This is a genomic window from Desulfobaculum senezii, from assembly GCF_054657395.1.
The window spans coordinates 931,248-1,041,748 of the sequence record NZ_BAAHYU010000002.1; the positions used below are offsets into that span (position 1 = coordinate 931,248).

At 60.8% G+C, this 110,501-nt stretch carries 107 protein-coding genes, 7 tRNA genes, 1 other RNA gene and 1 pseudogene (2 of these 116 cut by a window edge); 73 read left to right on the top strand and 43 right to left on the bottom strand.

Annotated features, from left to right (window positions below; all coding sequences use genetic code 11):
• The 7 genes from guaA to ACYQ2T_RS04960 form a co-directional block, all read left to right on the top strand.
• Nucleotides 1-416 carry the final stretch of a glutamine-hydrolyzing GMP synthase gene (gene guaA / locus ACYQ2T_RS04930; RefSeq protein WP_404844331.1) on the top strand. It extends 1,138 nt beyond the left edge of the window, so 416 of the gene's 1,554 nt are visible here — the last part of the coding sequence; the start codon falls outside the window, past its left edge; it ends in the stop codon at nucleotides 414-416.
• A gap of 75 nt (nucleotides 417-491) precedes the next feature.
• Nucleotides 492-815, top strand: coding sequence for a Sec-independent protein translocase protein TatB (gene tatB, locus ACYQ2T_RS04935; protein ID WP_404844332.1), 324 nt, complete (start codon nucleotides 492-494; stop codon nucleotides 813-815).
• A 240-nt stretch (nucleotides 816-1,055) separates the two neighbouring features.
• On the top strand, nucleotides 1,056-1,793 hold the full coding sequence (gene tatC / locus ACYQ2T_RS04940) for a twin-arginine translocase subunit TatC (RefSeq protein ID WP_459900086.1): 738 nt from the start codon (nucleotides 1,056-1,058) through the stop codon (nucleotides 1,791-1,793).
• A gap of 220 nt (nucleotides 1,794-2,013) precedes the next feature.
• Nucleotides 2,014-2,601: an imidazoleglycerol-phosphate dehydratase HisB gene (hisB, locus tag ACYQ2T_RS04945; protein WP_459898926.1), complete on the top strand. Its 588-nt coding sequence runs from the start codon at nucleotides 2,014-2,016 to the stop codon at nucleotides 2,599-2,601.
• Entirely contained in the window at nucleotides 2,601-3,251 is a 651-nt protein-coding gene (locus ACYQ2T_RS04950) for a hypothetical protein (RefSeq protein ID WP_459898928.1), read from the top strand. The genes hisB and ACYQ2T_RS04950 overlap by 1 nt, the downstream gene beginning before the upstream one ends.
• Nucleotides 3,248-3,982 (top strand): 1-(5-phosphoribosyl)-5-[(5-phosphoribosylamino)methylideneamino]imidazole-4-carboxamide isomerase, encoded by a 735-nt coding sequence (hisA, locus tag ACYQ2T_RS04955; protein ID WP_404844336.1) that lies wholly within the window; start codon nucleotides 3,248-3,250, stop codon nucleotides 3,980-3,982. The genes ACYQ2T_RS04950 and hisA overlap by 4 nt, the downstream gene beginning before the upstream one ends.
• Nucleotides 3,983-4,002: 20 nt before the next feature.
• Nucleotides 4,003-4,215 (top strand): heavy-metal-associated domain-containing protein, encoded by a 213-nt coding sequence (locus ACYQ2T_RS04960; RefSeq protein ID WP_459898930.1) that lies wholly within the window; start codon nucleotides 4,003-4,005, stop codon nucleotides 4,213-4,215.
• A gap of 92 nt (nucleotides 4,216-4,307) precedes the next feature.
• On the opposite strand, the gene ACYQ2T_RS04965 is transcribed toward ACYQ2T_RS04960, so the two are convergent.
• The 4 genes from ACYQ2T_RS04965 to upp form a co-directional block, all read right to left on the bottom strand.
• Nucleotides 4,308-6,146 carry a bifunctional homocysteine S-methyltransferase/methylenetetrahydrofolate reductase gene (locus tag ACYQ2T_RS04965; RefSeq protein ID WP_459898932.1) on the bottom strand — a complete coding sequence of 613 codons (1,839 nt, stop codon included), beginning with the start codon at nucleotides 6,144-6,146 and terminating at the stop codon, nucleotides 4,308-4,310.
• 504 nt (nucleotides 6,147-6,650) lie between these two features.
• The gene (locus ACYQ2T_RS04970; RefSeq protein ID WP_459898934.1) at nucleotides 6,651-7,664 is read right to left on the bottom strand and encodes a GDP-mannose 4,6-dehydratase; all 1,014 of its coding nucleotides are present in this window, start codon (nucleotides 7,662-7,664) and stop codon (nucleotides 6,651-6,653) included.
• 13 nt (nucleotides 7,665-7,677) lie between these two features.
• Nucleotides 7,678-8,910 (bottom strand): uracil-xanthine permease family protein, encoded by a 1,233-nt coding sequence (locus ACYQ2T_RS04975; RefSeq protein WP_459898936.1) that lies wholly within the window; start codon nucleotides 8,908-8,910, stop codon nucleotides 7,678-7,680.
• Nucleotides 8,911-8,970: 60 nt separating this feature from the next.
• The gene (gene upp, locus ACYQ2T_RS04980) at nucleotides 8,971-9,597 is read right to left on the bottom strand and encodes a uracil phosphoribosyltransferase (RefSeq protein WP_404844341.1); all 627 of its coding nucleotides are present in this window, start codon (nucleotides 9,595-9,597) and stop codon (nucleotides 8,971-8,973) included.
• Nucleotides 9,598-9,647: 50 nt separating this feature from the next.
• Between upp and ACYQ2T_RS04985 the strand changes: the two genes are divergently transcribed.
• The 16 genes from ACYQ2T_RS04985 (at nucleotide 9,648) to ACYQ2T_RS05060 (ending at nucleotide 24,231) form a co-directional block, all read left to right on the top strand.
• Entirely contained in the window at nucleotides 9,648-9,800 is a 153-nt protein-coding gene (locus ACYQ2T_RS04985) for a hypothetical protein (protein ID WP_459898938.1), read from the top strand.
• A gap of 311 nt (nucleotides 9,801-10,111) precedes the next feature.
• The gene (cutA, locus tag ACYQ2T_RS04990; RefSeq protein ID WP_459898940.1) at nucleotides 10,112-10,444 is read left to right on the top strand and encodes a divalent-cation tolerance protein CutA; all 333 of its coding nucleotides are present in this window, start codon (nucleotides 10,112-10,114) and stop codon (nucleotides 10,442-10,444) included.
• 10 nt (nucleotides 10,445-10,454) lie between these two features.
• Nucleotides 10,455-11,393 (top strand): carbohydrate kinase family protein, encoded by a 939-nt coding sequence (locus ACYQ2T_RS04995; protein WP_459898942.1) that lies wholly within the window; start codon nucleotides 10,455-10,457, stop codon nucleotides 11,391-11,393.
• Nucleotides 11,394-11,532: 139 nt separating this feature from the next.
• Nucleotides 11,533-12,618: a phosphotransferase family protein gene (locus ACYQ2T_RS05000; RefSeq protein ID WP_459898944.1), complete on the top strand. Its 1,086-nt coding sequence runs from the start codon at nucleotides 11,533-11,535 to the stop codon at nucleotides 12,616-12,618.
• Between the two features lie 2 nt (nucleotides 12,619-12,620).
• Entirely contained in the window at nucleotides 12,621-13,217 is a 597-nt protein-coding gene (locus ACYQ2T_RS05005; RefSeq protein ID WP_459898946.1) for an adenylyl-sulfate kinase, read from the top strand.
• 251 nt (nucleotides 13,218-13,468) lie between these two features.
• Nucleotides 13,469-14,836, top strand: a complete 1,368-nt coding sequence (miaB, locus tag ACYQ2T_RS05010) for a tRNA (N6-isopentenyl adenosine(37)-C2)-methylthiotransferase MiaB (RefSeq protein ID WP_459898948.1) — start codon at nucleotides 13,469-13,471, stop codon at nucleotides 14,834-14,836.
• On the top strand, nucleotides 14,830-15,324 hold the full coding sequence (locus ACYQ2T_RS05015) for a bifunctional nuclease family protein (RefSeq protein ID WP_404844348.1): 495 nt from the start codon (nucleotides 14,830-14,832) through the stop codon (nucleotides 15,322-15,324). Before miaB ends, ACYQ2T_RS05015 begins: the two co-directional genes overlap by 7 nt.
• Nucleotides 15,325-15,472: 148 nt before the next feature.
• Entirely contained in the window at nucleotides 15,473-16,132 is a 660-nt protein-coding gene (locus ACYQ2T_RS05020; RefSeq protein ID WP_459898951.1) for a histidinol phosphate phosphatase domain-containing protein, read from the top strand.
• Nucleotides 16,129-16,902 (top strand): SIR2 family NAD-dependent protein deacylase, encoded by a 774-nt coding sequence (locus ACYQ2T_RS05025; protein ID WP_459898953.1) that lies wholly within the window; start codon nucleotides 16,129-16,131, stop codon nucleotides 16,900-16,902. Before ACYQ2T_RS05020 ends, ACYQ2T_RS05025 begins: the two co-directional genes overlap by 4 nt.
• 137 nt (nucleotides 16,903-17,039) lie before the next feature.
• The gene (locus ACYQ2T_RS05030; RefSeq protein ID WP_404844351.1) at nucleotides 17,040-17,777 is read left to right on the top strand and encodes a MotA/TolQ/ExbB proton channel family protein; all 738 of its coding nucleotides are present in this window, start codon (nucleotides 17,040-17,042) and stop codon (nucleotides 17,775-17,777) included.
• A complete protein-coding gene (gene tolR, locus ACYQ2T_RS05035) occupies nucleotides 17,764-18,198 on the top strand; it encodes a protein TolR (RefSeq protein WP_459898956.1) in 435 nt (144 codons plus the stop codon). Before ACYQ2T_RS05030 ends, tolR begins: the two co-directional genes overlap by 14 nt.
• A gap of 15 nt (nucleotides 18,199-18,213) precedes the next feature.
• The gene (locus ACYQ2T_RS05040) at nucleotides 18,214-19,068 is read left to right on the top strand and encodes an energy transducer TonB (RefSeq protein WP_459898958.1); all 855 of its coding nucleotides are present in this window, start codon (nucleotides 18,214-18,216) and stop codon (nucleotides 19,066-19,068) included.
• Nucleotide 19,069: 1 nt separating this feature from the next.
• Entirely contained in the window at nucleotides 19,070-20,392 is a 1,323-nt protein-coding gene (locus tag ACYQ2T_RS05045; protein WP_459898960.1) for a translocation protein TolB, read from the top strand.
• Between the two features lie 188 nt (nucleotides 20,393-20,580).
• Complete coding sequence (gene pal, locus ACYQ2T_RS05050; protein ID WP_404844355.1) at nucleotides 20,581-21,117, top strand: peptidoglycan-associated lipoprotein Pal; 537 nt, start codon at nucleotides 20,581-20,583, stop codon at nucleotides 21,115-21,117.
• A gap of 1,048 nt (nucleotides 21,118-22,165) precedes the next feature.
• A complete protein-coding gene (locus tag ACYQ2T_RS05055) occupies nucleotides 22,166-23,401 on the top strand; it encodes an ISL3 family transposase (protein ID WP_459897527.1) in 1,236 nt (411 codons plus the stop codon).
• A 602-nt stretch (nucleotides 23,402-24,003) separates the two neighbouring features.
• A complete protein-coding gene (locus ACYQ2T_RS05060) occupies nucleotides 24,004-24,231 on the top strand; it encodes a rubredoxin (protein WP_459898962.1) in 228 nt (75 codons plus the stop codon).
• Nucleotides 24,232-24,338: 107 nt separating this feature from the next.
• Here ACYQ2T_RS05060 and ACYQ2T_RS05065 read toward each other — a convergent pair whose 3' ends face one another.
• From ACYQ2T_RS05065 to ACYQ2T_RS05100, 8 genes are all read right to left on the bottom strand, one after another.
• On the bottom strand, nucleotides 24,339-26,003 hold the full coding sequence (locus tag ACYQ2T_RS05065; protein ID WP_459898964.1) for a bacteriohemerythrin: 1,665 nt from the start codon (nucleotides 26,001-26,003) through the stop codon (nucleotides 24,339-24,341).
• Nucleotides 26,004-26,115: 112 nt separating this feature from the next.
• The gene (locus tag ACYQ2T_RS05070) at nucleotides 26,116-26,616 is read right to left on the bottom strand and encodes a phosphatidylglycerophosphatase A family protein (protein WP_459898966.1); all 501 of its coding nucleotides are present in this window, start codon (nucleotides 26,614-26,616) and stop codon (nucleotides 26,116-26,118) included.
• 255 nt (nucleotides 26,617-26,871) lie between these two features.
• Nucleotides 26,872-27,507: a Maf family protein gene (locus ACYQ2T_RS05075; RefSeq protein ID WP_404844359.1), complete on the bottom strand. Its 636-nt coding sequence runs from the start codon at nucleotides 27,505-27,507 to the stop codon at nucleotides 26,872-26,874.
• Between the two features lie 89 nt (nucleotides 27,508-27,596).
• Nucleotides 27,597-28,973 carry a dihydrolipoyl dehydrogenase family protein gene (locus tag ACYQ2T_RS05080; protein ID WP_459898968.1) on the bottom strand — a complete coding sequence of 459 codons (1,377 nt, stop codon included), beginning with the start codon at nucleotides 28,971-28,973 and terminating at the stop codon, nucleotides 27,597-27,599.
• Nucleotides 28,963-30,408 carry an aminomethyl-transferring glycine dehydrogenase subunit GcvPB gene (gene gcvPB, locus ACYQ2T_RS05085; protein WP_459898970.1) on the bottom strand — a complete coding sequence of 482 codons (1,446 nt, stop codon included), beginning with the start codon at nucleotides 30,406-30,408 and terminating at the stop codon, nucleotides 28,963-28,965. The genes ACYQ2T_RS05080 and gcvPB overlap by 11 nt, the downstream gene beginning before the upstream one ends.
• Complete coding sequence (gcvPA, locus tag ACYQ2T_RS05090; protein ID WP_459898972.1) at nucleotides 30,405-31,739, bottom strand: aminomethyl-transferring glycine dehydrogenase subunit GcvPA; 1,335 nt, start codon at nucleotides 31,737-31,739, stop codon at nucleotides 30,405-30,407. Before gcvPA ends, gcvPB begins: the two co-directional genes overlap by 4 nt.
• Before the next feature lie 26 nt (nucleotides 31,740-31,765).
• On the bottom strand, nucleotides 31,766-32,146 hold the full coding sequence (gene gcvH / locus ACYQ2T_RS05095; protein ID WP_459898974.1) for a glycine cleavage system protein GcvH: 381 nt from the start codon (nucleotides 32,144-32,146) through the stop codon (nucleotides 31,766-31,768).
• A gap of 286 nt (nucleotides 32,147-32,432) precedes the next feature.
• Nucleotides 32,433-32,867: a response regulator gene (locus tag ACYQ2T_RS05100; RefSeq protein ID WP_404844364.1), complete on the bottom strand. Its 435-nt coding sequence runs from the start codon at nucleotides 32,865-32,867 to the stop codon at nucleotides 32,433-32,435.
• Between the two features lie 169 nt (nucleotides 32,868-33,036).
• Here ACYQ2T_RS05100 and ACYQ2T_RS05105 point away from each other — a divergent pair, with 169 nt between their 5' ends.
• Together ACYQ2T_RS05105 and ACYQ2T_RS05110 are read left to right on the top strand one after the other, a co-directional pair.
• A complete protein-coding gene (locus tag ACYQ2T_RS05105; RefSeq protein WP_459898976.1) occupies nucleotides 33,037-33,381 on the top strand; it encodes a hypothetical protein in 345 nt (114 codons plus the stop codon).
• Nucleotides 33,368-34,171: an HD domain-containing protein gene (locus ACYQ2T_RS05110; RefSeq protein ID WP_459898978.1), complete on the top strand. Its 804-nt coding sequence runs from the start codon at nucleotides 33,368-33,370 to the stop codon at nucleotides 34,169-34,171. Before ACYQ2T_RS05105 ends, ACYQ2T_RS05110 begins: the two co-directional genes overlap by 14 nt.
• Nucleotides 34,172-34,258: 87 nt before the next feature.
• Here ACYQ2T_RS05110 and ACYQ2T_RS05115 read toward each other — a convergent pair whose 3' ends face one another.
• On the bottom strand, nucleotides 34,259-34,942 hold the full coding sequence (locus ACYQ2T_RS05115) for a flagellar brake protein (protein ID WP_459898980.1): 684 nt from the start codon (nucleotides 34,940-34,942) through the stop codon (nucleotides 34,259-34,261).
• A gap of 195 nt (nucleotides 34,943-35,137) precedes the next feature.
• Between ACYQ2T_RS05115 and ACYQ2T_RS05120 the strand changes: the two genes are divergently transcribed.
• The 7 genes from ACYQ2T_RS05120 to ACYQ2T_RS05150 all read left to right on the top strand — a co-directional run bounded on the left by ACYQ2T_RS05120 (nucleotide 35,138) and on the right by ACYQ2T_RS05150 (nucleotide 42,592).
• A complete protein-coding gene (locus tag ACYQ2T_RS05120; protein WP_459898982.1) occupies nucleotides 35,138-35,884 on the top strand; it encodes a hypothetical protein in 747 nt (248 codons plus the stop codon).
• 41 nt (nucleotides 35,885-35,925) lie between these two features.
• Nucleotides 35,926-37,614: a dephospho-CoA kinase gene (locus ACYQ2T_RS05125; RefSeq protein ID WP_459898984.1), complete on the top strand. Its 1,689-nt coding sequence runs from the start codon at nucleotides 35,926-35,928 to the stop codon at nucleotides 37,612-37,614.
• 126 nt (nucleotides 37,615-37,740) lie between these two features.
• A complete protein-coding gene (locus tag ACYQ2T_RS05130; RefSeq protein WP_404844370.1) occupies nucleotides 37,741-38,481 on the top strand; it encodes a rhomboid family intramembrane serine protease in 741 nt (246 codons plus the stop codon).
• A 112-nt stretch (nucleotides 38,482-38,593) separates the two neighbouring features.
• On the top strand, nucleotides 38,594-39,364 hold the full coding sequence (locus ACYQ2T_RS05135; RefSeq protein WP_459898987.1) for an ABC transporter ATP-binding protein: 771 nt from the start codon (nucleotides 38,594-38,596) through the stop codon (nucleotides 39,362-39,364).
• Nucleotides 39,365-39,389: 25 nt separating this feature from the next.
• Entirely contained in the window at nucleotides 39,390-40,550 is a 1,161-nt protein-coding gene (locus ACYQ2T_RS05140; protein ID WP_404844372.1) for a SufB/SufD family protein, read from the top strand.
• 1,332 nt (nucleotides 40,551-41,882) lie between these two features.
• Nucleotides 41,883-42,335: a metal-dependent hydrolase gene (locus ACYQ2T_RS05145; protein WP_404844373.1), complete on the top strand. Its 453-nt coding sequence runs from the start codon at nucleotides 41,883-41,885 to the stop codon at nucleotides 42,333-42,335.
• A 56-nt stretch (nucleotides 42,336-42,391) separates the two neighbouring features.
• Nucleotides 42,392-42,592: a hypothetical protein gene (locus ACYQ2T_RS05150; protein ID WP_459898990.1), complete on the top strand. Its 201-nt coding sequence runs from the start codon at nucleotides 42,392-42,394 to the stop codon at nucleotides 42,590-42,592.
• A 168-nt stretch (nucleotides 42,593-42,760) separates the two neighbouring features.
• On the opposite strand, the gene ACYQ2T_RS05155 is transcribed toward ACYQ2T_RS05150, so the two are convergent.
• The 4 genes from ACYQ2T_RS05155 to ACYQ2T_RS05170 all read right to left on the bottom strand — a co-directional run bounded on the left by ACYQ2T_RS05155 (nucleotide 42,761) and on the right by ACYQ2T_RS05170 (nucleotide 45,066).
• Entirely contained in the window at nucleotides 42,761-43,066 is a 306-nt protein-coding gene (locus ACYQ2T_RS05155; protein ID WP_404844375.1) for a hypothetical protein, read from the bottom strand.
• A gap of 305 nt (nucleotides 43,067-43,371) precedes the next feature.
• Nucleotides 43,372-44,181, bottom strand: coding sequence for a DnaJ domain-containing protein (locus tag ACYQ2T_RS05160; protein WP_459898991.1), 810 nt, complete (start codon nucleotides 44,179-44,181; stop codon nucleotides 43,372-43,374).
• Nucleotides 44,182-44,203: 22 nt separating this feature from the next.
• Nucleotides 44,204-44,656, bottom strand: a complete 453-nt coding sequence (locus tag ACYQ2T_RS05165; RefSeq protein ID WP_459898993.1) for a YkgJ family cysteine cluster protein — start codon at nucleotides 44,654-44,656, stop codon at nucleotides 44,204-44,206.
• Complete coding sequence (locus ACYQ2T_RS05170) at nucleotides 44,653-45,066, bottom strand: CoA-binding protein (protein WP_459898995.1); 414 nt, start codon at nucleotides 45,064-45,066, stop codon at nucleotides 44,653-44,655. The genes ACYQ2T_RS05165 and ACYQ2T_RS05170 overlap by 4 nt, the downstream gene beginning before the upstream one ends.
• Before the next feature lie 112 nt (nucleotides 45,067-45,178).
• Between ACYQ2T_RS05170 and mqnC the strand changes: the two genes are divergently transcribed.
• From mqnC to ACYQ2T_RS05185, 3 genes are all read left to right on the top strand, one after another.
• The gene (gene mqnC, locus ACYQ2T_RS05175; protein WP_404844379.1) at nucleotides 45,179-46,207 is read left to right on the top strand and encodes a cyclic dehypoxanthinyl futalosine synthase; all 1,029 of its coding nucleotides are present in this window, start codon (nucleotides 45,179-45,181) and stop codon (nucleotides 46,205-46,207) included.
• Nucleotides 46,208-46,209: 2 nt separating this feature from the next.
• Nucleotides 46,210-46,605, top strand: coding sequence for a hypothetical protein (locus tag ACYQ2T_RS05180; protein WP_459898997.1), 396 nt, complete (start codon nucleotides 46,210-46,212; stop codon nucleotides 46,603-46,605).
• A 202-nt stretch (nucleotides 46,606-46,807) separates the two neighbouring features.
• Nucleotides 46,808-48,382: a sensor histidine kinase gene (locus ACYQ2T_RS05185; protein WP_459898999.1), complete on the top strand. Its 1,575-nt coding sequence runs from the start codon at nucleotides 46,808-46,810 to the stop codon at nucleotides 48,380-48,382.
• A 144-nt stretch (nucleotides 48,383-48,526) separates the two neighbouring features.
• Here ACYQ2T_RS05185 and ACYQ2T_RS05190 read toward each other — a convergent pair whose 3' ends face one another.
• Together ACYQ2T_RS05190 and ACYQ2T_RS05195 are read right to left on the bottom strand one after the other, a co-directional pair.
• Entirely contained in the window at nucleotides 48,527-49,717 is a 1,191-nt protein-coding gene (locus tag ACYQ2T_RS05190; protein ID WP_459899001.1) for a murein transglycosylase domain-containing protein, read from the bottom strand.
• Nucleotides 49,718-49,802: 85 nt separating this feature from the next.
• Nucleotides 49,803-50,120 carry a hypothetical protein gene (locus tag ACYQ2T_RS05195; protein ID WP_459899003.1) on the bottom strand — a complete coding sequence of 106 codons (318 nt, stop codon included), beginning with the start codon at nucleotides 50,118-50,120 and terminating at the stop codon, nucleotides 49,803-49,805.
• A gap of 234 nt (nucleotides 50,121-50,354) precedes the next feature.
• Between ACYQ2T_RS05195 and ACYQ2T_RS05200 the strand changes: the two genes are divergently transcribed.
• Entirely contained in the window at nucleotides 50,355-51,581 is a 1,227-nt protein-coding gene (locus tag ACYQ2T_RS05200) for a M24 family metallopeptidase (protein WP_459899005.1), read from the top strand.
• Nucleotides 51,582-51,674: 93 nt separating this feature from the next.
• Here ACYQ2T_RS05200 and ACYQ2T_RS05205 read toward each other — a convergent pair whose 3' ends face one another.
• Complete coding sequence (locus ACYQ2T_RS05205) at nucleotides 51,675-53,543, bottom strand: protein-disulfide reductase DsbD family protein (protein ID WP_459899007.1); 1,869 nt, start codon at nucleotides 53,541-53,543, stop codon at nucleotides 51,675-51,677.
• A 98-nt stretch (nucleotides 53,544-53,641) separates the two neighbouring features.
• Between ACYQ2T_RS05205 and ACYQ2T_RS05210 the strand changes: the two genes are divergently transcribed.
• A tRNA-Lys gene (locus ACYQ2T_RS05210) sits at nucleotides 53,642-53,717 on the top strand.
• A 278-nt stretch (nucleotides 53,718-53,995) separates the two neighbouring features.
• On the opposite strand, the gene ACYQ2T_RS05215 is transcribed toward ACYQ2T_RS05210, so the two are convergent.
• Complete coding sequence (locus ACYQ2T_RS05215) at nucleotides 53,996-54,919, bottom strand: IS110 family RNA-guided transposase (RefSeq protein WP_459898067.1); 924 nt, start codon at nucleotides 54,917-54,919, stop codon at nucleotides 53,996-53,998.
• A gap of 959 nt (nucleotides 54,920-55,878) precedes the next feature.
• On the opposite strand from ACYQ2T_RS05215, the gene ACYQ2T_RS05220 reads away from it, so the two are divergent.
• Nucleotides 55,879-55,954, top strand: a tRNA-Lys gene (locus ACYQ2T_RS05220).
• A gap of 66 nt (nucleotides 55,955-56,020) precedes the next feature.
• Here the strand turns inward: ACYQ2T_RS05220 and ACYQ2T_RS05225 are convergent.
• Nucleotides 56,021-56,713 carry an outer membrane protein gene (locus tag ACYQ2T_RS05225; RefSeq protein ID WP_459899009.1) on the bottom strand — a complete coding sequence of 231 codons (693 nt, stop codon included), beginning with the start codon at nucleotides 56,711-56,713 and terminating at the stop codon, nucleotides 56,021-56,023.
• An 801-nt stretch (nucleotides 56,714-57,514) separates the two neighbouring features.
• Here ACYQ2T_RS05225 and ACYQ2T_RS05230 point away from each other — a divergent pair.
• The 6 genes from ACYQ2T_RS05230 (at nucleotide 57,515) to ACYQ2T_RS05255 (ending at nucleotide 61,866) form a co-directional block, all read left to right on the top strand.
• Nucleotides 57,515-57,590, top strand: a tRNA-Lys gene (locus ACYQ2T_RS05230).
• A gap of 275 nt (nucleotides 57,591-57,865) precedes the next feature.
• Nucleotides 57,866-57,941, top strand: a tRNA-Lys gene (locus ACYQ2T_RS05235).
• Between the two features lie 80 nt (nucleotides 57,942-58,021).
• On the top strand, nucleotides 58,022-58,339 hold the full coding sequence (locus ACYQ2T_RS05240) for a DUF5658 family protein (protein WP_459899011.1): 318 nt from the start codon (nucleotides 58,022-58,024) through the stop codon (nucleotides 58,337-58,339).
• A 116-nt stretch (nucleotides 58,340-58,455) separates the two neighbouring features.
• Complete coding sequence (locus ACYQ2T_RS05245; protein WP_459899013.1) at nucleotides 58,456-59,373, top strand: MerR family transcriptional regulator; 918 nt, start codon at nucleotides 58,456-58,458, stop codon at nucleotides 59,371-59,373.
• Nucleotides 59,374-59,469: 96 nt separating this feature from the next.
• Nucleotides 59,470-60,843, top strand: coding sequence for a glycosyltransferase (locus ACYQ2T_RS05250; protein ID WP_459899015.1), 1,374 nt, complete (start codon nucleotides 59,470-59,472; stop codon nucleotides 60,841-60,843).
• Between the two features lie 171 nt (nucleotides 60,844-61,014).
• Entirely contained in the window at nucleotides 61,015-61,866 is an 852-nt protein-coding gene (locus ACYQ2T_RS05255) for a ribonuclease H-like domain-containing protein (RefSeq protein WP_459899016.1), read from the top strand.
• Between the two features lie 115 nt (nucleotides 61,867-61,981).
• Here ACYQ2T_RS05255 and ACYQ2T_RS05260 read toward each other — a convergent pair whose 3' ends face one another.
• The 3 genes from ACYQ2T_RS05260 to ACYQ2T_RS05270 all read right to left on the bottom strand — a co-directional run bounded on the left by ACYQ2T_RS05260 (nucleotide 61,982) and on the right by ACYQ2T_RS05270 (nucleotide 64,231).
• Complete coding sequence (locus tag ACYQ2T_RS05260; RefSeq protein ID WP_459899017.1) at nucleotides 61,982-62,272, bottom strand: hypothetical protein; 291 nt, start codon at nucleotides 62,270-62,272, stop codon at nucleotides 61,982-61,984.
• A gap of 77 nt (nucleotides 62,273-62,349) precedes the next feature.
• Nucleotides 62,350-63,222 carry an EamA family transporter gene (locus tag ACYQ2T_RS05265; protein WP_459899018.1) on the bottom strand — a complete coding sequence of 291 codons (873 nt, stop codon included), beginning with the start codon at nucleotides 63,220-63,222 and terminating at the stop codon, nucleotides 62,350-62,352.
• Between the two features lie 13 nt (nucleotides 63,223-63,235).
• A complete protein-coding gene (locus tag ACYQ2T_RS05270; RefSeq protein ID WP_459899019.1) occupies nucleotides 63,236-64,231 on the bottom strand; it encodes a metal-dependent hydrolase in 996 nt (331 codons plus the stop codon).
• A 115-nt stretch (nucleotides 64,232-64,346) separates the two neighbouring features.
• Between ACYQ2T_RS05270 and ACYQ2T_RS05275 the strand changes: the two genes are divergently transcribed.
• The 13 genes from ACYQ2T_RS05275 to ACYQ2T_RS05335 all read left to right on the top strand — a co-directional run bounded on the left by ACYQ2T_RS05275 (nucleotide 64,347) and on the right by ACYQ2T_RS05335 (nucleotide 78,192).
• A complete protein-coding gene (locus tag ACYQ2T_RS05275; RefSeq protein ID WP_459899021.1) occupies nucleotides 64,347-64,982 on the top strand; it encodes an HAD family hydrolase in 636 nt (211 codons plus the stop codon).
• A 10-nt stretch (nucleotides 64,983-64,992) separates the two neighbouring features.
• Nucleotides 64,993-65,637 (top strand): phosphatidylserine decarboxylase family protein, encoded by a 645-nt coding sequence (locus ACYQ2T_RS05280; RefSeq protein WP_459899023.1) that lies wholly within the window; start codon nucleotides 64,993-64,995, stop codon nucleotides 65,635-65,637.
• Between the two features lie 18 nt (nucleotides 65,638-65,655).
• Nucleotides 65,656-66,414, top strand: a complete 759-nt coding sequence (pssA, locus tag ACYQ2T_RS05285; RefSeq protein WP_404844398.1) for a CDP-diacylglycerol--serine O-phosphatidyltransferase — start codon at nucleotides 65,656-65,658, stop codon at nucleotides 66,412-66,414.
• A 191-nt stretch (nucleotides 66,415-66,605) separates the two neighbouring features.
• On the top strand, nucleotides 66,606-68,144 hold the full coding sequence (locus ACYQ2T_RS05290) for a 2-isopropylmalate synthase (RefSeq protein WP_459899024.1): 1,539 nt from the start codon (nucleotides 66,606-66,608) through the stop codon (nucleotides 68,142-68,144).
• The gene (gene leuC, locus ACYQ2T_RS05295; RefSeq protein ID WP_459899026.1) at nucleotides 68,129-69,388 is read left to right on the top strand and encodes a 3-isopropylmalate dehydratase large subunit; all 1,260 of its coding nucleotides are present in this window, start codon (nucleotides 68,129-68,131) and stop codon (nucleotides 69,386-69,388) included. The genes ACYQ2T_RS05290 and leuC overlap by 16 nt, the downstream gene beginning before the upstream one ends.
• Before the next feature lie 23 nt (nucleotides 69,389-69,411).
• On the top strand, nucleotides 69,412-69,930 hold the full coding sequence (locus tag ACYQ2T_RS05300) for a 3-isopropylmalate dehydratase small subunit (protein ID WP_404844401.1): 519 nt from the start codon (nucleotides 69,412-69,414) through the stop codon (nucleotides 69,928-69,930).
• Nucleotides 69,917-71,005, top strand: coding sequence for a 3-isopropylmalate dehydrogenase (gene leuB / locus ACYQ2T_RS05305; RefSeq protein ID WP_459899029.1), 1,089 nt, complete (start codon nucleotides 69,917-69,919; stop codon nucleotides 71,003-71,005). The genes ACYQ2T_RS05300 and leuB overlap by 14 nt, the downstream gene beginning before the upstream one ends.
• 565 nt (nucleotides 71,006-71,570) lie before the next feature.
• Nucleotides 71,571-73,547 (top strand): ABC-F family ATP-binding cassette domain-containing protein, encoded by a 1,977-nt coding sequence (locus tag ACYQ2T_RS05310; protein ID WP_459899031.1) that lies wholly within the window; start codon nucleotides 71,571-71,573, stop codon nucleotides 73,545-73,547.
• Nucleotides 73,548-73,610: 63 nt separating this feature from the next.
• The gene (locus ACYQ2T_RS05315; RefSeq protein ID WP_459899033.1) at nucleotides 73,611-74,024 is read left to right on the top strand and encodes a (deoxy)nucleoside triphosphate pyrophosphohydrolase; all 414 of its coding nucleotides are present in this window, start codon (nucleotides 73,611-73,613) and stop codon (nucleotides 74,022-74,024) included.
• Nucleotides 74,015-74,905, top strand: coding sequence for a methylenetetrahydrofolate reductase [NAD(P)H] (metF, locus tag ACYQ2T_RS05320; RefSeq protein ID WP_459899035.1), 891 nt, complete (start codon nucleotides 74,015-74,017; stop codon nucleotides 74,903-74,905). The genes ACYQ2T_RS05315 and metF overlap by 10 nt, the downstream gene beginning before the upstream one ends.
• Before the next feature lie 50 nt (nucleotides 74,906-74,955).
• Complete coding sequence (locus tag ACYQ2T_RS05325; protein WP_459899036.1) at nucleotides 74,956-75,990, top strand: aspartate-semialdehyde dehydrogenase; 1,035 nt, start codon at nucleotides 74,956-74,958, stop codon at nucleotides 75,988-75,990.
• A 24-nt stretch (nucleotides 75,991-76,014) separates the two neighbouring features.
• Nucleotides 76,015-76,956: an aminotransferase class IV gene (locus tag ACYQ2T_RS05330; RefSeq protein WP_459899038.1), complete on the top strand. Its 942-nt coding sequence runs from the start codon at nucleotides 76,015-76,017 to the stop codon at nucleotides 76,954-76,956.
• 123 nt (nucleotides 76,957-77,079) lie between these two features.
• Entirely contained in the window at nucleotides 77,080-78,192 is a 1,113-nt protein-coding gene (locus ACYQ2T_RS05335) for a glycosyltransferase (RefSeq protein WP_459899040.1), read from the top strand.
• 116 nt (nucleotides 78,193-78,308) lie between these two features.
• On the opposite strand, the gene uvsE is transcribed toward ACYQ2T_RS05335, so the two are convergent.
• The 3 genes from uvsE to ACYQ2T_RS05350 are packed head-to-tail and all read right to left on the bottom strand — an operon-like array spanning nucleotide 78,309 to nucleotide 80,282.
• A complete protein-coding gene (gene uvsE, locus ACYQ2T_RS05340; RefSeq protein ID WP_459899042.1) occupies nucleotides 78,309-79,235 on the bottom strand; it encodes a UV DNA damage repair endonuclease UvsE in 927 nt (308 codons plus the stop codon).
• A gap of 12 nt (nucleotides 79,236-79,247) precedes the next feature.
• On the bottom strand, nucleotides 79,248-79,859 hold the full coding sequence (locus ACYQ2T_RS05345; protein WP_459899043.1) for a TIM44-like domain-containing protein: 612 nt from the start codon (nucleotides 79,857-79,859) through the stop codon (nucleotides 79,248-79,250).
• A gap of 27 nt (nucleotides 79,860-79,886) precedes the next feature.
• A complete protein-coding gene (locus ACYQ2T_RS05350; protein WP_459899045.1) occupies nucleotides 79,887-80,282 on the bottom strand; it encodes a response regulator in 396 nt (131 codons plus the stop codon).
• Nucleotides 80,283-80,444: 162 nt separating this feature from the next.
• On the opposite strand from ACYQ2T_RS05350, the gene ACYQ2T_RS05355 reads away from it, so the two are divergent.
• Complete coding sequence (locus ACYQ2T_RS05355; protein WP_459899047.1) at nucleotides 80,445-80,978, top strand: hypothetical protein; 534 nt, start codon at nucleotides 80,445-80,447, stop codon at nucleotides 80,976-80,978.
• 137 nt (nucleotides 80,979-81,115) lie between these two features.
• Here ACYQ2T_RS05355 and ACYQ2T_RS05360 read toward each other — a convergent pair whose 3' ends face one another.
• Both ACYQ2T_RS05360 and ffs read right to left on the bottom strand, forming a co-directional pair.
• Nucleotides 81,116-81,898, bottom strand: a complete 783-nt coding sequence (locus ACYQ2T_RS05360; RefSeq protein WP_459899049.1) for a DUF4198 domain-containing protein — start codon at nucleotides 81,896-81,898, stop codon at nucleotides 81,116-81,118.
• A gap of 577 nt (nucleotides 81,899-82,475) precedes the next feature.
• An RNA gene (gene ffs / locus ACYQ2T_RS05365) (signal recognition particle sRNA small type) lies at nucleotides 82,476-82,571 on the bottom strand.
• A gap of 139 nt (nucleotides 82,572-82,710) precedes the next feature.
• On the opposite strand from ffs, the gene ACYQ2T_RS05370 reads away from it, so the two are divergent.
• Complete coding sequence (locus ACYQ2T_RS05370) at nucleotides 82,711-83,907, top strand: SGNH/GDSL hydrolase family protein (RefSeq protein WP_459899051.1); 1,197 nt, start codon at nucleotides 82,711-82,713, stop codon at nucleotides 83,905-83,907.
• A 78-nt stretch (nucleotides 83,908-83,985) separates the two neighbouring features.
• Here the strand turns inward: ACYQ2T_RS05370 and ACYQ2T_RS05375 are convergent.
• A tRNA-Ser gene (locus tag ACYQ2T_RS05375) sits at nucleotides 83,986-84,075 on the bottom strand.
• A gap of 303 nt (nucleotides 84,076-84,378) precedes the next feature.
• On the opposite strand from ACYQ2T_RS05375, the gene ACYQ2T_RS05380 reads away from it, so the two are divergent.
• Nucleotides 84,379-85,389, top strand: a complete 1,011-nt coding sequence (locus ACYQ2T_RS05380) for an IS30 family transposase (RefSeq protein WP_459899053.1) — start codon at nucleotides 84,379-84,381, stop codon at nucleotides 85,387-85,389.
• A 437-nt stretch (nucleotides 85,390-85,826) separates the two neighbouring features.
• On the opposite strand, the gene ACYQ2T_RS05385 is transcribed toward ACYQ2T_RS05380, so the two are convergent.
• The 7 genes from ACYQ2T_RS05385 to ACYQ2T_RS05415 form a co-directional block, all read right to left on the bottom strand.
• Nucleotides 85,827-85,916: transfer RNA gene (locus tag ACYQ2T_RS05385), tRNA-Ser, on the bottom strand.
• Between the two features lie 363 nt (nucleotides 85,917-86,279).
• Nucleotides 86,280-87,389 (bottom strand): DegT/DnrJ/EryC1/StrS family aminotransferase, encoded by a 1,110-nt coding sequence (locus tag ACYQ2T_RS05390; RefSeq protein ID WP_459899055.1) that lies wholly within the window; start codon nucleotides 87,387-87,389, stop codon nucleotides 86,280-86,282.
• A 203-nt stretch (nucleotides 87,390-87,592) separates the two neighbouring features.
• Nucleotides 87,593-88,357 (bottom strand): enoyl-ACP reductase FabI, encoded by a 765-nt coding sequence (locus tag ACYQ2T_RS05395; protein ID WP_404844416.1) that lies wholly within the window; start codon nucleotides 88,355-88,357, stop codon nucleotides 87,593-87,595.
• A gap of 163 nt (nucleotides 88,358-88,520) precedes the next feature.
• Nucleotides 88,521-89,612 carry an NAD(P)H-dependent flavin oxidoreductase gene (locus tag ACYQ2T_RS05400; protein WP_459900087.1) on the bottom strand — a complete coding sequence of 364 codons (1,092 nt, stop codon included), beginning with the start codon at nucleotides 89,610-89,612 and terminating at the stop codon, nucleotides 88,521-88,523.
• 338 nt (nucleotides 89,613-89,950) lie between these two features.
• On the bottom strand, nucleotides 89,951-90,850 hold the full coding sequence (locus ACYQ2T_RS05405; protein WP_459899058.1) for a phosphoribosylaminoimidazolesuccinocarboxamide synthase: 900 nt from the start codon (nucleotides 90,848-90,850) through the stop codon (nucleotides 89,951-89,953).
• Nucleotides 90,851-91,077: 227 nt separating this feature from the next.
• The gene (gene hisD, locus ACYQ2T_RS05410; protein WP_459899060.1) at nucleotides 91,078-92,385 is read right to left on the bottom strand and encodes a histidinol dehydrogenase; all 1,308 of its coding nucleotides are present in this window, start codon (nucleotides 92,383-92,385) and stop codon (nucleotides 91,078-91,080) included.
• Between the two features lie 498 nt (nucleotides 92,386-92,883).
• A complete protein-coding gene (locus tag ACYQ2T_RS05415; RefSeq protein WP_459899062.1) occupies nucleotides 92,884-93,903 on the bottom strand; it encodes an IS481 family transposase in 1,020 nt (339 codons plus the stop codon).
• Between the two features lie 56 nt (nucleotides 93,904-93,959).
• Here ACYQ2T_RS05415 and ACYQ2T_RS05420 point away from each other — a divergent pair.
• Nucleotides 93,960-94,271 (top strand): annotated as a pseudogene (locus tag ACYQ2T_RS05420) (ISL3 family transposase); the annotation flags it as partial.
• 69 nt (nucleotides 94,272-94,340) lie between these two features.
• Here ACYQ2T_RS05420 and ACYQ2T_RS05425 read toward each other — a convergent pair.
• Nucleotides 94,341-95,735, bottom strand: a complete 1,395-nt coding sequence (locus tag ACYQ2T_RS05425; RefSeq protein WP_459899064.1) for an outer membrane homotrimeric porin — start codon at nucleotides 95,733-95,735, stop codon at nucleotides 94,341-94,343.
• 370 nt (nucleotides 95,736-96,105) lie between these two features.
• Between ACYQ2T_RS05425 and uvrC the strand changes: the two genes are divergently transcribed.
• Together uvrC and ACYQ2T_RS05435 are read left to right on the top strand one after the other, a co-directional pair.
• Nucleotides 96,106-97,935, top strand: coding sequence for an excinuclease ABC subunit UvrC (gene uvrC, locus ACYQ2T_RS05430; protein WP_459899066.1), 1,830 nt, complete (start codon nucleotides 96,106-96,108; stop codon nucleotides 97,933-97,935).
• 143 nt (nucleotides 97,936-98,078) lie between these two features.
• Nucleotides 98,079-98,531: an RrF2 family transcriptional regulator gene (locus ACYQ2T_RS05435; RefSeq protein ID WP_459899068.1), complete on the top strand. Its 453-nt coding sequence runs from the start codon at nucleotides 98,079-98,081 to the stop codon at nucleotides 98,529-98,531.
• Nucleotides 98,532-98,643: 112 nt separating this feature from the next.
• Here the strand turns inward: ACYQ2T_RS05435 and ACYQ2T_RS05440 are convergent, their stop codons facing one another.
• Together ACYQ2T_RS05440 and ACYQ2T_RS05445 are read right to left on the bottom strand one after the other, a co-directional pair.
• Nucleotides 98,644-99,339, bottom strand: a complete 696-nt coding sequence (locus tag ACYQ2T_RS05440; protein WP_459899070.1) for a metal-dependent hydrolase — start codon at nucleotides 99,337-99,339, stop codon at nucleotides 98,644-98,646.
• Between the two features lie 12 nt (nucleotides 99,340-99,351).
• Nucleotides 99,352-99,957, bottom strand: coding sequence for a UbiX family flavin prenyltransferase (locus tag ACYQ2T_RS05445; RefSeq protein ID WP_459899072.1), 606 nt, complete (start codon nucleotides 99,955-99,957; stop codon nucleotides 99,352-99,354).
• 190 nt (nucleotides 99,958-100,147) lie between these two features.
• On the opposite strand from ACYQ2T_RS05445, the gene ACYQ2T_RS05450 reads away from it, so the two are divergent.
• Nucleotides 100,148-100,224: transfer RNA gene (locus ACYQ2T_RS05450), tRNA-Arg, on the top strand.
• 115 nt (nucleotides 100,225-100,339) lie between these two features.
• Here ACYQ2T_RS05450 and ACYQ2T_RS05455 read toward each other — a convergent pair.
• Both ACYQ2T_RS05455 and ACYQ2T_RS05460 read right to left on the bottom strand, forming a co-directional pair.
• Entirely contained in the window at nucleotides 100,340-101,299 is a 960-nt protein-coding gene (locus tag ACYQ2T_RS05455; protein ID WP_459899074.1) for an AEC family transporter, read from the bottom strand.
• A gap of 753 nt (nucleotides 101,300-102,052) precedes the next feature.
• Entirely contained in the window at nucleotides 102,053-103,288 is a 1,236-nt protein-coding gene (locus ACYQ2T_RS05460; protein WP_459897527.1) for an ISL3 family transposase, read from the bottom strand.
• A 498-nt stretch (nucleotides 103,289-103,786) separates the two neighbouring features.
• On the opposite strand from ACYQ2T_RS05460, the gene ACYQ2T_RS05465 reads away from it, so the two are divergent.
• The 9 genes in view from ACYQ2T_RS05465 to ACYQ2T_RS05505 are tightly spaced (at most 10 nt apart) and all read left to right on the top strand, a layout consistent with a single transcriptional unit that may run on beyond the window.
• Nucleotides 103,787-104,323, top strand: a complete 537-nt coding sequence (locus ACYQ2T_RS05465) for a hypothetical protein (RefSeq protein ID WP_459899075.1) — start codon at nucleotides 103,787-103,789, stop codon at nucleotides 104,321-104,323.
• Nucleotides 104,304-104,966, top strand: a complete 663-nt coding sequence (locus tag ACYQ2T_RS05470) for a phage baseplate assembly protein V (RefSeq protein ID WP_459899077.1) — start codon at nucleotides 104,304-104,306, stop codon at nucleotides 104,964-104,966. Before ACYQ2T_RS05465 ends, ACYQ2T_RS05470 begins: the two co-directional genes overlap by 20 nt.
• On the top strand, nucleotides 104,966-105,301 hold the full coding sequence (locus ACYQ2T_RS05475; RefSeq protein WP_459899078.1) for a GPW/gp25 family protein: 336 nt from the start codon (nucleotides 104,966-104,968) through the stop codon (nucleotides 105,299-105,301). Before ACYQ2T_RS05470 ends, ACYQ2T_RS05475 begins: the two co-directional genes overlap by 1 nt.
• The gene (locus tag ACYQ2T_RS05480) at nucleotides 105,298-106,185 is read left to right on the top strand and encodes a baseplate assembly protein (RefSeq protein ID WP_459899080.1); all 888 of its coding nucleotides are present in this window, start codon (nucleotides 105,298-105,300) and stop codon (nucleotides 106,183-106,185) included. The genes ACYQ2T_RS05475 and ACYQ2T_RS05480 overlap by 4 nt, the downstream gene beginning before the upstream one ends.
• Nucleotides 106,178-106,792: a phage tail protein I gene (locus ACYQ2T_RS05485; protein ID WP_459899082.1), complete on the top strand. Its 615-nt coding sequence runs from the start codon at nucleotides 106,178-106,180 to the stop codon at nucleotides 106,790-106,792. The genes ACYQ2T_RS05480 and ACYQ2T_RS05485 overlap by 8 nt, the downstream gene beginning before the upstream one ends.
• Nucleotides 106,793-106,802: 10 nt before the next feature.
• Nucleotides 106,803-108,323, top strand: a complete 1,521-nt coding sequence (locus tag ACYQ2T_RS05490; RefSeq protein WP_459899084.1) for a phage tail protein — start codon at nucleotides 106,803-106,805, stop codon at nucleotides 108,321-108,323.
• Nucleotides 108,324-108,333: 10 nt separating this feature from the next.
• Complete coding sequence (locus ACYQ2T_RS05495) at nucleotides 108,334-108,840, top strand: phage tail assembly chaperone (protein WP_459899085.1); 507 nt, start codon at nucleotides 108,334-108,336, stop codon at nucleotides 108,838-108,840.
• Nucleotides 108,841-108,844: 4 nt separating this feature from the next.
• Nucleotides 108,845-110,053 carry a phage tail sheath C-terminal domain-containing protein gene (locus ACYQ2T_RS05500; protein ID WP_459899087.1) on the top strand — a complete coding sequence of 403 codons (1,209 nt, stop codon included), beginning with the start codon at nucleotides 108,845-108,847 and terminating at the stop codon, nucleotides 110,051-110,053.
• Nucleotides 110,053-110,501, top strand: partial view of a phage major tail tube protein gene (locus ACYQ2T_RS05505; protein ID WP_459899089.1) — the 5' portion only. The gene runs 58 nt beyond the window's last position; the window shows 449 of its 507 coding nt (coding positions 1-449); the start codon lies at nucleotides 110,053-110,055; its stop codon lies off the right edge, out of view. Before ACYQ2T_RS05500 ends, ACYQ2T_RS05505 begins: the two co-directional genes overlap by 1 nt.

The window sequence follows — 110,501 nt, forward strand, 5'->3', positions numbered from 1 at the left end:
CCGTGGAGCTTGGTCTGCCGGATTCCATCATCTGGCGCCATCCCTTCCCCGGTCCCGGCCTGGCAATCCGCGTCATTGGCGAGATCACCGAGGAGCGTCTGGAGATTCTGCGCAAGGCCGACAAGATCGTGCAGAACGAACTCCACGCCGCCGGTTGGTACAGGAAAGTGTGGCAGGGTTTCGCTGTCCTCTTGCCCTTGAAGACTGTCGGGGTTATGGGAGATGATCGCACGTACGAACATGTCATCGCCCTGCGTGTGGTGGATTCCATCGACGCCATGACCGCGGACTGGACCCGCCTGCCTTCCGAACTGCTGGCACGCATGTCCAACCGCATCATTAACGAAGTCAAAGGTGTCAACCGCGTGGTGTACGACGTTTCGTCGAAGCCTCCGGGAACCATCGAATGGGAATAAGACCGTAATCACGGTTTGACAGGGCGGCGGCGCGGCCAGCGTCGCCGCCTTTAACTCTGCAACCAAGGTCGGACCATGTTTGGAATCGGCAGCACCGAACTTCTTCTGATATTGGGCATTGCGCTTCTGGTCATCGGCCCCAAGAAGCTCCCGCAGATGGCGCGCAGCCTTGGCAAAGCCATGGGCGAATTCAAGCGCGTCTCCAACGACGTCAAGCGCACCATCGACGCCGAAGTCGACCGCGTGGAAAAGCAGGAGCAGACCTCCCGCGCCAAGGCCGAACTCAAGCCCGAGGACGCCCCTCGCCCCAAGGCCGAACAGGCCGAAGACAGCGAGAAGCCCACCGCCGCAGCCACGGCGGAATCCGCCGACGCGGCGGCTGACTCCAAGAACGCCTAAGCGGGAACCCAGCACATGAGCGAGAACGATCGCAAGCCTGAAGATTTGGACCAGAATCTGCCCGTGGATGGTCAGGACGACGGCGACCCCTCCGCGGAACTCCCCGAAGACGACGACACCACAACCGAATCCACAGCCGACGCTGACGCCGCAAGCGAGGACGCTCAGGACGCAGACGCTGCTGACGACGCCGCAGAAGACGCGGCAGAAGAAGGCGCTGAGGACGATGAGCTTGTGGAGATGGGCCTGTTGGACCATCTGGAGGAGCTTCGCATTCGGCTGACGCGGTGCGTCATTGCCGTCATTGTGGGCCTGTTTGCGTGCTATGGCTTTGCCGAGCAGATTTTCGACTATCTGCTGATGCCGCTCAAGCCCATCCTGCCCGAAGGCTCCACCCTTATTTTCACGGGCCTGCCGGAAGGCTTCTTCACGTACATCAAGCTTTCGGCCTTTGCCGGACTCTTTTTGACCAGTCCGTACCTCTTTTATCAGATTTGGGCCTTCATCGCGCCCGGACTGTACAAGGAGGAGCGGCGCTGGGGTATTCCCGTCGCGCTCTTTTCCGCAATTTTCTTCACAGCTGGCGCATGCTTCGGCTACTTTGTGGTGTTCCCCATCGCCTTTGAATTCTTCATGGGCTTTGAGACGGAACTCATCAAGCCGCTGCCGAGCCTGAAGGAATATCTCTCCTTCAGTTTGAAGCTGCTCATGGCCTTTGGTGTGGCCTTTGAGCTGCCGCTGTTTATTTTCTTCCTCGCCCGCCTTGGCATGGTGTCATCCAAGTGGCTGCGCGAAAAGCGCAAGTACTTCGTGCTGGTGGCCTTCATCACCTCCGCAGTGCTGACCCCGCCGGACATCGTGTCCCAGTGCTTCATGGCCGGACCGCTCATCATCCTGTATGAGCTGGGCATTGTTGTGGCGTGGATGTTTGGCAAGGCCGAGCCCAGAAAGCAGCAGGCCGCCGAATCCGAATCCTAGCGCCGCCGGGTGCGCCTCGTCGCGCCCAGATGGCCCAAGCGACCTTTATGCGCCCCCTCCCACCGGGAGGGGGCGCTTTTTTGCGCGCAGCCGCAAAGTGCTGGCCTGAGGGGCTGTTTTGTGCATCTCGCTTTGACCTTGCAGGGGAAAACAGGCATGCTACTGGGTGCAGGATAGGGTTTGGTAACTCCCTTGAACACCACATGAAACGGAGAAGCTCATGGCACTGCGCGCCGCGCAGATTACGCGCACCACTCGCGAGACGGACATCACTCTTTCGTTGACCCTCGACGGCAGCGGAACCACGGACATCGCCACCGGAATTGGCTTTGCAGACCATATGCTCACCCTGATGGCCTTTTGGGCGGGGTGGGACCTGACCCTCAAATGCGAGGGCGATACACATATTGACGCGCACCATAGCCTTGAAGACGTCGGCCTGTGCCTTGGCGCGGCCATTGCCGACGCCATTGGCTCCAAGGAAGGCATCGCCCGCGTGGGCAATGCCCGTGTGCCCATGGACGAGGCCATCACACAGGTGGACCTCGACATCTCCGGACGCGCCTATTTGGTCTATGACGACGCCGTTGTCCCGGACCTCGTCGCTGGCGAGGAAAAGGACGTCTGGCGCGAATTCTTCAAGTCCGTGGCGTTCCGCGCGGGCCTGAATCTTCACATGCAGTTCCTGTATGGCCGCAACGCCCATCATCTTTTGGAATCTGCCTGCAAGGGCTTTGGTCTGGCGTTTCGTCAGGCGGCCTCGTGCGAGCGCAGTGGGGTGCTGAGCACAAAAGGGAGGCTTGACTAATGAAGACGCGGAAATCACTCTATTTCTTGATGCTCGCGGCTGTCGCCGTGCTCCTTTTTGCCGGTTGCCAGCGGGCCAATGTCCCGGTGGAAGGCCCGCAAGGGTATATTGGCGTTGTCTTCTTCAACCAGCCCGAAACTTCAAGTGAACTGCTGGCGGGTTACATTCCCGAGAATGCCAAGCCCGTAAAGACCGAGGTGCTTGAAGGGTTGGATATGCAGCTGCGGGAAGCCCTCGCCGAAAGTGGGACCACGGACTATGTGCGGCCCGGCGCGGCCTTGCGGTGCACGCACATTGTTATTTCCCGGCTGGCCAGCGTGCGCGCCACCGCGTCTTTGGACCAGTGGGTGGGCGTTGGCATGTGCCTTGGGGTGGACTACCTGCTGGTGCCCCAGCTGCTTTACTGGCAGGAGCGCGACGGCAGTGAAGTGGCCGTCCGTGAGCCAGCCGCCGTTGTCTTGGACCTGTTCCTTGTGGACGTGAACGCTGGCACCATTGCGGCGCGGTATCACTTCGACGAGGAGCAGCTCTCGCTCACTGAGAATATTTTGGAAGCGGACAAGTTCGTCAAACGTAAAGGCAAGTGGATCACGGCAACTGAATTGGCCCGCGAAGGCATCAGCCGTGGCGTGAAGGAGCTCGGATTGTGATCGTTTTTCCCGCAGTCGACATCAAGGACGGCAAGTGCGTCCGTTTGAAGCAAGGGTTGGCCGACAAGGTCACCGTCTTTAACGACAGCCCCGTGGACGCCGCCATGCATTGGCTGGAGCACGGCGCGCGCTATCTGCACATCGTCGACCTCGACGGCGCTTTTGACGGCCACCCCGCCAACTACGAGCAAATCTCCACCATCTGCTCCAAGCTGGACATCCCCGTGCAGCTTGGTGGCGGCATTCGGGATATCAAGACCGCCGCGGCCTACCTTGAGGCCGGTGTGTCCCGGCTTATCATTGGCACCATGGCCCTTGAGGACCCGGACCTCTACGGCGAGTTGTGCGCCGCCTTCCCCGGCCGCATCGGCGTCTCTCTCGACGCCGTGGACGGCAAGCTCAAGACCAAGGGCTGGGTGGAGGATTCCGGCTACACCGTGTTCGACGTTATCCCCCGCCTTGAAGAGCAGGGGACCAGCTTTATCATTTACACCGACATCAGCCGCGACGGCATGCAGTCCGGCGTGAACGTGGACGCCCTCGCCAAGCTGTGCGAAGCGACGAGGCTCCCCGTTGTCGCCGCCGGCGGCGTTGCCACCATGGACGACATCCGCGCTCTTTACCCCCTCTGTAGGCAGGGTCTCGAAGGAGCTATCACAGGGAAGGCCGTCTACGAAGGCACCCTTGATCTCGCCGAGGCCCACGAATGGATCGACGCCCAGAGCGCGTAAAACCACTCAAGGAGTGAACCATGTCCAAGAGCATTGAAGTCAAAGGCATGAGCTGCCAGCATTGTGTTGCTTCCGTTACCGACGCACTGAGCAAGGTGCCGGGTGTGAAGGACCTGAACGTCAGCCTCGAAGACGCCAAGGCGACCTTTGAGGAGGACAGCCCCGTCGATATGCAGAAGGTGAAGGACGCCATCTCCGCCATCGGCTTTGAGCCGGGCGCGGCGGCAGACTAGCCCTCGGCATCACGCCACAACGTAACCGCCCCGGAAGGCTGTGCCTTCCGGGGCGGTTTTGCGTTCTCTGGTCAGTGTCTTCTTGCGCCAGTTTACGGTGTCCAGTAGCCGCCCTCGTGCAGGCGTTGCATCAGGTCGCGGGCAATGGCGTAGCGGTTGAACGGGGGCATAATGTAGATGCCCGAGAAGTGCGGCCACGCGTACTCCATCAGTTCCCACGCAATTTCCGTCCCCACGGCCGCGCCGTTGTCGCCTGCCTCGCGCATGCGGCGGCGGGTGTCGTCCGGGATGCTGATGCCCGGGAACTCGTTGTGCAAAAACTCCGCATTGCGCGAGCTGACAAGCGGCATAATTCCAAGGAAGATGGGCACCGTAATATGCGCCGTGAGTTCGCGCACCTCGTCAATGGCTTCGCGCGTGTACACAGGTTGCGTCAGGAAGTATTCCGCCCCGCACTCTATCTTGCGCTCCATGCGCCGCACCTGAAGCGCCTTGTTGCGCGTATTCGGGTTATACGCCGCGCCCGTGCAGAAGTTCGCCTTCAGGCGCATGGAATCGCCGTGGTGGTTCACGCCCTCATTGAATGTTTTCGTCAGGCTGATGAGGTCAAAGGAGCGTACGTCAAAGACGCCCTTCACCACATCGTCAGCGCCGGCAGGGGGCGGGTCGCCCGTTACGGCCAGCACATTGGACAGCCCATCTACAGCCAGCCCCATCAGCGTAGCCTGCATGCCAATGAGGTTTCTGTCGCGGCCCGTCAGGTGCACAATTACCTCACACCCCGTGCGGCGGCGTATCATGCCCGCAAGGATGGTGTTTGACAGTCGCGGCACCGCCAGCGGATTCTCCGCGATGGTGATGGCGTCCGCGCCCGCGCTGGCTATGGCGTCTGTCGCCTCCAAGGCCTGCGACACATCAAGATGCTTCGGCGGGTCAAGCTCCACCAGTACCATTTTTTTACGCCCCAGCTTTTGGCTGAACAGCGTCGGCGGCAACGAACGCGGAGCGGCGTCCTGCGTCTGCGAGTCGCCGGCGCGGGGCGTGGCCTTGGGCAGAGCCTTCGCCGCAGGTTCCGCCGCGTCCAGCAGGCGGCGCAGTGCGGCAATATGCTCCGGCGTTGTGCCGCAGCACCCGCCCAGCAGGCGCGCGCCAAGCTCGGCGCAGCGCATCACCGTTTCCGCAAAGTAGTCCGGCGCGCTGCCGTACAGCAATCTGTCCCCGGAGCGCTCCGGGTAGCCGGAGTTCGGGAAGACCGACAGCAGAGCGCCCGGGTCGCCCACGCGGCGCAAGGTTTCCAGAACGCCAAGCGGCCCCGTGCCGCAGTTGATGCCAACCACATCTGCACCGGCCTCCACGAGGGCGTGCAGGCACTCCTCAGGCGTTTTGCCGCTAAAGGAGCCACCCTGACTTGTAAAGACCATCTGCGCGACGACAGGGAGGCCTGTAGCGCGTTTCACTGCCGTGACCGCAGGCAGCAGCATGTCCAGACGCGAGAAGGTCTCCAGAACCATCACGTCCGCGCCACCCTCGGCCAGCGCCAAGGCCTGCGCCGTGTACATTTCACCGATGCGCTCAGGCGAGGGCATGTCCTCAAGGCGGCCCAGCGGCCCCATGGAGCCGCCAACCCACGCCCCGTCTCCGGCGCACGTCCGCGCAATCTCCGCGCCGCGCCGGTTTATCAGGTGCAGCTTGTCCGCAAGGCCAAAGCGCTCCAGCTTGAGTTCATTCGCGCCAAACGTGTTCGTCTCAATAAACTCTGCCCCAGCACGGATGTACTCATCATGGATGGCAATAATCAGCTCCGGCTGGGTCACATTCAATTCGTCATAGCACGACTCCGCGCCCACACCCTTCTCGTGGATGCGCGACCCCATCGCGCCATCCGCCACAATGCGGCGGCGTGCAAGTTCTTGTAAAAAATCGCGTTGCATGGTTTTCCCTTTCCCCAAATGCGGGGCCACAAAGACTGACCGCGTGGCTATGTCTTGTCAAGATAGCACAGCGGCGCTGGTAGGGGGGGATGCCTCCGGCGGGAAGGCGAAGCAAAGAGGAAAGAGGGCCTCCGGCGGCTCAAGGGAATGATTCCCTTGAGAATCCCCATACTTTTCGGGGCGGAAGCCGCCCCGAAAAGACGAGTTCCTGGTGGGGAGATGTGGCGTGCTCGTTATAATGTCACTCGAAGCTTCCTCGACGAGTTTTTGAGCCGGGATAGGGCGCGCCACAGTTTTCTTCCTCAGCTCACCAGCCACGACCCCGTATTTTCAGGAGCGGCTTCCGCTCCTGAAAATCCTAAGGATTGTTAAGGAAATTATTTCCTTAACCCGCCGGAGGCTCTCTTCTCTCTTCGTCGTGTTGGCCCCAAAAAAAGCGGCCACCCGTGTTGGGTGGCCGCTGTGGTGAGCATATCGATTCAGGGAGGGCGTCCTTGGTGCCGGTTAGGGCTTGAGGGGATGTTCGCCGCTGTCCTTGATATATTCGTTGAGGCAGGTCTCGTAGTAGTCGAAGGTTTTTTTGAGGCCTTCGTTGATGGAGACCTTGGGTGCCCAGCCGAGGTCATTGGTGATCTTTGAGCAGTCGCCGTAGAAGTCGCCGATGTCGATCTTCTTTTTTTCCTCTGGCCACGGGACGAGCTTGAAGCTGCCTTTGCCAGCGGTGGCGATCATTCGCTCGCAGATGTCTTTGAGGCTGATGGGCTCATCGCCGGCGAGGTTGTAGACCTGTCCTGCGGCGCGGTTGTCTTTTCCTGCGGTGAGGATGGCGTCGACGACGTCGTCTACGTAGTTCATATCGCGGCGCTGTGCGCCGTCGCCGTAGAGCTGGATTTGCTTATCTTCGGCGACGAGTCGGATGAACCAGCCGAGGAAGCCCTGCCGGTTGTGCTTGAGCAGCTGACGCGGCCCGTAGGTGTTGGTCAGCCGCAGCACGGCGGCGGGGATGCCGTACACTTTGTTGTAGAGCAGGTGGTACCATTCGCCGGCAATGCAGTTGATGCCGTTGACGTCCACGGGGTCGAGGGGGTGGTTTTCATCAACGGGCATGTAGTGCGGTTTGCCGTAGATTTGGCGGGTGCTGGTGAGCACCAGTCTGGCATCACGGTTGTAGTAGCGGCAGGCTTCCAGCACGCCCAGCTGGGCCTTGGCGTTAATCTCAAGGTCCGTGTAGGGATCGTGCATAGAGTCGATATGGCTGACCTGTCCGGCGAGGTTGAAGATAAACTCCTGCCCGCGGATGAGGTACTGCATGGCGACCCGGTCGCGCACGTCCGAGATATTGAGCCGGATATCGTCCTTAACCGGAGCGATATTGTGCAGGTTGCCGCCGTATTCGTCGATCATGGAGTCGACAACGGTGACGTCGGCCCCGGCTTCAACCAGTCGGATGACGAGGTTGGAGCCGATGAAGCCGCAGCCGCCGGTGACCATGACCTTTTTGCCTTTGTAGAACTGCATGGAATCATTCCGCCTAGTGCTTGGTCTGTGGAAGAACGAGGTTCAAAACGACGCCGATGACACCTGAGAGTCCGATGCCTGTCAAGGTGACTTTGGCGACGCCGAAGCTCATTCCGCCGATGCCGAACACGAGAATAACGGCCACGATGGCCATGTTGCGGGGTTCCATGAGGTCGTCGCCTGCTTTGACGAGGGCGTTCATGCCAACAACGGAGATAGCGCCGAAGAGCAGAATCATGATGCCGCCCATGACCGGGGTGGGGATGGTGTGCAGCACTGCGCCCAGCTTGCCCACAAAGGCGAGAACGATGGCCGTCAGTGCGGCCCATGTCATCACGCCGGGGTTGAAGGACTTGGTGAGTGCGACGGCGCCGGTGACCTCGGAGTAGGTGGTGTTCGGCGGACCGCCGAGACAGGAGGCCAGCGCGGTTGCCAGACCATCGCCCAGCATGGTGCGGTGAACGCCGGGGCTTTTGATGTAGTCCTTTCCGGTGACGGAGCTGATGGCCAGCACGTCGCCAAAGTGTTCAATGGCCGGGGCGATGGCGACAGGCACAATGAACAGGATGGCTTCGATGTTGAACTCAGGTGTGACGAAGTTCGGCACGGCCAGCCACGGGGCGTCGGCAACGGCGGAGAAATCCACAATGCCGAAGAACAGGCTGACGATGTAGCCGGACACAATGCCGCACAGGATGGGGATAAGCTTAAAGAAGCCTCGTCCCAGCAGGGAGACCAGAATCGTCACGGCGAGGGAAATCATGGACACGGTCAGGGCTGTGTCGCGGGGGATAAGCTCCAGGGAGCCGTCGCCGGACTTGCCGACGGCCATGAAGATGGCGGTCTTGGCGAGCAGCAGGCCGATGACCATGATAACCGGGCCGGTGACGATGGGGGGCAGCACGCGGTGCAAAATGCCCGCGCCGCGGAACTTGATGAGGGCGGACAGCAGCACGTAAAAGACGCCGGCTGCGGCAAGGCCGCTCATTGTCGCGGGGATGCCCCATGTTTCCACGCCGTAGATGATGGGCGCGATGAAGGCGAAGGAGGATGCCAGAAAAATGGGCACACTGCGTTTGGTGACAAACTGGAACAGCAGCGTTCCGGCACCGGCCGTGAACATGGCCACGTTGGGGTCAAGCCCTGTGAGCAGGGGAACCAGCACCAATGCGCCAAACGCCACAAAGAGCATCTGCGCGCCGATGAGGCTGTCTTTCAGGCGGAATGCATAATCCGTCGCGGCCATATCCTTCTCCTTCTTGCTATGCTGTATGGTTATATGATGTCGTGGGGGACAGGTGTGGCACTACTTGGTGCCGAAGATCTTGTCTCCCGCGTCACCAAGACCGGGCAGGATGTAGCCGTTTTCGTCGAGGCGCTCGTCCACGCTGGCGGTGTAGACTTCCACGTCGGGGTGCTTCTCGTGCAGGCGCTCCAGACCTTCGGGCGCAGCCACGAGGAAGATGCCGCGGATGTTCTTGCAGCCAGCCTTCTTCAGGATGTCGATGGTGGCGATGAGGGTGCCGCCGGTGGCCAGCATGGGGTCCAGAATAAGGGCCATGCGGTCTTCGATCTTGTTGGCGAGCTTGGTGTAGTACTCGACGGGTTCGAGGGTCTCCTCGTTACGGAACAGGCCAACAACGCTGACCTTGGCGCCGGGCACCATGTCCAGCACGCCGTCCAGCATGCCGATACCGGCGCGCAGGATGGGCACAACGGTCAGGGTCTTGCCCTTGATGGAGTCCGCCTGAGTGGGACCGGCCCAGCCTTCGATGGTGGCCAGCTCGGTTTCGAGATCCTGCGTGGCCTCGTAGGTGAGCAGACGTGCAACTTCGTTGGAAAGGGCGCGAAAATCCTTTGTGCTCAGGCCGACCTGTCTCAGCAGGCCGAGCTTATGCCGGACCAGCGGGTGGTCCACAACATGAACTGCCATGGTATCTCCTAGGCTTACTTTGTGGGGTTGTTTTATGACGTGGAAAATGCGTGGCGCAAAATCTTGTCGTCCTTACCCGCAAAGGCTTACAAGGTCAAGCCAAAATGCGCGCCAGCATTGGCCTCTCGCGGAAAAAGCAAAGCGTCGTGGTGATGTGGAAGAATCCGCCGCTTGGTGTGCGGCAGCGTGGCGGCGGCGTGTAAGGCGTCTGCCGGTGGGATGTGGTGTGGAGCGGAAACATGGAGCCTCCCCCTGCTAATGCAGTGAACCAATCGCCCTTGCGGCGGCTGACATCTGTGATGTGGCCCCTTGGATACCACGTTTACGTGCCGTGGGCGAGTGGTGCTGCGCTTGTGTTCTGCGCGCCGTCAGCAGGCGAATAAATGATATTTCTGGGATTGTTCCACATGCGGTGTGGCGGGTGGTGCATGCGGGAAAGTCCCCGGTGCGTCTGGCCCCGCTGGTGCCCGTGGCGGAAAATATTGGATAACCTGCAACGTTGTGAGGATTTTACATGGACACGATTCTTGTCTACATGACTGCTTCGGACGCGGAAGATGCCCGCCGTATCGGCGCGGTGCTCGTGGAGCGCCGCCTTGCCGCCTGCGTGAACATCCTTGGGACCATTCAGTCCATGTTCTGGTGGGACGGCGCGGTGCAAGACGAGGGCGAAACCGCGTTCATCGCCAAAACCCGGCGCTCCCGTTTCGAGGAGCTGGCCCGCGCCGTGCGCGAGGTGCACTCCTATGACACGCCGTGCATCATTGCCATGCCCGTGGCGGCGGGTGATCCGCAATTCCTCAGCTGGATTGCGGAATCCACAACCCCGGACTCAACACCATCCTAGAGGAGAATACATGCAGACCTTCGTCTTCGGCTCTCTGGCCTTTGACCGCATCATGACCTACCCCGGCAAATTCTCGGACCACATCCTGCCCGACAAGCTGCACATCCTGAACGTGTGCTTCGTTGGCAACGGCCTTAAGGAGCGCTTTGGCGGCACCGCGGGCAACATTGCCTACAGCATGTCGCTGCTGGGCGAGAAGCCGGTCATCGTCTCGTCTGCGGGGCGTGACGACTTTGGTCGATATGAGGAGCGGCTGAAGGCCCTGGACCTGACGACCGAAGGCATCCGCATCGTGGACGAGGCCCTGACGGCCAACTGCCACATCACCTCCGACCTTGCCGACAACCAGATTACCTGCTTCAACCCCGGCGCCATGGGCTTCCCCTGCGAGTACGACTTCTCCAGTGCGGACCCGGAAAAGGATATCGCCATCATCGCCCCCGGCAACCACGAGGACACCATTGGCCTTGCGAAGAAATTCCGCGAGATGGGCATGCGCTACATCTTTGACCCGGGCCAGAACATCACCGCCATCCCCGGCGAAAAGCTGCTGGAAGCCATCACCGGCTCGTGGATTTTGGTGTCCAATGACTACGAGCTGGAAATGATCCTGCGCGCGACGGACCTGTCTCTGGACCAGCTGATGAACCGCACGCAGAATATCATCACGACCCTTGGCGAAAAGGGCTGCACTGTGCATGAGACGTCCGACGTGACGGAAATCCGCGCCGCATCTGTCGGCAAAGTGGTGGACCCCACCGGTGCTGGCGACGCCTTCCGCGCGGGACTGCTCAAGGGCATCACCATGGGCAAGGACCTGTCCGAAGCCGCCCGCATTGGCGCGTGCTGCGCCACGTGGTGCATTGAGTGCATGGGGACGCAGGAACATTCCTTTACAGAAGAGGAGTTCTGGGAGCACTATAGGAAGAATTTCGGACAGACGGACTAAGCGGACCCGTGGCCCCCGCCCCGTGCGGGGGCCAGCGCCGCCCAGCGGCCAGAAGTGCCAATGCCTCCGCGTGGCCGTCAGTCCCCGCCGAACACTCCGGCACCCCGCTGTGGGCTGCCGGTTGAAAACGGGAGGCCACATGATCGAACTGACTCTGGAAGCCGTTGAACGCTACCTGCGCGACACCTTTGGCTCTGGTGTGAAGCTGACAGGCGTAGGGGAAATCGGTTCGCTGGACGAGCAGGGCATGAAGGACTTTGGCTACGGCAAGCCCCTGCTGGTCAGTTGGGAGGAAAACGGCGAAACGCGGCAGGCCGTGCTGTCCATGATGCGTGGCGACCGTTACGGGCATCAGGGCTACTGGGACAGGGCGCGTGTTCTGCTCTTTCAGCATGCCGCCGGGCCAAAGATGGAGCGCCACGTCCGCCCGCTGGGCCTCGGCTATGTGGATACCTCGGGGCATATGGTGCCCGTGACGGACCCACAGGAATTCTTCATCATCAACGAAAAGATTCAGGGGCGGGACTATTTTCTCGACCTCTACCGCATCCGCGAGGGCGACTTCCGCCCGCAGGATGAGCACCTCGCCCGCGAGTTTGCCCTCTGGCTGGCCCGCATCCATTCCCGCAAAAACGACGACCCCGACCTGTACATCCGCCGCATCCGCAACCTTGTGGGCGACTGCGAGTGCATTTTTGGCATTGCGGACGGCTACCCGCATCCGTATTCGGAATTTCCGCCCGAGCGCTTTGTGGCGCTGGAAAAGCGGCTGATTGACTGGCGCTGGAAGCTGCGCGGCTACACGGACCGCCTGGCCGAGGTGCATGGCGACTTCCACCCGTGGAATGTGCTGGTGCAGGACGGCGAGCCGCCGAGTTTTGGCGTGCTGGACCGCAGCCGCGGCGAGTGGGGCGACCCCGCCGACGATGTGGCGACCATGACGCTGAACTATCTGCTCTTTGGCCTGTACGACACGCCGCGCCTGTCCGGTGCGTTTGAAAAGCTGTACCGCACGCTGTGGGACACCTATCTGGAGGAAACGGGCGATAGACAGATGCTGGAGGTCATCGCGCCGTTTTATGTGTTCCGCGCCCTCGTCGTGGCGTCCCCGGAGTGGTATCCTGACCATCCCATCGCGGTCAGACGTGGTCTGTTCCGGCTCATTGAAAATGTGCTGGAGGACGACAGCTTTGATTGGCGCAATATCAATAAGTATATGGAGTAGCCATGAGCGGAGCTGGCGCGTGTGGAGAAGTGTGCTGGGCGATATGGGTTGTGGGGCTGCCGGGTTCGGGAAAGTCCAACCTTGCCCGCGGCATCGTGGATGACCTGCGCAAGGAGGGGTACGCCGTGCAGTGGCTGCAAATGGACGCCCGCCGCAAGGTGTATTTCCCGCGTCCGCAGTACACAGCGCAGGAGCGCGAGGCCGCCTACCGCATGTTTGCCGAGGAGGCCGCGCAGATGGTCCAAAACGGCGTCAACGTCGTCATGGACGGCTCCGCCTATCAGGTCGCCATGCGCGACTACGCCCGCCAGCTTATTCCGCATTTTGCCGAGGTGCATGTGCAGTGCACGTTGGACAATGCAATGCAGCGCGAAGCGGGGCGCCCCGCCGGGCTGGTGATGGCGGGGCTGTATGAAAAGGCCCTGCGCCGCAAGGAAACGGGCGAAGCATTTGAAGGCCTCGGGGAGGTCATTGGCGTGGATGTGCCCTTTGAGGAAAATCCCCGCGCAGAGTTTATCATCGCCAACGACGACATCCCCAAGGAGGAAACCCGCCGCCGGACCATGGCCTTTGTGCGGGAGTGGCTGCGTTCGCTGTAGACCGCCGTCTTTGAATGACAATTGAGGACTGGCCGCCGGAAGCCTTGGCGCTTTCGGCGGCTGGTTTGCGCTTGGCGTTTGGCGCTGCGCGCGGGCCAAAGGGGCTGGGGCATGTCCCACCGGAAGAGGAGGATATGCCGCTGCGGATTTGCCAACGGCGGCAGTTTTTCATAAGCACGAAGCCTCGGCGCGGCTGTCGCGCCCAAGACGACTTCCACCGGCGAGCCATCGCCGCCTCAAGGATATATGATATGAGCAGCAAGACCTTTCATGTGATGACCTTTGGATGCCAGATGAATGTCCACGATTCCGAGTGGGTTTCGCGCGCCCTGACCGCGCGGGGGTGGACCGAGGTCCCCGAGGGCGAGGCGCGGGTCATCGTGGTGAATACGTGCAGTGTGCGCGAGAAGCCGGAGCAGAAGGTCTACAGCCTGCTTGGCCGCCTGAAGGCCATTATGGAGGCGCACCCGGATCGTTTTGTGGCCGTGGGCGGCTGTGTGGCGCAGCAGATTGGCCGCAATTTCCTTGCGCGCTATCCGTATGTGCGCCTTGTGTTCGGCACGGACCAGACCGGGCGCGTCCCCGAGGAACTGGACCGCTTGGCCGAGCACGGCGAGGGCCGCACCGCGCTGCTGGACTTTGAAGACGGCTATCCGGCGCAGGACGCCGTGCTGCCCGAGGACGGTCCGGTATCGCATCTGCCGGGGCAGGCGTTTGTGAACATCATGAAGGGGTGTGACAATTTCTGCGCGTACTGCATTGTTCCCTACGTGCGCGGTCGCCAGAAGTCGCGTCAGGCGGCGGACGTGGTGGCGGAGTGCCGTTCCCTTGTCCAGCGCGGCGTGCGGGAAATTACTTTGCTGGGGCAGAACGTGAACAGCTTTGGGCTGGACAAACACGGCGACGGCACCAGCTTTGCCCAGCTTTTGGAGCAGGTGGCGGGCATTGAGGGGCTGACGCGCCTGCGGTTTACCACCTCGCACCCCAAGGACATTGCCCCGGAAGTCATTGAGGCCTTTGGGCGGTTGGACGCACTTTGTCCCTCACTGCATTTGCCGATGCAGGCAGGTTCAGATACTGTATTGAAAGCTATGGGTCGTGGCTACGATATGCAGCGCTACATGGGCCTTGTGGAGGGACTGCGTGCGGCGTGTCCCGATATTGCGCTCACCACGGACCTTATCGTCGGTTTCCCCGGCGAGACGGACGAGGACTTCCGCCAGACGCTGGACGCCGTGGAGCGGGTGGGCTTTGAGTCGAGCTTTTCGTTCATGTACTCGGACCGTCCCGGAACCCGCGCCGAGAAGATGCCCTTCAAAATCGACCGAGCCGTGAAGGGGGAGCGTCTCATCCAGTTGCAGTCCTTGCAGGAGGAGTTGACCGCCAAGGCGCTGGCCGCCAGCGTGGGGCGCGAGGCCGAGGTGCTGGTGGAATCGCGTAGCAAGGTGCAGGGCGCGGGAGAGAACGTCTCCTGGCGTGGCCGCGACCGCCACGGGCGCGTCGTCAACTTCCTTTGGCCGGAGGAGGCGGGCGATTTGGCCGGAAAGCTGGTTCGCGTGCGGATCGAAACGGCCAAGAAACATTCCCTGTGGGGAAAAGCGGTGGGGGAACCATGGTAGAGATGAAGGTAGTCGGTTTGGCGCTGGATGAAACAGCGCAGGTGCCCGTCCTCGTGCTCAAGGATTTGGAGGAGACCAAAACGCTCCCCATCTGGATAGGGGCCATGGAAGCCATGGCCATATCCCTTGCGCTGAACGAGGTGCATCTGCCGCGTCCGATGACCCACGACCTCCTCCTCAACATGACCAACGGTATGGGCGGACTCATCCAGCGTGTGGATGTGACCCGCCTCGACAGCGGAACCTACTATGCGGAAATTGTGGTGGATATGAAAGGCGAGGAGCGGCGCATAGACAGCCGCCCTTCGGACGCGGTGGCTCTTGCCCTGCGCGCAGGGTGTCCCATTTTTGTGGCGCAGGCCATCCTTGACGAGGTTAGCACCGAGGTGCGCACCGGAGAAGGCCCCATCTTCTCCACGGAAGATTCCGACAAGTGGAGCGAGATTCTGGAGCGATTTTCCGAGGATGACACCAAGTACAAGATGTGACACCGTCACCACGTCTCCGCGTTATGTGACGCACTAGCCCGAGCCTGTCTTCTCGGGCCGCATGCCTGTGGGTGCGCGCTGGGCAACACATTTGGCCCCGCCACCGCAAACGAATGGCATCGGCCAACGACCAAAGGAACCTGACCCGATGATAGATCTGCATACGCATACCGTCTTTAGTGACGGCGCGCTCATCCCTGCGGAGCTTGCGCGCCGTGCCCGCGTGGCCGGATATAAGGCCCTCGCCATGACCGACCACGCCGATGCCTCCAATCTGGAATTCATCATCACCAACGTCCGCCGCGTCACTGAGAGCTACTCCCCCTACGCCGGGATTGATCTGTTCTGCGGGGTGGAGGTCACGCATGTGCCGCCGGGACTCATCCCGGACACCGTGGCCCGCGCCCGCGAGCTTGGCGCGGACATTGTGGTGGCCCACGGCGAAACCATTGCCGAGCCGGTGGAGCAGGGCACCAACCTTGCCGCCATTGAAGCCGGTGTGGACGTGCTGGCGCACCCGGGTCTTATTACGCCCGAAGAGGTTCGCCTTGCGGCGGAAAAGGGCGTGGCGCTGGAGATTACCACCCGCAAGGGGCACAGCCTGACCAACGGCCATGTTGCGGCCCTTGCCCGTGAGCACGGCGCAACCCTCGTCATCAATAACGACGCCCATGAACCGGGCGACCTTGTGGGTGAGGAAATGCGGCGCAGCATCGCCCTTGGCGCGGGCCTGAGCATTGAGGAATACCGCGCGGCAGAGGCCGCGTCCCGGCGCATTATCTCCTCGCTTATCGGAGGCGGGCGGTGAGCCGGAAAAAACGGGCCTCGCGGCTCAATCAGGATGACATTTTAACGGCGGCGCAGCTTCTGCGGGAAGCTCGCGCCGCTGTTGCGTTTACCGGCGCGGGCATTTCGGTGCCCAGCGGTATTCCGGATTTCCGCAGCCCGGGCGGCCTGTGGTCGCGCTACGACCCGCAAAAGGTCGCCAGCCTTCAGGCGCTGCGCACAGCGCCGGAGGACGTGTGGGCCTTCATGCACGAGGCGCACGGCATGTTCGGCGCGGCGTCGCCCAATCCCGCGCACATTGCCCTGGCGGACATGGAACGCGCGGGCCTTCTTACCGGCGTCATCACCCAGAATATCGACAGCCTGCACCAGCGCGCCGGTTCGCGCGAGGTTGTGGAGTTCCACGGCAGTGCGGACCGCTTCCACTGCATGCGCTGCGCGCGTCCGTACGAGGCTGTGAACCTTGCCGCGCTGGGCGGCGTTGGCGTGCCGACGTGTCCATCCTGCGGCGGCGTGGTGCGCCCGGATGTGGTGTTCTTTGGCGAGGGGATTCCAAACCAGCCCCGGCGGCGGGCCGAGGCGCTCATTGCCGCGGCGGACTGCATCCTTGTGGTTGGCACCTCCGGCGACGTGATGCCCGCGAACACATTCCCCTACCGCGTCAAGAACGCGGGCGGAGCGGTTATTGAGGTGAATCTTGGCCCCACGGCCTACGGCGCCTTGCCCGATGTGCGCTTTGACGCCCCGGCGCAAGAGGTTCTGCCGCTTCTTTATGATTGCGCCGTTTCCTGATATGCCCCACCAGTAGGGTTTAAACTACAGTGATTTTACGCTAGTGTGTCCGGGCCGGAAGCTGCGCCCGGATTATGGATGCCGGGGCGCGTCTCGCGCGTCCGGATCGACTTTTCACGATACGAGGATACCCCGATATGGAGATGTTACCGCAGACCGGTGTCATTGCTCTGCTTTCCCACGCGACGCTGACGGTGAAGTTCGTGCTCGGACTGCTCGTTTGCATGTCTCTGGTGAGCTGGAGCATCATATTGTTCAAGGTGTTTGTGCTGGCGCAGGCCCGCAGCCGCGCCCGGCAGGATTATACGAAGTTTGTCGGCGCAAGTGACCTTGGCGAGGGCATGCGCGCCCTTGGCCGCGACCAGACCTCGCCCGTCTACCGTTCCGGCGTCAGCGCCATGAACGAACTGCGGCGGCTGGAAAGCTCCGGCCTGCTCACCTGCAAGAATCTCGACGTGGTCATCGACAACCTGCGCCGCGCCCTCAGGCAGGGCGTCAGCTCTCAGCTTGGCGGGTTGTCGCGGTCCTTGTCCTTTTTGGCCACATGCGGCAACTCCGCGCCCTTTATCGGGCTGTTCGGCACCGTGTGGGGCATCATGCATTCGTTCCACTCCATCGGCCAGATGAAGACCGCGGCCCTCGCTGCCGTGGCCCCGGGCATTTCCGAAGCCCTCATTGCCACGGCCGTTGGGCTGGCCGTCGCCATCCCGGCGACCATTGCCTACAACTTCTTCCTTGGCATGTTGCAATCCATCGAAACGGAACTGGTGAACTTCGCCGGTGCGTTCCTGAACACCGTACAGCGCGAGCTGTCCGGCGATACGGTGGATGCGCCCCAGCAGCGCAGGAGGAGTGAGGACAATGGCGGACTTTAATCCCCATAAAAAGGGATTCATTGCGGAAATCAACGTGACGCCCTTTGTGGACGTCATGCTGGTTCTGCTCATTATCTTCATGGTCACCGCGCCGCTGATGACGCAGGGGCTGGAGGTGGACCTGCCGCAGACAAAAACCGTGCGGACCCTGCCGAAAGACAAGGACCACATGGTGCTGACCATCCGTGCGGATGGCACCATCTATCTGGATGAATACAAGGTGCCGCAGGGCGAACTGGGCGGGCATCTTCAGCGGCTGGTCAAGGCCGAGAACAAGTTCCTCTACATCCGCGCTGACAAGGCCGTGGCCTACGGCGTGGTGGTCGGCGTGATGGGCGAGGTGAAATCCGCAGGGATTGACCGCCTCGGCGTCGTGGCGGAGCCCGAAGACACCCGGCCTGCGCGACCGGGCGAGAAGTAGTCTAGGCCGCGCACTATGCGACTGCTCAGTTGGATTCTTTCCATAGCCCTTCACGGGGGCATCTTGCTTATGGCGGTATATCTGGCCACACCTTCTCCCATGAAGGTGAACCTTGATGTGCCCGTCTATCAGGTGGACCTCGTGAAGCTGGCGCCCAAGAAGGGCGTGGCCGTGCCAAAACCCAAGGCCGCCGCCAAGCCCGCTCCGCCGCCAAAGGCCAAGCCTGCGCCAAAGCCCCAGCCCAAACCCAAGCCGCAGGCCAACGAAATTGCCGCCAAGGTGGAGAAGCCGAAGCCAAAGCCCGAGGCCAAAAAAGCCCCGGAAAAGCCAAAGCCGAAACCGGCCCCCAAGCCGAAACCCAAACCAAAGCCAGAACCGAAGCCCAAGGAAAAAGCTCCGGAGAAGCCCCAGAAGTCCCGGCAGGACTTGCTGAACGAAGCCCTTGCACAGGCCAAGAAGGATGTGCAGTGGAAGAAGCACCTCCAGCGGAAAACCGTGGAGCGCGAACTGGCGGCCCTGCGTGAGCAGGTTGCCAAGCAGGACGCCACCCAGGCCGACGGCGCTGGCGGCGAAAGCGAAGAAGGCGTCTCCGCCGGTTTGGAGGAAATCTACGCCGCGCAGGTCAAGGCCATTATTCGTGAGAATTGGCGCTTTCCGTCTATTCCTGTGGATGCGGCCCTTGTGGCGACGGTGTATCTGCGTGTTGGTCCCGAGGGGAGCATTACGGAGTCGCGCCTTTTGGCGGCGTCCGGACGCCCCGATTTTGATTCCTCGGTCATGAAGGCCGTGCAGGAAACGCGGCAACTGCCGCCCCCGCCCGGCACCGTCCGGCAGATTCGCATCAACTTCAATCTTCAGGACATGCAGTGATATGAAAATGCTTAAGACGTTGGCCCTCGCCGTCGTCCTCGCGGTTTGCCTTTCGGCCACCGCGTGGGCGTCCGAGGCGCTGACTATCGATATCTACGGTCCCGGCCAGAGCCGCGTCAACCTGGCGCAGGCCGCGCCCAAAGGCCTCGACGCCGCGCCCGTTCCGGCCCTTGCCCCTGCCTTCGGGCAGTTGGTGAGCCAGAACTTCTCCTTTTTGCCCTTTATCCGCGAAGTAGCGCCGACGGACGTTCTCGGCGGTGTGCAGCTTGCCGGAGTTTCCCGCAGCGGCATCGACTTCAAGCGCTTTCAGCTCAGCAAGGTTGACCTCGTCATGACCACGGGCTGGAAGCCCAATGGCCAAGGCGGCAGCCGCCTTGAGTGCCGCGTGTACGAGACCTTCACCTCCCGCCTTGTGGTGGGGAAGGCCTATTCCGGCGTCAACGAAAAGAATATCTCCCGCGTGGCGGACCTCTTTTGCGCCGCGTTTATGGAGGCCCTCACCGGGCGCGATGAGTACTTCCGCTCCATCATCGCCTTCTCCAAAACCGGCAAGGACGGCAACAGGCAGATTTGGACCGTCACCCCGCAGGGACGCGAACTGCGGCAGGTGACCTATCTGCACGGCGCCAGCATCAGCCCGGCGTGGTCCCACACGGGCCGCTATCTCGCCTTTGCGCATCATAGCGACCACGACCACACCCTCGGCATTTGGGACTCCAAGGAGAACCGTATTTTCCGGTCCAAGCTCCCCGGTACCACCATCGGCGGCACCGCATTCAGCAAGGACGACCGGGTGGTCGTGGCCCTTACGCGCGGCAATATGGAAATCTACGAGCTGACGCGCGACCTGCGGCGTATTCACAAAACGCTGGTGCAAAACTGGTCCATCGATGTGTCGCCGTGCTTCACCAAGGATTATTCCACCATGGCCTTCACCTCGGACCGTCGCGGCAACCCGCACATCTTTGTGAAGGATATGGAGTCCGGCAAAGTCACCCGCGTGACCTACGACGGCAAATACAACACCAGCCCGTCCATCAGCCCCGATGGAAAGCTTATTGTGTTTTCCCGCCGTACCCCCGACGGGCACCGCATCTTTCTGCATGACATGGAGTCCGGAAAGGAACGTCAGCTGACCTTCGGCCCCGGTAGCGATGAGGAGCCCGCATTTTCCCCCGACGGGTACTTCATCTGCTTTGCATCAAACAGGTCAGGAGAGTATAAACTGTATCTTACCACGCGGCATGGTGCGCAGCCCAAACTGTTGCCCACAGGTGACGGTGCGGCAACGCATCCAGTGTTCGGCCCGAGATACGGTGAATAATGCCCGCGCCAAGGCGTTGACACCATTGTAACTCTCAAGAAATGACTTGTTCTTTTGTTGATTTTCGTATTATGGCGGGGTAGACCTGAAAAAGTCGAGGGCCGCGTGCGCCCTTCGTACCTGATGACGACGCAAAGGTTTTTCCTTTTTTAGGAGTAAAGTCCCTGAATCTGATCGAGGAGGATGTAATGAGAACGAAACTCCTGGTGGTTATGGTCATGATGGCCTTTGTTCTGGCCCTTGGCACCGGCTGTGCCAAGAAGCAGATGAGCGCAGAACCCGCACCCGCTGCAACCCAGCCCGCAGACTCCAGCTCCGCCGATGATGCACAGCGCATCAAAGAGCAGGAACTGGCTGCCGAAAAGCAGGCCATGGTGGCCGCCGAACAGGCGATCACCGGCAACAAGATCTACTTCGACTTCGACAAGTACGACCTGAAGCCCGAAGCAAAGAAACTGCTGACCGCCAAGGCCGAACTGCTGAAGAAGTACAGCTCTTGGAAGCTCCTCATTGAGGGACATTGCGATAACCGCGGCACCGAAGAATACAACCTCGCCCTCGGCGAACGCCGCGCCCGCGCCGCCTACGAATTCCTCGTAGTGCTCGGTGTGCCCTCCTCCCGCCTCAAGGTCGTTTCCTACGGCGAAGAGCGCCCCGCAGTCGACGAAAATAACGAGACCGCATGGGCCATGAACCGTCGCGACGAGTTCAAGCTCTTTAAGTAAGACGCCACGAGCACGGTAGATACGACGTTAAAAACGCCGCCGGTGAAAACCGGCGGCGTTTTTTTGTGGCCGACGTGGTCGTTATGCGTGGTTCAAGAGGTTGCCTTCGGCGACTTAAGGGGTGCGACCCCTTAAGAATCCCGAGGTTTTGTGGCTGGAAGCCAGCCCCAAAAAAGGGGGTGTAGGCGTTGCCGGGCGTAGGGCGAGTGGTCCGCGTGGGCGTGGCTGGCGTTGGGGCGTGATTGCGGCCGCGTAGGTGGTGAGGGGCGTGGCGTATAAAGACGATTCTTAAGGATGAAATCCTTAAGCCTGCGGAGCATAAAATGGGTGGCATGGACGACGTGGTCGTTACGCGTGGTTCAAGAGGTTGCCTTCGGCGACTTAAGGGGTGCGCCCCCTTAAGAATCCCGAGGTTTTGGGTCTGGAAGCCAGCCCCAAAAAAGGGGGTGTAGGCGTTGCCGGGCGTAGGGCGAGTGGTCCGCGTGGGCGTGGCTGGCGTGGGGGTGTGATTGCAGCCGCGTGGGTGGTGAGGGGCGTGGCGTATAAAGAGGATTCTTAAGGATGAAATCCTTAAGCCTGCGGAGCAAAAACGAGGGTGGCATGGGCGACGTGGTCGTTACGCGTGGTTCAAGAGGTTGCCTTCGGCGACTTAAGGGGTGCGACCCCTTAAGAATCCCGAGGTTTTTGGGTCTGGAAGCCAGCCCCCAAAAAGGCGGTGCAGGCGTTGCCGGGCGTAGGGCGAGTGGTCCGCGTGGGCGTGGCTGGCGTGGGGGTGTGATTGCGGCCGTGTGGGTGGTGAGGGGCGTGGTGTATGAAGAGGATTCTTAAGGATGAAATCCTTAAGCCTGCGGAGCAAAAACGAGTGTGGCATGGCCGGCGTGGTCGTAACGCGTGGTTCAAGAGGTTGCCTTCGGCGACTTAAGGGGTGCGACCCCTTAAGAATGGTTCATCTCCCAATTCCGGGGGAAACATAAAAAATTGAGGACAACGGAAACCCTCAGTAATCTCGACAGTTGCACAACAGACGAGAGCTACAAGGAGGGCACCGTTGTCCAAGGGCAAGATTACCCGGTTGTTGGGAGACTGGAAAGGGTATCGTGTTGGAACTGTTCAGCGCCTTGAAGCCAGCGAAGCTCGGAAGCACCCCGAAGTCTGGATCGAGTTGATTCCAATCAGGCGAAGGCGAATGAGATGCAGCGGGTGCGGCAGGCTTGTCTGCGCAGTTCACGACTATGTCGAACGCTGGGTTCGTGACTTGCCTGTATTCGACGCGGCAACGCATTTGCTCGTTATCCGGCGTCGGGTCCATTGTCCCGTCTGTGGACCAAAGCTGGAGCAGCTTCCTTGGCTCGACAGGTATTCGCGTGTCACAAGGCGGCTGGCCGAGTCCGTTGTTCGGCTCTGCCGCATACTTCCCATTAAGCACATCGCGGAATGCTACGGCCTGAACTGGAAGACCGTGAAGACAATCGACAAGCGGTACCTAGCGGAAAAACTCAATCCCATTGACTTGAAAGGCGTCAAGGTTGTCGCAATGGATGAGTTTGCCATCCGCAAAGGACATCGCTACGCCACGATCATCGTCGAGCCTTACACCAAGCGGGTTCTGTGGGTAGGAAGAGGCAACAGCCGGGAGAGCATCCGACCATTCTTTGAACTGCTTGGCCGTGATGGTTGTGCCCGAATTGAGGCCGTTGCAATGGACATGAACGGTGCGTATGCCGCCGAGGTGAAGGCGCAATGCCCGAAAGCCGAGATCGTCTACGATCTATTTCATGTCGTTGCCAAGTATGGCCGAGAAGTAATCGACCGCGTCCGAAACGATGAGGCCAATCGCCTCAATCATGACAAAGACGCCCGTAAGGTTGTCAAAGGCTCACGATGGCTGCTCCTGCGCAACAGGCGGAATCTCATGCGACAGGAAGATCGAATCCGGCTCTATGACCTGCTTCGAGCCAACAAAAATTTGATGAAGGTTTATATCCTCAAGGAGGATTTGAAGCGACTCTGGGACTACCGATACTCCAAAGCTGCCAAGCGATTTTGGAAAGGTTGGTACCGCCGCGCCATGCAAAGCCGAGTCGAGCCGCTCATTAAATTCGCTAAGCGCCTCAAACCCTACATCTCGGGCATTATCTCACACTGCCGATATCCGCTACACACCAGCCTACTCGAAGGGATCAACAACAAGATCAAGGTGATCAAACGGATGGCCTACGGCTTTCTCGACGACGAGTACTTCTTTCTCAAAATCAGAGCAGCCTTCCCCGGAATTGGGAGATGAACCTTAAGAATCCCGAGGTTTTTGGGTCTGGAAGCCAGCCCCCAAAAAGGAGGGCAGGCGTTGCCGGGCGTAGGGCGAGTGGCCCGCGTGGGCGTGGCTGGCGTGGGGGTGTGATTGCGGCCGTGTGGGTGGTGAGAGGCGTGGCGTATAAAGAGGATTCTTAAGGATGAAATCCTTAAGCCTGCGGAGCATAAAATGGGTGGGGCATGGCCGACGTGGTCGTTATGCGTGGTTCAAGAGGTTGCCTTCGGCGACTTAAGGGGTGCGACCCCTTAAGAATCCCGAGGTTTTGGGTCTGGAAGCCAGCCCCAAAAAAGGGGGTGCAGGCGTTGCCGGGCGTAGGGCGAGTGGTCCGCGTGGGCGTGGCTGGCGTGGCTGGCGTGGGGGCGTGATTGCGGCCGTGTGGGTGGTGAGGGGCGTGGTGTATGAAGAGGATTCTTAAGGATGAAATCCTTAAGCCTGCGGAGCAAAAATACGCTCATCTTCAACGCCGCCACCTGCCAAAGCTCCACAACCTGCGTGGCGCCGATTTTTTCTTGCACCACGCGCGCCTAAATAGTAAAGATAGTTATTAGCGACAACATGAGCGTGGGGAGGCAGTTATGGCGCAGCCTGAAGAGATGTACCGTTGCCAGACGGTGAATTGCGGGTATGTGTATGACCCTGACAGGGGAGACCGGAAGGGCAAGATTCCTAAGGGGACGCAGTTTAAGGATTTGCCGGATACGTGGCGTTGCCCCATCTGTGGTGGCACCAAAAAGTGTTTTCGTCCTATGGCGGGGCCGGGAGCGGACGGCTCTACCGAATGTGAACTGCCTACTGAGCAGTAGCGGAATTTGTGTGTCCTCCTGTCCCGGTTGTTCGGGCACCACACAAAAAGCGGCCGCATCCTCTTACGGGGATGCGGCCGCTCATTTTTGCTGCGTTGGGGGCGCTGCTATTTAACGCCGTGCTCGCGCAGGAAGGGACCGTATTTCTTGTCGGTGCCCTTGATGTGCCCGGTGAGCCAGTCGCGCAGGAAGTTGAGCAGATCGCTGGAGACGTCCGCCTTGCCGGCTTTGAAGTTGCGGGCGAATTCGCCCACGGTGTCGGTGAACTTCTTGTGAATGCGCTTGTGGCTTGCGGTGTCTTCGTAGCCGAATTTGTCGAAGTATTTTTCCTCGTGCCCGAAGTGGTAGACGGTGTAGTCGAGCAGTTCGTCCACGATTTTTTGGGTGACCTCACGGGCGTGTCCGCGTTTCATGGCGCGGTAGAGGGCGTTGATGAGTTCGACGAGCTTCATGTGCTGCTTGTCGATTTCGGTCACGCCGACGGAGAGGTCTGAGGTCCAGTTGATAAGCACGTCGCTGGTGACGTTTTTGAGGTCGCCGATGAGGACGTTGAGCTCTTCGTTCATGCCGGTGAGTTCGTGGGCGGACTTGGCGGCGTTGATGATGCCGTCGGCAATGCGCGCGGCCACGTCGTTCACTTCGTCCACGGCGCGGTTGATTTCGACCATGGTCTGCGCCTGTTCTTCGGAGGCGGCGGCGATGGCCTGAACCATGATGTGGTTGTCGTCAGCCAGCTGGGTGATGGCGGTCACGGCGGAGCCGGACTCGCGGGCGAGTTCGGCGGCGTTGTTGACGAGGGATGCGGCTTCGTCCATGCGCTCCACGTTGGCCTGTGCGGAATTTTGAATGCCGGTGATGGATTCGCCCACTTCCTTGGTGGCGGTCATGGTCTTTTCGGCGAGTTTGCGAACCTCGTCGGCGACGACGGCGAAGCCTCGGCCTGCCTCGCCGGCGCGTGCGGCCTCGATGGCGGCATTGAGGGCGAGGAGGTTGGTCTGGTCGGCGATGTCGTTAATGACGCCGATGACCTGTCCAATGCCCTGCGCCTGCTGGCCAAGGTCGTGCATGAGTTCCTTGAGGCCGTGGGTCATGCCGTCCACCTGAATGATGGCTTGCTGGGCCTGCGTGACGATGTCTGCGCCCTGACGGGCTTGCTCGCGCGTGTTTTCGACGTTGAGGGCTGTCTCCTGCGTGTTGCGGGAAATATCCGTGACAGCGGCGGCCATCTCCACCATGGCGGTGGCGGTTTCCTGCATGCGTTCGCGCTGGGTCTTGGCGCCCTCGGCGATGGTGTCGGTCAGGTCCGTGATGTGCGCGGTGGCGGATGTGGTCTTGCCGACCATGGTGTCCAGCTTGGAGGCGACTTCCGTCATGCCCTGTTCGCGGGCTTCCTCGGCAACGCGGGAGGCCTCGGCGGCTTGGCGGATGGAATTGTCGGCTTCGCGCTGCTGGGCCTCAAGGCGCGCGGCGAGGGCTTCATATTCCTTCCGGTTGTCCTCCAACTGGCGGATGGCTTCCTTGGCGGCGATGTCGAGGGGCTGCGGCTGGGCGCCCTTGGCCGGACGGGCCAGTGTTTTGGCGACGGCCTCATTCATGGCGTACGCGCCTTGCGTGGCCAGCATAAAGGATGCGGAGGCCAGTACGGCGACAGCAAAGCTGACCGCGCCGACAAAGGTCATGGACGGATGCCCGAGCAGGGCGGCAAGGGCAAGGCCAAGTGCAAGCAGCACTGCCAAGGTCGTGGTCAGGGTGAAAATGTTTTTGTTCGTCATGGTATCCTCGAAAAAGTAAAACGCCGTGATGGCGGGTGATTGCGTCTTTATTGTTAGGAATTATTCCTAACAACGGGTGCAATCTGCCAGAAACCGCACCGGGAGGCAAGGGCTAGTTCATGAGCGGGGCCACCCAGTGAACATAGGCCCAGCGCGCGCCCCACATGCAGAGCGCGGCGTACAATCCGGCAAGAAGGTCGTCTATCATCACGCCAAAGCCGCCGGGGAGCCAGTTTTCTGCGGCTTTAACCGGCCAGGGCTTGGCGATGTCGAAAAGGCGAAACAAGACAAAGCCGAGAAGAATCTGCCACGTGGTCATGATGGGGAAGAGGGCGAAAACCATCCACTGCCCAAGCACTTCGTCAATGACCACACTGCCGGGGTCCTTGCTGCCGATGACGGCTTCCGCGCGGGAGGCGGCCAGCCCGCCCACTATGAAGAGCGCGGCGAGAATAAGGCAGCGCACCGTGGGCGACAGGGGCAAAAAGACAAAGGGCGCGGCGATGACGGCGGCGGCGGCCCCCCACGTGCCGGGAGCCTTGGGCAGATGGCCGATGGGGCCGAGGGTGGCGAATGCTGTGGCAATGCTGTCGGAGCGGGAAATGTGTGTCATGAAAGCGTGTCCAAATGCATGTTGTGGAATGAATGTGTTGTTTACGCCGACGCAGTAGGAATAGCAAGGTGCGCTGCGGCTTTGCGAAATGGTGAAGCGCCCGGGGGACTTGGGCGTCTTCGCTTCGTGCAGACGCTGAAAAGTGGCATGCGGAAGGCGCTTTGCCATGTCTTTGTGCTACGCTGCGGCGGCGTGCAGAGCAAAAAGAGACGGCCCCGGCAAAAGCTGGGGCCGTTTGGCGCGTGTGCGGGCCGGCTAGCGCTCCATGGCGCGTGGCCGGATGGCGCGGATGTCTTGCAAAACGTCCACCAGATGAGCCAGCGGCATGCCTACAACATTGTTGTAGGAGCCGTTGATGCTCTGCACCAGAAAGCCGCCCTTGCCCTGAATGGCGTAGCTGCCGGCCTTGTCCATGGGTTCGCCGCTGCTGGCGTAGCTGAACAGCACTTCCAGCGGCTGGGGGCCCATGGTGACCTCCGTCGCCACGGTGAAGGCGACGGGCTGGGACGCATGGGGATGAAAGACGGCGCAGCCGGACACCACGCGGTGGGTGTTGTCCACCAGCTTGGAGAGCATGAGCAGGGCCTCGTTTTGATCTGAGGGTTTGCCCATGATTTCGCCGTCCAGCGTGACGACGGTGTCCGAACCGATGACCACGGCGTCCGGATAGTCCTCGGCTACGGCTTCGGCCTTGGCTATGGCCGCGCGCTGGGCGTAGTCCTCCGGTGATTCGTCGGGGGCTGGCGCGGGTTCGTTGCCGGGGGAGGGGATAATGTCGAATTCCAGACCGAGGTTTTCCAGCATTTCGCGCCGCCGGGGGGAGCCGGAGGCGAGAATGATGCGCTGCGCGGCCTCGAAGGGACCGGGCTCTACGATGGGCTCAATATTCATGCGCTCGTCTTTTTCCGTTGGGAGAACACGGGCCGGACGCCTCATGGAGGTGCCCGGCCCGGTTGAATCCTAATGTATTGTCGTGATGCTTAGTTGTCTGTCTGTTCAGCAGTCAGCGCGTCAAGCAGGGCTTCGTCCAAAGTCGGATGCGCCCAGATGATACGGTCTGCGTCGTCTTTCGTCCAGCCGTCATGAACGGCCAATGTTGCCGGGGTGATGAGGTGCGATACCCCATGTCCCGCGGCGGTGACGCCGCATACGCGGTCATCATGCCAGCAGACCTTGATGAATCCCTGCACGGCGGCGTGCGCCTGCGCGATGGGATTGGCCGCCAGCATGGCGCGCGAGACGCGTACAGTCATCCCCTTGGCCGTGGCGTCCTCGGGCATAAGGCCGACGCGGAAGCTCTCGGGCGCGCCGTAGACGCACCACGGAACCGGGCCGGATTCGTAGGGCGCCTCGGCGCAGCCTGCGGCATGGAGCGCGGCGTAGCGCCCCTGATGCGAGGCGGTGTGCGCCAGCATGGCCATGCCGTTGACGTCGCCAACGGCGTAGACGTGTGCCGCACAACGCAGGTGCTCGTCAACAGGCAGAAAGCCTTTGGCATCCGGAGTGACGCCAAGGGCGGGCAGATTGAGCCCATCCGTCACCGGTCCGCGTCCGGTGGCAACAAGGGCGATGTCCGCCGTGATGGTGTCGCCGGAGTCCAGCGTCAGCAGGGCATGGTCGTCCTCGGTGACGAGGCTGGCAACGCGCTGGCCGGTGCGGACTTTCCACTTGGCGCGCTTGCACTGGCCGGCAAGGAGCTTGCTGACCTCGGGGTCTTCCCACGGGGCGATGCGGTCCATGGCCTCGACGACGGTGATGCGTGAGCCAAGGCGCGAGAACACGCGTCCAAGCTCCAGCCCGATAACGCCGCCGCCCACGATAAGCAGGTGCTCCGGGACGTCCGTCAGGTCCAGCAGGGCGTCGGAATTGAGCACCTTGTCACCGTCGGGCTGCATGCCGGGGAAGGCCGTTGGCGTGCTGCCGGTGGCAATGACGCAGGCGCCGTATTCAATGGTTGTGGCTTCGTCGCCGTCTATGGCGATGGTGCTGGGCGCGGTAAAGCGCGCGTGCCCGCGCAGAAGCGTGATGCCAAGGCCCGCCAGCTTCTTTTCCATGCCCGTGCGGCTTCCGGCAAGGAGTTTGCCCTTGCGGTCCTGCAGGGCGGGGAGGTTGAAGCTGATGTCGCCGGAGGCCACTTTCATTTTGCCCTGCGCGGCGAGGTCGCTGGCGCATTCCGTGGCGCCGAGGAAGAGCTTGGTGGGGATGCAGCCTCTGTTGAGGCAGGTGCCGCCAAGCTCGCCGCGTTCGATGATGGCAACGGACTGCCCGCGCCGCGCGGCTTCCTCCGCGCTGGCAAAGCCGCCGGGACCGGCGCCGATGACCACAAGGTCGTACCGGACGAGGTGGCTAGGCGTCATCGGTCAGCACCATTTGGCGCGCGGCCTTGGTTTCGTCCAGACGGGAGACGGGCAGTGTTGTGGGCGCGGCCTTGACCGCGTCCGGGTCCGTCCGGGCGGTGCGCAGAATGTCGATGAGGGCGTCGGCGAAGTCGTCCAAGGTGGACTTGGCTTCGGTCTCCGTCGGTTCAATCATCAGGCACTCGGGCACGATGAGCGGGAAGTACACCGTGGGCGCGTGGTAGCCCTTGTCGAGCAGGGCTTTGCCCACGTCCAGCGCGCGTACGCCGCCAAGGTCGTCCCCGGTAACCGAGGCCACGAACTCGTGCATGCAGATGCGGTTGTGCGGAACGTGCAGGTCTTTGTCTAGGCGTTTGCGCAGGTAGTTGGCCGCTAGGACGGCGTTTTCGCTGACGCGGATAAGCCCTTTGCGGCCAAGCCGCACGATGTAGGAGTACGCTTTGAGATAGACGCCGAAGTTGCCGTAGAACGGGGCCATGTAGCCGATGCTCTTCGGGTGGTCGTAGTCGAGGACAAAGCGGCCGTCCTCCAGCTTCTTCACGCGGGAGACGGGCAGGTAGGGCCGCAGGCGCTCGCAGACGCCAACCGGACCGGAACCCGGTCCGCCGCCGCCATGGGGCGTGCCAAAGGTCTTGTGCAGGTTCAGGTGCACCACGTCAAAGCCCGCATCGCCAACACGCATTTTGCCGAGGATGGCGTTCATGTTCGCGCCGTCGTAGTAGAGCAGGGCGTCCACGCCGTGGACCATTTCCACAATCTCGGGCAGGTGCTGCTCAAAGAGCCCAAGGGTGTTGGGGCAGGTAAGCATGACGGCGGCGACGTCGTCGTCCAGCGCCTCACGCAGGGCCTCGGGGTCCACCATGCCGTCCTTGGACTCAATGGAAACGATGTCGAACCCGGCGAGGTGGGCGGAAGCGGGATTGGTGCCGTGGGCGGAGTCCGGGACGATGACCTTTGACTTCTGGTTGCCCTTGTCGGCGTGGTAGGCCGCAATGAGCATGGCGCCCGTCAGTTCGCCGTGCGCGCCCGCCATGGGGTGCAGGGTATAGGCGGCCATGCCTGTGGTCTCGCAGAGCAGGTTTTCCAGCTCGTGCATGACTTCCAGCGCGCCTTGGGTGAAGTGTCCCGCGCCCTTTAGCTGGGCCATCAGCGGATGCAGACGGGTGAAGCCGGGCAGGGCGGCGGCCTGTTCCATGAACTTGGGGTTGTACTTCATGGTGCAGGAGCCAAGGGGATAGAACGTGCTGTCGACGCCATAGTTGAGGTGGGACAGGCGCGTAAAGTGGCGCACCACGTCCAGCTCGCCAAGTTCGGGCAGTTCGGCGGGGGCAGAGCGGCGCATGCCTTCGGGCAGGAAGTCCGCCGTGCAGCAGTCCGGCTTGGAGATGCACACGCCCCGGCGTCCGGGGGTGGACTGGGCAAACATGGTTTTCATCGCAGCAGGCCTCCCATCATCTCGGCAAGGATGCCCACATCCTCGCTGGTATGCTTTTCCGTACAGGCCACCAGCAGGCAGTCCTCAAGGCCGTTGTAGTAGCGGCCAAGGGGGAAGCCCGGCACGTAGCCGCGTTCTGTCAGGCGGTCCACCACCTCATAGGCAGGGACGGGCAGGCGGATGGCGAATTCGTTGCAGAATGGGGCGTCCGACAGCATCTGTACGCCGGGCAGGGCGGTGAGGCGCAGGGCGGCCTCGTGTGCGGTGTGCGAGGCCTTGAGGGCGACGCGCTCCATGCCGCAGGGACCAAGCAGGCTCATGTAGGCCAGTGCGCGCAGGGCGCACAGGGACTGGTTGGAGCAGATGTTGGAGGTCGCCTTCTGCCGCCGGATGTGCTGCTCACGCGCTTGCAGGGTCAGCACGTAGCCGGTGCGGCCCTCGGTGTCCGTGGTGCGCCCGGCGATGCGGCCGGGCATTTGGCGGACCATCTTCTTGGTGCAGGTCATGATGCCAAGGTACGGGCCGCCAAAGGACAGCGGCATGCCAAGGCTCTGGCCCTCGGCCACGGCGATGTCCGCGCCCATCTCGCCCGGCGTCTTGAGGACGCTTTGCATGAGCGGATACACGGAGATGACGCTTTTGGCCTTTACCGAGCGGGCGTGCTCGCACAGGGCGGTGAAGTCGTTGACGTTGCCGAAGAAGTTGGGGTTCTGCACCACCACGGCGGCGGTGGCGTCGTCCACGGCGTCAATGAGGGCGTCGATGTCGGTGTTGCCGTCCTTGTGGGGGACGGTGACGAGGTCCAGCTTGAGGTTGGACGTGTAGGACGCCAGCATGATGCGGTAGATGGGAGAGAGGGCCTCGCTGATGACGAGCTTGGTGCGCTTGGTGGCGCGCACGCCCATCATCATGGCCTCAAAGATGGCGGAGCCGCCGTCGTAGACCGAGGCGTTGGCGCAGTCCATGTCCAGCAGTCTGGCGATGGCTGTTTGGTATTCGAAGATGGCTTGCAGGGTGCCCTGCGAGGCTTCGGGCTGGTAGGGCGTATAGGCTGTGGCAAATTCGCCACGGTTGGTCAGGGTGTCGACGGCGGCGGGGATGTGGTGGTCATAGAACCCCGCCCCAAGAAAGCTGACGACATCCACTTTGTTTTTGGCGGCCAGACGCTCCATATGCGCCATGACTTCCATTTCACTCTTGCCTTCGGGCAGGTCAAAGCTGGCGGGTCGCAGCTGTGGCCCAATGTCGGCAAACAGCTCGTCCATGGACGAAACGCCCACGGTGTCGAGCATTTGCCTTGTTTCGTCCTCGGTGTGCGGGACGTACGGCATGGTGGTGCTCCTGCGGGGGCTTGAGGCTAGTGGGAATCGGCGTTGACGACGGCTTCGTACTCCTCGGGCGTGAGCAGGCCTTCGGGCTGGGCGGAGAGGGTGATGGTGAACATCCAGCCGCTGGCGTACGGGTCTTCGTTGACCTTTTCCGGGGCGTCCTCCAGCTCCTCGTTGACGCTGGCCACAGTGCCGGCGACGGGGGCGTAGATTTCGCTGGCGGCCTTCACGGACTCCACGGAGCCGATTTCATCCCCAACCTCAAACGATTCGCCAACCTCGGGAAGCTCCACATAGGTCAGGTCGCCAAGCTGCTCCTGCGCGAAATGGGTGATGCCGATGGTGGCGGTTTCGCCCTCTATGCGTATCCACTCGTGGGATTTGGCGTACAGCAGGTCCTTTGGAATCACGGTCGCACCTCCTTGGTGTATGGCCGGGGCCCGGCGCTGCGGCGCATGGGCCGTTCGGATGGGTTCTCGTGTTGCGGCGTAGGACGCAAAACACAGCGCGTCCGAGCACACTGCGGACATATCCTTTTGCAGAAATGCGTGCAAGGGGAGAGTGTTAGAGAGATGCTAAAGAACGCTGCGCGGAAAAGGCGGGGACGCACAGCGCGCCGAAAGAGGACGTGCCGCCGGGAGCGGCCGTCCTCTATGGTTGACAAGAGTGGTGAAGGGGACGAAAAGAACGGGCGTCCTATGCCTCCACGGCTTTGCCTTGTCCCTCCTTGAGCTGGATGGACAACCCAAGGTTGCGCATCTCGTTGAGGAGTGTTTTCTTGCGGATGGGCTTGACGAGGTAGGACGTGGCTTCGCCAAGAAAGAAGGCGTCGTGCAGTTCCTTGGTATCGTCAAGGGCGGAAATCATCACCGTTTTGATGCGGGCCTCATCTGAGATGCCGCGTTCGGTTTCGATTTCGCGGATTTCCTGAAGCGCTTCCTGCCCGTCCATGTTCGGCATGATGATGTCAAGGCAGATGAGGTCGTAGGGTTCGTCATTGTTGAGCGAACGCTTAAAGGCCTCCACCGCCTCTTCGCCATCAACGGCAACATCGCAGTATCCGTAGGGATACAGTATTTTCTGCATGAGCCGCCGGCTGTCGAAGTCGTCGTCGACTATCAGAAATCGCATCGGTTCCCCCATATGTTGTGAGTATCCTGCGTAATGTGTTCCTTAAAGGATTTTGCCGCGCGTTGCAATATTCGCCAACAGGTTGAGATGCTTGGCAAGAGGGCGTAAAGTGCATTTGCCTGCGCCCGGGAAGGCCCGTGGCGTGCGATTTTTTGCGGAGTGATAAATAATGGATTTCTTTCGTGCCATCGGCATTTCTTTTTTTCTGACCGTGGTTTTGGCCACCTCGGCCATGGCGGCGGGACCGGGCAGCACGGTGAACCCGTGGCTGGCCTCCGCCGTGCGCATAGGGGCCATGGTGCTGACCTTTGCGGGCATCATTTTCTTTTTGCGGTATCTGTACGGCCCACAAGGAAAATTTCGGCCGAAGGAATTTGGCACGGAGCATATAGACGAGCGCCGTCAGCGCAAGGCCGCCTTGGCGGGCCTGCGCGCGACGTGGCTGAGGGGCGGATATCGAAAGACGAATATGCCGCCGAGCGAGAGAGGATTGAACGCGCATGAAGACTTTTGACATAACGCCGCACCTTGCCTTTTTTGACGAGTATGTGCGGCGGTTTCGTGGCGACAGCGACGAGGATAGGGAAAATGTGGACCTGAAGCGGGACCACAGCCTGCGTGTGCTGGATGAAGCCCGCATGATTACTGCCAGCCTCAGCGGCGACGGCAACATGACGGCGGAGCTTATGCATCTGGTGCATTTGGCCGCGCTGTATCATGACCTTGGGCGCTTTCCACAGTATGCGCGCTGGCGCACCTTTGACGACAGCGTGTCCGAGAATCACGGCCGCCTTGGCCTCAAGGCCCTGCGGGAGGAAGGCGTGATAGCGGACCTGCCCGAGGACCAGCGCAAGCTGGTGCAGACCGTGGTCTGTCTGCATAACCGCCGTTTTATGCCGCGTGGTCTGCCTGCGGACGTAGACACCGCCCTGCGGGTGGTGCGCGACGCGGACAAGCTGGACATCATCCGTGTGGTGCTGTCCTACTTCAGCCCGGACGCACATGAAAACTCCGTGGTGACCCTCGGCCTTGTGGACGACCCGGCATCGTATACGCCGGTTCTGCTGGAGCGTCTTGCCTCCCACAAGCAGGCCAAGTACACGGAGATGCAGTATTTCAACGACTTCCGGCTTATGCTGATGAGCTGGACGTATGATCTCAATTTCGCCGCCAGCAAGATGGCGGTGCTGGAGCGCGGGTTCTTTGATGCCTTGGCGCAGGGCTTGCCAGACAAGCCGGAACTGCGCGATGCGGTCCGCCGTGTCCGGCGCGACCTTGAGGCCCGACCCGCCTGCTCCGCCTAGCATTTCGCTCAGGCACTGCATGCGACAAGCGCCCCGATACGGCATGGCCGTGGCGGGGCGCTTTGCGTCTGGTGGGGGAGGGCGTGGCTAGGGCGTTAACAGTTCCGAAACGCGCTCCACATAGGCGTCGATGTGCTCCATGACGTGCTCCGGCACGTCCGCGAAGCGGATGCCGATGTCCGTGCCCGCCGCACTGCGGGAGATGCGCCGCACGCAGCCCGTGAGCAGGTTGCCGGGGCCGGTGGCCAGGAAGATGGCGCTTTCAATGCCCACTTCGTCGTTGATATCAACAGCGTGGTCCGAGCCTGTGAGGCTGATGCGGCAGCCGCCGGTGCTGATGTCCGTGATGACGGTGTCCACCAGCTCCCCCCGCAGCCAAGCCGAAGCCGGGAAGGAGCACTCCACCCTATGGCGCTGGCGCAGGTTGTGGGACTCTACGGATGTTGGAAAGTCGAGAAACAGCAGGCGTTGGGGCTTGGCGATGCGCCCTTGCACTGTGGTGACAAAGCCCCAGACGTTGCCATCTTTGATGTAGCGGACCACCACGGTATTTCCGGTGTAGGTGTGGTCATACACATCCGGGTGTGTGGCGGACGGCGGCATATGCACGATGAAGCAGCGCCCTCTGTCCTGCCCGATGTAGCGGGTAGGAATGCGTTTGCCGAGGCCTGCCGCGTCGATCACAAGGCGTGTTCCGGGACGCAGGTGGTACAGGCTGTCCGGAATGCTGCTGGGGCGTTGTTGCGTGGCGTGAGCGGTTGTTTGTGTCATGGTTCCTGTTGCATGGTTGAGTCTGCGAATATGGAAGCGTGTGACATAGACGGCTATGAGGGACAATAGGATTTTCGCCTAAAGAGGTGGGGATTTCTCACAGGAGCGACAAGGTTCTTTTTTGGCGGGAAATGGGATACCGTTTTTTTCAGGCACGGCAATGAACTTCGACCATCATATGCAAGAGAGACTGGCGTGACTGCGGAAGCTGAACAGACTGTCGACATCACGGAAATGCCCCTTGAGGGAATTGCCGCCTATTGGCTGTCCCTCAAAAAGATTATGGGAACCAAGGTCACGGCCAAGGCCGCGCAGGAGGAAGCCGAGCGCACCGAAGAGCCGTACATTAAATATTTGCTGGAGACGGCCTTCACCGGCCTGACGGACGAGCAGTTTCGACGCGTGTGCGTCATCCGCGCGCAGACCTCCCTTGATGGACTGCGCCAGCGCCTTGGCCTTATGCGCGAGGCGCACCTGTCCATGGCGGCGGGGGAGAACCCGCGCAAGTCGCTGGTGCGCATGGCCGCATGTTTTCCCTGCCAGCACATGCCGGAGGAAAAAATCACCCGCATGGCGCTGGAGATGGTCAAAAAGGCCCGTGCGGGCAACACGCAGGAGTATCTGGTCACCGTGGATACCCGCATGCCCGCCGACCAGCTGCTGGTCAAACTGATGTTTTACGTCATCTGGGCGCGGCACGAGGGCACAAGCACCATTGAGCCCTTTGCCGAGAGTTCCCGGTGCGTCTTCTTTCGCGAGGGATTGACCCTCGTCAGCGACGGCTTTGACCGGAGCTTTATCAAAACCTGTCTGGATGCCCGGTACGACGGCATCCTGCATGAGGCGGAACGCAAAATGGCCATGGCGGCGGAGCTTGCCACGGCCCTGCGCACGCGCTGTTCCTATGAGGACATGTTCGCGGTGGCGCAGGCGTATTTGTAGCGCGCCTCATCCCTCTTTAGCCAAACGAGATACAGCAGAATATGCAAAGCGATAGACCTACCGGCGACGTCAGCGAGAATGGCGTCTGGAGTGCTGTGGTCCCCCGGACCATGGGCGGTGAGCGGCTGGATGTGTTTTTGTCCTCGGCCTTCAAGGACGGCGGCCTCTCGCGCAGCAAGATTCAAAGCCTTATTAAGTCCGGCAGCGCCAGCGTGGACGGCGAAGTCGCCCGCAAGCCCAAGCTCAAGCTCTCCGGCGGCGAGACTATCACCCTTACGGTGGACCTCCCCTCGGCGGAGCTTGCGCCGGAGGATGCGCCGCTCGACGTCATCCACGCCGATGAGCACCTTGTGGTGGTGAACAAGCCGTGGGGATTGACCGTGCATCCCGCCCCCGCGCAGCCAAGCGGCACCCTTGTGAACCGCTTGGCACATCACTTTCCCGCCATTATGAGCATGGAGGGCGAGCGCCCCGGCATTGTCCACCGCATCGACAAGGACACCTCTGGGCTGCTGCTTGTGGCCCTTGATGAAAAGACGCGCCTTGCCCTCAGCGCCGCCTTTGCCGGGCGCGATGTGGACAAGGACTATCTTGCCATTGTCCATGGTGTGCCGCAGGACGAGTCCTCGGGCCGACAGACCGGCACCATCGACGCCCCCATCGGCCGTGACCCCAAAAGCAAAACCAAGATGGCTGTGGTGGACAAGGGCGGGCGCGACGCGCTGTCCGACTGGGAAGTCCTGTGGTCCAGCCCGGATGGGCAAGCCAGTCTTGTGCGGGTGCACATCTACACCGGGCGCACGCATCAGATTCGCGTGCACATGGCCCACATCGGCCATCCGCTCATGGGCGATGCCATCTACGGCGCGCGCCAGCACAAGGAGTGGCTGCGCGACTCCGGCCATGACGAATCCCTTGCCCCCCGCCAGATGCTGCATGCGTGGCGGCTTGGCTTTACGCATCCTACGACGGGGCAGGACATGCGCTTTGTGCTTGAGCCGCCCGAGGATTTCCGCCGCCTGCTGTTTACGCTGGCGCGGACCACGGTGCGCCTTGGCGTGGTGGGTATGCCCGGTTGCGGCAAGTCCGCGCTGTCGGGCTTTCTGCGAGAGGCCGGGGTGCCGGTCTTTAGCGCCGACGATGCCGTTGCCGCGCTCTATGAGCACGGCGAGGACGGCTGGACCCTCGTCCGCCGCCGCTTTGGCGAGGAGTACGCCCCGGACGGCGAGCCTGTGGCCAAGGGCCGCCTGTTTGCCGGGATGCGCCAGTCCGAGGACTTCCGGCGCGAGGTGCTCGACATTGTGCATCCCCTTGTGCGGCACAGGCTTGAGGAGTTTTGGTCGCAGCACGCGGACGCTCCCGTTGCCGCTGCCGAGGTGCCGCTTTTGGTCGAAGGCGGCTGGGACGAGCGGGGAATTGTGGATATGGTGGTTGGTGTGCATTGCCCCGAAGCCGTCCGCCGTGGCAGACTGGAAGACCGGGGCTGGGACGAGGCCACCATGGCCGCCCTTGAAGCGTGGCAGTGGCCCGAGGCCGACAAGCTGGCCCGCTGCGCTCACGTCGTGGAAAACGGCGGCACCTTGGACGACCTGCACGCCGAAGCCCGCCGCTTGCTCCAGCGTATCGACGCCGACAGGCGCGCCGCCGAGGAGCGCGAGCACAAGCGCATTATGGCGCTGTGGAGCGGCGATAAAGACGCATCCGCTGGCGCTGGCACGACAGCCTCGTAGAGCACGGTTTTTGACTGCGCGCATGGACCGGGGCGGGCGGGTAAGCCGCCTGCCCCGGGCGCGCCGTGCTCCTGCCGTCCCGTGGCGTTGGCTTAATATTTCGTAACGCAAGCAGGGAGGCCCTTCATGTTCCCCATTCGCGACAATATCCCCCGCGTGCACAAGCCCTACGCGGTTTGGGCGCTCATTGTCGCGAACACCATTGTTTTTGCCTTCACCATCTATATGCCCGAGCGTGAAGCCGCGCTGATGTTTCATCTGCTGGGCGTGGTGCCCTCGCGCTTTGCCGACCCTGTTCTTGCCAGCAGTTTGGGCTATCCGCCCGGCGGCTTCTACGCCTTTTTTTCCTACATGTTTCTGCACGGCAGCTGGATGCATTTCATCGTCAACATGTGGACGCTGTGGATTTTTGCGGACAACATTGAGGACGTGATGGGACCGGTGCGGTTTGTGCTCTTTTATCTGCTGTGCGGGCTGGCCGCGCTGGTGGCGCATATGCTGTTTAACCTGCATTCGCAGGTGCCCGTGGTGGGGGCTAGCGGAGCCATTGCCGGGGTGATGGGAGCGTATTTTCTGCTCTATCCCCACGCGCGCGTTATTACCGTTATCCCCATCGTCATCATTCCCTTCATTATTGAGATTCCGGCCATTGTGTACCTTGGCGTGTGGTTCTTTTCACAATTCTTTTCCGGGGTGTTTTCCGCCATTTCGCCGGAGCAGGGCGGCGGCATTGCGTGGTGGGCGCATGCTGGGGGCTTTGTGGCGGGGATGGTGCTATTGCCCGCATTTCGCATGAAGGGGCGGTGCTATTTTTGCCGGATTCCCGAGGGCGACCCCGGGGCCGCGCGCTCGCGCAGGCGGCATTGAAAACGGCCACCTGCGCCCATACGAGAGTGGACATTTTTCAGATTCTGATTATGTCTTTGGGGCGCTTCGGGCTTACGTGCCGTTGCGAGAAACCACCGAAAGGAACCGCGATATGCTGAAAATCGAAGATCTCCACGTAAATATCGGCGACAAGGAAGTGCTGAAGGGCATTGACTTGCACATTGCCGAGGGTGAGACGTTCATCCTGTTCGGCCCCAACGGCTCCGGCAAGACCACGCTCTTGATGACGCTGATGGGTTTTGGAAACTACTCCATCACGGGTGGCCGTATCCTGTTCAAGGGGCACGACATCACCTACGCGCCCATTCATGAGCGTGCGCGCCTTGGCATCGGCATGTCGTTCCAGCGTCCGCCGACGATTCACGGCCTGAAGACCCGCAACCTCGTGGAAATGTGTGGCCTCCACGGGCACAACGGCACCACGCCCGTTGACGACCTCGCCGAGCGCGTCAATTTTTCCAGCTTCCTCGACCGCGATATCAACGCCGGGTTCTCCGGTGGCGAAATCAAGCGTTCCGAGCTGCTCCAGCTCATGGCTCAGGCCCCGGACCTCGTCCTCTTTGACGAGCCTGAATCCGGCGTGGACCTTGAGAACATGAAGCTCATCGGCAAGACCGCGCGCAAGCTGCTGGACGGTTTCGTGACCCCGCATCCCGAATTGTCCATGAAGGAGATGAAGTCCAGCCACAAGCGCTCCGGACTCATCATCACCCACACCGGCTACATTCTTGATTACATCAACGCTGACCGTGGTCAGGTGATGTACAACGGCCATCTGTGCTGTGAGGCCCGCCCCCGCGACATTCTGGAGCATGTGGGCAAGTACGGCTATCAGGAATGCGTTCGCTGTCTGACCAAATAACGACAACGCCTTTGCGGAGAGAGATATGAAAGACGTCAATCTGTCCGATTTTTCGTTCTCGGGCGCGGAATCCGCGTCCATTGAGGACCTGCGGACGCTGGACCCCGCAGACAAGAAGCGGCTGCTCATGGCAGGTGTGGATGTCAACGAGCAGGACCGCGCCGGAAGCTTTCTGCACATGAACCATAGCGCCGTGCACTGCACCACCACGCAGCAGGGCGTTGAACTCATGGACATCAAGGCCGCCCTCAAGAAATACGACGGCCTGCCCCAGCACTACTGGAACCTCATGGACCCGGACAAGGATGAGTTCACCCGCGCCGCCCGCGAAAATCTGCACGGCGGCTACTTCATCCGCACCGAAAAGGGCGCCAAGCTTACCGCGCCCGTGCAGTCCTGTCTGTTCATGAAGGGCAACAAGGTCGGCCAGAACGTGCACAACATCGTCATCGTCGAGGACGATTCCGAGCTGCACCTCATCACCGGTTGCGCCGTTTCCAGCGCCACCGAAGCCGCGGCCCATCTTGGCATTTCCGAGTTCTACATCGGCAAGAACGCCAAGCTGACCTTTACCATGATTCACAACTGGGGCGAAGAAGTCGTCGTCCGGCCCCGCACGCGCGGCGTCATTCAGGCTGGCGGCGAGTTCCAGAACAACTACGTGCTCATGAAGCCCGTAGGCAATCTGCAGTCCAGCCCCATCATCGACCTTGACGGCGCCGGCGCCCGCGCGCGCCTCAACTCCGTCATCGTCGCGCCCAAAGGCTCCTACGTGAACTCCGGCGGCGTGCTGAATCTGAACGCCCCGGACACCCGCGGCGAGATCATTTCCCGCACCCTGACCACCGGCGGCACCATCGTCGCCCCCGGACGCATCTCCGCCAAAGCCGTGCCCGCGCGCGGGCATCTGGAGTGCAAGGGCCTCATCCTTGGCGATGGCCGCATTCACGCCATCCCCGAGCTGGACGGCCATCTCGAAGGCGTGGAACTCTCCCACGAGGCCGCCGTCGGCAAAATCGCGCAGGAAGAAATCGAATACCTGCAGGCCCGTGGTCTCGATGAGGACGAAGCAACGTCCACCATCGTGCGCGGCTTCCTCAACGTCGAAATGGACGGCCTGCCCAGCGAACTGCAGACCGCCATCGAAGAGCAGATTAACCAGCTCGACGCCAGCGACGCCATGTAGCGACGCATGCAGAGCATCCGTGCTTCTCAAGGCGCCCCGGTCAACTGACCGGGGCGCCTTTTTTTCGTTTGGACGGACGGTGGAGGGAGTGCCGCCCATTTTGTGCTCCGCAGGCTTAAGGATTTCATCCTTAAGAATCCTGTTCATACGCCACGTCTCCCACGGTCCACGCGGCTGCAATCATGGCTTTACGTCAGCTTTGAGCAGGGCGGGGCGCTGTCCACGCGTGCGGTAGCGCAGAGGCCATTTTTCGGGCTGGCTTCCAGCCCGAAAACCTCGGGATTTTTAAGGGGTCGCACCCCTTAAACCGCCGGAGGCAACCTCTTGCATGTGGCGTAACGACCACGTCGTCTCTGCCACCCTCTTTGTGCTCCGCAGGCTTAAGGATTTCATCCTTAAGAATCCTGTTCATACGCCACGTCTCCCACGGTCCACGCGGCTGCAATCATGGCCTTTCGTCAGCTTTGAGCGGGGCGGGGCGCTGTCCACGCGTGCGGCAGCGCAGAGGCCATTTTTCGGGCTGGCTTCCAGCCCGAAAACCTCGGGATTTTTAAGGGGTCGCACCCCTTAAACCGCCGGAGGCAACCTCTTGAATGTGGCGTAACGACCACGTCGTCTTTGCCACCCTCTTTGTGCTCCGCAGGCTTAAGGATTTCATCCTTAAGAATCCTCTTTATACGCCACGTTTCCCACGGCCGACGCGGCTGCAATCATGGCTTTACGTCAGCTTTGAGCAGGGCGGGCGACTGTCCATGGGTGCGGCAGCGCAGAGGCTTTTTTCGGGCTGGCTTCCAGCCCGAAAACCTTGGGATTTTTAAGGGCATCGCCCTTAAACCAGCGGAGCTAGCCTCTTGAATGCGGCGTAACGACCACGTCGTCTCTGCCACCCTCTTTGTGCTCCGCAGGCTTAAGGATTTCATCCTTAAGAATCCTGTTCATACGCCACGTCTCCCACGGTCCACGCGGCTGCAATCATGGCCTTTCGTCAGCTTTGAGCGGGGCGGGGGACTGTCCATGGGTGCGGCCGCGCAGAGGCCTTTTTTCGGGCTGGCTTCCAGCCCGAAAACCTTGGGATTTTTAAGGGCAACGCCCTTAAACCAGCGGAGCTAACCTCTTGAATGCGGCGTAACGACCCGGCCCATCAAAAGGCACCACCGTGTGAAATTTCGCACTTGGCGGGAATTCGTTTGAAAGGGGGCTGACGCGCTTGTCTTTGTGTAGCGGGAGGAGTAAAAAGTCTGACTCGGTCACCCGGGTGTGTGACTGGAAAGAGGTCAACATGGATGCACAGAACTGGACAAGAACCAGACAATCGGACCGAGGTCAGGCCTGATGCCCGGATATCAAGGACACGTAGTTGGCGGGACGCTTGCCGCTGGCGGCGTGTGGCTTTCTCTTGCCCTGTGGTTGCCCATGTACCAGCCGGAACCCGTGCAGGGCGTGGCCCTCATGGCGATTGCGACGCTGACGGCGCTTTTCCCCGACGTGGATACGGATTCCAAGGGGCAGCGCCTGTTCTACGCCATTCTCGTCGTGGCGGACCTTACGCTTTTGTGGTTCGGAAAATACCGTTGGGCCGCGATACTCGGCTTTGTTGCCATGCTTCCGGCAGTGGGGCAGCACCGGGGGTGGACGCATACATGGTGGGCCATGCTCATCGTGCCGCTTCCGATTCTGCTTTTGCCGTATTGCTTTTTTGGCACCGGGGTTGAGGTGCTGGCGCCGTACTACGCCGCCGCGGTCATTGGGTACTTTTCGCACCTTGTTCTGGACTGGGTATTGTAGGTTTCGAAAAGAATGCGGGGGCTGCTTTGGCGGCACCTCGCCAGTTGGGGGGATTCATGCGAAAACTGTGTGCCCGTTGTCTGTATTGGCTGGCTCCTGAGGGGAAGGAAATCCTCTGCGACGTCGAGGGACTGTGCCGTTACAGGCCCAAGCAGGTTGTCAGGGATGGCGGGGCGGAGTGCCCCACCGAGGCCTGTGGCTCGTGCGAGTACTGGGAGCCGCATCCCAATCCACAACGCAACTCGGCGGAGTACTAGTCCGCCTGAGCGCACATTACCCGCTGCGCCCAATCCGAAAAAAGGCACGATGACGTTTGGTCATCGTGCCTTTTTTCGAATGCCGTGCTGGTGGCGGGTGCCAGTCACCACGGCAGGCGTAGAATCGTGATAGTGCCGCCTGCGGCGGGCGGCCGGTGCGCCGGGGGGTTAGGAGGCCGCGGCGTCCATATCGTCGAACCAGCTGGACAGAATGTCCACGAGCTGACGCGCCTGCTTGGCGGAGGATATATTGAACTTGGACTGCTGAATGTAGTGCCCACCACGCTTCTGGTAGCGTCCTACGCGGACTTTGGGGGCCTTGTATTCTTCGGTCCTTTTGTCCATTTCCTGATACAGGAAGACGATGGTGGTCCAGGAGCCTTTGGTCAGGACTTCCTTTTTCAGTTCCTTGACGACAAGACGGCCGTCTTCGTCTTCCCAATTGATTGTGATTTCGTCGATAGTCTCGGCCATGAAACACCCTCCTTTGCTGTTCTTCACTCTCGTGGGCCTGTGCTCAATGCTTGAGCGCAGGCGTGACCGCTTCCCTCGCATGGACGAAGGAGGATTTCAAATCTTTTTTTCATTGTGCGTGGTGGCGCGCACAGTGTCCTGCATCCCCTGAAAGGGGTGTGTCCCTTCTCCGTAAAGGCTTTTCGCGGGGCGGGGCGCCATGTGATAAGCTGCTCCACTTACGGACAAAATTGACGCCATGCCCGCGGGGCTGTGCGCCGTGCCGTGTGCGGGCTGTGGCCGTGGACGAGCAGGGTGCACCCCGGTTAGCGCGCCATCAGCCGGAGGTACAGGTCGCCCTTGATGGGGCCTATCTTGCGGCCAAGGCCGCGCAGACGCAGCGGGCGGCCTGCCACGAAATCCGGGGGCAGGGGCACCTCAATGGTCATGGGCTTGTCCGAGAATCCACGCCGGATTTGCAGGCGCACGACGCAACCGGGCAAAAGCTGGCTGGGAAGGAGATGGACGGTCTGCTCGTCGTCCATCTGCTTTTGCAACCAGCCTTTGACCCACTGTACCGGGCCGCCGCGCAGGTTGAGGTTCATCTCCGCACTGCCAAGGCGCAGGCTGAGGCTGCGGTTCTTGACGGTGGCGTTGCGGCGCGGGGCGGTGCCGGATTTTTTGATTTGGCTGTAGATGTCCTCAAAGACCTTGCGGGCAAAGGGGTCGTTGAGGATGTTTTTCAGCACGTCTTCCTGCTTGAAGTGGAAGCCGCCGGAGGGCTCGGCCTCGCGCCGGGGCTTTTGGCGTGCGCCGCCGGGTGGCGGTGGCGGGGGCTTGGCCTCGGACTGCTTTTTGTAGCGGCGTGCGCCTTCCTCGCGCGAGGCTTTGGCCTTTTGCCCTGCGCTGGCGGAGGTTTTGCGGCTGCGTGGCGGCTCCTGGGGCTGGTCCTTCAGCGCCTCGGTGAGGATGACGTAGGCTTCGTTCAGGCGCTGAAAATCCGTTGCGGCCTTGGGGTTGTTGGGATTGAGGTCCGGGTGGAGTTCGAAGGCCCTTTTGCGGTAGGCGGATTTGACCTCGTGCAAGGACGCCCCGGGTTTGAGACGAAGAATCTTGTAACAGTCACGGACGTTCACAGGGCCCCCGGTGTATGGTGGTTCAGGACGGGATGATATTCGTCAGTGCCTCGGGCGCGTCGTTGTCGTCGCACTCGATGTTCAGGCTTTTGATGTATTCGATGCCTTGCCTGCGGAATTCGTCGTGTCCGGCCTCGGCGCGGACGCCGGGACAGTATTCCTGAATCATTTCCCAGCTCATGGCGTCTACGATGTTGCCCTTGAAGAAGGGCCACGCGCGGCAGATGTCGGGGCGTCCGGGGTGAACGTGGCATCCTTCGCCCTGCCGGAAGAAGATACAGTAGTCGTCGTCTCCGGTGACAAGGATTATCTTGCCGCCGCAGGTGCGGGTGTAGCGGGAGAGAAAGTCCTCAAGCGGCAGGCCGAGATGGTCGGCCAGACGGCGCTGGTCCTTGGCGGCCATAACGATGCCGCCTTCTCCCTTGCAGCAGTGGCCGCACATGCGGCACTCGAACGCCTTGACGTCCTTGTTCATCGAAGAAGTCTCCTGTGCTCGACCATGAGGCAGCGGTCCTGCACAACGCTGGTCGGCGTGTTGTTCAGTATATCCACGGCGTCGTTACTGACGATGCCGGATTGCATCCAGAAGAGGAGCGGGGCCTTTGGCAGTGCGGCGCACTCCCGGGCGTGGTCCGGGCAATACGCGGGCGCGCGGAAAACATCAACAAGGTCAATCTCCCCGGGGATGTCCGCAAGACTGCGATAGGTGGCAAGCCCCCAGACGCCGGAGCGCTTGGGATGCACGGGGTAGATGGTAAAGCCGGCCTCTATGAGGTAGCGTCCCACCATATCGACGGGTTGCCCCGCCTTGTCCTTGGCACCGATGATGGCAATGGTCCGAACCTGCGACAGCAGGTTTTTGAGTGTGTCGTCGAAGAGAATCATCCGCGACTCCATGGTTGCGAAAATCTTTCGGATGCGCCAATGTCTGGCCCGCCGGGCCTTTGTTGTCCGTGAATTTGTCGTAATCGTCAAGCAACCCGGGAGGGAGACAAATATGCAGGAGCGTTTGACTCCGCAGGCGGCGCTTGCGCTGCTGAAGCAGGAATCGGTGTTCAGCCTTGGCCGCATGGCGCATGCCCGCAGGATGCAAAAGCATCCGGACAGCCGGGTGACATATATCGTTGACCGCAATATCAACTACACCAACGTGTGCATCTCCGGGTGCAAGTTCTGCGCGTTTTTCCGTGCGCCGGGCGACGAGGGCGGCTACGTCCTTAGCCGCGAGGAGCTTGCGGCCAAAGTGCAGGAGACCGTGGACCTTGGCGGCTATCAGATTCTGCTGCAGGGCGGCATGCATCCGGATCTCGACATGGAATTCTACGAGGGGATGCTGTCCTTTTTGAAGGAGCGCTTCCCGCAGGTGGCCGTGCATGGCTTCTCGCCGTCCGAGATTTGGTACCTGGGGCAGGAGAGCGGCCTTGGGCACGGCGAAGTCATCCGCCGCTTGGTGGCTGCAGGGCTGGACTCCATCCCCGGCGGCGGCGCGGAAATCCTTGTGGACCGTGTGCGCGAGGACGTCTCGCCCCGCAAGGCCACGGCGGACCAGTGGCTGGAGGTTATGCGCGAGGCGCACCTTCAGGGCCTGCGCACCACCGCGACCATGATGTTTGGCGAAGGCGAAACCATTGAGGAGCGCATTGAGCATCTGGACCGCCTGCGTACACTGCAGGACGAAACGGGCGGCTTTACGGCGTTCATCCCGTGGACCTTCCAGCCGGACAACACCCGCCTGCCGCGCCCGGAGGCCTCCAGCGAGGAATACCTCAAAATGCTGGCCCTTTCGCGCCTGTATCTGGACAATATTGACAACGTGCAGGCCTCGTGGGTCACGCAGGGACCGCTTATCGGTCAGCTTGCGCTGTTCTGGGGTGCCAATGACTTTGGCTCCACCATGATTGAAGAGAACGTGGTGGCCGCCGCCGGCGTGCACTTCCGCCTGCCGGAGGGCAAACTGCGCCATCTGGTGGAGTCCGCAGGGTTCACCCCATGCCGTCGCCGCATGGACTACACCCTGATGGAGTAACCGTGCACACGGCGTTTTTTCTTCGTGGGATGCTGCTCTGGGCGGGATTTGTCCTGCTTGGGGCGGCGTCCGGTGCGGTGCGCGCGGCGTGGACCCAGCCTGCGCTGGGGCCGAGCGCGCAGTATGTGCACTTGGTGGCACTGACGGCGTGCGTGGTGCTGCTGACCCGCCGATTGCTGCGCCGCTTTGACGCCGCGCCCGCCTTGCTGTGGCGGATGGGGGTGATGTGGGCGGCGCTGTCCGTTGCCCTGCACCTTGGCCTTGGGCGGCTGGTGTTTGAGCGGCCCCTTGCCGCGCTGGTGGCTGAGTATGACCTCACCGCCGGAAGCCTGTTCCCCGTCTTTTTGCTCATCCTTGCCGTGACGCCCCGATGCGCGGCGCTCCTCTCCCGTCCGTAGCATCTGCCCGTCAGCCGCCATTTTTGTGCAGCATCGCGTAATTGCGGGCGCATATTGCCCGTTGTTTAGCCTTGTTATCAACAGCTGAAACCCACGGCCCGCTTGTGACGATGGGCTGTTCATGGTATTACAGATAACAATTGCCGATTGTCTGTTCCAAGGAGTTGAAATGCCATAAGTCCAGTTGATGCGGGGAAGCGCGATGCCCAGTGATCCCAAGATGGAGCAGGGCGTTCTTATCGCCCTGAAACCTAAAGACAAGAGCGAAGCGGCTAGACGGCGCAATGGCGACACCTTGCCCGGCCCGCCCCAGAGGCGCGAGCAGGGAATGGGTGTGGCCGATGCGCTGGGCAGCAGCCAGTATCAAACGCTCCTGAACGGGATTCCCCTTCCGACGGTAACGTGGCGCTATACGGACGGCGAGTTTGTGCTTGTGGACTTCAACGCCGAGGCCGTGAACTTCTTTGGTACCACTTCCAATAACCGCATCGGCTTCACCAGCTCCAATCTTTATCCCGACCATCCTGAAATTTCCCTCGATCTTGAACGCGCCTACCACAGCGGTGAGCGCATTGTGCGCGAGATGCGCTATACCACGCGCACCCAGCCTGCGCGCCGTCTGCACATGCGCTTTTCCTACGCCGCGTGTCCGCCGGACCTTGTGCTCATGTTCTGCGAGGACATGTCGCAGGGCATGCAGTTCTGGGAGGACAGAAAGAAGGCGGAGCAGCAGTTCCGTGCGCTGTTCGACGCGGCTCCCGTTGGCATCTACCAAACCGGAACGGGCGGCCGCTTCGAGCACGTGAACCTGCGCCTTGCGCGGATGTACGGCTTTGCATCGCCCGATGAAATGGAGCTGGGCGTCAAGGACCCGAGCGAGCTGTTTGTCGACCAGAAGCAGCGCGATGCCCTGCAACGTGCGCTGGCCGAACGGGGCGCGGTGGATGATTTTGAATGCCTTGTCCGCCACGCTGATGGGTCCACGTTTTGGGTGTCCAAAAGCGTGAAGCAGATTCGTGACGGGCAGGGCAATGTCCTGTCGTCCATGGGCTTTGAGGTGGACATCTCGGAGCGCAAAATGGCGGAGAACCTGCGCGAGGAAGTGGAACGCATCACCCGCCACGATCTCAAGTCGCCGCTCAACGCCGTGGTCGGCCTCGCCAACCTGCTGCAGGATGATGAAAATCTGACTGATGATCAGGTGGAAAGTCTGCGTGTTATCGAGCACTCGGGCAATACCATGCTGAATATGATCAACCTGTCGCTGGCGATGTACCGCATGGAGCGCGGCGCCTATACCGTAAAGGCCGAGCGTATCGACCTGCTGCCTCTGCTGGCCGAGGTGTTGACCGAGCTGGAGACCACGCTGTCCGCGCACAAGGTGAAGGCGGACATCCGCATCCGCGGCGTGCTGGCCGGGCCGGGAGCGGGGTTCTTTGTGATTGGCGAGCGGCTTCTGTGCTGGGCGCTGCTCTATCATTTGGTGCAAAACGCCGTGGAAGCCTCGCCTCCGGGTGAGCACGTGCACATTCATTTTGACGAGGACAAGAGCTGCTGCGTCAGCGTGCACAATATGGGCATGGTGCCCGACAAAATTCGCGATACCCTGTTCGACAAGTTCATCACCGAAGGCAAGAAGGAAGGCACCGGCCTTGGCGCGTACTGCGCGCGCCTTGTGGTGCAGACCCTTGGGGGCAGTATTTCCTACACGTCCACCAAGGCGGAAGGGACCACCATGCGCGTGCGATTGCCGTTGCCGCCCTCCGGGTGCTTTTAGCCGCTGCAGAGATGAGCGCCGTAAACGACGCGCCGCGCCGCCGGAGTATCCGGGGCGCGGCGCTTTTGCGTGTGGAGGGGGAAAGGGCGGTTCCGGTCGCAGGGGCGTGCTGGCCGCCGTGACGGTGTCGCCGCGGGGCGTGGGTCAGGCGCCGATAAAGAGCTTTTTGGCGTCCAGCACCTTTTTGATGTAGCGGCGCGTCTCCGCGTAGGGCAGGTGGGCGCGCAGCTTGGCGTAGACCTCGGACGGGCGCATGGCATTGATGCGCCGCACCGCTGTGGAGCGGTTGGAGCTAAAGGTACGCAGCACGTTGCCCGCGCCCGTATTGTAGGCGGCGATGACACAATATTCGCGCGTGAGCGGGTTGGTGATTTTGGCGAGGTGGCGCGTATCCAAAATATGCAGATAGGCGGAGCCAAAGGTGATGTTGTTGTCCGGCTTGAACAGGAAGTCCCGGCTGGGCGGCGTGGCGCTGCCGTGGAGCATGCGGTTCACTTCCGCGCCTGCGCTGGTGGGCACAATCTGCATCAGGCCAAAGGCCGGCGCGCCGCTGACGGCAAAGGGGTTGAAATCGCTTTCCGTTTTGATGACGGCGTAGATGAGGTTGCGGCTGACGCCAAAGCGCTTGCTGCGGCTGGCCACAAGGGAGGCGTACTTTCGCGCGCGGATGTGCAGGTGGTCCTTGACCAGCGGAAAGCTGACCGAACGCGCCGTGCCGTGGCCGTTGTCCAGACGGCGCGTGGAGAGGGAGGTGCTGACAAGGTGCTCCGCAAAGCGGTTGGCGCGCCATTGCCAGCGGATGGCCTTGCCGTCCTGATCCAGCACTTCCTTGTACAGGAAGGGCGTTGCGCCGTAGGTGACCTCGCCCGCGGAGTAGAGGTCCACGGCGCGCGGGTCGCCCGGGGCGAGGACCGTTGCCACCACAGCCTGCTTCAGGCTGTCCAGCGGGGCGGTTGTGTCCACCGTTTCAACGGTGACGCGCCCTGCGTCAAAGTCCACCAGCGCGCGGGATTTGTAGCCCTCGGTATATTTGACGTAGGTCTTTGGCGTAGGTTCGCGCCGTTCTTTTTTGCCCCACACGCCGTCGATGGCGTCGCGGAATTCCTCAATGCGTTTTTTGAAGGCGAGGATGTCGGCCTTCAGCTTTTTGGGATTGGCGGCGTAGCGGGCGGCCTTTTCCGCGGCAAGGGATTGCACGGCGGCGGGGTCGCCACTGGTGGCAATGCGGGCAAGGCGGTAGGCGTCGGAGCTGGTGCAGCCAAGGAGAATGACGCAGGCTGCGCCTAAACAAATATTCCTGAGCAGACGGGTGCGGGGGGTGGTGACGGCTTTCATAGCCCGGACTGTAGCGGAATCGTCCGGGAATTCAAGGGGCCGCGGGGCGGCCCCGGATGGTGTTTGGCAGAGTGCCGCAGCGTGTCTAGGACAGGAGCGTAACGCCGAGGCGGGTTTGCAGGTCCGTAGCAATGGCCTTGGCGCGTTGGGTATCCGTGGTGGAGAGCAGTTCGTCCAGCAGCTCCGTGGGGATGACGTCTGGCTGGTAGCGCACGTGGATGGTCTGGGTGAAGATGTTTACCTTCACGTCGTCGATGCCGCTTGGCAGTTCGTCGAACTTGGGCAGCCCCGAAAAGCCGGGGGCGGAAAGGATGGCGGGGTTGACCTTAATCTTGAGATCACCGGGCGTATGGCTGGCCACACGCAGGTAGTCTCTGGCTTTCATGAGCCAGTCGAAATCCATATGTCCTCCTGATGGATGCTCGTGTCGGGACGAATATACTGTACTGCGGGCCGAAGCGCCCGGGGAAAGTGTCGCTGTGCGGACGGGAGTTCGTATACTAGCGCGGGAGCCATGGCAAGCGCGGCTGGGAATGCCAATGCGTGCAAGTGGTTGCGTATGCAGTTCATTGTGGCGTATGACGGGCCATTCGCAGAGCATGAGAAAATTTTTGTGAATCTGCCAAGGAGAATCACTATGACAACGGCGCTTGAAACGATACCGCGCGAGGAACTTGCGCTGCGCTGGCAGCGTTGCCGCGAGGCCCTTGCGCAGATGGCCCCCGAGGCGGGCGGCTTTTTGGCAACGTCGCGGACGGCCATCTATTGGCTGTCCGGCTCGTGGATGAACGGCCTGTTCTGGCTCCCGCGCGAGGGGGAGCCCGTGCTCCTTGTGCGCAAGGGTATGGAGCGGGCGCGGCTGGAATCGTCCGTTGCCGCCATGGCGCCATACCGCAGCTACCGCGACATAGCCGGGGCGGTGGCGGAATGCGGGGGCACGCTGGCATCGACGGTGGCCGTGGAAATGAACGGCCTGCCGTGGACCATGGGCGACAAGCTGCGCTCGGCCCTTGCGAGCGTCACACTGCTGCCGGGAGACGCCGCGCTGGGCTACGCCCGTTCGCGCAAGACGGCGTGGGAGCTTGCCAAGATGCGTCTGTGCGGCGAGCGGCACAACTTCGCCCTTGCCGAGGTGCTGCCGGAGATGCTCCACGCGGGCATGACCGAGCGGGAGGTCTCCCACGCGGCGTGGAACGTCTTCTTCGAGCTTGGGCACGGCGGCCCCCTGCGTATGGGGAATCCTGGCGAGGAGACGTTTCTTGGGCATGTGGCGGCTGGAGACAGCGGCAACTACCCCAGCGTTTTCAACGGTCCCCTTGGCCTGCGCGGCGAGCATCCGGCCATTCCTGTCATGGGCTACGCGGGCAAGGTGTGGAAGCGGGGCGAAGTGCTCGCCTGCGATATTGGCTTTTGCCTCGAAGGGTATGTGACGGACAAAACGCAGGTCTACTTTGCCGGAACGCCGGATGAGGTGCCTCAGGCCGTGCGCGCGGGGCATGAGTTCTGCAAAAACGTGCAGGACTGGCTGGCCGAAAACCTGCGCCCCGGCGCCATCCCCGAAGACCTCTATATGCACTGCGCCGCGTGGGCGGAGCGCGAGGGGCTTGCTGGTGGATTTATGGGCCTTGGTGCCAACAAGGTGCCCTTTGTGGGGCACGGCATCGGGCTGGTGATTGATGAGTTTCCGCCTGTGGCGAAAAAGGTCCGCACGCCGCTGGAGGAGGGTATGGTCCTCGCGCTGGAGCCGAAGTTTGGCATCCCCGGCGTTGGTATGGTGGGTGTGGAGAATACCTTTGAAGTCACTGCAGATGGCGGCGTCAGCCTGACCGGTGACATGCACGACATAGTGTGCATTGATTCGTAGCGGCCCGCCTGTCTGAGTGCGGCTGGGGACTGACGGAACAAAAAAGGGCGCGGAACATTCCGCGCCCTTTGTGCGTTTGGTGACGGGGCAGGGCTACGGCGCGCCAAGAGCTTCGGCCAGTGCGGCGTCCATTTGCGACTCCGTGAAGATATCGCGCAGGACCACGGGCCGTGTAGCGTCCTCACCGGCCGGGAAGATGGCCACCACGGGAATGCTCTGACTGCCCAGACTGCGCAGCAGGGCCATGGCCTCGGGGTTCGATTCCGTCAGGTCCGCCTGCATGAAGCTGACGTTCCATTCCTCAGTCCAGCGCGTCAGGTTGTCGTTTGTGAGGGTGGTCTTTTCCAGAGCCTTACAGTTAGGGCACCAGTCGGCGGTGAAGTCCAGAACGATGGGCGTTTCGCCAAGGGCGCTCTCGAAGGCCGCGGGGGTGTAGCCCAGCCAGGGGGTTGGCGCTGCGGGCCGCATAAGCAGCGGCCAAGCGATGAGCACCAGCGCCACAGCTACACTGCGGATGGACCAGCGCTTGATGCGCGACTGGGACAGGTTCGTCCACTTGCCCCACATCCATGCGGCCACAGCCACAACCCACAGCAGAGCAAGGGCGCTGATGAGCCATGCCTCGGGAATAATGCTGAGCAGGTAGACGCACGTTGCCATAAGGAACAGCCCAACGCCTGCCTCAAGGTAGCGCATCCAGCCGCCGGGACGTGGAAAGTGCGTGGCAAGGCCGGGGCGCAGCGCCATAAGCAGGAAGGGCGAACTCATGCCAAGGCCGATACTCAGGAAGACTGCGGCAATGACCACTGGCGGCTGGAGGAGCACCCAGCCCAGTACGCCGCCAAGAAACGGTCCACTGCATGGGGTAGCGAGCAACGTGGCAAGAATGCCTGTAAACATCGCCTGCATGCGCGGATTGCCCGACGGGTTGGTGGTTTTGAGGTCTACCACCGGCAGGTCAAAGACGCCGAACAGTGACAGGGACAGGGCAAAGACCACGGCGGTAGCGCCAAGCACCAGTCCCGGCTGCTGGAACAGCTGTCCCCACGCCAGCCCAAGGGCGCTAAGCACAGCGGCCAAGAAGCCAAAGTAGAGCAAAATGCCAAGGGAGAAGAACACGTTGTGTTCGCGGAACGCGTGGATGCGTTGGGCCTCGTTTTCCGCACCTGCGCCGCCCAGCAGGGCGGAGACCTTGAGGCTGACCACCGGCAGAACGCAGGGCATGAAGTTGAGGATGAACCCGGCGATAAAGGCAAAGATGAGCGCTTTGCCAATGCTGGTGACCTCCAGCCCGGGGCTAAAATAGCGCGGCTGGAACTCTGGCGCAGGGGCTGGCTTCGCGTCACCGGTCAGCGACAGGACAGGGGAGGGCGCCGCAATGTCGCCGGCCGCCGGGTCGCCGCCTTGGGCAAGGCTGGTATACAGGGGCCACCAGACGGCACTCTTGGCGCTGGGGAGGTCCGCGGGGGCGGCCGTGCTCAGGTCGAGGGTGATGTCCGTATTAATAGGGCGACAGTTGATGTCCGAACACAGCAGCGCGGACAGCCGCCCCGAGAGTGGCGCGTCGGCATGCTCCACCACCTGTGCGGGAAGGGGCACAAAGATGGGCGTTTCGTGCTCGTAGACGAAAACTGTTTTGGACGGGTCGTAGATGTCGTTTTGTTTGTCGCCGGGAGGATACAACGCCGGAAGCGGCTCTTCACCTTCCACCGCCATGGTCAGGGTTGTGGGCAGCCCCGTGTCGCCGGCGGGATTGCCATAAGCATGGGTGCCGGCAGGAGGAGTGATCCACAAGACGGCAAGGAGCGTGCTTTGGCTGTCTGACGGCATGGAGTACAACTCCCATCTGTACGGGAGGGGAGCCTCGTCAGCATGCGCCGGAGCAGCGGCGACGGCCAAGGATGCGATGATGAAAAGCGCGGCAAGAAGCGGCGCGATGGAGCGAAATGTGGTGTGTTTCATAGTTTTCAAAGTAATTTGAAAAAAAACCGTTGACAAGTTTTGTCCAAAAGAGCACTTTCCACCTCGCTTGAGCGGAAACGCGAAAGCCCCCAATACGTGGGCCATTGGCTCAATTGGTAGAGCAGTGGACTCTTAATCCATTGGTTCGGGGTTCGAGTCCCTGATGGCCCACCACGTACATCCAAGGCGCAGCCGAAAGGCCGCGCCTTTTTTTGCGTTACGGCCATGTCGTCTATGCCGCACCCGTTTTGCTCCGCAGGCTTAAGGATTTCATCCTTAAGAATCCTGTTCATACGCCACGTCTCCCACGACCTCTACGGCTGCAATCATGCCCACACGTCAGCCTTGAGCAAGAGGGGCCACTCACCTAAGGCCCGGCAACGCCTGTACCCCTTTTGGGGGGCTGGCTTCCAGACCCAAACCTCGGGATTCTTAAGCAATCGTATTGGCAATCAAGCGTTAAGTGCAGGATCCCAAGGTTTTCCCGTCCGTAAAATCGCATTACAAATCACGAGAAGCTTCCTTGCACAGGCAGTGAGGGCGACCTTTTTAGGTTTGCCCGCATCGCAAAGACGCTGGTAGAAGGCTCGAATTGCAGGGTTCCAGACAGTCGCTGAGATTGCGCTCATGTAAAGGGCGCTACGTACTTTTATTCGCCCACCCCAAACGCAGCGTTGCCCCGTTTTCTTGCCGCTATCCCTGTTGAATGGAGCCAGGCCTGCCAGAGAAGCTGCTTGCTTCGGCGTTAACGTCCCCAACTCAGGAAAGAAAGCAAGAAGAGTCGCAGAGGTTACAGACGAAATCCCTTTCATGGTTTCAAGCAAAGTTGCCTTGTCACAAAAATCTTTGTCACTGAGAATGTGTTTCTTGATTTCAAGTGACAAGCTCTTTTCTTGCGTTCTCAGAGTCGCAATAACGTCTTCAATGTAAGGGCGCACATCAGACGAAGCTCGCTGCAAGCGAACGCGCTCCCGGGAAAGGATTTCGACGACCTGCCGGCGACGGTTAACAAGAGCTTCCAGCTTACGCTGAGTTGCCCGGACTTTTTGATTTTCCCGGACAGGGACGACTTCCCCAAACTGAACAAGAACAAGAGCATCAATACGATCCGTCTTCGCCAACACTCCGAGGCTCCGGGCAAAGTCACGCACACGGCGAGGATTCACAACAGCGACGGGAATGCCTTGCTCCATCAAAAAATCTGCGGCGTCAGACTCATATCCACCTGTCGCTTCCACGATGACGAGCTCAACATTATGCGCTTCTGCCGTCTCAACGATTTGCTGAAAACCCAAAGGGTTATTTTCAACAGTGGACGTGCTGTCGTCACCAGAAATGGCGACATCAAGCTTGGCCTTCGATACGTCAATGCCCATGGTGCGTTTCATCGTAGTTCACTCTTCCTTGCAAATTCGAGCTTTGTGCTCTAACAATCATTCGAGTTTGTACTACATATTGCGGCGACCCAGCTTAAGAACGAGCTCGTAACTCAAGGGCGTACGGTCTGCCGCAACAGCCGCCTTCATGCCAGTCATGGAGGCGGCTTTCTTTTTTCTCCGCCTTTGGCTTGAGGGTCAATATACAAGGGGGCGCACCCCTTAAGTCGCCGAAGGCAACCTCTTGAATCGTGCGATACGACCACGTCGTCTGTGCCGCACTCGTTTTGCTCCGCAGGCTTAAGGATTTCATCCTTAAGAATCCTCTTCATACGCCACGTCTCCCACGACCTCCACGGCTGCAATCATGCCTACACGCCAGCCTTGAGCAAGGCGGTCCACTCGCCCAAGGCCTGGCAACGCCTGCACCCCTTTTTTGGGGGCTGGCCTCCAGACCCAAAAACCTCGGGATTCTTAAGGGGTGGCACCCCTTAAGTCGCCGAAGGCAACCTCTTGAACCTTGCGTTACGACCATGTCGTCTGTGCCGCACCCGTTTTGCTCCGCAGGCTTAAGGATTTCATCCTTAAGAATCCTCTCCATACGCCACGTCTCCCACGACCTCCACGGCTGCAATCATGCCCACACGCCAGCCTTGAGCAAGGCGGTCCACTCGCCCAAGGCCTGGCAACGCCTGCACCCCTTTTTTGGGGGCTGGCCTCCAGACCCAAAAACCTCGGGATTCTTAAGGGGTCGCACCCCTTAAGTCGCCGAAGGCAACCTCTTGAACCCTGCGATGCGACCACGTCGTCTATGCCGCACCCGTTTTGCTCCGCAGGAGGGGGGGGGCGGTGCGTAGAGAGAAAAAATGGGAAAAGATAAAAAAGGCGTTGACAAGGAGGCGAGTGCGGCATAAATACGCTCTCGCTTCGACGGACACCGTCGAATTCCCCATATATGTGGGCCATTGGCTCAATTGGTAGAGCAGTGGACTCTTAATCCATTGGTTCGGGGTTCGAGTCCCTGATGGCCCACCACGCAAGTAAAAAGGCGTTACCTTCCGGTAACGCCTTTTTTTGCGTTCTGCGTGCGGTAGCGGGCTGTTAAAAGGAGTACCGAACGCCGAGTAGCACTTCGTGCAGGGCGCCGTCGGCATCAAGGGTGTAGCCGTTGACGTGGAGCTTGGCCTTGCCGATGTGGACAAAGCGGTAGCCGAAGTCCACGGTCCAGTCATCGTTGATGGCGTAGGCGCAGCCAGCGCCTGCATTCCAGGCAAAGTTCGTCACTTCGTCCGAAAAGGTGCCGTTTTCCTCCTGAATAAAGGGCGGGACGACGACGCGGAGTGTTCCGTCCAGCTCCGCTTTGATGATGGCGACGCCTGCCCCAACGCCAACGTATGGCGTGAAGGCCGATTCGTTTTCAAAATCGTAATAGACATTGGCAAAGAAGGTTTGGGCGTTGCATTCCACGTCAACGTCCCACTGCACGGCCTTATGCATTTTGGAGCCGTGATGATACCAGCTGGTAAACGACCGGTACATGTATTCCGCCTCAATGCGGACGGGGTAGCCAATGTCGTCCTTCAGGGATCGGCCAATGGCAATGCCTGCGGCAAACTCCGTGTCATAGACATCGTCCATTGCCAAATCCACGTAGGGGACATCATGGGACTGCACATTGTCGTAGGACATGGCAGCGATACCTGTCTTCAAGCTGACATAATTGTTCCCTGCTGCATACGCAGGTGTGAGAAAGACTGTGAACCCTAGTAAAAGGGTCAGATAAATGAAGCGCATCGTAAGCTCTCTTGTGTGTGAAAAGTGGCGAATGCCAGTGTTAAACAGACCGCACGCTAGCTTTTGGCGCCACTAGCAGAGAGGTGAAAAGCATGAAAAGAGAGAAGTGAAATTATTGATAGAGTCTTCTTTTGCGCGCGCAGATAAAGGGGATGTATTGAGGGGCGGTGAGAATTGAAAAGTGGCGTGGTTTGGGACTTTTCACATATTTTGGACGTGTGGATTTACGACAAGAAAAAAAGATAAAGACGATGAAATAGATATTTTGGGAGGGATGCTTGGGCCCGCGCAGTCCCTTAATGTATTTCAGACAGCCTTTGTAGCTAAAAGGACTCTGTGGTCTGGTAATGAGCAACGTTTGTGGGGGAAATTTTTTTTGCGAATCATTTTGAGGATTGTGAGCAAAGAATATAGCAGGATTCAACTGAGAAAGAGAACGTGAATATCTGTGAAAACCCTTAATCCATCGGTGGTGGCATGTTTCTAGATGGGTGGTTCTTTTTGACACACAGTAAGAGGACGTCTTGAGGAATATGTTTTTCATACAAGGTAGGAGGAGTGAGGTAGCGTTCACAGTCATTTCTTTATGTCTTAAATGTGAAAAGATCAGTGCAACAGGGTGCGTCGGTGCACGCTGGCCCTGTGCCTGTAGGAAGGGTAGGAGGTAGGGAGGTGCCCCGGTTTGCAGCCAACCGCCCGCAACGCTAGGGGAAAAAGGAAAAAAGTTTGTGGCCGGTGTTGACATTGGGTGGCCACAGGCATAAAAGCGCACTCGCTTCGGCGGACATGCCGACGAAATGTGGGCCATTAGCTCAATTGGTAGAGCAGCTGACTCTTAATCAGTTGGTTCGGGGTTCGAGTCCCTGATGGCCCACCATTATGACCTTGCAAGCGCGACGGGAAACCGTGGCGCTTTGTTTTTTGGGGCAGGAAGCTGAGGGCCGCTTGCCGCCATCGTGGGGCCCTCGTCCGTTGCAGGGCGTCGCCGTATGGAGCGCCAAGGGCGCTCTCTCGCGGTGCATTCTCGGCGGCCATTGGCCAGTTGTCGCGGTGTGACGGGGATATGACGAAAAAATGTCGAAAGTGAGTTGACATCCCCCGTGGTGGAGGTTTAAAAGCTTCTCGTTCCGGCGCACAGCGCAGGAAAAATATGGGCCATTAGCTCAATTGGTAGAGCAGCTGACTCTTAATCAGTTGGTTCGGGGTTCGAGTCCCTGATGGCCCACCACTTCGCTTTTCAGGCGTTACGATATATCGTAACGCCTTTTTTTGTACCCTGTGCCCGTGGCCAGCATGAAGGGAGGACGCATGCGTATTATGTTGACTGTGCTGTTTATTGCGCTGCAGGTGCTGGACGTGTGGTCCACGCGCAGCATCCTTGCCCGTGGCGGGCGGGAGAGGAACCCCGTGATGCGCGCCCTTATGCGTGTGTGCGGGCGCTGGTGGTGGGTGCCCAAGCTGGGTTTTGCCATCCCCTGCGGCGTGTATCTTGGCTTTGTGGATGGCTGGGAAGGGCCGGCTTTGCTCGTTTTGTGCGACCTCCTCTATATTTGGGTGGTGTGGAATAATATGCGCCAGTTCCCGCAGGGGCGCCGCGCCCTGAAAGCCCTGCGCCTGCCGCAGTAGCCGCTCCGGCGCGCGGTTGGGCGTTGTCTTTTTATCCAGACGGGCTATTCTGGACGAAGAAGTGTTCGAGGCCGTGGTTCCACGCTGCACGACAGGGAGCAAAGGAGGAGCGCTCCGTGGCAAGGCGCTGCATGAGCCTGCGGGAGATAGCCCGGAAGCTGGACATACCGTCTTCGACTGTTGCGTCCTACAAGGACAGGTTCGGCGACTACATCCCCTTTGAGCGCGACGGCAACAGGCGGGTGTATCCGCCCGTGGCGCTGGACATTGTCCGCGAGATACGCCGCGCGTCCGAGCGTATGGCAACAACGGATGAGGTCGAGCGCCACATTGCCGCGCACTATGCGGATATCCTTGCGGCAGCGGAAGGCGGCTGCCAGTGCGCCACGCCGGACTTCACAGCGTTTTTGTCCCGTGTGGTGGAGCGTATGTCCTGCTTGCTGCGGCGGCAGTGCGAGGGCGGCGAAGGAGCGCCCGTGCAGGCCCGGGACGTAGAAGCCCTGCGCAAGGAAGTGGCCGCCCTGCGCAAGCAGGCCGGAAGCGCCAATGGCTCGGAGCGCCGTATCGGCCGCCTGAGGGAGCAGAACTCCCGCCTCAAGGCCGAAAAGCGCGAGCTGGAGCAGCTACTGCTCAGCGCCATTGGTACCGGCGCAACGCGCGGCAAGGCGCCCCCCTCATCGTTTTTGGACCTGCCCCTTGTCATCCGCTCGTCGGAGGGCGAATACCTTGGCGTTTTGAGCCGGGGACGGCGGCGGTTCAACGTACGGAAGTTCTTGACGCATGTGCGGCGGGGGGCTGGTGGCGGACGCACGGTGAAGGTGCAGTGGACGCGTGGCGAGGACCACTGGCAGCTGACCGTCCAGCTTCGGGGGAACTCGGGAGAAGGGCGCGAATATGTTATGCACCTTGCCGAAACGCTGACGCCCATGCGCAACATTGTGGCGTGCCTTGGAGCCATGGCCGTGGATGGGCAGGAGGTGCCCCCCCGCTACATGGTGGACTTTTTCCGCCGCATCCGCGACGAATTCGCTTAACCGCGCCGCAGCTTTGCACCTTTCGCGATGCGCCGAGCTGTGCTAGGTTCGGACAACCTTTTTGGCACCACAGAGCCCGCAGACGATGAGGTAGCGATGACAGCACACAAGACCTGCTCGTTGACGGAACATACTCCAGAAATCATCCGGTCTCCCGAAGACTACGTTCCCATAGTTGGCGAGGAACGCGTGCAGGAGCTTGTACGCCTTGCCACCCCCTTGCAGGGGAAGGGATGGGCGAACGTCAACTCCGCCCTTGTCGGTGGCGGCGTTGCGGAATTGTTGCGCGCCAGCGTCCCCCTTGCCCGTGGGCTTGGGCTGGATGCGCGGTGGTACGTTATGGAGGGCGGGGAGGACTTCTTCCGCGTCACCAAAAAGTTCCACAACATGCTCCAAGGCCAGCATGAGGAATTGGAGCTGGAGGAAATCTTCGGCGCCTACCTTGGCACCATCGACGACAATGTGCGCAACGCCTTCATCACCTCGGACCTTGTGGTGGTGCACGACCCACAGCCCGCAGCCATGGTTATGAACGGCATTATCTATGGCAACGTCATTTGGCGCTGTCATATTGATACCTCGGACCCCGCGTCCGTGGTGTGGCGCTTTTTGCTGCCGTATATCAACCACTGCGCCGGGGCCATTTTTACCATGCCGGAGTTCGTGGGGGCGGGCCTGCATGTGCCCGTGTATCAGATTATGCCCTCCATCGACCCGCTGTCGGACAAGAATATCGACCGCACGCCGGATGAGGCGCGCGACGTGCTCCAGCCCATCTTCCTCAAGGCGGGCATCGACCCGGAGCGTCCCATCTTTGCGGCCATCTCGCGGTATGACATCCATAAGAATCAGGCCACGGTTATCGACGCGTTCAAGGCCTTTGTAGACGCGACGTCCTATGACCCGCGCCCGCAGCTTGTCTTCCTTGGCAATACGGCGGAGGACGACCCGGAAGGCGACGGCATTCTGGAGGGCCTCACGGAGCGCGCGGACGGCCACCCGGATATCTTTTTCCTTGCCAATGTGGAAAACAACGACGCGGTGGTTGGCTCCCTGCTGGATGTGGCCGAATGTTTCATCCATGTGCCCACGCGTGAAGGCTTTGGGCTGGTGGTGACCGAGGCACTGTGGCACCGCACAACGGTTATTGGCTCCCGTGCGGGCGGGGTGGTGGCGCAGGTGCGCGACGGCCAGACGGGCTTTGTGACCGACCCGCTGGATACGGACGGCATTGCCAAGTCCATGCACGATGTGATGGAAAAGACGGACCTGTGTCAGGGCCTGTGCGAGGCCGGGCGTGCGCATGTGCGGGAGTTCTTCCTGCTGCCGGAGCAGATGCGGCGGTACCTGCTGCTGATGCGCTATTACGCCCATGTAGACCGCATTCCGCCGGACTTTAGGCTGTCGGATTTGACCTACAGCGAGCTTATCGGGGCCATGCGCCCGCGTCCGCCGTTCTTCCCGGATTAAGGACGCCCGGTGCGCTCCCAAGAAGTGTGCGCGGCCTGCCGTTTGCGGTGGGCCGCGTTTGTTTTCTGGGAGAGCCGGGTGGATTCGGGGCTTGATTCATGGCGGCCCACTCGTCTATTGAGAGCATCGACGCACAACGAAGCAACACGCATAACCGGAGACGAGGCAACAATGCTCGAACACTCCTTTTGTCATATCCCCCGCATTGGCGTGGGGACGGAAGAAAAATATTGGTTGAACGGGCTGGCCTCGTGGGACGACATCATGCGGCCCGAGGCAGAACGCGTGCTTGGCTCCAAGGCGGGGTGGGTGCGCCAGCATGTGGAGACATCGCGCCAGCACCTGCTGGCCGGGGACGCGCTCTTTTTTCAGCAGGGGCTGCCATCGGCGCAGCACTGGCGGCTGTTTCGCGCCTTTCGCGAGCATGCGGCCTACGTGGATATAGAAACCACGGGCCTGACCTTTGGCGAGGACCATATCACCAGCATTGCCCTGTACGGGCATGGCGAGGTGAAGACCTACGTCTATGGCCGCAACCTTGAGGACTTTCAGGACGACATTCGGGACTTTTCCCTGCTTGTCACCTACAACGGCAAGACCTTTGACGCGCCCTTCATCGAGCGGACCTTTGGCATGAAGCTCAATATGGCCCACCTCGACCTGCGCTATATTCTCAAAAAGCTGGGCTTCACTGGCGGGCTGAAAAAGTGCGAGCAAGCCGTTGGCATTGGCCGAGACGACCTTGACGGCGTGGACGGCTACTTTGCCGTGCTGCTGTGGAATGAATTCCAGCGCACGGGCAATGAGGATGTGCTGGAAACACTGCTGGCCTACAACGCGGCGGACGTGGTGAGCCTTGAAGTGCTGCTGACCCATGCGTGGAATGAGCTTGTCAGCGCCACGCCCTTTGGCAGCCGCAGCGGGATGCGCCTTGCCCCGCCCATGTCTCCGGACGTGCCGCATACGCCCTCGCGGAACGTGGTGGACGCCCTGCGGCGTAAGTATTGCGTTCCGGCGTGGTAAACGCGGCGCTCTGCTGAACAGAAATGACGAAAGCCCCCAAAAGGGGGCTTTTTTGTTGGCATGATGTGGCCGGGAGGGGCGTTGACGCCCGTACGGGGCAGGCGACCGCCTGAGGCTAGGCGACCTGGTCCACAATGGCGCCGGTATGCATTTCCGGAACCTGCGGGACGTCGAAGGGCTGGGGGATGGTTTGCACCCCTTCGGGGATGCGTACTTGTCCCGCACCGGGGACCACCACATGACCACTGCCCGGAACGCTGACTTCGCCGCCGCCCTCAACCGTCACATATCCTGCGGGCGAGCCGCGCACTTCGCCGCCCGGGAGCAGGGTGACGTTCGGCCCCGTAACGGGTTGTGATACCGCGGGCGGGGCAGGGGTGATATCGTCGGCGAGGTAATATTCCATACCCAGAATATAGGAACTGCCCCGCGCAAGCGCAAGGCTCTCGTGGCTGAAAATGCCCGTCCGGCGGCGCTTTTTGATTATTCTCCAAGTATGCCGATGAGCGCCGCCCCCGCAAACATAATGCTCGCCCCAGCAAGGCGGGCGCGAATATTGGTCTCGCCAAGGAAATACTTGCCGAAGATGACGGCGATAACCACGCTAAAGCGCTTGATGGCAATCATATACGCGGCTTTCGCAAGGATGATGGCGAGGTTGTGGGTGACCACCTCGCCAAGCAGGCAGCCGCCACAGAGCAGTGCCGGACCGGGGCGCTTTCGCACGGCGGCAAGGGGGAGGCGGCGCAGGAGGGCGAGGCCCGCCACCGCGCAACAGGCAAAGGCGGCAAAGAACAGCGTCGCGAAATAGACCGGGGAGGAGAGTTCGATACAGCGCTTTCCCAGCACGGTGGAGAAGCTGTAAAGGATGGAGGCCACAAGCATGCTGCGCGCGCCGACCTCATTTGAAAAGGCGCGGAGCGGGGCGGCAAGGTCGCGGCCCATGGCGGGCGGAATGTTGAGGACGTAGCTGCCACAGACGATAAGCGCTACACCGCATGAGCCCCAGACATTGGGCAATTCGCCAAGGATGACGTTGCCCGTCAGCAGGACGAATGCGGGGGTAAACGCAAGGTAGGGCATGGTGACGGACAGTGGCGAGAGGTTCACCGCGCGCATGTGCAGGTAAAATCCGGCGGCGTTGATGGGCAGGCACAGGAGGAAAAAGGTCCAGAAGCCGTCCTGCAGGGGCGGCGCGGGCGTCAGCATAAAGATGAGCACAAACAGCGGCAGCCCCATCATCAGCGGAATGCCCGCCATTTCCAGCGGCGGCAGGGTGGAGAAATGCTTGCGCAGAACCGTTGCCACCGCCGCATTCATGACGGCGGTGGTCAGAGACAGCGTGAGCCAGGGCATGACGCCTCCGGGCTTAGGGGGTGTGCGGTTCGTCCTTGCCGTTACCGGGGCTGTCGTAGGTGTATTCGAGGAGTGTGCCGTCCGGCGCCAAAACAGCCTCAAGGGCAAAGGGCGCGTCGCGCTCGCCGATGAGCCGCCGGAGCACGGGGTTATTGGAGTAGAACCGGGCGTCGGTGAAGGTGAGCACCTGCTCCGGCGAGCGGGTGGAGCGCGCCACAACGGGCCACGCCGCAAACCAGTTCCACGTGCGGAACATGGAGACCTTTTCGCCAAGGCGGGCGAGGACGCTGCGGTCCGCCTTTTCAAAGTTCGTAAAGTGCAGGTCGTCCTCTGCGGCGGTGAGCACGCAAATGCTGGCCACGCGGATGCGCTCGCCGTCATCGACGATGAGCTTCCAATACACGGGGGAGAACGGATCCGTGGTGACGGTGGCGCTTTCGTAAGCGACGTCATGCTGGCGCAGCAGGCTCGGGACCATGGTCTGCACGGTGTTTTTGACGCCAATACAGCACAGCGGATACACAATGACAAAGGCCAGACCAATGACGCCAAGGCGCCGCGCGCAGTTGCGCGAGCGGATGGACGCCACCAGCAGCGCAAGCATGGTCAGGGTGTAGAACGGATCAATGATGAATACCCCGGCAATTTCGAAGCGCGTATCCGAAAGGGGCGCAAGCAGCTGGGTGCCGTAGGACGTAATGAGGTCCAGAAAGATGTGGAGCATGATGGCCCCGTACATGGCCGCAAGGGCGCGCATGGCGCTGACGTCGCGCCGGAAGAGTTTCCACACGCCAGCGAGCACAAGGGCCTGCACTACGGCCCCGAACACGGAGTGCGTGATGCCGCGGTGGTACAGCAGATACTGCTCCGGACTGAGGCCGACAAAGTTGTCGATATCCGGAATCCACGCGGCGAGGATGATGAAGAACGCGGCAAGCCGTCCGGGAAAGGTGCCCCGGAAGGCGCGGGCCATAAGCGCGCCGGAGGTGATGTGCGTAACGGGATCCATGTCTTATGCGTACTTCACCCACCAGTCCTGTGCAAGACGTTCGTTGTCAAAGGCGGGATGAGTGCGTAAGGATGAGCGTTCGACATTCCATCAGAACGCGATGAGGTAACAGACTATGACGACACAGCAAAAGGCCGTGGATGCGGTCATTTTTGATTTTGGGGGCGTGCTTGCCGAGGAAGGGTTCTTCCAGGGCCTCGCCCATATTGCCGAGGTGGCGGGCAAGGACCGCGAACACGTGGCCGAAACCGCCGTGGATATTGTCCGCAAGGACGGCTACGGCGAAGGCCGCATTGATGAGGCCGAATTTTGGCGCAGATTCCGCGAGCGCACGGGCGTTTCCGGCTCCGACGCCGACCTGCGCGAAGAGCTCCTCTCCCGTTTTGTGCCGCGCGGGTTCATGTTTGCGGCTGTGGACAACCTGCGCAAGGCCGGGTACAAGGTCGCCATCCTCAGTGACCAGACCAACTGGCTGGAAGAATTGGAGGAGAGACACTCGTTCTGCAGCAGGTTCGACGTGGTCCACAACTCGTGGAAGACCGGCGTGACCAAAAAGGACACGGCGGCCTTTACCGGCATGCTGGACGCCCTTGGCGTGGCCCCGGAGCGGGCGGCGTTCATCGACGACCACGGTGGGCACATCCGCCGTGCGCGCGCCCTTGGCCTGCATGCCATCCACTACACGGACCGCGAATCCTTTGAGCGTGAACTTGCCAACCTTTGCCCCGAAGCCGGGACTCACAAGGACTAAGGATTATAGTATGAAGAAGCCTTCCATTGGTATGAGCCTTGAGGGAATGCCCATCTTTGGGCTTTGCGTCCTGCTGACGCTTGTCCTTGCCATTTGCGAACTGCCGTTTTTGGCGCTTATCGCATTTATTTTGACGGCGTTCGTCGGCCACTTTTTCCGCGACCCTGAGCGCGTGGTGCCGCAGGACGACGGTGTGGCCGTCTCCCCCGCGGACGGCAAGGTCTGCAAGGTCTCGCGCGAGGCAGACCCCATCACCGGCGAGGAGCGTCAGGTGGTGTGCGTGTTCATGAACGTGTTCAACGTGCACGTGAACCGCATCCCCGTTACCGGCACCGTCAAGAAACTGCTCTACATTCCCGGCAAATTCTTCAATGCCTCGCTGGACAAGGCCTCCAAGGATAACGAGCGCCTCGCCATGGGTGTGGAGGACGAAGACGGCAACCACTGGACCGTGGTGCAGATTGCTGGGCTTATCGCCCGCCGCATAGTATGCTGGGCCGAGGAAGGCGACTCCCTCAGCCGAGGATCCCGGTATGGCCTGATCAAATTCGGTTCGAGGCTTGACGTCTATCTGCCGGAAGATTATGTATCAGATGTTTACGTCGGTCAGACAGTTTGCGCTGGGCAAACCGTTCTGGCCAAGAAAAAGCAATAAGATAAGGTGATTGGTACAATGCACGCCGAAGCGCCCAAATCTCCCAGAAAGGGAGTCTACGTTCTGCCCAACCTCTTTACCACGGCTAGCCTGTTCGCGGGTTTCCTTGGTATTATGTGGGCGTTCGAGGGCCGCTTTGAGCACTGCGCGCTGGCCATCCTTATCAGCGCGGTGTGCGACGGCCTCGATGGCAAGGTTGCCCGTTTGACGGGAACCTCCAGCGACTTCGGCGTGCAGTATGACTCCCTTGCCGACCTTGTCGCCTTTGGCGTCACTCCTGCCGTTACCGTGTATTTGTGGGCCTTGCAGGACTTTGGCCGCCTTGGTCTCATGGCGTCCTTCCTCATTGTCGCGTGTGGGGCATTGCGCCTTGCGCGGTTCAACTTGGCTGCGCCCACGGCTTCCAAAAAGTATTTCATCGGCCTTGCCATTCCGGCGCAGGCCTGTACCTTCGCGACCCTTATTCTGTTCGCTCCGTACGTTCCCGAGGCGTATGCGAAGGTCCTCCCCATCTTTACGTTGGTGCTCGCCTACGTGCTGTCCTACCTGATGGTCAGCCGCGTGCGCTACGTGTCCTTCAAGGAATATGGTTTCCTGAAGGCGCATCCCTTCTCCTCCGCCGTCACCGTCACGCTCCTGTTTGTGCTGGTGGCTTCGGAACCCAAGGTGCTGGGCTTCGTATGCATGTTTGGCTACGTGGTCTCCGGCCCTATCCTCAGCCTCCTGCTCCTACGCCGTTCCGGCGCGCTATGCGGGGCTTCCAGCAAGCTCTCGTAAAAAGAATCTCCGTATTCCCGGCCCAGGCGGAGGGTTGTCCGTCCTGAGCGACTACGGCACGCCGGAGTAGTGCATCCATAGGATGTGAATCTCTGGCCGGAACGCACGTACACACTCTTCTTGCTCCTACCAGATAGGCTTGTCTATTCTGGGTAAGGGACGTCTTTGACAGAGCAGACAGGAGGATCATCATGTCCGACCGAGTCTTTATCTTTGATACTACCTTGAGGGATGGCGAACAGTCGCCCGGCGCGACCATGAACTTGCGCGAAAAGCTCCGTATCGCACGGCAGCTGGAGGCCATGGGCGTCGACATCATTGAAGCCGGTTTTCCGGCGGCCAGCGAAGGGGATTTCTGCTCCGTCCGCTCCATTGCGGAAACGGTGAAGCAGTCGCAGGTCGCAGGACTCTGCCGCGCCATGCCAGCGGATATCGACCGCGCATGGGACGCCATCCGCGCCGCCGCGCACCCGCGCATCCATACCTTTATCGCCAGCAGTCCGGTGCATATGAAGCACAAGCTGAACAAAACCCCGGACGAAGTGCTGGATATGGCGATGAAGGCCGTCCGTCACGCCAGCCAGTATACCACCAATATTGAATTCTCCGCCGAGGACGCCTCGCGCTCGGATTGGGAGTTCCTCGCCAAGCTGACGCAGTCCGTTATCGACTGCGGCGCTACTACCGTGAACATCCCGGACACGGTGGGCTATTCCCAGCCCGATGAATTCGCGGAACTCATCCGCTATTTGTTGAAGAATGTGCCCAACGCGCACAAGGCGGTTTTCTCCGTGCATTGCCATAACGACCTCGGCCTTGCCGTGGCGAATACCATGGCCGCAATCCGCGCCGGCGCGCGGCAGGCGGAGGTGACCCTCTCCGGCATTGGCGAGCGCGCGGGCAACGCCGCCTTGGAAGAGGTGGTGATGAATATCAACACCCGCCCCACCATCTACAAGGTGACCACAGGCATTGACGCGGAAAAGCTCTTTCCGGCCTGCCGCCTGCTCTCGCATGTGATTGGTCAGCCCATCCCGCCCAACAAGGCCATCACCGGTGCCAACGCCTTTGCGCATGAGTCCGGCATCCATCAGGACGGCGTGCTCAAAAACCGCGAGACCTATGAAATCATGACGCCGGAGAGTGTGGGCCGCGCCGGGACGGATATGGTCCTTGGCAAACACTCCGGCCGCCACGCCATCAACCAGAAGCTGGAAGAGCTGGGCTACCGCCTTTCTGCCGAGGATGTCACCATGGTGTCCGATGCGGTAAAACGCCTCGCCGACATCAAGAAGACCATCTATGATGAAGACGTGGAAGCCATTGTGCTGGAGGAAATCTACAGGATTCCCGACAAGTTCCGCCTCATGCACCTGACCACACATTCCGGGACAACTGGTGTGCCCGCAACGGCTGCGGTCATAATGGAGGTAGACGGACAGGAGCGAAAACTGGCACAGTTCGGCGTCGGTCCTGTGGATGCCACATTTAACACCATTGCCGAGATTGTGGGCGTCAGCCCGGTTTTGGAGCGGTTCCACATCAGCGCCATCTCCGGCGGCACGGACGCCCTTGGCGAGGTTACGGTGAAAATACGTGATGGAAAGCGCACCGCCGTCGGTCGCGGTGCGGACCCGGATATCATTATTGCCAGCGCACGGGCGTACATCAATGCCATGAACAGGTTGGCCAAGAAGACGGAGGAGACCACGGAATGCCCCGCACCTTAGCGCAGAAGATATTGCAGCGCGCCACAGACGAAACCGTTGGCGAGGCCGGGCAGATTGTCCGATGCAGGGTGTCCCTCGTCCTTGCCAACGACATCACCGCCCCCCTTGCCATCAAGTCCTTTCGCGCCATGGGCGCGGACGCGGTGTTCGATACGGACCGGGTCGCCCTTGTGTGCGACCATTTTACCCCCAACAAGGACATCGACTCCGCCGAACAGGTCAAGGTCGTCCGCGAGTTTGCCACCGAGCAGGGGCTGACGCACTTTTACGAGGGCGGCAACGTCGGCGTCGAGCACGCCCTGCTGCCCGAGCTTGGCATTGTCGGCCCCGGTGACGTGGTCATCGGTGCGGACAGCCACACTTGTACCTATGGCGGCCTTGGGGCCTTTGCCACGGGCATGGGGTCCACGGATATCGCCGGGGCCATGGCCCTTGGGGAAACGTGGTTCAAGGTGCCGCCCACCATCCGCGTGGAGGTGGAAGGCGAACTTGGCGAGCACGTGCAGGGCAAGGATATTATGCTCCGCCTGCTGCGCGAGATTGGCGTTGCCGGCGCGCTGTACCGGGCGCTGGAATTCGGCGGCTCCACGGTGGATGCTCTGTCCGTAGAGGGCCGCATGACCATTGCCAATATGGCTATTGAGGCAGGCGGCAAGGTTGGTTTGTTCCCGGTGGATGAGAAGACCCTTGCCTACACCCGCGCGGCGGGCCGCCCAGCGGACGAGGCCATGACAACCGACCCCGGCGCGGAATATGAGCGCGTGGTCCATATTGATGTGAATGGCATGGAACCGCAGGTTGCTTGCCCGCATCTGCCCGAGAATGTGAAGCCCGTGAGCGAAACTTCCGGCGTTGCTGTGCATCAGGCGGTTATTGGCTCCTGCACTAACGGCCGCATAGAGGACATGCGCGAGGCCGCCGCCATCCTGAAGGGGCGCAAAGTGAGTTCCCGCGTGCGCTGCATTGTGCTTCCCGCCACTCCGGGCATTTGGAAGCAGGCACTGGACGAGGGCCTCATTGCCACCTTCATGGACGCCGGATGCGTGGTGGGGCCGCCCACCTGCGGGCCGTGCCTTGGCGGGCACATGGGCATCCTTGCTGGAGGGGAGCGCGCCATCGCCACCACTAACAGGAATTTCAAGGGCCGCATGGGCAGCTTGCAGTCCGAGGTCTTTCTCGCCAACCCCGCCGTGGCCGCCGCCAGCGCCATCGCCGGGGAAATCATCGACCCGTCGAAGCTGTAGACGGTACAGACAGGGAAACAGGTATGCACTCTACAGGAAAGGCCCACAAGGTCGGGTCGAACATTGATACGGACGCCATCATCCCCGCGCGCTTTTTGGTGACGACGGATGAGGCCGAACTTGGCGCAAACTGCATGGAAGGCCTTGAAGCGGGCTGGGTGGAGCGTGTCTCCCCCGGCGACATCATGGTCGCGGGCCCGAACTTCGGGTGCGGCTCCAGCCGCGAGCATGCCCCCATCGCCATTAAGGGCGCGGGCATTCCGGTTGTAGTGGCGCACAGCTTTGCACGCATCTTCTACCGCAACGGCTTCAACATGGGGCTGACCCTTGTCGAAATCGGCGACGACGTGGACCGCATCGCGGACGGCGACACCATCGAGGTGGACACCGACGCAGGCATCATCAAAAATACCACCACCGGCGAGGAAATCCCCTGCCGCCCGGTGCCGCCCTTTATGCAGGAACTGCTGAACGCGGGCGGCTTGGTCAATTATGTGCGTGAACGCTTGGCAGGCAAGGAGGGACGCCATGAAGCCGTATAATATCCGTTTGCTCCCCGGCGATGGCATCGGTCCGGAAATCATCGCGCAGGCGCGCCGCGTGCTGGACGCCGTGGCCGAGCGCTTTGGCCGCAGGTTTTTTGCCGAGGAGTCCCTTATCGGTGGCGCCGCCATTGACGCCACTGGCGATCCCTTGCCGCAGGCGACCATTGACGCCTGCGTTGGCGCGGACGCTGTGCTGCTTGGCGCCGTAGGCGGTCCTAAGTGGGACGACGATCCTACCATCCGCCCGGAGCGCGGCCTGCTCGGCATCCGCAAGGCCATGGGGCTGTTTGCCAATGTGCGCCCGGCCAAGCTGTTTCCGCAGCTGCGCGGCGCGTGCTACCTGCGTGAGGACATCGTGGAACGCGGCATTGACGTGATGGTGGTCCGCGAGCTGACGGGCGGCATCTATTTTGGCGAGCCGCGCGGCGAGAGCGTGGAGCATGGCGAGCGTATGGGTTACAACACCATGGTCTACCGCGAGAGCGAAATCCGCCGCATTGCCGAGGTAGCGTTCACCGCCGCGCGCACGCGCTCCGGCCGGGTGTGCAGTGTGGACAAGGCCAACGTCCTCGACGTCTCCCGCGTGTGGCGCGATGTGGTCACGGAGACCGCCAAGCACTATTCCGACGTGGAGCTGTCGCACATGTATGTGGACAATGCCGCCATGCAGCTGGTGCGCGACCCTTCGCAGTTTGACGTCATCGTCACGGGCAACCTGTTTGGCGATATCCTCTCGGACGAGGCCTCCGTGATTACCGGCTCCATCGGCATGCTGCCTTCGGCGTCCCTTGGCGCAGAAGGCCCCGGCCTGTACGAGCCTATCCACGGCTCCGCCCCGGATATTGCCGGGCAGGACAAGGCCAATCCGCTGGCGACCATTTTGTCCGTGGCCATGATGCTGCGCCTGACCCTTGGCCTGACCGAGGAGGCCGACGCCATCGAGCAGGCGGTTTCCGAGGTGCTCACCGCGGGCTACCGCACGGGCGACATTATGGAAGAGGGCAAGACCCTTGTCGGTTGTACGGAGATGGGCACCCACGTTGTTAACGCCTTCCTGCGCGCAGGGGCATAAAGGATTTTGGGGATCAGCGGGTATGGCCGCTGGTCCTCCCGCGCTGCTCCGGGCGGACGCCTTTGGGAGTCCCGGGCGTACGAAGCGGCGCGGCCGTTGACGCATGACCTGGCACGACGCCAAATATGCTGTGACGCGCTGGGCGATCCCCGGCGCATCCGGTGCAGATACCGGAGAACACCGTGACCCGGGCGGTCATGGCGCACTCTCCACATCAGGGAAGGGAGACGGCTCCCTGCACGGGTTTCGATTCGCGATGGCTGCATCGCTCTAGGGGTACATGAGCGATGCAGCGCCACTGCCCGGCGACGATCTCGCCGGGGACGCACCCGTGCTGCCGCGACATGCCGCGTTTGACGGCCTGCACGGCGAAACGATCAGGCAACTCTGAGCGACACCATTTTTCGACGCATAGAAGGGAAGGGTGACCGCGGGCCGGAGAAATTTTTCCGGCACAATTCGGGGCGCACAGCGTCCCGGGAGTTGAACACAAGCGCAAAACGGTATACCCGAAAGGTCGCCCGGCCTTTCGGGTAATCCATTTCCAAGGAAACACAACACACCTATGTCCAGAATCTCCATTCAGAACCTGTCCAAGTCCTTTGGTGGACGCGATTTGTTTGAAGCCTTCTCCCTTGAGGTCACCTCGGGGATGCGGTTGGCCGTTGTCGGCCCCAACGGCTGCGGCAAGTCCACCTTCATCAAGATTCTTGCCGGGCTGGAAGCGTCGGACACCGGCGACGTCAACCTGCCCAAGGGCGCGCAGTTCGGCTACTCCATGCAGGAGCTTGCGCCGGAGGACCTGAAGCGGCCGGTTTTGGACTTTGTGCTGGATGTACTGCCCTCGTGGCGCGAATTCTGGGACGAGTGGGAAGCCGCCACCGCCAAGGACGACAAGGCCGCGCTGGCGCGCCTTGCGCAGGAGCAGGCGCATCTGGAGCATACGTACGGCTACAACCCGGAGCATAAGGCCAAGGCCGTGCTCTCGGGCCTTGGCTTTGCCGAGGAGAAATGGGGGCAGACGCTGGAAGTCCTTTCCGGCGGCTGGCGCGAGCGCGCCAAGCTGGCCCGCATCCTTGTTGCCGGGGCGGACGTGCTGCTCCTTGACGAGCCTACCAACCATCTGGACCTTGAGGCCGTGGAGTGGCTGGAGGAATACCTGCGCGACTTTGAGGGTGCGCTTGTCTTTGTGGCGCACGACAGGGTCTTCCTCGACCGCGTGTCCACGCATGTGCTCTATCTTGGCGGCCAGCGCGCGGTGGTGCGTCCCGGCACGTTTACGCAGTTCCTCAGCTGGTATGCGGAGACGGAAGAGCAGCGCAAGCGCGAAGAACGCCGCGTGGCCGAAGAAATTGAGCGCAAAATGGATTTTGTGCGGCGCTTTCAGTACAAGGCGACCAAGGCCAGACAGGCCAACAGCATGAAGAAACAGGTCGCCAAGATGGAAAAGGAACTGGAAGGCCTGCGCCCTGCCTCAAAGAAGCAGAAGGAACTCCAATTCTCTTGGCCCACGCCCGCGCGCGGCAACAAGACGCCGCTGTCCGTGGTGGACCTCAGCATGGGCTTTGGCGATGGACCAAGCCTGTGGGAGAAGCTCTCCTTTAATATTTACGACGGCCAAAAGGTCGCCCTTGCCGGCCCCAACGGCTGCGGCAAGTCCACACTGCTCAAGTGCATCATGGGCGAACTGCCGCCGCGCGGCGGCAGTGTGGAGATTGGCTCCAACATGGTGGTGGGCTACTACAGCCAGCATCAGGCCGATACCCTCGACCTCGACAAGCCCGCCCTTGCCGAAATCCGCCGCCTGTCCGACCCCCGCACCACGGAGGAGGAACTGCGCAGCGTGCTGGGCCTCTTCCTGCTGGGCGAGGAGTACTGGGAGCGCAAAGTTCGCGAGCTGTCCGGCGGCGAGAAGAACCGCCTCATCCTCGCGACGCTGTTCCTCAAGCGCGCGAATCTGCTCATCCTTGACGAACCCACCAACCACTTGGACCTTGAAAGCCGCGACGCACTCATGGAAGCGCTGAAGGACTTCCCCGGTACCATCCTGATGGTGGCGCACGATAGGCATCTGCTGTCCGAGGTGGCGGAGCAGGTGTGGTGGCTGCGCTCCGAGGGCGTGGAGGTGTTCCTTGACGGCTACACGGGCTACGACCGCGCCCGAAAGGCCGAAGCCAAGGGCGAAACCGGCGACGAGGCCGCGCCCGGCGAGGAGGAAAAGCCCCTCAGCCGCGCCGAGGCCAAAGCCATGAAGCGCAAGCAGGCCGAGGCGCGCAACGCCATCTACCGGATTCTGAGGCCCAAGCAGGACGAGTATGCGGCCATGGAGGCCGAGTTTGAGACCCTGCTGGAAGAGCAGGGCGAGGTGGAGCAGATGCTGGCCGACCCGGACGTCTACGCCGATGTGGCGCGCTCCACGGAGCTGATGAAGCGCTTTAAGGAGCTTCAGGACGTGTCCGAGCGCAAGCTGGAGGCGCTGGAAGCGCTGGAAGCGGAAATCGCCAAGCTGGAGGCCGAGCGCGAGGCGCTGAGCGGTGCTTGATTTTCGGGAAGTTACGTCCTAACCTCACCTGTTCATTTAACCAACTTTTAGCGGAGCGATTGGATGCCAGACGCCGTAGACGTTGTTGCCGGAATCCTCTGGCGCGATGGTCAGTTCCTCGCCGTGGAGCGCCCGGAGGGCAAGCCGCAGGCTGGCTACTGGGAATTCCCCGGCGGCAAGGTGGAGCCGGGTGAAACGCCGCAGGCCGCCCTTGTGCGCGAATTGCAGGAGGAGCTGGGGCTCACGCCCACAGCGTTCACCTTCTGGCAGGAAAAGACCCACGCCTACGAGCACATCCGTGTGCGGCTCCTCTTTTTCCATGTTACGGCCTTCACCGGCGACATTGTCGCCAATGAGGGGCACCGCTGGCAGTGGCTCACGCCCGGAGCCACAAACGGCGCGCCCTTTCTGGAGGCGGATACGGAAATTGTGGCCGAACTGGCGGACAATTGCCCAAGGAGCAGGACGTGCGCATAAGGGACCTTATCGCCCGTGGCGAACAATTCCTCTCGCTGGAATTCTTCCCCCCAAAGGACGAGAGCGCGTGGCCGTCGTTTTTCCAGACGGTGGACCGCCTCAAAGCCGTGCATCCGCTGTTTGTGTCCGTAACCTACGGCGCTGGCGGCGGCACGCAGCACAATACCCTTGAAATCGTCCGGCGGATGAAACGGGACCATGGGCTGGAGCCCATGGCGCACCTGACCTGCGTTGGCGCGGACGAGGAGCGCATTGGCGCGTTTTTGTCCGAGCTGCAGGCCGCAGGCGTGGACAATGTGCTGGCCCTGCGCGGCGACCCGCCGCACGGCATGGAGACATTTACGCCCGATAACGAGGCCTTTGCCCATGCCTCGGACCTTGTCACCTTCATCCGTGGCCGGTGCCCGGAGATGGGCGTGGCCGTGGCGGGCTACCCTGAAGGCCACCCCGAGTGCATGACCTTCCGTGAGGACTACGGCTACCTGAAACACAAGGTGGACGCGGGCGCGGACTTCATCATGACGCAGCTGTTCTTCGACAACAGGCTGTACTGGAATTTTGTGGACCTTATGCGGGATATGGGCGTTGATAAGCCTATTATCCCGGGCGTACTGCCAATCATGAGCCTGCAGTCCGTCAAGCGCATTCTTGGTTTTTGCGGCGCCAGCATCCCCGGCAAGTTTTTGCTGGAGCTTGAGGCCGCGGACGCCGAAGGCGGACCCAAGGCGGCGTACGAAGTCGGAATGCGCTGGGCGCGCCAGCAGGTGCGCGAGCTGCTTGATGGCGGCGCACCGGGCGTCCATCTGTATACGTTGAACAAGGCTGAAGCCGTTCTGGATATTGTTGACTCACTGGGCAGTGTGCCGCGCGCATCTGCCTGAACATGATTTCCCGCCGGAATCGCAACACCGGCGGAAGGAGAGTATTCGCAATGGAGAGGGATTCTTTTGTCGTAGCGGTCGTCGGAGCAACAGGAGCCGTTGGGCGCGAGATGCTCAAGACGCTGAAGGCGCGCAACTTCCCCGCGTGTGAGATTATTCCGCTGGCATCCAGCCGCTCCGCCGGTACCAAGGTGCCCTACGGCGACGACGAGCTTGTTGTGCGTGAGCTGGGCGAGCATTCTTTTGAGGGCGTGGACATCGCGCTCTTTTCCGCCGGTGGTTCCGTGTCCGAGGAGTACGCCCCCATCGCCGCCCGTTCCGGCTGCGTGGTGGTGGACAACTCCAGCGCATGGCGCATGGATGAGGAGACCCCGCTGGTCGTGCCCGAAGTGAACCCGCATGACCTCGACTGGCACACTGGCATCATCGCCAACCCCAATTGCTCCACCATCCAGATGGTGGTTGTGCTCAAGCCCATTCACGACGCCGCCACCATCCGCCGCGTTGTGGTCTCCACCTATCAGGCGGTGTCCGGCGCCGGGCAGAAGGCCATGGACGAGCTCACCGATCAGGTGAAAAAGATGTACAACTTCGACATGGAATCCATTGATCCGAAGTACTTCCAGTACCGCATCGCCTTCAACTGCCTGCCGCATATCGATCGCTTCCTTGAGAACGACTACACCAAGGAAGAGATGAAAATGGTGCACGAGACGCGCAAAATCCTCGGCGACGACAGCATTGGCGTGTCCCCCACGGCGGTGCGCGTGCCCGTGTACATCGGCCACAGCGAGTCCGTGAATATTGAAACCGTGGACAAGCTGTCCGCCCGTGACTGCCGCGCGCTGCTCTCGCAGGCTCCCGGCATCACCGTGCAGGACAACCCCGAGGAAAATATCTACCCCATGGCTATTGAGGCCGTTGACGAGGACGCAACCTTTGTTGGCCGCATCCGCGACGACGAAACCATCGCCAATGGTTTGAACATGTGGATCGTTGCGGACAACCTGCGCAAGGGCGCGGCCCTGAACGCCGTGCAGATTGCCGAGACGCTCGTGGAGCGCGAACTCGTCCGCGTGCCCTAAGTAGTACAAGAGAAGGAGAGGGACATGATTCCCGTGTTGGATTCCGATGATTACCTGAAGAAGATGCTGTCCGTACGACGCCCCGGCGCCGAAGACGTACGGGCGTTCTACGAGCACCGCCTCGGCGCCATTTGTACGGATCCAAAGCTCATGCTGATGCCGTGGGACGACCACCTCGTCCACCGCGGCGACGGCGTCTTCGAAACGCTGAAGTTCCTTGACCGCAAGATGTATCAGGTGGACCCGCACATCAAGCGCATGCAGCGCTCGGCGGAATCCATCAAGCTGACGCCACCCTGTACGTGGGAGCGCCTGCGCGAGATCATCTTTGAGGTCGCCAAGGCCTCCGGCGAGGACGACGGCCTTGTCCGCGTCCTGCTTGGCCGCGGCCCCGGCGGCTTCGGCATTGATGTTCGGGAATGTCCCATCCCCAGCTTGTACGTGGTGGCCTACCGCTTCCAGCCCAAGCCGTCCGAGTGGTACGAAAAGGGCGCAACCGCCTTTAGGACAAGCTATCCGGCCAAGCAGGGGTGGATTGCCACCATTAAGTCCGTGGACTACCTGCCCAATACCCTCATGAAGCACGAGGCCACGGAAAAGGGCTACGATTACCCCATCTGCTTCGACGAGCACGACTTCCTTGCGGAAGGTGCCACGGAGAATATGTGCATTGTGGACCAGTCCGGCACCATCATTGTGCCGGAGTTTGAACGCGCGCTGCCCGGAACAACGCTGTTCCGCGCCCTTGATTTGCTTCAGGGCGAAATTCCTGTGCAGATTCGCAAGATTCAGGAAAACGAACTGTACATGGCGCGGGAGATTCTGGTCCTTGGCACCACGGGCGATTGTCTGAGCATTGTTCGCTATAACGGCAAACCCATTCAGGACGTGCGCCCCGGCCCGGTTTCGCAGAAGCTGCGTGAACTGCTCCTGAACGACATGAAGGAAAACGGCGAGGCCTTTTAGGCCTGCATCCGCGCCGCGCCATGCGGCGAAAGCACAGCATACGACCAACGACGCGCCGGAGCGGGAGACCGCTCCGGCGTCATCGTCCAAAGGCCGCGAGGGCGGCGCAGGAATTCGACCACCATGCAGCATCAGATGACCATCCTCCAGCTGGACCTTGGCCGCGAATGGCGCGGCGGCCAGCGGCAGGTTCTCTACCTTGGACGGCACCTTGCCGCCTCGCGCGAGTATCGCCCCGTGATAGCCGCGCCGGACGGCAGTCCGCTCCTCGATTGCGCCCGAGAGGAGGGCATCCAGACCGTTCCGCTGCCGTCCCGGTTCGAGTGGCATCCGGCCACGCTGTTGTTCCTGCGGACGCTCATTCGCCGCGAGCGCGTGGACTGTTTGCACACGCACTGCGCGCGCAGTGCCTCCCTTGGCGCGACCCTCAAGGTGTTGTGCGGCGGTGGGCCTCTACTTGTGCACTCACGCCGTGTGTCCTACCGCTTGGGGCGCGGGTGGAGCCGGAAAAAGTACGCCATTGGCGACGCCGTGGTCGGTGTGAGCGCGGAGATTGCCCAGTCCCTGCGTGACTCTGGGCTGCGGTCAGAGGCGGTTTCCGTCATCCACAGCGGCATTGACCCCACGCGCTACGGCGCGCGCAAGGAACGCCCGGATGGTCCCTTGCGTATTGGCCTTATCGGCGCGCTGACGCCCCAGAAAGGGCACACTGTGTTTTTGGACGCGCTGGCGGATCTTGCCGGGCGCAGTGGTGTGCCGGAGTGGGAAGGCATCATTGTTGGCGACGGTCCGCTTCGCGGCGAGCTTGAAGAGCGCGCCGCGCACCTTGGCCTTCGTAAGCAGGTGCACTTTGCGGGCTACCGCGAGAGCCGTGAGATGCTTCCGGGCTTTGATATTTTGGCCGTGCCCAGCGTAGATGGCGAAGGCTCCAGCGGCGTTATCAAGGAAGGCTGGGCCTGCGGCGTGCCCGTGGTCACATCCGACCTGCCGTCCAATCTGGAGCTGGTGCAGGACGGCGAGAACGGCCGCGCCTTTTCCTCCGGCAATGGAGCGGCGCTGGCGGATGCGCTGGCCAGCATGGCCGCGGACCTGCAGGGCGGCGGCGAAGCCTGCGCCGCGCTTGTGCGCGGCGGCTCCAAACGGCTGGAGTTCTTTACGGATGAAGCCATGGCCAAGGCGTATATGGCGCTGTACGCCGTACTCAATGGCGATGGGCGCGCGTGTGGCGCGGTGTAGACAGCCGCCGCACCAATGACATTTCCCCAAACGGCCAGCGGCCCCGGAGTCCTTGGACTTCGGGGCCGCTGGCCGTTTGGGGTGAAGGGGCAGGGCCGCGCCGCCCCGCGCGCGGGTCACTTTTCGTGGGACCAGCCCGCAAGGCAGTGCGCCCCGGCGAGTACGCTCTGGACGTGCAGGGCGGCGTCTTCTTTGGCTTTGGCCTCCACCATGAGGTCGGCGTCAAAGGTGAGCGTGGAGCACAAGTCCATGATGTCGGCATCCTCGATGGTGTCCGCGTGTTTGCCTGTTCGCGCGCCAAGCATCTGCGACGAGAGGTGGACCTTGGGGCGGCCATGCTCCGGGGAGTGCGCCCACAGGGCGGCGGCGCGGCCCAGCAGTGCGGGCAGGTCGTCGCAGGGCAAGAGCCGGTGGTGGAAGATATCGAAGACGGGCGGCGTACCCGTGCGTTCACAGAGTTGAACAATGGCGTCGAAGGCGTAGGTCTTTTCGTCGTTTTCCAGCACCAGTCTGCGGCGCAGATGCTGAGGCAGAGCAAGGATGGCGTCGCCCATGCGCGTCAGGGACGCTTCTGGTTCGCCGTAGGCCGCCCCGCCATGCAGAATGACCTTGTGGCTGGGGTCAAGGCCCATCAGGTCCAGCACGCGGCAGGAGTAGGCCAGTTCGGCCTGCGCGCTGGTTCGCACGTCCTCGCGCGGGGAGTTGAGCACGGCATATTGGCCGGGATGCATGGAAAAGCGAAAGCCCTTGGCGGCGTACTCCGCGCCGATGGCGGCAAGCAGCGGGGCGAGGGGCGTTTCCCAGTCGAACTCCGGGTTGCCGAGGACGGCGGGGTGCGAGGCAAAGGGCACAAGGCTTTGCCCAAGGCGCAGCATGCGAAAGCCGCGCGGCTCCATCCATTCTAGGATGGCGCGCATCTCGCGGATGTTGCGCTCTGCGGCGTCCAGCAGGCGCTGCGGGGAAAGGCTGGAAAGACGGAAGGTGCGGTTGGTGGACAGGCCGAGCCCGCGTGTGACGCAGGCCCAGCCGATGCGGTGAATCATATTGGGAATGTCCTACTGCTTGGACTGGTAGGTGTCCTCGACCTTTTGCATGGCGTCCAGCTTCCAGTGGGAGTGCGGATCGTCCGCGCCGCAGACGAACTTCCAAACGTCCTGCACTTTTTTGGTTTCGCTGTCTGCGCCCTCGCGCAGGGTGACGTCGAAAAGGACCGTCGCCTCCTGCGTGACGCCGTCGTTGCGGCGTTCTACGAGGCTGGCGTTCACCAGCAGCAGTTCCGCACGGGGCGGGCGGGTTTCCTCCTCGGCGCGGCGGAGGAACTCCTCATGCGCGCGGGGGGTGGTAAAGTGGACAAGGTCGTCAAGGTCGCGCGCGTCCCACGATTCGCGGATGCGGGCATAGGCCATCTTGGCCCCGGAGAGGAATTCCTTGGGGTCGAAATCGCCGCGCAGGGCTTGCGCGCGGTTTTCCGGCTCTTCGTCTTCGTCCGGTTCGTCGCGGAGCATGTCCCACGCGCGTTCGGCGCGCTTGTAGGCATCCGTGGCACGGCGCTTCATTGCTTCATCCTGTGCGGAGTCGTCACCGTCGTGCTTCTTCGCGGCCAGAAAGCGCAAAAGCAAAAAGATGCAGATGATGATAAGAAGAATGTCGAGAGGTGTCAGCAGCATGGACGGTCCTTGGACGGTTGGGATGTATTAAAGGAGGCCAAGGTTCTTGAGCAGTTTCAAGAACAGTTCGCGGTCGATGGGTTTGGGGACGTATGACGTTGCCCCGCCTCGATAATAGGCTTCCACCACATTCTGCGGGTCGTCAAGGGCGGTGGTCATGACGATGCGTGCTTCATTGGCTTGACTGATGCCGTGCTCGTGTTCCAGTTTACGGATGGCTTTCAGCGCCTCCTGCCCGTCCATCTCTGGCATCATGATGTCCAGACAGATGAGGACGTAGGGGGCGTCATCGGCAAGGGCCTGGCGGACGGCGTCTATGGCTTCCTTGCCATTTACCACCGTGTCCACACTACCGTATGGTTCCAAAATGCGTTCCAGCAGTTTGCTGCTGGTAAAGTCATCTTCAACGATGAGCACTCGCACGGTGAACTCCAACTGAGGTTTAAATCATGCACAGCGATTGTTTTACCGGATTATGCCATGCAAGGCGCAGGAAGTACAATGGGCAATTTTCCCAGAGGCGTCAGGTAGGCATTTTCCTGTCTGGGAGAAGCGCGGGGGCCCCGGGCGGGTTGGGGGCAGCACATGGCGCGCATTGACACCGAGGCGCGGGTGCGTACCCAGTGTTTTCTTGGCGCGTGCCTCGCCGGTGGCGCGGCCGGAGTCATGGGGGTGGCCTATGGCGACGTGTCGCAAGGGTACTTTGTATCGGGAGTGCTCGGGGCGTTTTTCGTTTTGCTTGCAGGGCATGGTGGCGGATTTGCCGGTATGCTGGTGTCCGGCGCGTGGACTTGGATGCGCCACAAGCAGGTTCCGGACTACGCAACCGACGGCGTGATGCTGTTTGGCGCGTTTGGCGCGTTTTTGGGCATCGTTGGCGGGTTGGTGGCCGGACAGTGGTCCGAACTGCGTCTGTGGGCGTCCTGCGGGGCGCTTGGGGGCGGCGTGCTGGCCGGGTTGTCCGGTGGTGTGGCGGATATGATGTTTTGGCTGCTGGTTGTGGAGCGGCTGCCTGCCGCGCGTGCCGGGAGGCCCCAGCGGCGGCTGCTTGGCAGCCAGCGCATGGATCCTGGCGCAGTGCCGCCACCAGCGCAGGATGATGACGACACCTCTTCATAATGCCGAGAAGGGCGACGCCCTTCTCCTTTGAGAATGTGTAGACCCCGCAAGCCATGAGGCTTGCGGGGTCTCTTTTGGGGGGCTGTGGGCGTCAGTCGCGGGCGAGTGGGAGCCCGCGGTGGGAGACGCGTACGGAACTATTTCCAGCCGTGCATGTAGGTCCAGAACACAGCGCCGAGCTCAATGCCCTTTTGCTTGCCCTTGTCCGGGCCGTCGGGGGCGGGCATGGTCTTGTCGCCTTCGGTCAGTGCGGCAAAGCCCCACCAGCCTTCCTGCGGGCAGACAAAGGAGAAGACGCCGTTTTCATCAGCCATGGTGACGGCGGTTTCGTGGTAGTCGGTGGGGTTCTCAAAGCGGCCCTTGTTGTAGAGCTCTACCTCGACGGTGGCGCCGGGGACGGGCTTGCCGTCACGCAGGACGCGGCCGGTGAAGATGCCACCGGCGTAGTTGCCGAAGGGGCGGGTCAGGGGCACGATTTCGGTCTTGAGGCCGATGGGGGCGTCCCAGCCCTCGTCGCCGCCGTAGGCGGGCACGCTGACCTTGGTGTAGTGGATGATGAAGCAGTCTTCAGCGGGCTCCCAGTAGGGCTTGGGCTCCATGAAGAAGGAGTACACGCCGGGGCGCTTGAAGGTGTAGTCCGCCTTCCATGCAGTGTGGTCCATCACGCTGGTTTTGTGCAGGGTCCCGCTCAGGTCCGTAACGGTTCCGCCGAAGGCGACGCCGAACCGTGCGGGCTTGACCAGCTCCATGCCTTGTCCCGCAAAGGGGTGGGAGAAGGAACACGTTACGCCGATGGTCTTCTGATGCATGGTGGCGTCCGGCTGGGACGGGATAACCATGCCGAAGTGCGCAAAGGCCGTTCCGCACAGGCACAGAGTGAGGGCAAGAGCCGTTACAACACGAGAAACATACCGAAACATATCGCCTCCTTGAATGTGAAACCGTTTCGCACTGCATACGATAATTTAAATTGTATGTAAATGGTGGCTCAAAATTAATAGCGGTATGAACGATATGCTGAAATCCTACGCCGGAGTAGGAGAATCACGCATCGGGGTGAGAAATGGATGCGAGAGATATAGGTGGGGCGCTTAAAAAAAGTTGCGGGGCAGAGGCAAGGGTGAGGCAAGCAGCAGGGGATGGAAGGTGGCAGGACACCTCGATGTACAAGCGCACAAGAGCCGCGCGCCGCAAGGAAATGGAGAGCGTTTGTGACGCACTCTGTGGTGTGTGGTTTATAGACGAGGGGTGGTGCAAGGAGGCACTACGGGGGAGAGTGAGGCAACGGTCCAAGCTGATGGCTTTTTTTATTGGATGGAGCAAAAAAAGGGAAAAAGGGGGGGCGCATCGCTGTAGGGCGCTGTGGGGGAAGGCATTTTGGCTGAAGAGAGAGCAGACTGATGAGGCGGCATTTGCAGTGAAATGGCCTCGGGGAACATGCGGCGGTGAGCGCGTGCCGCATAAACGAGAAATGCGCCAATCCTTTCGGATTGGCGCATTTTAGGGAAACCAGGCACCCAGAAACAACCGTTGCCGCTGCTCCCTTTCGGGCCTGACGGAGTTGGCGGCGTCCCTGCCGCCCGGTTTCCCTCGCGGACTGGCTTTATTGCTGATTTGTGCGGTACTGTCAAGGGATGATTTGTGAGAGAGTGGCGAAAGAGCGGCGCTTGGCAGGGCGCGCAGTGGTGCGGCCACCACGCGGCGCGGGCATAGCACGGGCAGGAGCAGTCAAGTGACACGGGCAAGTCAGCAAAAGCTCTCCGGATGGAGAGTGGTGTGCGTTATTCTCATGGCGGCGGGGGGGCTTCTCGGCGCGATAGAAATTGGACTGCGCCTTGGCGGGTATGGAGATTCGCGCCTTCGTGCGCAGTTTCCGCAGACGCACGAGCACGTGCGTGAGTTGCAGTGCATCTACGCCGACCTTGGCGCGCGGGCCGTGCGCGAGGCCGGGACAGTGCTGTATCGCTATAAGCCCGTCACCACGGCGCTGTACTCCATCAACAGCCTCGGCATTCGCGCGCAGGACGTGCCGCCTTCCAGGCCGCCGTGCGCCTTTCGTGTGATGGTCATGGGCGGGTCCACAGTGTGGGGGCCGCGTGTGGCAGACAACGCCACCATCCCCCAGCGGCTTGAAGCCCGCCTTCGCGCCGCGCTTTCCGCGCACCATGTGGAGGTCTACAACTGCGGCGTGGAGGGATTTTTCTTTCAGCAGGAGGTCGCCCTTGCGCAGCGCCTTGCGGACCGCATTCAGCCGAATCTGGTCATCTTTTACCACGGGGCCAACGACGTGCGCTCGGCTTTCCTGTACGGATACCAGCGCCTCACACCATTTGAGGAAGACTCCGAGACCTATTTTGCCCGCGGGCGTCAGCGCGGCATGACCAGCCGGGTGTGGGGTGTCATTATGGCTAGCCGCCTCGCGCGCCTTGCCCGTGATGTCAGGCGCAGCATCATGCAGTGGGTTGGGCCCGCAAAAGGCGCCACCTCGTTTGCACGGCCTCCGCGGACCATGCTCAGCCACCGGCAGAAGCAGCAGCGGCGCAACGAGCTCGTAGCCGGTTACGCGAGCGATAAGGCCGCCGTGGAAGCCTTTTTCGCCAAGCGCGGCGTGCCCGTGCTCTTTCTGCTCCAGCCACGGCTTGCCACCAAGGGCACCAAGACAGACCTTGAGCGCGGGTACGAACAAGACTTCGAGACCGCCAATCCCGGCTTTGCCGATTTTGTGGCCGCCACCTACAGTGCGCTTCAGGGTCGATTGCCAGACGTCGTGGACCTCTCAGGCATTTTCGACGCCGAGGAGGGCGAGATTTATTGGGATGTGGTGCACGTGAACCCCAAAGGGAATGATATCGCCGCGGAAGCGATTTTTCACGTATTGGAGGACAAGGGGTTGCTTGCGCATCGGCGGCGCAAGGGCGCCACGCGGTAAGGCACGGGGGATTGGGCACATCCGGCCCGTTCGCAGGCAATAAAAAAGCCCCGGCAGAAGCCGGGGCTGTATATTCGCTGGCGGAGAGGAGAGGATTTGAACCTCCGGTACCTTTCGGTACACACGCTTTCCAGGCGTGCTCCTTAAGCCGGACTCGGACACCTCTCCGCGTCGAGAGAGGCATACTTAAAGAAAACAGCGGCGCTTGGCAAGGGAAAAGTGACAAAAAGTCCACATTCACCGTGAAATTGTGGCAGGAGGGGCGCGCCGCGAGCGGGGCAGGGAGGCTGTGCATGCTGTAGGGGGGAGGAAAGGGGAAAAGGCATGCTCCGCAGGCTCAAGGGGCGTGGGCAGATTGTAATCCAAAACTGAACACTTGGCAGGAAGCCGCCTTCTCAGACTTGAACAAATAAAAAAGCCCATGCTAGCTGCTGGTTACCAGACCAAAACTCCACAAGGGAGCGCAACTGCATGGGCAAAAAACACCTTACGTTAGAGAAGCGCGAAATACTAGCCCGATTACTTTCTGAGGGCATGAGCATCCGAAAGATCGCCCATATTCTTGGCTTTAGCCCCTCAGCGATTAGTCAGGAAGTACGGAGAAACAGCTTGAAGGATGGGCGATATGTTCCAAAGTCGGCGCAGGAAAAAGCGCGGATACGTAGGCTTCGAGCCAACAGAGACCGCCAGCCTGTAGATACGGCTTTGTATGCGTATATTAAGGAAAAACTCAGCTTCTGCTGGTCTCCAGAACAGATCGTTGGCCGTTTGAGAAAAGATTTCCCGACTGCTCATCGAATGCGAATCAGCTTTAAAACGATCTACAATAAGATTTGTCCAGCAAAGGGTGCGCCTCGAACAGATTTTGTCCACTACAAGCAATACCTTCGGCGGAAGCATGCACGCACAAGAAGTTTTAGACATGGCAAGAGCCGAAGCGCTGCAGAGGTGAATCGCACCTTGCCTTCCATTGAACAGCGTCCATCAGTAGTCGATGAAAGAGCTCGGTTCGGTGACTGGGAAGGCGACCTAATATCAGGAAAAAGAGGAACAGGTTTCATTGCCACGTTTGTAGAACGTCTTACCGGCCTTACTTTAGCGTATCGATGCAAGGACAAGTCAAAGGCTACAGTATCCCATGCTATGGAATGTTTTATGAAGGATGTTCCAGGTGACTTGAGACGGACTATGACCCTTGACAGAGGTACGGAGTTCTTTGGCTATGAAGCCCTACAGTTGAAATACGAGACTAAATTCTATTTCTGTCACCCGCAGTGTCCACAAGAACGTGGCCTGAATGAGAATACAAACGGATTACTTCGGCAGTTCTTCCCTCGCAAAATGGATTTCAGAAAAATAAGCGAATTTGAATTAAAACATAAACTCCGACTGCTTGCAGACAGGCCGCGCAAGAAGTTTGGGTATAGCTCGACAATTGAAAAACTGCAGCAGCTTGGGCTTGAGGGCTGTGTTCAGTTTTGAATTGCAATTCACCGTGCCCCCTTGAGAATCCCATTTGCGCACATGCCGGTTGCCTTTGAATGGGTCGGCCGTCACCCCTGACGGCTCTCGTCCGTGTGGATGGGAGCGATTTTATTGGGGGGGGGGATTGGTGGTTCGGCCCAAGCGGTGAGAATCCCCGTTTGGGGTGGTTGCAAGAAAAGACAGAAGGCAAAAGACCCCGCCCACCCCCTTATTTTCAGGAGCGGCTTCCGCTCCTGAAAATCCTAAGGATTGTTAAGGAAATTATTTCCTTAACCAGCTCTGCTATCTTGATCTCTAAGGCCCTTCGTCCTTTCAGGTCGAATGACCTAAGAGCTCAAGTCGCTGGAGGCATCTTTTCTCACTTCTCGTCTTAACCCAATTCACAGGCACGAAAAAAGGCTCTCGATAGAATCGAGAGCCTTTTGATGACGATCTGGCGGAGAGGAGAGGATTTGAACCTCCGGTACCTTTCGGTACACACGCTTTCCAGGCGTGCTCCTTAAGCCGGACTCGGACACCTCTCCGCGTCGGGAAAGACTTCTAAGGAAAAGGGGAGCGCTTTGCAACCCCTTTTCCGGGATTTTTTAAAAAAAGTTGAAAGCCGGGGGCTTAGTCGGTCTTGGACGATGTGTCATCCTTGGCGGATTGGTCCTTCTTCTTGGGCTGCCAACTGCAGCTGTCCGAAGCGGGGCCTCAACCGTGAATGCCGAGTTTGGGCAAAATCACTTTGTTGAGGACAACGAAGACTCCCACGATGAGGAGCAGGGTCCAGAGTGCGTCCATAGGTCCTCCGTCTGTTTTGGGGCGGCGCGGTATCGCGCCGCGCTTTCACAGACTGTATATCCTCCTGATGGCGCGTCAATCCCCCCGGGAGTCAATACCGTCCTTTACTGGGCGTAGAAGGCCTTGATGGCGTCGCAGACGGTGCGTACGTCGTCATGATCCATACCCGGGAAAATGGGCAGGCTGAGGATTTCTCCGGCCATCTTTTCGGTAAGGGCGAGGTCGTCCGTGCGGCAGGTGGCTGTCCCGTCCACGAACAGCTTCTGCTTGTGTCCGGGGATGGGGTAGTGAATGCCGGTGCCTATTTCGCGCTCGCGCAGATACTGGATGAGCTCTTCGCGGCGGGGGGCGCGGATGACGTAAAGGTGATAGACGTGCGTGCAGCCTTCGCGCTCGTGCGGGGTGGTGACGGGCGTTCCGGCAAGCTGCGTATCGTAAATGGCGGCGATGTCGCGGCGCTGGGCGTTCTCGGTGGCGAGCCTGCCAAGGCGGATGCGCAGAAAGGCGGCCTGCATTTCATCCATGCGGCTGTTGCTGCCTGCCGTGACGCTCTCGTAGCGGCTGGCTTCGCCGTATTGCTTGAGCAGACGGATGCGCTGGTCCAGTTCGGCGTCGGCGCAGCAGATGGCGCCGCCGTCGCCAAGGGCGCCGAGATTCTTGGTGGGATAGAAGGAAAATGCCGCGGCATCGCCGATTTGTCCGGCGAGGCGGTCCTTGTAGGTGGCGCCGTGGGACTGCGCGCAGTCCTCCAGCAGGGCGACGCCGTTGGCGCGGCAGATTTCCGCGATGGGGTCCATGTCGCAGGACTGGCCGTACAGATGCACGGCCATGACGGCCTTGGTCTTTTGGGACAGCATGCGCTGTACGCTGGCGGGGGCGAGGGTGTATGTGGCCTCGTCGACCTCGGCGAAGACGGGGACGCCTCCTACGGCGAGGACGGCGTGGTAGCAGGGCAGCGCCGTATGCGCAGGCAGGATGACCTCGTCGCCGTGGCCAACGCCAAGGGCGCGCAGGGCGAGGACGAGGGCGTCCGTGCCGTTGCCAACGGTGATGGCGTGGTCGCGGCCCAGCCAGTGGGCGAGTTCATTTTCAAAGGCGTCCACCTCCGGTCCCATGAGGTACCAGCCGCGTCCCATGACGCGTTCGAAGGCTTCGCGCAGGTCGTTTTCAAAGGGCGCGGTTTGCGCCTTGAGGCTATTGAACGGGATTCCCATTGCTTTAACTCCGCTATGGCGGTTGTGGTTATGGTCTGGGGTCTGTGTACCTGCGCGGACGGGCTTTGGCAAATGGGGTAAGCGTTGTGGGCCGAGAGGACGGAAGTGATGAAAAAGGCGGTTGAGGAGGGGGAACGAAAAAGGGGAGACCTGACGGCCTCCCCCGAGATATGCGGCGCATGTGCGCGGCGGCGACGGACGGGCTAGATGCCCATCACGTTGTAGCCAGCATCAACATACATCACTTCGCCCGTCGTGCCGGAGCCAAGGTCCGAGGCAAGATACAGGGCGGCGCGGCCCACGTCTTCCTGCGTGACATTGCGGCCGAGGGGGGCGCGCTCCTCAATGTGCGAGAGGATGGACTTGAAGCCCGAGATGCCGGACGAGGCCAGCGTCTTGATGGGCCCGGCGCTGATGGCGTTGACACGCACACCCTTTTTGCCGAGGTCCGAGGCGAGGTAGCGGACGCTGGATTCCAGCGCGGCTTTGGCAACACCCATGACGTTGTAGTTGGTGATGACCTTTTGGGAGCCGTGATAGGTCATGGTCAGCACGGAGCCGTTTTCGCTGAGCATGTCCTCAAAGGCATGACAGACGGCAACGAGGGAGTAGGCCGAAACGTCGAGCGCCAGCTTAAAGCCGTCGCGCGAGGTGTCGATAAAGCGTCCCTTCAGGTCGTTGCGGTCGGCGTAGGCGACGGAATGGACGATGATGTCCACATCCCCCCACTGCTCACGAACGTAGTCCGCAGCGCTTGCCACGGCGGCGTCGTCAGAGAGGTCCGCCTTGATGATGAACTCGCCGCCGAGTTCTTCGTTGATGGGTTCTATGCGTTTTTGAACGGCGTCGGATGCGTAGCTGAATGCCAGCCGGGCACCCTGCGCCTTAAATTCCTTGGCCACGGCGTAAGCGATGCTTCGCTGGTTGGCCACGCCGAAGATGAGAGCCTTTTTCCCTTCAAGCAGCATGTGGTTCCTCCTTTTACGGCACCGAACATAAACGTGGCCGCCCGGATAAGCAACCGGGCGGCCATGGGAAACTGCAATTCTTTACGCTATGTGCGTGGCGGCGGCAAGAACCTTTGGGGCGGGAAGGCCCCTTTTGACGCCGCTGCAAGGGGTGCGGGGCGTGCTAGGCAAGAGCGGGCTCCTGCCGCGCAGCGATGAATTCTGCCTTGAGGGTGTCCATCAGTTCGCGCACGGAGATAATTTCCTTGATGCGGTGAACGTTGGCACCGGCAAAGGCGAAGCCGTGTTTCAGCTTGCCCTTCTTGGCATTGGCGAGGGCCACGGCAATGCAGTAGGGGCTTTTGGTATAGTCGCAGGTCTTGATGCAGTGGAAGGGGCATTTAAAGGGCTTGCGCTTGCCGTTTTCCACATCATCGATGAACGGGCTGCGAATGGCGCGGCCGGGCATGCCCACCGGACTTTTGATGATTTTGATGTCATCCTTTGTGGCGTCCACGTAGGCCTGCTTGAAGGCGTGGTCAGCGTCGCACTCGTGGGTGGCGACAAAACGGGTGCCCATTTGCACTCCCGAGGCGCCGCGGTCCAGCATGGCGCTGATGTCCGCGCCGGTATACACGCCGCCTGCGGCGATGATCGGAATGTGCGCGCCGTGTTCTTCCTCAAAGGGTTTGACCGCGTCCACAACATCATCAACAAGATTTTCAACGCGGAACTCGGGGTTGTCGAGGTCTTCCGCCTTGAAACCCAGGTGGCCGCCAGCCTTGGGGCCTTCCACAACAAAGCCGTCGGGCAGGTAGTCGAACTTGGCGAGCCATTTTTTGCAGATGACTTTGGCCGCACGCCCGGAGCTGACAATGGGCACAAGGCGGGTTTTGGTCTCATCCGAGAGATATTTGGGCAGGTCAAGAGGCAGTCCGGCACCGGAGAAGATGACGTCCGCACCTTCCTTGATGGAGGTCTTGACCATGTCGGCGAAGTTGGTGAGGGCAACCATGACGTTGACGCCGATGATGCCGTCCGTCTTTTCGCGGGCGGTGCGGATTTCGCGCGCGAGGGCGCGGCGGTTTGCCTCGTCGGGGTTTTGGGCCAGGTCCGGTTCGTTTTGGCCGATCATGGCCGCAGCGATAACGCCAACGCCGCCCTGATTAGCCACTGCCGAAGCAAGACCGGACAACGAAATGCCAACGCCCATGCCACCTTGGACAATGGGGATACGCGCCACAAGGTCGCCGATGTGCAGCTCCGGCATTTTGATGTCCGGGAATTTGATCTCCGGCATCTTCATTTCAGGAACCTTGAACTCGGGCATGCGCAGTTCGGAGATTTTCATGGAACTCCTTCCAGAATTTGTATTGACTAAATTGCTTGCGCAACCATCACGGTGTGAAATTAAGTGCGCGCAATGGATGTGCACCGCCGTTATGTACCCCAGCGGCGCAGATGTCAAGGAATGGCGCAGTGGTGGTGGGCGTGGAGGGAGGACGGTAGAGGAGAAAAAGGCGGGGAATGCCGCAGAGATAAAAGGCCCGCAGCGGGGCTGCGGGCCTTTGGAGACTGTGGGCGCGGACGCGGGGCGTGCGCCTAGTGCGGCGGCTAGACTGTGGTAAACGGCTTGCCGGTGAGGTGCTGGTAGGCCTCGGCGTACTTGGCGCCGGTCTTTTCGATGACCTCGCTTGTCAGTGTGGGCGGCGGCGGAGTCTTGTCCCAGTCCTGCTTGGAGAGCCAGTCGCGCAGGTACTGCTTGTCAAAGCTGGGCTGGGTGACGCCGGGAGCGTAGCCCTGCATGGGCCAGAAGCGCGAGGAATCGGGCGTGAGGACTTCGTCAATGAGGGTAAGGTGGCCGTCCACCATGCCGAACTCAAATTTGGTGTCCGCAATGAGGATGCCCTTCTCCGCAGCAAAGTCGCGGGCGCGGGAGTAGATGTCCAGCGAGGTGGTTTGCACCTTGTCCAGCAGGTCGGCGCCGATGAGGTCACGGGCCTGCGTCAGGGTGATGTTCTCGTCATGCTCGCCAAGCTCGGCCTTGGTGGAGGGCGTGAACAGCGGCTCGGGGAGCTTTTCGGATTCCTGCAGGCCGTCCGGCAGGGGATAGCCGCAGACGGAACCCGTGCGCTGGTAGTCCTTCCAGCCGGAGCCGGTGATGTAGCCGCGGACGATGCATTCGATGGGCAGAGGCTTCGCCTTCTTGACGATGACGGCGCGGCCTTCCAGTTCCTCGGCGTAGGGCGCAAGGGCTTCGGGGAAGTCGGCGACATCGGAGGCAATGAGGTGGTTCGGGACGATGTTTTTGAACATCTCCATCCAGAACATGGTGATCTGGTTCAGGATGACGCCCTTGAACGGGATGGGTTCGTTCATGATGACGTCAAAGGCGGACATGCGGTCCGTGGTGACGATGAGGAGCTGGTCCTCGGCGAGGTCGTAGATGTCACGCACCTTGCCACGTGAAGTCAGGGGAAATTCCTTGATTTGAGTCTCAGTCACGACCTTCATGGAATCGTTCTCCTTCATAAAGGATATGATGGTTGGCGGTGTGCACTGCATAATAGAAAAAGAAACGGTTTGGAACCCCCGTTTTTGCAGTGATTTCCGCTTTTGTGCAGGACAGGAAAGAAAAATTGCGGGGCCGGTGCGTTGGGGCGGTGGCTCCGCAGGGTGCCGCATCTGGTCAGGGCGGCAAAGAGAAGCCCCCGCTCAGCAGGCGAGCGGGGGCTTGGACATTATTTAGTGAAGCGTTTCTCCACACTGCGCGCGTGGGCTTCCAATCCTTCAAGGCGCGCAAGGCGGGCGATTTTGCTGCCATGGGCGGCTGTGAAGCTTGGCTGTGTGGCAATGACGCTGGAGCGCTTGAGGAACGTCTGAACCGACAAGGCCGAGGAGAACCGCGCAGTGCCCAGCGTGGGCAGGACGTGATTCGGTCCGGCGAAATAGTCGCCCACGGGTTCCGGGGCGTGGTGCCCCATGAAAATGGCACCCGCATGGCGGATGTGGCCGAGCAGGGCCCATGGGTCGTCAACAGCAAGCTCAAGATGCTCCGGAGCGATGCGGTTGACGATGTCTGTGGCGGTTTCGAGGCTGTCACAGGTAATGATGGCGCCCCAGTCACGCAGGGATTGCGCGGCAATCTCGGTGCGGGGGAGTTCCTGAAGCTGTCTGGACAGGGCTTCCCGGACGCGCCCGGCAAGGCCTTCGTCCGTCGTGACAAGCACGGCGGAGGCGAGGGCGTCGTGCTCCGCCTGCGACAGCATATCTGCCGCCAGCCATTCAGGGTCGGCGGAGGCGTCAGCGAGAATGGTGATTTCGCTCGGTCCGGCAATCATGTCGATACCGACGCGGCCTGTCAGCAGGCGTTTGGCCGTGGTGACAAAGATGTTGCCCGGCCCGGCGATGACATCAACGGGCGTAATGGTTTGCGTGCCGTGAGCCAGCGCGGCGATACCCCACGCGCTCCCGGCGCGGACGATATCCGTAATGCCAAGGATGTGGGCTGTTGCAAGAAGTGTGGGGTTCAGCGTGCCGTCGGGGCGCGGCGGGGACACCACAGTAATATTCTGCACGCCAGCAACCTGCGCCGGGATGGCGTTCATCAGCAGGCTGGAGATAAGCGGCGTCTGCCCGCCCTGACCACCGGGCACATACAGGCCCACACGGTCCACGGGCGTGACCATCTGGCCGAGGATGGTGCCGTCGGCCTGTGTGGTCCACCACGAGTTTTCCTTCTGGCGTTCGTGAAAGGCGCGGATGTTGGCGACGGCTTCACGAATGATAGCAAGGTCCTCGGCCGGAACCTCACGCAGGGCGGCTTCACATTCATGATGATGCACATGCAGATGCTCGGCGGTGAGGGTGTCGCAGTCGAACTTGCGTCCATATTCCGCAATGGCTTCGTCGCCGCGCTCCCGGACATCGGCAAGGATGTCGAGCACAAGAGCGTCAACGTCGTGTCCGGGATTGTCGCGTCCGGACAGCCACTGGCGGATACCGTCGAAATCTTCGGGACCGCAATAGGCGATCTTCCGGCAGGGCATGATGCATCTCCTTAGGATGGATTGATGAATGTGCGGCCTGAAAAGCCGCGCCGTTGTAACGTCTGGACAGAGAGATATAGGAGAGAGCCGGGGAAAAGTCGAGAGGGGATGTTGTGTGTAGGGGAGGGGAGGAGAATGGGGAGGTGATGGGAAGCCTTGTGAGGCGCGGGGGTGCGTCTGGAGCTTGGAGGTAGCAGGAGGGGGGGCGGTGTGGGGAAGTGGCGGTGGGTGTGAAGCAGGAAGAGAGTGGCCAAGGAGGGGGGCAGGCGAGCGAAGAGTCTGAAAGGGGAAGGCAGGTGCGGGTCAGGAGTGAGAGCGATGAGGAGAAGGGTGCTTTCCTGATACCGATAAAAAAAGGTTCATCTCCCAATTCCGGGGGAAACATAAAAAATTGAGGACAACGGAAACCCTCAGTAATCTCGACAGTTGCACAACAGACGAGAGCTACAAGGAGGGCACCGTTGTCCAAGGGCAAGATTACCCGGTTGTTGTGTCCTACTAACGTTCTTCTCTGACAGACTCGAGGTACTCGTTAATAGTTTCTATGGGACGACGTCCCATGCTCCTATACCCTTGGTGCGAGCGTTCAGTATTGTAATAGGTCAGCCAAGTGTCCAGGTCGGCCTGGAGTGCTTCTACAGTCTCATAAAGCGTTGTTCTGAAGGCTTCTCGAAAGAACTCATCAAGCACAGTGCCATTAAACCGCTCGACAAAGCCATTTGTGCGAGGTGATCGCACCTTGGTACGGCGGTGTTCAATCTCGTTGAGGGACAGATAGAGTTCATATGGATGGGTCTCGGTGCCGCAAAATTCCCTGCCGTTGTCAGTAAGGACAGCGGAAACGGCAATTTCCTTTTCCTCGTAGAACGGCATGACGTCGTTGTGCAGGACGGAAACGGCAGCCTCTGGCCGCTTGCTGGTATGCAGAAAGCCGAAGGCATAGCTTGAGAAGGAATCGACGACGACATGCAGGTAAACTCGCCCCACTCCTTTGAGACGTCCCACGTAAAAGGTGTCTTGGCACAACAGCTCCCCAGGGCGAGAACTCTCGACGTGTCGTTCTTTAAAAACGGGATTTTGTTTTTCAATGAAAGCGACCTGTTCGCCCGATAATTCAATGGGTTCGCCAGATTGCTTCTGCTCTAGCTTAAGCCAGCGGTCGTACTTGGTGCCCATTCCATTCTTGATCAAGATGTTTTGAATGGTAGGGGAGCTCACCGAAACACCGATGAGTTTGAGCTGATTGGAAAGGCGAACGCACCCCCAAGCAGGATGAGCCAGGCTCAATTCCAAGATTTGCTCGACCACCTCCTCGGAGGTGGTGAAAGGGTGGGACTTCGGAATAGGCGGCAGATCTTTGAGCCCTTCAAGGCCGTGAGTCTGGAAACGCCGCTTGTACTCGTAGAATTGACTACGATGCATGCCGCGTCGCCGGCAGGCTTCGCTGACGTTTCCCAAGCTCTCTGCAAGCTCAAGCACACTCATACGCTGGCGGGCGACTTTCTCTGCAGCTTTCATGGGGCCTCCATCGTGAGACTGTACCCCAAAATCTGTCTGAGAACTAACCTAGTAGGTCAGTTTATATCCTCAAGGAGGATTTGAAGCGACTCTGGGACTACCGATACTCCAAAGCTGCCAAGCGGTTTTGGAAAGGTTGGTACCGCCGCGCCATGCAAAGCCGAGTCGAGCCGCTCATTAAATTCGCTAAGCGCCTCAAACCTTACATCACGGGCATTATCTCACACTGCCGATATCCGCTACACACCAGCCTGCTCGAAGGGATCAACAACAAGATCAAGGTGATCAAACGGATGGCCTACGGCTTTCTCGACGACGAGTACTTCTTTCTCAAAATCAGAGCAGCCTTCCCCGGAATTGGGAGATGAACCTAAAGAAAAAGGGCGGGGTCCGAAGACCCCGCCCGAGATGGCAGACATTAAATCTCGAAATGTGATTTAGAAGTCGTACTTCAGGTAGAACGCGGCCTTGTAGGCGTCGTCGTCTGCCGGATCGTCGCCCCAAACGTCTTCGTCCTTGTCCAGATTGATGTAGCCGAGCTCGACGATAGCGGCCAGGTTCTCGTAGATCTGGTAGGTGGAGTCGAAGTTGACTTCCCAGAAGGAGTCTTCGTCAGTGATGAAGTACGCGCTGTCGTTCCGCTTTTTTGCGGTCCAGTCTTCAAGCAGTTCACCATCAGTGGTGCCCTGGCCGTACATCACGATCACCTTGTGGGAGAGGTCTTCCACGAAGGAGAAGTCAGCGAGGTAAGCGCCAATGGCCCACAGGTCGTAGCGGTCGCCGCCAGCAAGCTTGCTGTCCTGGCCGCCGGACTGAGCGCCGGAGAAGCCGAAGTGGGTCGGGGCGAAGCCGGAGTCGTTCAGAGTAGGCATGGTGTTGGAACCGTCGGTAGCGGCGTCTTCGTCATCACCGGAGCCGTACATGCCCATGAGGCCGAGGGTACCGAAGCCCATCTTGTACTCAGCGCCGAGGTCCATGAACCAACCGGAACGGTCGTTTTCTTCGTCGTCGGCATTGACGGCGCCGTAGATGATGTCACCCTTGAAGGTGAAGGGATCGAACATGGTAACTTCGAAGTTCATGCCACCGTACCAGACGGAGGAAGAATCTTCGACACGGGTATCAGGACCACCAGCGGCATTGGCGAGACCCTTGATGGCAAACAGGTCCATGTCGTCATCGGCGGCATAGTTGTAGAGGTCGTTGCCAATCTGACCGTAGATGAGGTAAGGGGTCACGCCGAAGCCTTCGCCCTGAACCGGCAGAATAGCAGTGAACAGATCGATGTCGTCGTTGCTCTTCTTTTCATCACGACTATCGGCGTTAGTGATGCCATCAGAAAGGGCGCGCACCCAACCAACGGTCAGGCCAACCTGCTCAGTGATAGGGGAGGACACGAGGATGCCAGCGGCGTCGTCGTCAAAGATGGGGGAGCCGTAAGCGGCCTTCCAAGTGACGGGCTGCAGGCCAACACGGGCGGACACGGAAGTGCCGGGCACCATGAAGTTGGTGTAAGCGTGCTTAACCTTGACAGTATTGCCGTCGGTGCCAAGGTCGCCACCTTCAGCTTCGCTACCCCAAGTGGTGTTGATCTCGAAACCGAGAACAGCGTTCAGGGACTCGGAAGAAACGTAGTCGAAGTAGACGCGAACACGCTGTTTCGCGTTGAAGTTGTTTTCATCAGCGGCTTCTTTGTTGAAGTCGTCACCTTCGTCCAACCAGGTCAGGTTGTGGACGAACTGAGCCTTCATCTGGACTTCCTTGGCGGAAGCAAAGCCCGCCACGCCCATGACAAAAGCGGCCACGAGGGCCAGAGTCAGAATGCGTTTCATTTTAGATTCCTTCTTTGTTTTGCGTTTCAATCGCATAACGAGATGTCTGCCATCTTGCGAACCTGGTTGCGCCCAAGTTCAGCTTCGTTGATTATCTGTTTTTTTTTGAGGAATCAACCTTTGAGCGTGGAAAAAATGACATTAGGACAAAATTTTGTACCGTATAATTTTTTGTCCCTCATTTCGTGGCGATAAGAGGAAAAGCCTTGTATTGCTCCGTGGGGGCAAGTTGGTTGGAACACGAAGCAGGCTCTCTTCGCCTGCGATGGAATTGGTTGTCGGAATAGAATGCCTGTTTTGACGAAAATGTAACAGGTCGGTGGGGAAGGGCTCACAAGACAAGGCGCGGGGACTGGTGTACATGGGGCGTATGTTCGAATTTGACCCGAAACGTTATCCACAGTCGCCCGGCGTGTACCTGATGAAGGATTCGCGCGGGCGCATTATATATGTCGGCAAGGCCAAGAGTCTTCGGGCGCGGCTTTCGTCGTATTTTCGCAGTCCCGGCCAGCAGACGCCCAAGACACGCATCATGGTGGGACGCATAGCCGCCATCGAGACGCTTCATACCGCCACGGAGAAGGAAGCCCTGCTCCTTGAGGCGAGCCTTATCAAGAAGCATCGCCCGCGCTACAACATCGTGCTGCGTGATGATAAGCAGTATGTCCTTATGAAGCTCTCCAAGCGGCATGACTACCCGCGGCTGACCATGACGCGAAAGGTTGTCCGCGATGGTTCCGTGTACTACGGCCCGTTCACCTCCGCCGCAGCCGCCCGCGCCACATGGAAAATCATGGGGCGTATGTTTCCGCTGCGCAAATGTACGGACAAGGTGTTTGCCAACCGCGTGCGCCCCTGCTTGTACCATCACATTGGGCAGTGCCTTGCCCCGTGTGTGAAGGTCGTCCCGCAGGAGGATTACGCCACGGTTGTACGGCAGGTGGAGCTCTTCCTTGCCGGGCGTACCGGGGAGCTTACCGAGGATTTGACCGTGCAGATGCAGGCGGCCTCTGAGGCGCTGGAGTTTGAGAAAGCCGCCCAGATTCGTGACCAGCTGCGGGCAGTGCAGATGACGGTGGAACGCCAGAGCGTGGTCATGCAGACGCGCTCCGACCTTGACGTTGTCGCTGTTGCGGAGACGCATGGCGGCCTTGGCTTGGCACTGATGTTTATCCGGCAGGGGCGGCTTCTTGGCCGCAAGTCGTTCTTCTGGTCCGGCCTTGGGCTGGAGGAGGGGGGCGAGGCCGTGTCCGGCTTCCTCATGCAGTTCTACTCCCAAAGCCGGTTTGTACCGGAACGCATTCTGTTGCCGTGGGAGCCAGACGACCCGGTTTTGGCCGACGTCTTGGCCGAGCATCGGCAGGGACCGGTTCGGCTGCGTACCGCGCGCTCCGGCGATGAGAAAAAGCTCCTTGAACTGGCCCGTGCCAACGCCGCACAGGCCGCGCCGTCCGAAAGTGAGGCCCCGCTTGAGGAATTGCTGATGAAGGCGCTTCGGCTCCCGCATCCTGCGCGGCGTGTGGAGTGTATTGATATTTCGCACCTTGGCGGCAAGGGCATGCGGGGCGGGCAGGTTGTGTTTGAGGACGGCCGCCCCGCCAAGAGTGAGTACCGCACGTATACCTTCGAGGAACTTGAAGGCAGCGGCGACGACTATGCGGCTCTTGCCGCGTGGGCGACGCGCCGTGTTGCGTCCGATGCCCCGCCGCCGGACCTTGTGCTTATCGACGGTGGACGGGGGCAGGTTGCGGCGGTGCAACGCGCGCTGGAGGAGGCAGGCCGCCCGGCGGCGTGGCCTATTGCAGGCATCGCCAAGGCCGTTGGTGAGCCGGGCGCCGGTCCAGACCGCCGCGCGGGCGCTCTGGATGACAGAATTTTTCTGCCGGGGCGCAAGAATCCGCTTCCGCTCAAGGCTGGCAGTCCGGAGCTCCTGTTCCTGCAGCGCGTGCGTGATGCGGCGCATTCTTTCGTTATTGGGCGCCAGCGTGCGGGGCGGACCAAGAAGATGCTCAGTAGCGAGTTGACCAGCCTTTCCGGCATTGGCCCCAAGATGGCGCGGCAGTTATGGGACGCCTTTGGCTCCATCGACGCCATGCGCGCGGCATCAGTGCAGGACCTCCGGCGTGTCCCGGGGCTGGGGCCCAAACGCGCCGAGGCGCTGCATCAGGCCCTCCGCCAGCTCAAAGGGGAGTCTGAATAGCGCCGGGAGCACGGCGTATTCTGTCAATGTGCAGTGTGGATGGCTTGACGCCTAATTCGGATTGTTTTAATCGGGTTGCTGGGCCGTCAGGCTTACAGCGTCGCAGACTTCATGGATTGTATGAAACGAATAGAGATAGACCGATGAAATTATCCGCCCGTTCGCGCTATGCGGCCCGGCTCCTGCTGGAGCTGGCGCAGCATGCTGGCGCCGCCCCCATTAAGGCGTCCTACCTTGCTGAACGTACAGGCATTTCCGTTCAGTTTATCGAGCAGATTATCAAGCCGCTGAAGAAGGGCGGTTTGGTGCACAGTTTGCGCGGTGCCAGCGGCGGCCATAGCCTCGCTGTGGAGCCGCAGGATGTGACCCTCGCCCGCATTGTTGAGATTATGGAAGACGGCATTTCGTTGACCAAGTGCTGCGCGGATCCCAACTCCTGCGGCCGCGTGGACGACTGTAAAACACGGAGCGCATGGATGCATGCGTCCAAAGCGCTGCGAGAAGGGCTGGAAGCCATCAGCTTGGCCGACCTTATGGATTCTCCGGCGTCCTCAGCGTCGCTGTTGGCGGATGACCCTGTGGATGGGGAGTCCTAGCGGCGCGCCAAAAGCGCAGAAGAATGAAAAAGACCGACGCGGCGAGCCGTGTCGGTCTTTCTTTTATGATAATGGGCGCTGCCTGTGGGGGCGGTCTGAAGCCAGCGTGTGTTTATGACAGCGTCAGCGGCTCGCCAATGGTGGCGGAGAGGAGCGTCGTCTTTGGCGCGCGGGTGGCAAGCTCGTCAGCAAAGGCCGCAGTGCTCTGTTCCAAAACGGGGAAGGTGCCCCAGTGCATAGGCAGGACATTGCGGCAGCCGAGTAGCGAACACGCCAGCGCGGCCTGCGCCGGGTCCATGGTGAACACGCCGCCGATGGGCAGCAGGGCGAGGTCTATGGAATAGAGTTGTCCCCATAGTTCCATGGAACTGAAAATGCCCGTGTCACCGGCGTGGTAGATGGTGTAGCCATCCTCCAGGGTGATGATGTAGCCGGTTGGCGCGCCGGATTCGCTGGAGTGGAAGGCCTGCGTCATGGTGACGCGCACTCCGCCAAGGTCCAGCGTCCCTCCAATGTTCATGCCGATGCCGTTGGCAATCTGTCCTGCCGGAACGCCAGCCTGCTGCAGTTTTTCCGCAGTGCCGACAATGGCGACCAACTGCGCGCCTGTGCGGGTACAGATGTCCACAGCGCTGCCAACATGGTCCCCGTGGTCGTGGGTGATGAGGACGGCGTCGGCCTCGGTGATGTCTGCGCCGGAAATGGGCGCGGCGGGGTTGCCGTCAAAAAATGGGTCGACAAACAGCGTGCGCGATGGCGTCTGAATCTTGAAATTGGCGTGCGAGTACCAGGTGATGGTGCTTGGCATGTGTGATTCTCCTTAGCTCGGTGTCTCGTCGCCCCAGCGGGCTGACAGGTCGTGGGGGACGTGTAGCATATCCAGAACGCGTCCACAAAAGTGATTGACGAGCGCGGTGACGGATTGCGGATTCAGGTAAAATCCCGGGCTTGGTGGCATGATGGTGGCGCCGGCGTCATGGGCGCGGAGCATGTTTTCCATGTGGATTCTGTTCAGCGGTGTTTCGCGGGGGACCAGTACGAGGGGGCGGCGCTCCTTGAGGGTGACGTCCGCCGCCCTGTGGATGAGGTTGGAGCCCATGCCCGTGGCGATGGCCGCAAGCGACGCCATGGAGCAGGGGCACACAATCATGCCGGAGTGCTGCCACGAGCCACTTGCTGGCGGCGCGCCAATGTCGTCCTGCGAGTAAACGGCGTGAGCGTGGGCCGTGATGGCCTCCGCGTCGTCGCCGGTTTCCAGTCGGAGCACCTCGCCTGCTGCGGCGGAGACGATGCAGTGCAGTTCAATATCGGGCGTTTGCCCTAAAACGCGGGCGAGAGTGGCGGCGTAGGGCATGCCGCTTGCTCCGGTCACCGCGAGGACGATGCGCCGGGGGCTTTTTGTGTGGTGTACGGCGTGTGATGTCATACCCAGCAAATACCATTGGCGAGAGAGCCTTACAAGCCGAACCGGACCCGAGCTCCAGCGCCCTGCGCGGGGCGGCAGCGGGATGTGTGACGGACTTCGGTTTGGGACCAAAGCGGGGACAGCGGCATGAAAATATGATAAATCCTGCTTGACAACATTCCCTCACAGGGCATATTAAGCCCTCCTTCACGGGCAATTAGCTCAGTTGGATAGAGCGCTAGCCTCCGGAGCTAGAGGCCGCAGGTTCGACTCCTGCATTGCCCACCATGAGAATAAAAAGGACTTTCCGAGTAATCGGGAAGTCCTTTTTTTGTGCGATTTCAGTTCGCGAAGCGAGCTTTAGTCGCGGCCACGGCATACACCTCGACCGCAGGAGGCGTCATCAGCCAAAGGCCACGCCAAATCCGTTGGCGATGGTGATGATGCCCCAGAAGACCGGGATGTAGACGAGCATGGAGATGAAGACCGTTGCGGAGGTTTCGGATTCTCCGGCGTTATAGACCTGCGAAAACACACAGGCCAGCGGCGCGCTGGGCATGCCCGCGAGCAGGGCGCCGATAACAAGGGTTTTGCCCGTTATGCCAAAGGCGTAGAGCAGAGTGGCGGCAAGGGCTGGCTGGATGATGAGCTTCATCAGGTTCACGGAGAGGACGCTCTTCAGGTTCAGCTTAGGGTCAAGCTGCGCAATGAGCATGCCTATGGCGAACAGCGTGCACGGCACGGACGCCATGCCAAAGCTCTGCATGCTGTCTGTGAGAAATGCCGGAATATGCAAGCCGCAAAGCGACACGGCAATGCCCGCGAAGGCCATCAAGATGCCCGGCGTTTTGATGAGCGAGAATCCAACGTTGCGCAGTACCGCCGCTCGGCCTTTGCCATCAGCGTTTTGATACATCTCGAACTGCGTCACGATGAGCATAACAATTGCGGTGGGCAGCAGGATGGAGAGCGTGACAATGACCAACGTCTCGTGGGTGTTGTCGAACAGAGAGATGATAATCGGCAGGCCAAGAAACGCGCTGTTGGGCAAGCTGGCCGAAGCCGAGCGAATACAGCTCACCGGCCCGCAGGCCTTGAAGAGCCACGACGAGATGCCAAACATGCACAGATAGGAAATGATCATCGACATGGTGTAGGCCGTCGCAAAGCGTATTTGGAAGATTTCCTCAATGGGCGTGGTGGCCAGCGAGGAAAAAAGCAGTGCAGGCAGTGTAAAGAAGAAGACGAAGTCGTTAAGCGTCTTGGAGCTGTTCTTTGGCAGCATGCTTTTGCGCTGGGCAAACCAGCCTGCGAGCACCATCAGGAACAGCGGGAGAAGCGTCGTGATAACAACCTTGAGCATGCGTCTATCCTTATATCTCGGTATGGAGCCGAGGCCGAAGTCAGCGTACGGGCAGGTGCTGGCATGCAGCTGCCATAGGGCGCAACGCGCCAAACAGCGCAAGAAGAGCCTGCGCCAGTATTCGACCGGATGTGCGGGGAGAAAAGTCGCTTGAGAAAAGCTCAAGGCAGAGAATTCCGCGTGAGAGGCACAGCGTGGATGCCGCGCCCTCATGAGCCGGTGAGTGCGATGAAAAGAAATACCCGCACTTGCTCAAAGAGTCCAGCCGTTCTGGCTCTGCCCCGGTGAATTGGGCACATCGAGAATATTGCTTCGCGATTGAGCGCGCACAACGAAGGACGCCATCAGGCGTCCTTTTTTGTGTCTTACGTTTGGATGACGTGGTCGTAGCGCTAGGTTCAAGAGGGTGCCTTCGGCGACTTAAGGGGTGCGACCCCTTAAGAATCCCGAGGTTTTGGGTCTGGAAGCCAGCCCCAAAAAAAGGGGTGTAGGCGCCCGCTGGGCGTGGGGCGAGTGGCCCGGGTGGGTGTGGCTGGCGTGTGGGCGTGATTGCAGCCGGGTGGAGAGTGAGGGGCGTGGCGTATGAAGAGGATTCTTAAGGATGAAATCCTTAAGCCTGCGGAGCACAAAAAGGGTGGCAATGACGACGTGGTCGTATCGTAAGGTTCAAGAGGTTGCCTTCGGCGACTTAAGGGGTGCGACCCCTTAAGAATCCCGAGGTTTTTGGGTCTGGAAGCCAGCCCCAAAAAAGGTTCATCTCCCAATTCCGGGGAAGGCTGCTCTGATTTTGAGAAAGAAGTACTCGTCGTCGAGAAAGCCGTAGGCCATCCGTTTGATCACCTTGATCTTGTTGTTGATCCCTTCGAGTAGGCTGGTGTGTAGCGGATATCGGCAGTGTGAGATAATGCCCGAGATGTAGGGTTTGAGGCGCTTAGCGAATTTAATGAGCGGCTCGACTCGGCTTTGCATGGCGCGGCGGTACCAACCTTTCCAAAATCGCTTGGCAGCTTTGGAGTATCGGTAGTCCCAGAGTCGCTTCAAATCCTCCTTGAGGATATAAACCTTCATCAAATTTTTGTTGGCTCGAAGCAGGTCATAGAGCCGGATTCGATCTTCCTGTCGCATGAGATTCCGCCTGTTGCGCAGGAGCAGCCATCGTGAGCCTTTGACAACCTTACGGGCGTCTTTGTCATGATTGAGGCGATTGGCCTCATCGTTTCGGACGCGGTCGATTACTTCTCGGCCATACTTGGCAACGACATGAAATAGATCGTAGACGATCTCGGCTTTCGGGCATTGCGCCTTCACCTCGGCGGCATACGCACCGTTCATGTCCATTGCAACGGCCTCAATTCGGGCACAACCATCACGGCCAAGCAGTTCAAAGAATGGTCGGATGCTCTCCCGGCTGTTGCCTCTTCCTACCCACAGAACCCGCTTGGTGTAAGGCTCGACGATGATCGTGGCGTAGCGATGTCCTTTGCGGATGGCAAACTCATCCATTGCGACAACCTTGACGCCTTTCAAGTCAATGGGATTGAGTTTTTCCGCTAGGTACCGCTTGTCGATTGTCTTCACGGTCTTCCAGTTCAGGCCGTAGCATTCCGCGATGTGCTTAATGGGAAGTATGCGGCAGAGCCGAACAACGGACTCGGCCAGCCGCCTTGTGACACGCGAATACCTGTCGAGCCAAGGAAGCTGCTCCAGCTTTGGTCCACAGACGGGACAATGGACCCGACGCCGGATAACGAGCAAATGCGTTGCCGCGTCGAATACAGGCAAGTCACGAACCCAGCGTTCGACATAGTCGTGAACTGCGCAGACAAGCCTGCCGCACCCGCTGCATCTCATTCGCCTTCGCCTGATTGGAATCAACTCGATCCAGACTTCGGGGTGCTTCCGAGCTTCGCTGGCTTCAAGGCGCTGAACAGTTCCAACACGATACCCTTTCCAGTCTCCCAACAACCGGGTAATCTTGCCCTTGGACAACGGTGCCCTCCTTGTAGCTCTCGTCTGTTGTGCAACTGTCGAGATTACTGAGGGTTTCCGTTGTCCTCAATTTTTTATGTTTCCCCCGGAATTGGGAGATGAACCCCAAAAAAGGGGGTGTAGGCGCCCGCTGGGCGTGGGGACAGTGGGCCGCACTGCTCAGGGCTGGTGTGTGGGCGTGATTGCAGCCGTGTGGAGAGTGAGGGACGTGGCGTATGAAGAGGATTCTTAAGGATGAAATCCTTAAGCCTGCGGAGCACAAAAAGGGTGGCAATGACGACGTGGTCGTATCGTCAGCACCTCATAAAAATGGACCACTGCACATCTGTACAGGGACGCGTCGTCATTGTGGCGGCGCTTTTTTATTGTGCGCGCCGAACGAGGGGGCGGAGCACCGGTTGCGCTGCGCGGCGTGCGACGGCGCGTAGCTCGGAACGTCCCCGGTAAAGTTGAGCGAATCCGCATGGAAGCATCCGGGCGGCTGAGAGGAGGGGAAGAATGGTTCAAGCAGCATGCGAAGGTATTTGCGCGGCGCTTGCGGAAGGCCTGCCGGGGCTGCGGGCGGTGGTGGAGTACGGCGCGAACGGCGATATGGAAGCGCCTCTTGCCGTGGTCCGGCTGACGGACATGGAACACGCCGGAGACCCCGAGGACGGGACGGAGCGCGTGTGGGTGCAGTGCCGCTGGGACGTGTTCCTTGTTGTGGCGAAGGACACTGCCTTGGACGCGGCGCAGTCGCGGCGCGAACTGCGGCAGATGAGCGCGGCGGTGGCCGCTTTGGTCCACGGCAACCGTTTTGGGGTGCAGGCCATGCCTGCGCGGTTTGTGAAGGTTGAGGCGGATGTGCCTGCTCCCGTTGGAACGGATGTCGCCTGTTGGCGCGTGGAATTCGAGCAGGACGTGCCCCTTGGCGAGAGTGTGTGGAGTGGCGAGGGCGTGCCTGTCCAGAGCGTTTTGGTCTCGCATGCGCCCCGCATCGGGCTGGAACATAAAGAGAGCTACACAGAGGTGACCGATGGACTTTCGCGTCTCTGATATGGAGCGGCGGCTTGCGAGTCTTTTGCAGGTCGGCACCGTGGCCGAGGCGGATTATGGCGCGGCGCGGGTGCGCGTCGGCCTTGGCGGGGCCGTGTCGGACTGGTTGCCGTGGCTTACGCTCCGCGCCGGAGGCGACCGGACGTGGTGGGCGCCTGAGGTTGGGGAGCAGGTGATGGTGCTCGCGCCGTCGGGGGATACGTCGCAAGGGGTGGTGCTGGGGAGCATTTTCCAGTCCGCGCATCCCGCGCCTGCGGCGTCGCCGGATGTCGACCGCCATGTCTACGGTGATGGCGCCGTGGTGGAGTACGACCGCAGTGCCCACTGCCTGCGCGCGGTTGTTCCCGGCGCCATCATGGGCGAAGCGGCACAGGACGTAACGGTGCAGGCAGGCGGCGAGGTCAATGTCTTGGCCGGAAGCGCCGTGAAGGTCACCGCGCCGCAGATTACCCTGAGCGGCAATATTTTTCTGAACGGTCCCATGACGCAGGGCGGCGGCTCGGGCGGTGGCAACGCCACCTTGAAGGGCGATCTGCATGCCGATGGCGACATTAGCACGGACGCGGATGTGCGTGCGGCGGTGTCGCTGAATGGGCACGTTCATCCATGTCCGCACGGCGGCGAAACTGGAGGACCGAAGTGATGCGCGGTGTTGATGCGAATTCGGGCGGCACGTTGTCCGGTCTGGAGCATTTGCGGCAGTCCGTACGCGACATTCTGACCACGCCTGTGGGCTCGCGCGTGATGCGCCGGGAGTACGGCTCCCGCCTGCCCCGGCTGGTGGATGCGCCGCTGACTGGCGAAACGCTGGTGGAGCTGTACGCCGCCACGGCGGAGGCTCTGGCCCGCTGGGAGCCTCGGTTGCGGGTGGAGCGCGTGAGCGCGCGTGACGCCGGGGCGGGGCACGTGGCGATTGATGTGCAGGGCACTTATTTGCCGGACGGTAAACCCGTGACCATGGAGGGAATCATCATATGAGCGGTTTTTCGGACATTGACCTGTCGCGCCTTGCCGCGCCGCAGGTGGTGCGGGACCTCAGCGCAGAGGACGTGCTCGCGGAGATGCTGGCGGCATTTAATGCGCGGCACCCGGAGCATACTGCCCTTGTGGAGTCCGACCCGGCCTACAAAATTTTGGAAGTTGCGGCCTACCGCGAAACCTTGCTTCGCCAGCGCGTGAATGATGCGGCCCGCAGTGTGATGTTGGCCTACGCCGTTGGCCGTGACCTTGACCAGCTTGCCGCGTTGGTGCCGCTTCAGCGCAAGATGGTGGCCCCCGGCGACCCGGACGCCTATCCGCCCGTGCCGCCGACGTGGGAGGGCGATGATGAGTTTCGCCGCCGTATCCAGCTTGCGCCGGAGGGCTTTAGTGTGGCGGGGCCGGACCGGGCGTATGTGTTCCATGCCCTGACGGTGCCGGATGTGCGTGACGCGGCGGTGAGCAGCCCCGCGCCCGGTGAGGTGGTGGTCCACGTGCTGGGCCGTGAGGGCGATGGAACGCCGGACCCTGCCGTGGTGTCTGCGGTGGAGAACGTGCTTGGGGCGGCGGAAACGCGTCCGTTGACGGACCATGTCACCGTGCAGGCGGCGGAGGTGGTGCCTTACGCCGTGCGTGCAACCCTTGCCATTCAGCCCGGTCCCAGTGCTGAGGCTGTGCGCGATGCCGCCCTTGCGGCCATGCAGGCCGTGGCCGAGGCGGGGCACGTGCTTGGCGCGGGGATGCCGCTGTCTAAGGTCTATGCGTCGTTGCAGGTGGAGGGCGTCGCACGTGTGACGCTGGATGAGCCTGCCGCCAATGTCACCTGCGCGGCGCATCAGGCCGCGTATTGCACGGGCGTGGCGTTGGAGGTGGAGCGTGTCTAGGCATCTGCTGCCGCCAAGCGCGACGGCGACGGAACGGGCTCTGTCCGAAGCTGTGGCGCGGCTGTCCGACGTGGGCGTTCCGCTGCGTTCGGTGTGGCGTCCTGATGAGTGCCCGGAGCCGCTGCTTGCTTGGCTTGCGTGGGCGTTGTCCGTGGATGCGTGGGACGAAAGCTGGACCGAGGCGCAAAAGCGCGAGGCTATCCGCGCCGCAGTGTGGGTGCACCGACATAAGGGGACGCGCGGCGCTGTGGACCGGGCGGTGCGCGCCCTCGGCTACCGGGTGCGAATTCGCGAATGGTGGGAGGAAACCCCACAGGGCGAGCCGTACACATTCGCCATTGAGGTGGAGGTAGATGACCGGGGCGTGGACGCCGACCTCTACGGCATGCTGACGCGAGTGGTGGAGGCGGCGAAGAACACGCGTTCGCACCTTCGGGGATTTGATGTCGTGAGCGCGGCGCGCGGGAGCGTCCACGCTGGCGGCGCGCTGCAAACCGGCGGAACGTTGCAGGTCTATGCGTGGCGTCCGGAGGACGTGACGCAGGAGGCTGCGGTCCATGCCGCAGCGGGGCTGCAAGCCTTTTTGGCAATAACAATACAACCCTAGCGAGGAAGAAATGGCCAAGGACTTCTTTGTCATCCTCACCGAGATGGGCCGGGCGAAACTGGCGAATGCCGTGGCGCTTGGACGCACCGTCTCCCTGACGCACTGCGCCGTTGGCGATGGTGCGGGGCAGCAGGTGACACCGGACGCGGCGCAGGATGCGCTGGTCCGCGAGACGTACCGTGCCCAGCTGAACACGCTGGAAACGGACCCGGACAATCCGGCGTACATCGTGGCCGAACTGGTCATCCCGTCCGAGCAGGGCGGCTGGACCATCCGCGAGGCAGGCGTCTTTGACGCTGATGGCGACCTGTTCGCCGTGGGCAACCTGCCCGAAACGTATAAACCGCAGATTGCCGAAGGCTCCGCCGCGGAACTGCGCGTGCGCCTTGTGCTGGAGGTGAGCAACACCGCCGCCGTGGAACTGAAGGTGGACCCGACGGTGGTGCTGGCAAGCCGCAGTTATGTGAACACGCAGGTCGTGGAAGTCCGCACCCTGCTGGAAACCCACACCACCCGCACCGACGATCCCCATCACACCATCCCCGAAGGCGGCGAGCCGGGGCAGGTGCTGGTGATGCAGGAGGACGGCAGCGTGGCGTGGGGCAATGTGGCAGGTGTCCCCGTTGGGGAGCTGTGCTGGTCCTCTCTTGGCGTACCCCTGCCCGGAACGGTCCCCGCCAACGTCAAACAGAAGTTTCTGAGGGGGACGTACCCGCAGTTGGACGAGGCCGTCTTTGCCGCCGGGAACTACCTGACCGACGAGGCCGCGTGGGACGCGGAAGCGGCGGCACAGGATGGGAGTTGTGGGCGATACTGCATAACCGACACGCATATTATTCTGCCTTGCGAGAGAGCGTATATCGCTCCTGCGAGGCCGGGTGAAGTTGGGAAAGAGGTTGGGGATTGGGCTGGTGATGCGATTCGGAATATTACTGGGACATTCCTAGGCGGGGCAAAAAACGTGGCTCCAACTGGGGCATTTTATCTAAAACAGTACGACGCAGGTAATCTGTCAGATGGGAGTTTAAATCGTGAAGACTTGTACGGCATTGACGCTTCCCGCGTCGTCACCACCGCCGACGAAAACCGCCCCAAAACTCTCTACCACCTCCCCTGCATCAAGGTCGCCGACGTCGCAGTGAACGCTGCGCAGGTGGACCTTATAGCAATCGCCGACCAAGTTGCGGCGATTAATGGGAATAAGGTGGACAAGGGGGAATGGACGCAGAGTCTTTGTGAAAGCGGTTGGCAAAAGATGCCAAGTGGACTGATTTTGCAGTGGGGCAGCTTCCTTACTGGAAGTATTGGGAACGAGGCCGAGGGCGATTACGTATTTCCAATCACGTACCCCAATGTCTGCCTACAAGTAATGCTGGGAGAGACTGTAGGGCGTAGTGATAGTGGATCCTCCTCCGAAGGAATGCGGGTCCAGTCATGCTCATCACAAGGATTCAAATGGCATTCAAGCTGGAAGTCTCGGAATGACACATCGTATGGTGGTTCCGTTATGTGGATTTCATTGGGGCGCTAGTGGAGGGTATATGCAATACAGTGCAACAACAAATAGTTTTTATAGTCACTGTCTGCACGGTGATAACATTCCGAATGATGCCGTAAATGTAACTGACGAAGAATATTATGCGCTCCGTAACGCGCAATCTCGCGGCAAGCGCATTCAACCCGACGTCAACGGCCGTCCCGTTGCCGTGGACCCGCCCCCGCCGCCAGAGCCTACCGAGGCCGAACTCGCCACACAAGCCCGCACCGAGCGGGACCGCCTTATGCGTGAGGTGTACGATCCGGCCGTGATGCAGCTCCTGCGCAAGCGTCGTGTGCTCTTGTCCGCGTCGGATGACGTCGCTGGGATTGATGCGCGGCTTGCCGAATGGGACGCCTACGCTGATGCGCTGGAGGTTGTGCCTGATCAACCCGGCTTCCCCAATTCTATCGAGTGGCCCGAAGCTCCGTCCGATTCTGTGGTGTCTGGCGTGGAGGGTGGTGGTGTGTCTTGTGAGTCTGAATCTGAACCTGCAACCAGTGAGGTCTAAGTTAATGCCTGAACAGTTTCTGCATGGCGTGGAAGTCGTCGAGATTGATGGTGGTCCGCGTCCCATTCGTACCGTGAAAAGCTCCGTCATCGGCATTGTGGGCACGGCTCCGGACGCCGACGCCAGCGCCTTTCCTCTGAACACTCCGGTCCTTGTCGCGGGCAACCGCCGCGAGGCCGCCAAGCTGGATACCGTGGGCGATGGCGCGGGTACGCTGCCTGCCGCGCTGGACGGCATTCTGGACCAGTCCGGGGCCATGGTTGTCGTGGTGCGTGTGGATGAGGGCGCGGATGATGCAGCGACCATGACCAACGTGGTCGGCGGCGTGGATGAAGCCACCGGGCAGTACATGGGCGTGCAGGCCCTGCGCGCCAGCGCGTCTGTCCTTGGCTTTACCCCGCGCGTTCTGCTGGCTCCCGGCTTTACGCATCAGCGCGCCGAGGATGCGGACAATCCCGGTTCCTTCCTCAAAAATCCCGTTGCCGCTGAACTGGAAGGCATTGCCGAGCGTCTGCGCGCTGTGGTCATCGTGGATGGCCCGAACACCAACGACACCGACGCCATCGCCGCCATGGGCGACTTCGGCACCGCCCGCGTGTTCATGGTGGACCCGTGGGTGAAGGTCTACCGCGACGGCGAATACGTTGCCGAGCCTGCATCCGCCCGTGTGGCTGGCATGATTGCCCGTTCCGACAACGACCGCGGTTTTTGGTGGTCGCCGTCCAATCGGCAGGTGATGGGCATTTCCGGCACCGCGCGCCCTGTGGACTTTACCCTGGGTGACGTCAACTGCCGCGCCAACATGCTGAACGAGAAGAACGTCGCCACCATCATCAACGAAGGCGGCTACCGCCTGTGGGGCAACCGCACCGGCTGCACCGATCCGAAGTGGTCCTTCCTGTCTGTGCGCCGCACGGCGGACATGATCAACGAGTCCATCCTCGCGGCGCATCTGTGGGCCGTGGACCGGAACATCACCAAAACCTACGTGGACGACGTGGTGGAAGGCGTGAACGCCTACCTGCGTCACCTTGAGGCCGTGGGCGCCATTCTTGGCGGCACATGCTGGGCGGACCCGGAGCTGAACACGCCCGATCAAGTTCAGCAGGGCAAGGTGTACTTCGACTTTGATTTCACGCCGCCCTATCCGGCAGAGCACGTCACGTTCCGCAGCCATCTGGTCAACGACTACATTGAGGAGGTCTTCAACTAATGCCCGCAGAGAACATTCTGAAAAACTTTGCCCTGTTCGTGGACGGACGCGGCTACGTCGGCGAATGCAAGGAACTCCAGCTTCCGGCGCTGAGCCTTGTCACCGAGGATTACCGCGCTGGCGGTATGGATACTTCCATCGCCATCGACATGGGCATGGAGAAGATGGAAGCCACCTTCACCCTGTCCAAGCAGTGCGAGCACATCCTCGGCAGCTTTGGCGTTGTCCAGAACAGCGGCATCCAGCTGACCGCCCGGGGCGGCCTGCAGAGCATGGACGGCGCGGTGACGCCCGTGGTCGTGCAGATGCGCGGCACCGTTACCAAGGTTGAGGACGGCGCGTGGAAACCCGGCGAGGCGGCCACGCTGTCCCTGACCGTGGCGCTGACCTACTACAAGCGCGAGCAGGGCGGCAAAACCCTGCACGAGATTGACGCCCTGAACATGAA

Bases quoted from the DNA above. Each gene is read 5' to 3' on its own strand.
- tatB (WP_404844332.1), top strand. From the start codon at position 492: ATGTTTGGAATCGGCAGCACCGAACTTCTTCTGATATTGGGCATTGCG.
- tatC (WP_459900086.1), top strand. From the start codon at position 1,056: ATGGGCCTGTTGGACCATCTGGAGGAGCTTCGCATTCGGCTGACGCGG.
- hisB (WP_459898926.1), top strand. From the start codon at position 2,014: ATGGCACTGCGCGCCGCGCAGATTACGCGCACCACTCGCGAGACGGAC.
- ACYQ2T_RS04950 (WP_459898928.1), top strand. From the start codon at position 2,601: ATGAAGACGCGGAAATCACTCTATTTCTTGATGCTCGCGGCTGTCGCC.
- ACYQ2T_RS04960 (WP_459898930.1), top strand. From the start codon at position 4,003: ATGTCCAAGAGCATTGAAGTCAAAGGCATGAGCTGCCAGCATTGTGTT.
- ACYQ2T_RS04965 (WP_459898932.1), bottom strand. From the start codon at position 6,146: ATGCAACGCGATTTTTTACAAGAACTTGCACGCCGCCGCATTGTGGCG.
- ACYQ2T_RS04970 (WP_459898934.1), bottom strand. From the start codon at position 7,664: ATGCAGTTCTACAAAGGCAAAAAGGTCATGGTCACCGGCGGCTGCGGC.
- ACYQ2T_RS04975 (WP_459898936.1), bottom strand. From the start codon at position 8,910: ATGGCCGCGACGGATTATGCATTCCGCCTGAAAGACAGCCTCATCGGC.
- upp (WP_404844341.1), bottom strand. From the start codon at position 9,597: ATGGCAGTTCATGTTGTGGACCACCCGCTGGTCCGGCATAAGCTCGGC.
- cutA (WP_459898940.1), top strand. From the start codon at position 10,112: ATGGACACGATTCTTGTCTACATGACTGCTTCGGACGCGGAAGATGCC.
- ACYQ2T_RS04995 (WP_459898942.1), top strand. From the start codon at position 10,455: ATGCAGACCTTCGTCTTCGGCTCTCTGGCCTTTGACCGCATCATGACC.
- ACYQ2T_RS05000 (WP_459898944.1), top strand. From the start codon at position 11,533: ATGATCGAACTGACTCTGGAAGCCGTTGAACGCTACCTGCGCGACACC.
- ACYQ2T_RS05005 (WP_459898946.1), top strand. From the start codon at position 12,621: ATGAGCGGAGCTGGCGCGTGTGGAGAAGTGTGCTGGGCGATATGGGTT.
- miaB (WP_459898948.1), top strand. From the start codon at position 13,469: ATGAGCAGCAAGACCTTTCATGTGATGACCTTTGGATGCCAGATGAAT.
- ACYQ2T_RS05015 (WP_404844348.1), top strand. From the start codon at position 14,830: ATGGTAGAGATGAAGGTAGTCGGTTTGGCGCTGGATGAAACAGCGCAG.
- ACYQ2T_RS05020 (WP_459898951.1), top strand. From the start codon at position 15,473: ATGATAGATCTGCATACGCATACCGTCTTTAGTGACGGCGCGCTCATC.
- ACYQ2T_RS05030 (WP_404844351.1), top strand. From the start codon at position 17,040: ATGGAGATGTTACCGCAGACCGGTGTCATTGCTCTGCTTTCCCACGCG.
- tolR (WP_459898956.1), top strand. From the start codon at position 17,764: ATGGCGGACTTTAATCCCCATAAAAAGGGATTCATTGCGGAAATCAAC.
- ACYQ2T_RS05040 (WP_459898958.1), top strand. From the start codon at position 18,214: ATGCGACTGCTCAGTTGGATTCTTTCCATAGCCCTTCACGGGGGCATC.
- ACYQ2T_RS05045 (WP_459898960.1), top strand. From the start codon at position 19,070: ATGAAAATGCTTAAGACGTTGGCCCTCGCCGTCGTCCTCGCGGTTTGC.
- pal (WP_404844355.1), top strand. From the start codon at position 20,581: ATGAGAACGAAACTCCTGGTGGTTATGGTCATGATGGCCTTTGTTCTG.
- ACYQ2T_RS05060 (WP_459898962.1), top strand. From the start codon at position 24,004: ATGGCGCAGCCTGAAGAGATGTACCGTTGCCAGACGGTGAATTGCGGG.
- ACYQ2T_RS05065 (WP_459898964.1), bottom strand. From the start codon at position 26,003: ATGACGAACAAAAACATTTTCACCCTGACCACGACCTTGGCAGTGCTG.
- ACYQ2T_RS05070 (WP_459898966.1), bottom strand. From the start codon at position 26,616: ATGACACACATTTCCCGCTCCGACAGCATTGCCACAGCATTCGCCACC.
- ACYQ2T_RS05075 (WP_404844359.1), bottom strand. From the start codon at position 27,507: ATGAATATTGAGCCCATCGTAGAGCCCGGTCCCTTCGAGGCCGCGCAG.
- ACYQ2T_RS05080 (WP_459898968.1), bottom strand. From the start codon at position 28,973: ATGACGCCTAGCCACCTCGTCCGGTACGACCTTGTGGTCATCGGCGCC.
- gcvPB (WP_459898970.1), bottom strand. From the start codon at position 30,408: ATGAAAACCATGTTTGCCCAGTCCACCCCCGGACGCCGGGGCGTGTGC.
- gcvPA (WP_459898972.1), bottom strand. From the start codon at position 31,739: ATGCCGTACGTCCCGCACACCGAGGACGAAACAAGGCAAATGCTCGAC.
- ACYQ2T_RS05100 (WP_404844364.1), bottom strand. From the start codon at position 32,867: ATGCGATTTCTGATAGTCGACGACGACTTCGACAGCCGGCGGCTCATG.
- ACYQ2T_RS05105 (WP_459898976.1), top strand. From the start codon at position 33,037: ATGGATTTCTTTCGTGCCATCGGCATTTCTTTTTTTCTGACCGTGGTT.
- ACYQ2T_RS05110 (WP_459898978.1), top strand. From the start codon at position 33,368: ATGAAGACTTTTGACATAACGCCGCACCTTGCCTTTTTTGACGAGTAT.
- ACYQ2T_RS05115 (WP_459898980.1), bottom strand. From the start codon at position 34,942: ATGACACAAACAACCGCTCACGCCACGCAACAACGCCCCAGCAGCATT.
- ACYQ2T_RS05125 (WP_459898984.1), top strand. From the start codon at position 35,926: ATGCAAAGCGATAGACCTACCGGCGACGTCAGCGAGAATGGCGTCTGG.
- ACYQ2T_RS05130 (WP_404844370.1), top strand. From the start codon at position 37,741: ATGTTCCCCATTCGCGACAATATCCCCCGCGTGCACAAGCCCTACGCG.
- ACYQ2T_RS05135 (WP_459898987.1), top strand. From the start codon at position 38,594: ATGCTGAAAATCGAAGATCTCCACGTAAATATCGGCGACAAGGAAGTG.
- ACYQ2T_RS05140 (WP_404844372.1), top strand. From the start codon at position 39,390: ATGAAAGACGTCAATCTGTCCGATTTTTCGTTCTCGGGCGCGGAATCC.
- ACYQ2T_RS05145 (WP_404844373.1), top strand. From the start codon at position 41,883: ATGCCCGGATATCAAGGACACGTAGTTGGCGGGACGCTTGCCGCTGGC.
- ACYQ2T_RS05150 (WP_459898990.1), top strand. From the start codon at position 42,392: ATGCGAAAACTGTGTGCCCGTTGTCTGTATTGGCTGGCTCCTGAGGGG.
- ACYQ2T_RS05155 (WP_404844375.1), bottom strand. From the start codon at position 43,066: ATGGCCGAGACTATCGACGAAATCACAATCAATTGGGAAGACGAAGAC.
- ACYQ2T_RS05165 (WP_459898993.1), bottom strand. From the start codon at position 44,656: ATGAACAAGGACGTCAAGGCGTTCGAGTGCCGCATGTGCGGCCACTGC.
- ACYQ2T_RS05170 (WP_459898995.1), bottom strand. From the start codon at position 45,066: ATGATTCTCTTCGACGACACACTCAAAAACCTGCTGTCGCAGGTTCGG.
- mqnC (WP_404844379.1), top strand. From the start codon at position 45,179: ATGCAGGAGCGTTTGACTCCGCAGGCGGCGCTTGCGCTGCTGAAGCAG.
- ACYQ2T_RS05185 (WP_459898999.1), top strand. From the start codon at position 46,808: ATGCCCAGTGATCCCAAGATGGAGCAGGGCGTTCTTATCGCCCTGAAA.
- ACYQ2T_RS05190 (WP_459899001.1), bottom strand. From the start codon at position 49,717: ATGAAAGCCGTCACCACCCCCCGCACCCGTCTGCTCAGGAATATTTGT.
- ACYQ2T_RS05195 (WP_459899003.1), bottom strand. From the start codon at position 50,120: ATGGATTTCGACTGGCTCATGAAAGCCAGAGACTACCTGCGTGTGGCC.
- ACYQ2T_RS05200 (WP_459899005.1), top strand. From the start codon at position 50,355: ATGACAACGGCGCTTGAAACGATACCGCGCGAGGAACTTGCGCTGCGC.
- ACYQ2T_RS05205 (WP_459899007.1), bottom strand. From the start codon at position 53,543: ATGAAACACACCACATTTCGCTCCATCGCGCCGCTTCTTGCCGCGCTT.
- ACYQ2T_RS05215 (WP_459898067.1), bottom strand. From the start codon at position 54,919: ATGGGCATTGACGTATCGAAGGCCAAGCTTGATGTCGCCATTTCTGGT.
- ACYQ2T_RS05225 (WP_459899009.1), bottom strand. From the start codon at position 56,713: ATGCGCTTCATTTATCTGACCCTTTTACTAGGGTTCACAGTCTTTCTC.
- ACYQ2T_RS05240 (WP_459899011.1), top strand. From the start codon at position 58,022: ATGCGTATTATGTTGACTGTGCTGTTTATTGCGCTGCAGGTGCTGGAC.
- ACYQ2T_RS05250 (WP_459899015.1), top strand. From the start codon at position 59,470: ATGACAGCACACAAGACCTGCTCGTTGACGGAACATACTCCAGAAATC.
- ACYQ2T_RS05255 (WP_459899016.1), top strand. From the start codon at position 61,015: ATGCTCGAACACTCCTTTTGTCATATCCCCCGCATTGGCGTGGGGACG.
- ACYQ2T_RS05260 (WP_459899017.1), bottom strand. From the start codon at position 62,272: ATGGAATATTACCTCGCCGACGATATCACCCCTGCCCCGCCCGCGGTA.
- ACYQ2T_RS05265 (WP_459899018.1), bottom strand. From the start codon at position 63,222: ATGCCCTGGCTCACGCTGTCTCTGACCACCGCCGTCATGAATGCGGCG.
- ACYQ2T_RS05270 (WP_459899019.1), bottom strand. From the start codon at position 64,231: ATGGATCCCGTTACGCACATCACCTCCGGCGCGCTTATGGCCCGCGCC.
- ACYQ2T_RS05275 (WP_459899021.1), top strand. From the start codon at position 64,347: ATGACGACACAGCAAAAGGCCGTGGATGCGGTCATTTTTGATTTTGGG.
- ACYQ2T_RS05280 (WP_459899023.1), top strand. From the start codon at position 64,993: ATGAAGAAGCCTTCCATTGGTATGAGCCTTGAGGGAATGCCCATCTTT.
- pssA (WP_404844398.1), top strand. From the start codon at position 65,656: ATGCACGCCGAAGCGCCCAAATCTCCCAGAAAGGGAGTCTACGTTCTG.
- ACYQ2T_RS05290 (WP_459899024.1), top strand. From the start codon at position 66,606: ATGTCCGACCGAGTCTTTATCTTTGATACTACCTTGAGGGATGGCGAA.
- leuC (WP_459899026.1), top strand. From the start codon at position 68,129: ATGCCCCGCACCTTAGCGCAGAAGATATTGCAGCGCGCCACAGACGAA.
- ACYQ2T_RS05300 (WP_404844401.1), top strand. From the start codon at position 69,412: ATGCACTCTACAGGAAAGGCCCACAAGGTCGGGTCGAACATTGATACG.
- leuB (WP_459899029.1), top strand. From the start codon at position 69,917: ATGAAGCCGTATAATATCCGTTTGCTCCCCGGCGATGGCATCGGTCCG.
- ACYQ2T_RS05310 (WP_459899031.1), top strand. From the start codon at position 71,571: ATGTCCAGAATCTCCATTCAGAACCTGTCCAAGTCCTTTGGTGGACGC.
- ACYQ2T_RS05315 (WP_459899033.1), top strand. From the start codon at position 73,611: ATGCCAGACGCCGTAGACGTTGTTGCCGGAATCCTCTGGCGCGATGGT.
- ACYQ2T_RS05325 (WP_459899036.1), top strand. From the start codon at position 74,956: ATGGAGAGGGATTCTTTTGTCGTAGCGGTCGTCGGAGCAACAGGAGCC.
- ACYQ2T_RS05330 (WP_459899038.1), top strand. From the start codon at position 76,015: ATGATTCCCGTGTTGGATTCCGATGATTACCTGAAGAAGATGCTGTCC.
- ACYQ2T_RS05335 (WP_459899040.1), top strand. From the start codon at position 77,080: ATGCAGCATCAGATGACCATCCTCCAGCTGGACCTTGGCCGCGAATGG.
- uvsE (WP_459899042.1), bottom strand. From the start codon at position 79,235: ATGATTCACCGCATCGGCTGGGCCTGCGTCACACGCGGGCTCGGCCTG.
- ACYQ2T_RS05345 (WP_459899043.1), bottom strand. From the start codon at position 79,859: ATGCTGCTGACACCTCTCGACATTCTTCTTATCATCATCTGCATCTTT.
- ACYQ2T_RS05355 (WP_459899047.1), top strand. From the start codon at position 80,445: ATGGCGCGCATTGACACCGAGGCGCGGGTGCGTACCCAGTGTTTTCTT.
- ACYQ2T_RS05360 (WP_459899049.1), bottom strand. From the start codon at position 81,898: ATGTTTCGGTATGTTTCTCGTGTTGTAACGGCTCTTGCCCTCACTCTG.
- ACYQ2T_RS05380 (WP_459899053.1), top strand. From the start codon at position 84,379: ATGGGCAAAAAACACCTTACGTTAGAGAAGCGCGAAATACTAGCCCGA.
- ACYQ2T_RS05390 (WP_459899055.1), bottom strand. From the start codon at position 87,389: ATGGGAATCCCGTTCAATAGCCTCAAGGCGCAAACCGCGCCCTTTGAA.
- ACYQ2T_RS05395 (WP_404844416.1), bottom strand. From the start codon at position 88,357: ATGCTGCTTGAAGGGAAAAAGGCTCTCATCTTCGGCGTGGCCAACCAG.
- ACYQ2T_RS05405 (WP_459899058.1), bottom strand. From the start codon at position 90,850: ATGAAGGTCGTGACTGAGACTCAAATCAAGGAATTTCCCCTGACTTCA.
- hisD (WP_459899060.1), bottom strand. From the start codon at position 92,385: ATGCCCTGCCGGAAGATCGCCTATTGCGGTCCCGAAGATTTCGACGGT.
- ACYQ2T_RS05415 (WP_459899062.1), bottom strand. From the start codon at position 93,903: ATGAAAGCTGCAGAGAAAGTCGCCCGCCAGCGTATGAGTGTGCTTGAG.
- ACYQ2T_RS05425 (WP_459899064.1), bottom strand. From the start codon at position 95,735: ATGAAACGCATTCTGACTCTGGCCCTCGTGGCCGCTTTTGTCATGGGC.
- uvrC (WP_459899066.1), top strand. From the start codon at position 96,106: ATGTTCGAATTTGACCCGAAACGTTATCCACAGTCGCCCGGCGTGTAC.
- ACYQ2T_RS05435 (WP_459899068.1), top strand. From the start codon at position 98,079: ATGAAATTATCCGCCCGTTCGCGCTATGCGGCCCGGCTCCTGCTGGAG.
- ACYQ2T_RS05440 (WP_459899070.1), bottom strand. From the start codon at position 99,339: ATGCCAAGCACCATCACCTGGTACTCGCACGCCAATTTCAAGATTCAG.
- ACYQ2T_RS05445 (WP_459899072.1), bottom strand. From the start codon at position 99,957: ATGACATCACACGCCGTACACCACACAAAAAGCCCCCGGCGCATCGTC.
- ACYQ2T_RS05455 (WP_459899074.1), bottom strand. From the start codon at position 101,299: ATGCTCAAGGTTGTTATCACGACGCTTCTCCCGCTGTTCCTGATGGTG.
- ACYQ2T_RS05465 (WP_459899075.1), top strand. From the start codon at position 103,787: ATGGTTCAAGCAGCATGCGAAGGTATTTGCGCGGCGCTTGCGGAAGGC.
- ACYQ2T_RS05470 (WP_459899077.1), top strand. From the start codon at position 104,304: ATGGACTTTCGCGTCTCTGATATGGAGCGGCGGCTTGCGAGTCTTTTG.
- ACYQ2T_RS05475 (WP_459899078.1), top strand. From the start codon at position 104,966: ATGCGCGGTGTTGATGCGAATTCGGGCGGCACGTTGTCCGGTCTGGAG.
- ACYQ2T_RS05480 (WP_459899080.1), top strand. From the start codon at position 105,298: ATGAGCGGTTTTTCGGACATTGACCTGTCGCGCCTTGCCGCGCCGCAG.
- ACYQ2T_RS05490 (WP_459899084.1), top strand. From the start codon at position 106,803: ATGGCCAAGGACTTCTTTGTCATCCTCACCGAGATGGGCCGGGCGAAA.
- ACYQ2T_RS05495 (WP_459899085.1), top strand. From the start codon at position 108,334: ATGCAATACAGTGCAACAACAAATAGTTTTTATAGTCACTGTCTGCAC.
- ACYQ2T_RS05500 (WP_459899087.1), top strand. From the start codon at position 108,845: ATGCCTGAACAGTTTCTGCATGGCGTGGAAGTCGTCGAGATTGATGGT.